This is a genomic window from Streptomyces sp. NBC_00775 (assembly GCF_036347135.1).
Taxonomy (GTDB): domain Bacteria; phylum Actinomycetota; class Actinomycetes; order Streptomycetales; family Streptomycetaceae; genus Streptomyces; species Streptomyces lutosisoli.
In genome coordinates this window covers 1,600,848-1,716,190 of sequence record NZ_CP108938.1, presented here as the reverse complement: position 1 = coordinate 1,716,190, position 115,343 = coordinate 1,600,848, and the positions used below count along the sequence as shown (strand labels likewise).

94 protein-coding genes and 1 pseudogene (2 of these 95 cut by a window edge) are annotated in these 115,343 nt (G+C 70.4%); 50 read left to right on the top strand and 45 right to left on the bottom strand.

The window, feature by feature from the left end; genetic code table 11:
• The 5 genes from OIC96_RS07780 to OIC96_RS07760 form a co-directional block, all read right to left on the bottom strand.
• A protein-coding gene (locus tag OIC96_RS07780; RefSeq protein ID WP_330308592.1) for an HpcH/HpaI aldolase/citrate lyase family protein crosses the window boundary here: on the bottom strand, positions 1-370 show its 5' end (the start). It extends 602 nt beyond the left edge of the window; 370 of the gene's 972 nt are visible here — the first part of the coding sequence; it begins with the start codon at positions 368-370; the stop codon falls past the left edge of the window.
• A complete protein-coding gene (locus tag OIC96_RS07775) occupies positions 367-2,394 on the bottom strand; it encodes a protein meaA (RefSeq protein ID WP_330308593.1) in 2,028 nt (675 codons plus the stop codon). Before OIC96_RS07775 ends, OIC96_RS07780 begins: the two co-directional genes overlap by 4 nt.
• A gap of 10 nt (positions 2,395-2,404) precedes the next feature.
• On the bottom strand, positions 2,405-3,742 hold the full coding sequence (gene ccrA / locus OIC96_RS07770; RefSeq protein WP_327433255.1) for a crotonyl-CoA carboxylase/reductase: 1,338 nt from the start codon (positions 3,740-3,742) through the stop codon (positions 2,405-2,407).
• Between the two features lie 436 nt (positions 3,743-4,178).
• Positions 4,179-4,991, bottom strand: a complete 813-nt coding sequence (locus OIC96_RS07765; RefSeq protein WP_330308594.1) for a TetR family transcriptional regulator — start codon at positions 4,989-4,991, stop codon at positions 4,179-4,181.
• Positions 4,992-5,127: 136 nt separating this feature from the next.
• Positions 5,128-6,933 (bottom strand): 3-hydroxyacyl-CoA dehydrogenase family protein, encoded by a 1,806-nt coding sequence (locus OIC96_RS07760; protein WP_330308595.1) that lies wholly within the window; start codon positions 6,931-6,933, stop codon positions 5,128-5,130.
• 371 nt (positions 6,934-7,304) lie between these two features.
• Between OIC96_RS07760 and OIC96_RS07755 the strand changes: the two genes are divergently transcribed.
• Positions 7,305-7,877, top strand: a complete 573-nt coding sequence (locus tag OIC96_RS07755; protein ID WP_330308596.1) for an adenylosuccinate lyase — start codon at positions 7,305-7,307, stop codon at positions 7,875-7,877.
• A gap of 20 nt (positions 7,878-7,897) precedes the next feature.
• Here OIC96_RS07755 and OIC96_RS07750 read toward each other — a convergent pair whose 3' ends face one another.
• From OIC96_RS07750 to OIC96_RS07735, 4 genes are all read right to left on the bottom strand, one after another.
• Complete coding sequence (locus OIC96_RS07750; RefSeq protein WP_330310354.1) at positions 7,898-8,410, bottom strand: GNAT family N-acetyltransferase; 513 nt, start codon at positions 8,408-8,410, stop codon at positions 7,898-7,900.
• A 20-nt stretch (positions 8,411-8,430) separates the two neighbouring features.
• Positions 8,431-8,829: a RidA family protein gene (locus OIC96_RS07745; RefSeq protein WP_330308597.1), complete on the bottom strand. Its 399-nt coding sequence runs from the start codon at positions 8,827-8,829 to the stop codon at positions 8,431-8,433.
• Positions 8,830-8,889: 60 nt separating this feature from the next.
• Entirely contained in the window at positions 8,890-10,473 is a 1,584-nt protein-coding gene (locus OIC96_RS07740; protein WP_330308598.1) for an alpha/beta hydrolase, read from the bottom strand.
• 222 nt (positions 10,474-10,695) lie between these two features.
• Positions 10,696-11,733, bottom strand: coding sequence for an Rv2578c family radical SAM protein (locus OIC96_RS07735; RefSeq protein ID WP_330308599.1), 1,038 nt, complete (start codon positions 11,731-11,733; stop codon positions 10,696-10,698).
• 163 nt (positions 11,734-11,896) lie between these two features.
• On the opposite strand from OIC96_RS07735, the gene OIC96_RS07730 reads away from it, so the two are divergent.
• The 13 genes from OIC96_RS07730 (at position 11,897) to OIC96_RS07670 (ending at position 29,651) form a co-directional block, all read left to right on the top strand.
• Positions 11,897-12,340: an SRPBCC family protein gene (locus tag OIC96_RS07730; RefSeq protein ID WP_330308600.1), complete on the top strand. Its 444-nt coding sequence runs from the start codon at positions 11,897-11,899 to the stop codon at positions 12,338-12,340.
• 181 nt (positions 12,341-12,521) lie between these two features.
• Positions 12,522-14,912, top strand: coding sequence for an MFS transporter (locus OIC96_RS07725; protein WP_330308601.1), 2,391 nt, complete (start codon positions 12,522-12,524; stop codon positions 14,910-14,912).
• Between the two features lie 209 nt (positions 14,913-15,121).
• Positions 15,122-17,584, top strand: a complete 2,463-nt coding sequence (locus tag OIC96_RS07720; RefSeq protein ID WP_330308602.1) for a SpoIIE family protein phosphatase — start codon at positions 15,122-15,124, stop codon at positions 17,582-17,584.
• A 173-nt stretch (positions 17,585-17,757) separates the two neighbouring features.
• Positions 17,758-18,483 (top strand): class I SAM-dependent methyltransferase, encoded by a 726-nt coding sequence (locus OIC96_RS07715; RefSeq protein ID WP_330308603.1) that lies wholly within the window; start codon positions 17,758-17,760, stop codon positions 18,481-18,483.
• Positions 18,484-18,558: 75 nt separating this feature from the next.
• On the top strand, positions 18,559-19,392 hold the full coding sequence (locus tag OIC96_RS07710; protein WP_330308604.1) for a M55 family metallopeptidase: 834 nt from the start codon (positions 18,559-18,561) through the stop codon (positions 19,390-19,392).
• The gene (locus OIC96_RS07705) at positions 19,385-20,740 is read left to right on the top strand and encodes a M20/M25/M40 family metallo-hydrolase (RefSeq protein ID WP_330308605.1); all 1,356 of its coding nucleotides are present in this window, start codon (positions 19,385-19,387) and stop codon (positions 20,738-20,740) included. The genes OIC96_RS07710 and OIC96_RS07705 overlap by 8 nt, the downstream gene beginning before the upstream one ends.
• Positions 20,741-20,749: 9 nt before the next feature.
• Positions 20,750-22,723 (top strand): S9 family peptidase, encoded by a 1,974-nt coding sequence (locus tag OIC96_RS07700; protein WP_330308606.1) that lies wholly within the window; start codon positions 20,750-20,752, stop codon positions 22,721-22,723.
• A gap of 40 nt (positions 22,724-22,763) precedes the next feature.
• A complete protein-coding gene (locus tag OIC96_RS07695) occupies positions 22,764-23,693 on the top strand; it encodes a S66 peptidase family protein (RefSeq protein WP_406502176.1) in 930 nt (309 codons plus the stop codon).
• Between the two features lie 206 nt (positions 23,694-23,899).
• Positions 23,900-25,690, top strand: coding sequence for a CocE/NonD family hydrolase (locus OIC96_RS07690; protein ID WP_330308608.1), 1,791 nt, complete (start codon positions 23,900-23,902; stop codon positions 25,688-25,690).
• A gap of 77 nt (positions 25,691-25,767) precedes the next feature.
• Positions 25,768-26,016: a DUF1049 domain-containing protein gene (locus tag OIC96_RS07685; RefSeq protein ID WP_330308609.1), complete on the top strand. Its 249-nt coding sequence runs from the start codon at positions 25,768-25,770 to the stop codon at positions 26,014-26,016.
• 25 nt (positions 26,017-26,041) lie between these two features.
• Positions 26,042-26,590, top strand: coding sequence for a GNAT family N-acetyltransferase (locus tag OIC96_RS07680; protein WP_330308610.1), 549 nt, complete (start codon positions 26,042-26,044; stop codon positions 26,588-26,590).
• Between the two features lie 103 nt (positions 26,591-26,693).
• Entirely contained in the window at positions 26,694-27,590 is an 897-nt protein-coding gene (locus OIC96_RS07675; RefSeq protein WP_330308611.1) for an arginase family protein, read from the top strand.
• 87 nt (positions 27,591-27,677) lie between these two features.
• Entirely contained in the window at positions 27,678-29,651 is a 1,974-nt protein-coding gene (locus OIC96_RS07670) for a DUF5107 domain-containing protein (RefSeq protein ID WP_330308612.1), read from the top strand.
• A 266-nt stretch (positions 29,652-29,917) separates the two neighbouring features.
• Here OIC96_RS07670 and OIC96_RS07665 read toward each other — a convergent pair whose 3' ends face one another.
• Both OIC96_RS07665 and OIC96_RS07660 read right to left on the bottom strand, forming a co-directional pair.
• Positions 29,918-30,271, bottom strand: coding sequence for a VOC family protein (locus OIC96_RS07665; RefSeq protein WP_330308613.1), 354 nt, complete (start codon positions 30,269-30,271; stop codon positions 29,918-29,920).
• 58 nt (positions 30,272-30,329) lie between these two features.
• Positions 30,330-31,151 (bottom strand): class I SAM-dependent methyltransferase, encoded by an 822-nt coding sequence (locus OIC96_RS07660; RefSeq protein WP_330308614.1) that lies wholly within the window; start codon positions 31,149-31,151, stop codon positions 30,330-30,332.
• A gap of 397 nt (positions 31,152-31,548) precedes the next feature.
• On the opposite strand from OIC96_RS07660, the gene OIC96_RS07655 reads away from it, so the two are divergent.
• The 6 genes from OIC96_RS07655 (at position 31,549) to OIC96_RS07630 (ending at position 37,679) form a co-directional block, all read left to right on the top strand.
• Positions 31,549-33,168: an ABC-F family ATP-binding cassette domain-containing protein gene (locus OIC96_RS07655; protein WP_330308615.1), complete on the top strand. Its 1,620-nt coding sequence runs from the start codon at positions 31,549-31,551 to the stop codon at positions 33,166-33,168.
• 213 nt (positions 33,169-33,381) lie between these two features.
• Positions 33,382-33,624, top strand: a complete 243-nt coding sequence (locus tag OIC96_RS07650) for a DUF6158 family protein (RefSeq protein WP_330308616.1) — start codon at positions 33,382-33,384, stop codon at positions 33,622-33,624.
• Positions 33,621-34,199 carry a TIGR03086 family metal-binding protein gene (locus OIC96_RS07645; RefSeq protein ID WP_330308617.1) on the top strand — a complete coding sequence of 193 codons (579 nt, stop codon included), beginning with the start codon at positions 33,621-33,623 and terminating at the stop codon, positions 34,197-34,199. Before OIC96_RS07650 ends, OIC96_RS07645 begins: the two co-directional genes overlap by 4 nt.
• 197 nt (positions 34,200-34,396) lie before the next feature.
• The gene (locus OIC96_RS07640; RefSeq protein ID WP_330308618.1) at positions 34,397-35,092 is read left to right on the top strand and encodes a hypothetical protein; all 696 of its coding nucleotides are present in this window, start codon (positions 34,397-34,399) and stop codon (positions 35,090-35,092) included.
• Between the two features lie 218 nt (positions 35,093-35,310).
• Entirely contained in the window at positions 35,311-36,558 is a 1,248-nt protein-coding gene (locus OIC96_RS07635) for an aminotransferase class I/II-fold pyridoxal phosphate-dependent enzyme (RefSeq protein WP_330308619.1), read from the top strand.
• Positions 36,555-37,679 carry an MBL fold metallo-hydrolase gene (locus OIC96_RS07630; protein WP_330308620.1) on the top strand — a complete coding sequence of 375 codons (1,125 nt, stop codon included), beginning with the start codon at positions 36,555-36,557 and terminating at the stop codon, positions 37,677-37,679. The genes OIC96_RS07635 and OIC96_RS07630 overlap by 4 nt, the downstream gene beginning before the upstream one ends.
• An 84-nt stretch (positions 37,680-37,763) precedes the next feature.
• Here the strand turns inward: OIC96_RS07630 and OIC96_RS07625 are convergent, their stop codons facing one another.
• Positions 37,764-38,390 carry a DedA family protein gene (locus OIC96_RS07625; RefSeq protein ID WP_330308621.1) on the bottom strand — a complete coding sequence of 209 codons (627 nt, stop codon included), beginning with the start codon at positions 38,388-38,390 and terminating at the stop codon, positions 37,764-37,766.
• A gap of 70 nt (positions 38,391-38,460) precedes the next feature.
• The gene (locus tag OIC96_RS07620; RefSeq protein ID WP_330308622.1) at positions 38,461-39,234 is read right to left on the bottom strand and encodes an MBL fold metallo-hydrolase; all 774 of its coding nucleotides are present in this window, start codon (positions 39,232-39,234) and stop codon (positions 38,461-38,463) included.
• An 84-nt stretch (positions 39,235-39,318) separates the two neighbouring features.
• Between OIC96_RS07620 and OIC96_RS07615 the strand changes: the two genes are divergently transcribed.
• Together OIC96_RS07615 and OIC96_RS07610 are read left to right on the top strand one after the other, a co-directional pair.
• Positions 39,319-39,798 carry a hypothetical protein gene (locus OIC96_RS07615; RefSeq protein WP_330308623.1) on the top strand — a complete coding sequence of 160 codons (480 nt, stop codon included), beginning with the start codon at positions 39,319-39,321 and terminating at the stop codon, positions 39,796-39,798.
• 104 nt (positions 39,799-39,902) lie between these two features.
• The gene (locus OIC96_RS07610) at positions 39,903-41,975 is read left to right on the top strand and encodes a phage holin family protein (protein WP_330308624.1); all 2,073 of its coding nucleotides are present in this window, start codon (positions 39,903-39,905) and stop codon (positions 41,973-41,975) included.
• Between the two features lie 41 nt (positions 41,976-42,016).
• Here OIC96_RS07610 and OIC96_RS07605 read toward each other — a convergent pair whose 3' ends face one another.
• Positions 42,017-42,262, bottom strand: a complete 246-nt coding sequence (locus OIC96_RS07605; RefSeq protein ID WP_330308625.1) for a hypothetical protein — start codon at positions 42,260-42,262, stop codon at positions 42,017-42,019.
• A gap of 151 nt (positions 42,263-42,413) precedes the next feature.
• Between OIC96_RS07605 and OIC96_RS07600 the strand changes: the two genes are divergently transcribed.
• The 4 genes from OIC96_RS07600 (at position 42,414) to dnaK (ending at position 47,898) form a co-directional block, all read left to right on the top strand.
• Positions 42,414-43,475, top strand: coding sequence for an ATP-binding protein (locus tag OIC96_RS07600; RefSeq protein WP_330308626.1), 1,062 nt, complete (start codon positions 42,414-42,416; stop codon positions 43,473-43,475).
• A gap of 67 nt (positions 43,476-43,542) precedes the next feature.
• Complete coding sequence (locus tag OIC96_RS07595) at positions 43,543-45,348, top strand: vWA domain-containing protein (RefSeq protein WP_330308627.1); 1,806 nt, start codon at positions 43,543-43,545, stop codon at positions 45,346-45,348.
• A 106-nt stretch (positions 45,349-45,454) separates the two neighbouring features.
• Positions 45,455-45,883: an OsmC family protein gene (locus tag OIC96_RS07590; RefSeq protein ID WP_327433289.1), complete on the top strand. Its 429-nt coding sequence runs from the start codon at positions 45,455-45,457 to the stop codon at positions 45,881-45,883.
• 143 nt (positions 45,884-46,026) lie between these two features.
• On the top strand, positions 46,027-47,898 hold the full coding sequence (dnaK, locus tag OIC96_RS07585) for a molecular chaperone DnaK (protein ID WP_330308628.1): 1,872 nt from the start codon (positions 46,027-46,029) through the stop codon (positions 47,896-47,898).
• A gap of 3 nt (positions 47,899-47,901) precedes the next feature.
• On the opposite strand, the gene narI is transcribed toward dnaK, so the two are convergent.
• The 7 genes from narI to OIC96_RS07550 form a co-directional block, all read right to left on the bottom strand.
• Positions 47,902-48,624, bottom strand: coding sequence for a respiratory nitrate reductase subunit gamma (gene narI, locus OIC96_RS07580; RefSeq protein WP_330308629.1), 723 nt, complete (start codon positions 48,622-48,624; stop codon positions 47,902-47,904).
• Positions 48,621-49,268: a nitrate reductase molybdenum cofactor assembly chaperone gene (narJ, locus tag OIC96_RS07575; RefSeq protein ID WP_330308630.1), complete on the bottom strand. Its 648-nt coding sequence runs from the start codon at positions 49,266-49,268 to the stop codon at positions 48,621-48,623. The genes narI and narJ overlap by 4 nt, the downstream gene beginning before the upstream one ends.
• Positions 49,265-50,857, bottom strand: coding sequence for a nitrate reductase subunit beta (narH, locus tag OIC96_RS07570; RefSeq protein WP_330308631.1), 1,593 nt, complete (start codon positions 50,855-50,857; stop codon positions 49,265-49,267). The genes narJ and narH overlap by 4 nt, the downstream gene beginning before the upstream one ends.
• Complete coding sequence (locus OIC96_RS07565) at positions 50,857-54,552, bottom strand: nitrate reductase subunit alpha (RefSeq protein WP_330308632.1); 3,696 nt, start codon at positions 54,550-54,552, stop codon at positions 50,857-50,859. Before OIC96_RS07565 ends, narH begins: the two co-directional genes overlap by 1 nt.
• A 78-nt stretch (positions 54,553-54,630) precedes the next feature.
• Positions 54,631-55,446, bottom strand: a complete 816-nt coding sequence (locus OIC96_RS07560) for an SAM-dependent methyltransferase (RefSeq protein ID WP_330308633.1) — start codon at positions 55,444-55,446, stop codon at positions 54,631-54,633.
• Between the two features lie 59 nt (positions 55,447-55,505).
• The gene (locus tag OIC96_RS07555) at positions 55,506-56,369 is read right to left on the bottom strand and encodes a helix-turn-helix domain-containing protein (RefSeq protein ID WP_330308634.1); all 864 of its coding nucleotides are present in this window, start codon (positions 56,367-56,369) and stop codon (positions 55,506-55,508) included.
• Positions 56,370-56,489: 120 nt separating this feature from the next.
• Positions 56,490-57,362: a helix-turn-helix domain-containing protein gene (locus tag OIC96_RS07550; protein WP_330308635.1), complete on the bottom strand. Its 873-nt coding sequence runs from the start codon at positions 57,360-57,362 to the stop codon at positions 56,490-56,492.
• Between the two features lie 67 nt (positions 57,363-57,429).
• Between OIC96_RS07550 and OIC96_RS07545 the strand changes: the two genes are divergently transcribed.
• The 4 genes from OIC96_RS07545 to OIC96_RS07530 all read left to right on the top strand — a co-directional run bounded on the left by OIC96_RS07545 (position 57,430) and on the right by OIC96_RS07530 (position 60,928).
• Positions 57,430-58,560 carry an ADP-ribosylglycohydrolase family protein gene (locus OIC96_RS07545; RefSeq protein ID WP_330308636.1) on the top strand — a complete coding sequence of 377 codons (1,131 nt, stop codon included), beginning with the start codon at positions 57,430-57,432 and terminating at the stop codon, positions 58,558-58,560.
• Between the two features lie 244 nt (positions 58,561-58,804).
• The gene (locus OIC96_RS07540; RefSeq protein ID WP_330308637.1) at positions 58,805-59,674 is read left to right on the top strand and encodes a helix-turn-helix domain-containing protein; all 870 of its coding nucleotides are present in this window, start codon (positions 58,805-58,807) and stop codon (positions 59,672-59,674) included.
• A 223-nt stretch (positions 59,675-59,897) separates the two neighbouring features.
• The gene (locus OIC96_RS07535; RefSeq protein ID WP_330308638.1) at positions 59,898-60,203 is read left to right on the top strand and encodes a 4a-hydroxytetrahydrobiopterin dehydratase; all 306 of its coding nucleotides are present in this window, start codon (positions 59,898-59,900) and stop codon (positions 60,201-60,203) included.
• Positions 60,204-60,208: 5 nt separating this feature from the next.
• A complete protein-coding gene (locus OIC96_RS07530; protein ID WP_330308639.1) occupies positions 60,209-60,928 on the top strand; it encodes a class I SAM-dependent methyltransferase in 720 nt (239 codons plus the stop codon).
• Here OIC96_RS07530 and OIC96_RS07525 read toward each other — a convergent pair.
• Both OIC96_RS07525 and OIC96_RS07520 read right to left on the bottom strand, forming a co-directional pair.
• A complete protein-coding gene (locus tag OIC96_RS07525) occupies positions 60,897-61,376 on the bottom strand; it encodes a hypothetical protein (protein WP_330308640.1) in 480 nt (159 codons plus the stop codon). The genes OIC96_RS07530 and OIC96_RS07525 overlap by 32 nt on opposite strands.
• Entirely contained in the window at positions 61,373-61,852 is a 480-nt protein-coding gene (locus tag OIC96_RS07520) for a hypothetical protein (RefSeq protein ID WP_327433298.1), read from the bottom strand. Before OIC96_RS07520 ends, OIC96_RS07525 begins: the two co-directional genes overlap by 4 nt.
• A 71-nt stretch (positions 61,853-61,923) precedes the next feature.
• Between OIC96_RS07520 and OIC96_RS07515 the strand changes: the two genes are divergently transcribed.
• Entirely contained in the window at positions 61,924-62,877 is a 954-nt protein-coding gene (locus OIC96_RS07515; protein ID WP_330308641.1) for a helix-turn-helix transcriptional regulator, read from the top strand.
• 24 nt (positions 62,878-62,901) lie between these two features.
• Here OIC96_RS07515 and OIC96_RS07510 read toward each other — a convergent pair whose 3' ends face one another.
• The gene (locus tag OIC96_RS07510) at positions 62,902-64,473 is read right to left on the bottom strand and encodes a hypothetical protein (RefSeq protein ID WP_330308642.1); all 1,572 of its coding nucleotides are present in this window, start codon (positions 64,471-64,473) and stop codon (positions 62,902-62,904) included.
• 194 nt (positions 64,474-64,667) lie between these two features.
• On the opposite strand from OIC96_RS07510, the gene OIC96_RS07505 reads away from it, so the two are divergent.
• Positions 64,668-66,542, top strand: a complete 1,875-nt coding sequence (locus OIC96_RS07505; RefSeq protein ID WP_330308643.1) for a rhamnogalacturonan lyase — start codon at positions 64,668-64,670, stop codon at positions 66,540-66,542.
• Positions 66,543-66,665: 123 nt separating this feature from the next.
• Here the strand turns inward: OIC96_RS07505 and OIC96_RS07500 are convergent, their stop codons facing one another.
• The 3 genes from OIC96_RS07500 to OIC96_RS07490 form a co-directional block, all read right to left on the bottom strand.
• On the bottom strand, positions 66,666-67,190 hold the full coding sequence (locus OIC96_RS07500) for a hypothetical protein (RefSeq protein ID WP_330308644.1): 525 nt from the start codon (positions 67,188-67,190) through the stop codon (positions 66,666-66,668).
• Between the two features lie 223 nt (positions 67,191-67,413).
• On the bottom strand, positions 67,414-70,077 hold the full coding sequence (locus OIC96_RS07495) for a cellulose binding domain-containing protein (protein WP_330308645.1): 2,664 nt from the start codon (positions 70,075-70,077) through the stop codon (positions 67,414-67,416).
• A gap of 239 nt (positions 70,078-70,316) precedes the next feature.
• Positions 70,317-73,241 (bottom strand): glycoside hydrolase family 48 protein, encoded by a 2,925-nt coding sequence (locus tag OIC96_RS07490; protein WP_330308646.1) that lies wholly within the window; start codon positions 73,239-73,241, stop codon positions 70,317-70,319.
• Positions 73,242-73,494: 253 nt separating this feature from the next.
• Between OIC96_RS07490 and OIC96_RS07485 the strand changes: the two genes are divergently transcribed.
• On the top strand, positions 73,495-74,970 hold the full coding sequence (locus OIC96_RS07485; RefSeq protein WP_330308647.1) for a cellulase family glycosylhydrolase: 1,476 nt from the start codon (positions 73,495-73,497) through the stop codon (positions 74,968-74,970).
• Positions 74,971-74,983: 13 nt separating this feature from the next.
• A complete protein-coding gene (locus OIC96_RS07480) occupies positions 74,984-76,702 on the top strand; it encodes a glycoside hydrolase family 6 protein (protein ID WP_330308648.1) in 1,719 nt (572 codons plus the stop codon).
• 47 nt (positions 76,703-76,749) lie between these two features.
• On the opposite strand, the gene OIC96_RS07475 is transcribed toward OIC96_RS07480, so the two are convergent.
• Positions 76,750-77,520 carry a phytanoyl-CoA dioxygenase family protein gene (locus OIC96_RS07475; protein ID WP_330308649.1) on the bottom strand — a complete coding sequence of 257 codons (771 nt, stop codon included), beginning with the start codon at positions 77,518-77,520 and terminating at the stop codon, positions 76,750-76,752.
• 181 nt (positions 77,521-77,701) lie between these two features.
• Here OIC96_RS07475 and OIC96_RS07470 point away from each other — a divergent pair, with 181 nt between their 5' ends.
• The 3 genes from OIC96_RS07470 (at position 77,702) to OIC96_RS07460 (ending at position 79,936) form a co-directional block, all read left to right on the top strand.
• Positions 77,702-78,595: a class I SAM-dependent methyltransferase gene (locus OIC96_RS07470; RefSeq protein WP_330308650.1), complete on the top strand. Its 894-nt coding sequence runs from the start codon at positions 77,702-77,704 to the stop codon at positions 78,593-78,595.
• Between the two features lie 101 nt (positions 78,596-78,696).
• Positions 78,697-79,173, top strand: a complete 477-nt coding sequence (locus tag OIC96_RS07465) for a hypothetical protein (protein WP_330308651.1) — start codon at positions 78,697-78,699, stop codon at positions 79,171-79,173.
• A 61-nt stretch (positions 79,174-79,234) separates the two neighbouring features.
• Complete coding sequence (locus OIC96_RS07460; protein ID WP_330308652.1) at positions 79,235-79,936, top strand: SDR family oxidoreductase; 702 nt, start codon at positions 79,235-79,237, stop codon at positions 79,934-79,936.
• A 26-nt stretch (positions 79,937-79,962) separates the two neighbouring features.
• Here OIC96_RS07460 and OIC96_RS07455 read toward each other — a convergent pair whose 3' ends face one another.
• Positions 79,963-80,661 carry a glycoside hydrolase family 75 protein gene (locus OIC96_RS07455; RefSeq protein WP_330308653.1) on the bottom strand — a complete coding sequence of 233 codons (699 nt, stop codon included), beginning with the start codon at positions 80,659-80,661 and terminating at the stop codon, positions 79,963-79,965.
• A gap of 192 nt (positions 80,662-80,853) precedes the next feature.
• On the opposite strand from OIC96_RS07455, the gene OIC96_RS07450 reads away from it, so the two are divergent.
• Positions 80,854-81,465, top strand: coding sequence for a hypothetical protein (locus OIC96_RS07450; protein WP_330308654.1), 612 nt, complete (start codon positions 80,854-80,856; stop codon positions 81,463-81,465).
• A 122-nt stretch (positions 81,466-81,587) separates the two neighbouring features.
• Here OIC96_RS07450 and OIC96_RS07445 read toward each other — a convergent pair whose 3' ends face one another.
• On the bottom strand, positions 81,588-82,379 hold the full coding sequence (locus OIC96_RS07445) for an aldo/keto reductase (RefSeq protein ID WP_330310355.1): 792 nt from the start codon (positions 82,377-82,379) through the stop codon (positions 81,588-81,590).
• A gap of 344 nt (positions 82,380-82,723) precedes the next feature.
• On the opposite strand from OIC96_RS07445, the gene pqqA reads away from it, so the two are divergent.
• From pqqA to OIC96_RS07405, 8 genes are read left to right on the top strand one after another with little or no spacing between them, the layout of a single operon-like run.
• Entirely contained in the window at positions 82,724-82,834 is a 111-nt protein-coding gene (pqqA, locus tag OIC96_RS07440; protein ID WP_330308655.1) for a pyrroloquinoline quinone precursor peptide PqqA, read from the top strand.
• A gap of 18 nt (positions 82,835-82,852) precedes the next feature.
• Complete coding sequence (gene pqqC / locus OIC96_RS07435) at positions 82,853-83,668, top strand: pyrroloquinoline-quinone synthase PqqC (protein WP_406502179.1); 816 nt, start codon at positions 82,853-82,855, stop codon at positions 83,666-83,668.
• Positions 83,665-83,919, top strand: a complete 255-nt coding sequence (gene pqqD, locus OIC96_RS07430) for a pyrroloquinoline quinone biosynthesis peptide chaperone PqqD (protein ID WP_330308656.1) — start codon at positions 83,665-83,667, stop codon at positions 83,917-83,919. The genes pqqC and pqqD overlap by 4 nt, the downstream gene beginning before the upstream one ends.
• The gene (gene pqqE, locus OIC96_RS07425) at positions 83,907-84,995 is read left to right on the top strand and encodes a pyrroloquinoline quinone biosynthesis protein PqqE (RefSeq protein WP_443058531.1); all 1,089 of its coding nucleotides are present in this window, start codon (positions 83,907-83,909) and stop codon (positions 84,993-84,995) included. Before pqqD ends, pqqE begins: the two co-directional genes overlap by 13 nt.
• A complete protein-coding gene (locus OIC96_RS07420) occupies positions 84,989-86,284 on the top strand; it encodes a glycoside hydrolase family 88/105 protein (RefSeq protein WP_406502294.1) in 1,296 nt (431 codons plus the stop codon). Before pqqE ends, OIC96_RS07420 begins: the two co-directional genes overlap by 7 nt.
• Positions 86,281-87,057 carry a heparin lyase I family protein gene (locus OIC96_RS07415; protein ID WP_330308659.1) on the top strand — a complete coding sequence of 259 codons (777 nt, stop codon included), beginning with the start codon at positions 86,281-86,283 and terminating at the stop codon, positions 87,055-87,057. The genes OIC96_RS07420 and OIC96_RS07415 overlap by 4 nt, the downstream gene beginning before the upstream one ends.
• A gap of 11 nt (positions 87,058-87,068) precedes the next feature.
• Positions 87,069-92,639: a glycosyl hydrolase family 28 protein gene (locus OIC96_RS07410; RefSeq protein WP_330308660.1), complete on the top strand. Its 5,571-nt coding sequence runs from the start codon at positions 87,069-87,071 to the stop codon at positions 92,637-92,639.
• A gap of 11 nt (positions 92,640-92,650) precedes the next feature.
• Positions 92,651-94,681, top strand: a complete 2,031-nt coding sequence (locus tag OIC96_RS07405) for a PQQ-dependent sugar dehydrogenase (RefSeq protein ID WP_330308661.1) — start codon at positions 92,651-92,653, stop codon at positions 94,679-94,681.
• Between the two features lie 3 nt (positions 94,682-94,684).
• On the opposite strand, the gene OIC96_RS07400 is transcribed toward OIC96_RS07405, so the two are convergent.
• The 5 genes from OIC96_RS07400 to OIC96_RS07380 all read right to left on the bottom strand — a co-directional run bounded on the left by OIC96_RS07400 (position 94,685) and on the right by OIC96_RS07380 (position 103,620).
• Entirely contained in the window at positions 94,685-95,467 is a 783-nt protein-coding gene (locus tag OIC96_RS07400; RefSeq protein WP_330308662.1) for an ABC transporter ATP-binding protein, read from the bottom strand.
• A complete protein-coding gene (locus OIC96_RS07395; protein ID WP_330308663.1) occupies positions 95,464-98,241 on the bottom strand; it encodes an ABC transporter permease subunit in 2,778 nt (925 codons plus the stop codon). Before OIC96_RS07395 ends, OIC96_RS07400 begins: the two co-directional genes overlap by 4 nt.
• A gap of 22 nt (positions 98,242-98,263) precedes the next feature.
• The gene (locus tag OIC96_RS07390; protein ID WP_330308664.1) at positions 98,264-99,520 is read right to left on the bottom strand and encodes an ABC transporter substrate-binding protein; all 1,257 of its coding nucleotides are present in this window, start codon (positions 99,518-99,520) and stop codon (positions 98,264-98,266) included.
• Positions 99,521-99,630: 110 nt separating this feature from the next.
• Positions 99,631-101,457, bottom strand: coding sequence for an AMP-dependent synthetase/ligase (locus OIC96_RS07385; RefSeq protein ID WP_330308665.1), 1,827 nt, complete (start codon positions 101,455-101,457; stop codon positions 99,631-99,633).
• Between the two features lie 675 nt (positions 101,458-102,132).
• Positions 102,133-103,620, bottom strand: coding sequence for an MFS transporter (locus OIC96_RS07380; protein WP_330308666.1), 1,488 nt, complete (start codon positions 103,618-103,620; stop codon positions 102,133-102,135).
• A 112-nt stretch (positions 103,621-103,732) separates the two neighbouring features.
• Between OIC96_RS07380 and OIC96_RS07375 the strand changes: the two genes are divergently transcribed.
• Positions 103,733-104,713 (top strand): Lrp/AsnC family transcriptional regulator, encoded by a 981-nt coding sequence (locus OIC96_RS07375; RefSeq protein WP_330308667.1) that lies wholly within the window; start codon positions 103,733-103,735, stop codon positions 104,711-104,713.
• Positions 104,714-104,834: 121 nt separating this feature from the next.
• On the opposite strand, the gene OIC96_RS07370 is transcribed toward OIC96_RS07375, so the two are convergent.
• Positions 104,835-105,707 carry a LysR substrate-binding domain-containing protein gene (locus OIC96_RS07370; RefSeq protein ID WP_330308668.1) on the bottom strand — a complete coding sequence of 291 codons (873 nt, stop codon included), beginning with the start codon at positions 105,705-105,707 and terminating at the stop codon, positions 104,835-104,837.
• Between the two features lie 136 nt (positions 105,708-105,843).
• Here OIC96_RS07370 and OIC96_RS07365 point away from each other — a divergent pair, with 136 nt between their 5' ends.
• Positions 105,844-106,902, top strand: a complete 1,059-nt coding sequence (locus tag OIC96_RS07365) for a bile acid:sodium symporter family protein (RefSeq protein WP_330308669.1) — start codon at positions 105,844-105,846, stop codon at positions 106,900-106,902.
• Here the strand turns inward: OIC96_RS07365 and OIC96_RS07360 are convergent.
• The 5 genes from OIC96_RS07360 to OIC96_RS07340 all read right to left on the bottom strand — a co-directional run bounded on the left by OIC96_RS07360 (position 106,835) and on the right by OIC96_RS07340 (position 112,261).
• Complete coding sequence (locus OIC96_RS07360) at positions 106,835-108,073, bottom strand: DUF4185 domain-containing protein (protein ID WP_330308670.1); 1,239 nt, start codon at positions 108,071-108,073, stop codon at positions 106,835-106,837. The genes OIC96_RS07365 and OIC96_RS07360 overlap by 68 nt on opposite strands.
• Positions 108,074-108,083: 10 nt before the next feature.
• Entirely contained in the window at positions 108,084-110,027 is a 1,944-nt protein-coding gene (locus OIC96_RS07355; protein WP_330308671.1) for a sialidase family protein, read from the bottom strand.
• A 124-nt stretch (positions 110,028-110,151) separates the two neighbouring features.
• Positions 110,152-110,907: a collagen-like protein gene (locus OIC96_RS07350; protein WP_330308672.1), complete on the bottom strand. Its 756-nt coding sequence runs from the start codon at positions 110,905-110,907 to the stop codon at positions 110,152-110,154.
• On the bottom strand, positions 110,904-111,176 hold the full coding sequence (locus tag OIC96_RS07345; RefSeq protein ID WP_330308673.1) for a hypothetical protein: 273 nt from the start codon (positions 111,174-111,176) through the stop codon (positions 110,904-110,906). The genes OIC96_RS07350 and OIC96_RS07345 overlap by 4 nt, the downstream gene beginning before the upstream one ends.
• A gap of 167 nt (positions 111,177-111,343) precedes the next feature.
• A complete protein-coding gene (locus OIC96_RS07340) occupies positions 111,344-112,261 on the bottom strand; it encodes a quinone oxidoreductase family protein (protein WP_330308674.1) in 918 nt (305 codons plus the stop codon).
• Positions 112,262-112,353: 92 nt separating this feature from the next.
• Here OIC96_RS07340 and OIC96_RS07335 point away from each other — a divergent pair, with 92 nt between their 5' ends.
• Together OIC96_RS07335 and OIC96_RS07330 are read left to right on the top strand one after the other, a co-directional pair.
• A complete protein-coding gene (locus OIC96_RS07335) occupies positions 112,354-112,788 on the top strand; it encodes a MarR family winged helix-turn-helix transcriptional regulator (protein WP_330308675.1) in 435 nt (144 codons plus the stop codon).
• Between the two features lie 19 nt (positions 112,789-112,807).
• Positions 112,808-113,350, top strand: coding sequence for an isochorismatase family protein (locus tag OIC96_RS07330; protein WP_330308676.1), 543 nt, complete (start codon positions 112,808-112,810; stop codon positions 113,348-113,350).
• Between the two features lie 95 nt (positions 113,351-113,445).
• Here the strand turns inward: OIC96_RS07330 and fdhD are convergent, their stop codons facing one another.
• The 4 genes and pseudogenes from fdhD to OIC96_RS07310 form a co-directional block, all read right to left on the bottom strand.
• Positions 113,446-114,309, bottom strand: a complete 864-nt coding sequence (fdhD, locus tag OIC96_RS07325; protein WP_330308677.1) for a formate dehydrogenase accessory sulfurtransferase FdhD — start codon at positions 114,307-114,309, stop codon at positions 113,446-113,448.
• A gap of 7 nt (positions 114,310-114,316) precedes the next feature.
• A pseudogene (locus tag OIC96_RS07320) lies at positions 114,317-114,448 on the bottom strand (2Fe-2S iron-sulfur cluster-binding protein); the annotation flags it as partial.
• Positions 114,406-114,747, bottom strand: a complete 342-nt coding sequence (locus tag OIC96_RS07315; protein ID WP_330310439.1) for a molybdopterin-dependent oxidoreductase — start codon at positions 114,745-114,747, stop codon at positions 114,406-114,408. The gene OIC96_RS07315 and the pseudogene OIC96_RS07320, both read right to left, overlap by 43 nt.
• A protein-coding gene (locus OIC96_RS07310) for a 2-dehydropantoate 2-reductase (RefSeq protein ID WP_330308678.1) crosses the window boundary here: on the bottom strand, positions 114,744-115,343 show its 3' portion. The gene runs 372 nt beyond the window's last position; only the last 600 of its 972 coding nucleotides appear in the window; its start codon lies beyond the right edge, outside the window; it ends in the stop codon at positions 114,744-114,746. Before OIC96_RS07310 ends, OIC96_RS07315 begins: the two co-directional genes overlap by 4 nt.

Sequence of the window (115,343 nt, the reverse complement as noted above, 5' to 3'; positions counted from 1 at the left end):
CGATCTGGGTCAGCAGCAGGTCGAGGGCCACGACCTGCTGGGCGTCCTGGACCTTCGGCAGCATGATGCAGTCGAGGTTCTGGCCCGCGCCCTCGACCACGGTCACGACATCGCGGTACGTCCACTCGGTCGTCCAGTCGTTGACGCGCACGACCCGCGTCTTGCCGGTCCAGTCGCCCTCGTTGAGGAACTTGACGATCGTGTGCCGCGCCTCGGGCTTGGCGAGCGGGGCGCACGCGTCCTCCAGGTCGAGGAAGACCTGGTCCGCGGGGAGGCCCTGGGCCTTCTCCAGGAAGCGGGGGTTGCTTCCCGGCACCGCGAGACAGGAGCGTCGCGGGCGAAGCCGGTTCACGGGGGCGGGCGTGGTCATGCGGGGACCTCCAGGGGGTCGAGCTTGTTCGCTTTCCGGATCTCGTCGACGATACGGCCGATGATTCCGGTGATGTCGAAGTCCTTCGGGGTGAAGACCGCGGCCACTCCCGCGGCCCGCAGCTGTTCGGCGTCGGCGTTCGGGATGATCCCGCCCGCGATCACCGGAATGTCGGCGGCGCCGGCCTCGCGCAGCCTGTCCAGCACGTCCGGCACCAACTGGGCGTGCGAGCCGGACAGGATGGACAGGCCGACACCGTGCACGTCCTCGGCGACGGCCGCGGCCACGATCTCCTCGGGCGTCAGCCGGATGCCCTGGTAGACCACCTCGAACCCGGCGTCGCGGGCCCGCACAGCGATCTGCTCGGCGCCGTTGGAGTGCCCGTCCAGGCCCGGCTTGCCCACCAGGAAGCGGAGCTTGCCGACGCCGAGGTCCTTCGCGGTCCGCGCCACCTTGCCGCGGACCAGCGCGAGCGCGGTGCCCTCCTCGGCGGTGACGGCGACGGGCGCGGACGAGACGCCGGTGGGGGCGCGGAACTCGCCGAACACCTCGCGCAGCGCCCCGGACCACTCGCCGGTCGTGACGCCGGCGCGGGCGCACTCCAGGGTGGCCTCCATGAGGTTGTCGGTGCCCTTGGCGGCCTCCTTCAGCCGCTCCAGCGCCTTGCACGGGCGCGGGTGGTTGAAGGGCGGCTGGTAGCGGGTGTCGCGCCAGTGCTGGAGGGCCGAGATCACACGGGCCTCGACCGCCGGGTCGACCGTCTGGATCGCCGCGTCCAGGTCGGCCGTGAGCGGGTTCGGCTCGGTCGACTCGAAGATGTTGACGCCGACGATCTTCTCCTGCCCGGACTCGATACGGGCGCGGCGCTCGGCGTGCGAGGAGACGAGCTGCGACTTCAGGTAGCCCGACTCGACGGCGGCCATCGCGCCGCCCATCTCCTGGATGCGGTCGATCTCGGCCAGCGACTCCTCCACCAGGGACGCGACCTTGGCCTCGATGACGTGCGAGCCCTCGAAGATGTCCGCGTACTCCAGCAGATCGCTCTCGTACGCGAGCACCTGCTGCATGCGCAGCGACCACTGCTGGTCCCAGGGCCGGGGCAGGCCCAGCGCCTCGTTCCAGGCGGGAAGTTGCACGGCACGCGCGCGTGCGTCCTTCGAGAGGGTCACGGCCAGCATCTCGAGGACGATCCGCTGGATGTTGTTCTCCGGCTGCGCCTCGGTCAGACCGAGGGAGTTGACCTGGACGCCGTACCGGAAGCGTCGCTGCTTGGGGTCCTCGATGCCGTACCGCTCGCGCGTGATCTTGTCCCAGATCCGCCCGAACGCCCGCATCTTGCACATCTCCTCGATGAAGCGGACGCCCGCGTTCACGAAGAAGGAGATACGGGCGACGACTTCACCCTTGCGGTCCTCGGCGATCTGCCCGGACGCGAACACCGCGTCCAGGACGGCGATCGCGGTGGACATCGCGTACGCGACCTCCTGGACCGGGGTGGCTCCCGCCTCCTGCAGGTGGTAGCTGCAGATGTTGATCGGGTTCCACTTGGGGATGTGGTTCACCGTGTACGTGATCATGTCCGTCGTCAGACGGAGCGAGGGACCCGGCGGGAAGACATGCGTCCCCCGCGACAGGTACTCCTTCACGATGTCGTTCTGCGTCGTCCCCTGGAGCTTGGTGATGTCCGCACCCTGCTCCTCGGCGACGACCTGATAGAGCGCCAGCAGCCACATGGCGGTGGCGTTGATCGTCATCGAGGTGTTCATCTGCTCCAGGGGGATGTCCTGGAACAGGCGGCGCATGTCACCGAGGTGCGACACCGGCACGCCGACCCGGCCGACCTCGCCGCGGGCGAGGATGTGGTCGGGGTCGTAGCCGGTCTGCGTCGGCAGGTCGAACGCGACCGACAGGCCGGTCTGACCCTTGGCGAGGTTGCGCCGGTACAACTCGTTGGACGCCTCTGCGGTGGAGTGACCGGCGTACGTGCGCATGAGCCACGGCCGGTCCTTCTGGCGCTCAGTCATCTACGGGACCTCAGACGTTCCGGAAGCGGTTGATGGCGTCGATGTGCTGGGCGCGCTTCTCCTCGTCGCGCACGCCCAGGCCCTCGCGGGGCGCCAGCGCGAGGACGCCGACCTTGCCCTGGTGGAGGTTGCGGTGCACGTCGTACGCGGCCTGCCCGGTCTCCTCCAGGGAGTACACCTTGGAGAGCGTCGGGTGGATCTTGCCCTTGGCGACCAGCCGGTTGGCCTCCCAGGCCTCACGGTAGTTGGCGAAGTGCGAGCCCACGATCTTCTTCAGGGACATCCACAGGTAGCGGTTGTCGTACTCGTGGTTGTAGCCCGAGGTCGAGGCGCAGGTGACGATGGTGCCGCCCTTGCGGGTGACGTACACGGAGGCGCCGAAGGTCTCGCGGCCCGGGTGCTCGAAGACGATGTCCACGTCCTCGCCGCCGGTCAGCTCACGGATGCGCTTGCCGAAGCGCTTCCACTCCTTCGGGTCCTGGGTGTGCTCGTCCTTCCAGAACTTGTAGCCCTCGGCGTTGCGGTCGATGATCGCCTCGGCGCCCATCGCCCGGCAGATGTCCGCCTTCTGCTCGCTGGAGACGACACAGATCGGGTTGGCGCCACCGGCCAGCGCGAACTGCGTGGCGTACGAGCCGAGTCCACCGCTCGCGCCCCAGATGAGGACGTTGTCGCCCTGCTTCATGCCGGCGCCGTTGCGGGAGACCAGCTGCCGGTACGCGGTGGAGTTGACCAGACCCGGAGCGGCGGCTTCCTCCCAGCTCAGGTGGTCCGGCTTCGGCATCAGCTGGTTGGACTTGACGAGGGCTATCTCGGCGAGACCGCCGAAGTTCGTCTCGAAGCCCCAGATGCGCTGCTCGGGGTCGAGCATGGTGTCGTTGTGGCCGTCGGAGGACTCCAGCTCGACGGACAGACAGTGCGCGACGACCTCGTCACCGGGCTTCCAGGCGTTGACGCCCGGGCCGGTGCGCAGGACGACGCCCGCGAGGTCGGAGCCGATGATGTGGTACGGCAGGTCGTGGCGCTTGGTGAGCTCGCTGAGCCTGCCGTAGCGCTCCAGGAAGCCGAACGTCGCCATCGGCTCGAAGATCGAGGTCCAGACCGAGTTGTAGTTGACGGAGGAGGCCATCACGGCCACCAGGGCCTCGCCCGGGCCGAGCTCCGGCACCGGCACGTCGTCCAGGTGGATCGACTTGCGGGGGTCCTTGTCTCGGGTGGCGAGCCCGGCGAACATCTCCGTCTCGTCCTTGTGCACGGTGATCGCGCGGTACGACTCGGGGAGCGGAAGAGCGGCGAAGTCGGCAGACGTGGCCGTCTGCGACTGAATCGCGTCCAGGATTTCCTTCACGGTGTTGCCTCCGGCGATGAGCGTCCGAGGGAAGACGCTGAGGGTTACGTCGGTGCTGCTGCTGGGTGTGAGGGGTGTGCCGTCGGTTCGGCGGAGGTGGTGCTGTGGCAGCGCTTGGTTGGCGCAGGAGGTTGCCTGTGACGCAGGCGTCCGGGCGCGCAGACCAGTGGTTTGCGGGGACAGCCGGCGTACGAAAGGTCTCTGCACGCCGGCCGCCCGGACTCCTTCAACGTATGGCACGGCGTGTCACCTCGCAAGGCACGGAGTGCCAGAAGTTGCGCTCAGGTGAAATCTTTACGTAACACGTGAGCGATGATCGATCAGAGTGCGCGATGATCGATCGAATGCGGGGCGCAAAAAGGCCGGACGTGCTCAAAATGAGCCCGTCCGGCGATTGAGGAAAAGCGGCGGAGCCGCGGTTCTGTGAGAGAAGTCGCTACGACCGTTCCCTGAGCGCCTGCTCGATGGTGCGCATCACCTGATCCAGCGGGGCATCGACCCGGGCCACGGTCACCAGCACGTCCCCCTCCGTGAAGGAGGAGGCCGACGCCGACCGGGGCGGGGTCTCCCGTCCCGCACCGATCCCGGTCCCGAACGTCTTCTGCACGATCGCGAAGGCGTGGTCCAGCTGGGTCTCGACATCGCCCTGCCCCCCGGCCCGCAGCCAGCGGCGCAGCACGTGGTTGTGCGCCGTGACCACGGCCGACGCGGCGACCTCCGCGAGCAGCGGATCGTCGTTGGCGTCGTCGTCGTGCGCGTGCTCGTCGAAGTGGCCCAGGAGGTAGCGGGTGAAGAGCCGCTCGTAGCGGGCCACCGAGGCGATCTCGGCCTCCCGCAGGGTTGGCACCTCGCGCGTCAGTTTGTAGCGCGAGACGGAGATCTCGGGCCGGGCCGCGTACATCCTCATGACTTCCTTGATGCCACGGCACACCGTGTCGAGCGGGTGCTCGTGCGGCGGCGCCGCGTTGAGCACCGCCTCGGCCCGGATCAGGGTGTCGTCGTGGTCGGGGAAGATCGCCTCTTCCTTGGAGCGGAAGTGGCGGAAGAAGGTACGACGGGCAACCCCGGCCTGGGCCGCGATCTCGTCGACGGTGGTCGCCTCGTACCCCTTGGTCGCGAACAGCTCCATGGCCGCGGCCGCCAGCTCCCGGCGCATCTTGAGCCGTTGCGCGGCCGCGCGACTACCCGCGGCACTTTCCGGCGCGTCGGGCGTAGCTGGTGTACGTGAGGACTTGGCGGGCTGGGACATGACCCGAACGTACTGCATGTGTGCAGGAGAGCGCGCATGTCCGGGGATCCCCCCGCCCTCCACGGGCGGGGGGTTTCCGGTCGAGCCGAGCAGTCCGCCCCAGTCGGCGCTGTCTCGCAGCCGGTCGCCCGGACGCTCAGCGCCGGGCATATTCGCGGAAGCCGCGGCCCGTCTTGCGGCCGAGGCAGCCCGCGGCCACCAGGTGCTCCAGGAGCGGCGCCGGGGCCAGGCCCGGGTCGCGGAACTCGCGGTGCAGAACCTTCTCGATGGCCAGCGAGACGTCGAGCCCGACCACGTCCAGGAGCTCGAACGGGCCCATCGGGTACCCGCCGCCCAGCTTCATCGCCGCGTCGATGTCGTCCAGCGACGCGTAGTGCTCCTGCACCATCTTGATCGCGTTGTTCAGGTACGGGAACAGCAGCGCGTTCACGATGAAGCCGGCCCGGTCGCCGCAGTCCACCGGGTGCTTGCGGATCTTCGCGCAGACCTCGCGCACGGTGGCGTGCACGTCGTCCTCGGTCAGCACGGTCCGCACGACCTCGACGAGCTTCATCGCCGGCGCCGGGTTGAAGAAGTGCATGCCGATCACGTCCTGCGGGCGCGAGGTGGCGCGGGCGCAGGCGACGACGGGCAGCGAGGAGGTGGTGGTGGCCAGGATCGCGCCGGGCTTGCAGACCTTGTCGAACGTGGCGAACAGCTGCTGCTTGATCTCCAGGTCCTCGGCGACCGCCTCCAGCGCCAGATCGACGTCGGCGAAGGCGTCGTACGAGCCCGCCGGGGTGATCCGCTCCAGCGTCTGCGCCGCCGCCTCGGCCGTCATCCGGCCCTTGTCGACGGAGCGCGAAAGCGACTTGCCGATACGGGCCTTGGCGGCCTGCGCCTTCTCCTCGCTGCGGGCGGCGAGGACGACCTCGTAACCCGCCTTCGCGAAGACCTCGGCGATACCGGACGCCATCGTGCCGGAGCCCGCGACGCCGACCGAGCGGATCGTGCGGCCCTCGACGAGTGCGGCGCCCTCCAGCGGCGTCAGCGCGTCCCGCACGACGGCGGCGCTGCCGGGAGCCTCGTACGAGTAGAAGCCGCGCCCCGACTTCCGGCCGGTCAGGCCCGCCTCGCTGAGCTGCTTGAGGATGGGCGCGGGAGCGTGCAGCCGGTCGTGAGACTCGGCGTACATGGCCTCCAGGACCGTACGCGCGGTGTCGACGCCGATCAGGTCGAGCAGCGCCAGCGGGCCCATCGGCAGTCCGCAGCCGAGCTTCATGGCGGCGTCGATGTCCTCACGGGAGGCGTACTTCGCCTCGTACATCGCGGCGGCCTGGTTGAGGTAGCCGAACAACAGCCCGTCGGCGACGAATCCGGGGCGGTCGCCGACCGCGACGGGCTCCTTGCCGAGCTCCAGCGCCAGGTCCGTGACGGCGGCGACGGCCCTCGGCGCGGTCAGCACCGACGAGACGACCTCGACCAGCTTCATGGCCGGGGCCGGGTTGAAGAAGTGCAGGCCGAGCACGCGCTCGGGGTGGGCCGAGTCGGCGGCGAGGCGCGTCACGGACAGGGCGTTGGTGCCGGTCGCGAGGATCGTCTCGGGGCGCACGATGGTGTCGAGCGCCCGGAAGACCTGCTGCTTGATGTCGTACGACTCCGGGGTCACCTCGATGACCAGGTCGGCGTCGGCCGCGGCCTGCAGATCGGTGAACGTGCGGAAGCGGGCGAGGACGTCGGCGCGCTCCTGCTCGGTGCACCGCCCGCGCTGCACACCCCGGGCGGTGGAGGCTTCGAGCGCCGTGACGGCCTGGGCGGCCGCGGCCTCGCTGATGTCGATGCCGATCACTTCGCGGCCGGCCCGGGCGAGGACCTCGGCGATGCCGGTGCCCATCGTGCCGAGGCCGACGACGGCGACGGTCTTGAGCGGGGACAGAGGGGTGTCGGAAAGGGGAGTGGCCATCGCGGGACTCCAGAGAGAGGGTGACGACTGAGGAGCGCACCCGGGTACGCCAATGGGCGCACACAGTGCGGAGGATGCGGGTGTTGCCGGGCTGACGAGCGCACACGCCCGGTGCCGTCCGAGGGCGCCGCAGAACGGACGCCGCGTGGAACGGTGATGCCGACCGGCCCTGTCCCGGAGCCGTGTCGTACGCAGGTACCTGAAGTACCGAACCGACTGCTCTCGCGGCGACTGCGTCACCAGGCCACCGCAAGTAAGAGGCGAGTGGGTAACTCGCTCGTCTGAGCTTAACCCGCCAGTAACGAGCGCGCCAGCCCCTGAGTTTGTGATGTACGTCCCGGCGCCTCACAGGTTTCTCTAGGCTCGCCGCCATGGACGAAGCGTTGCGATCACTCACGGAGCGTGTACGGAGCGAGTCCGGGGGCTCGGCGGTCTACGAGCGGCTGGTGGCGGCCGAGGACCCCGACGAGCTCGCGGCCGCGCTGACGGAGCCCGGACAGCCGTTGTGGGCGCGGGAGTTGGTCGCCTTCCGGCTCGGGGTCGCCGGCGACCGGCGGGCCTTCGAGGCGCTCGTCCTGCTGCTCAACCACCGCGACCCGCAGCGCTGCGCGTCCGCCGCCTACGCCCTGGCCCGGCTCGGCGACCCCCGTACGGCCCGCGCGGCGGCCGCGCTCGCCACCAACGAGCTGCGCGTCGCCTACGCGCTCCACCCGGTACGGCTCCTGGTCGAGCTGCGCGCCCCCGAGGCCGTGCCCGCGCTGATCACCACCTTGGAGCGCAGGCTGCGCCCGTACGACCCGTACCGCAGGGTCGCGCTCGCGTGCGTCGAGGGACTGGGCGCCCTGGGGGACGCACGCGCGAGACCGGTCCTGAACGAGGCGCTGGCGCATCCGGCACTGGCGGAGGCGGCCGTGCGTGCGCTGGCGCGGCTGCCCAAGGAGTAGAAGCAGGGCGACGGCGCGGGTCAGTCGATGCCCACGCCGGTGAGCGCGCGCACGTACCGCACCTCGGGCACCGCGACCCCGTCCACCTCGAAGGGCTCTTCGGCGCCGTCGGGACCGAAACCGGCCCGCTCGTAGAAGCGGCGGGCCGGGGTGTTCTCCTTGAGCACCCACAGCAGCATCCGCCCGTGCCCGGCCGCCGCACACCGGGCGGCCGACTCGCGCAGCAGCGCGCGCCCCACGCCCTCTCCGACCCGGTCGGGACACACATAGATCGCGTACAACTCGACTTCCTCGGCGCGGACTTCGCCGTCCCGGTACGGCCCGTGGCAGGCCCAGCCGACCACCTCGCACTCCAGCTCTGCGACCAGGTTCACCACGTCGCCGTCGCCCTGCTCGAAGCGCGCGCGTCGCCGTGTCTCGTCCTCGTCCACGCTGAGCGCGTCGAGGTACGGCTGCGGTATCAGCCCCTTGTACGCGCTCTGCCAGCCGCGGACGCGGATCTCGGCCACGCGCCGGCAGTCGTCCAGGGTCATCTCACGGACGCGGAGCCCGCTCACTCGCCGACCACCGCGTACGCCTCGATCTCCATGAGGAACTCCGGGCGGACCAGCGCGGCGACCTGGACCGCCGACGCGGCCGGGAGGCGGTCGGCGGGTATGTGCGCGTCCCGGGCGGCGCGGACGGCCGGCATGTGGGCCATGTCCGTGACGAAGAAGGTGAGTTTGACGACGTCGTCGAACGTGGCCCCCGCGGCGGCTAGACACCGGCGCAGGTTCTCGAAGACCTGGCGGGCCTGCGCGTCCGGGTCGCCCTCGCCGACGAGCTTGCCGTCCTCGTCCAGGGCGAGCTGGCCCGAGACCGCGACGAAGCGGCCCGTGCCCATGACGACGTGCGTGTACGCGGTCGCAGGGGCGACCCCGTCGGGGGCGGAAATGCGCGTCAGCTCACTCATGCGTCCATGGTGGACCATGGGTCTGACAACGCCCCCGACGGGCAGCCGCTCAGGGAGGGTTCAGCCCCGGAAGCCGAGCAGTCCGTGCAGCGCCGAGCCGCGCGAGGAGGTGGATGCCGCCTTGGTGCTCAGCGGCTCCGGGTCGGGCAGTGTCTTGCACACCGCGTCGATCTCGCCACCGCTGTGCGGCACCTTGCCGTCGGTCAGATACGTCGCCAGGTACTTGTCCAGGCAGGTGTTCCCGCTCAGCGTGATGCCGTGGTTCCCGCCGCCCTGTTCGACCACCAGGCTGGAGCCGCGCAGCCGCTGGTGGACGGTGACACCGCCTTCGTACGGGGTGGCCGCGTCGTTCGTGGCCTGGAACAGCAGTGTCGGCGGCAGGGCGTCGTTGGAGATGTCCACCGGCTGGAGCGAGTCCGTCGGCCAGAAGGCGCACGGCGCGTTGTACCAGGCGTTGTTCCAGGTCATCAGCGGCGCCTTGTCGTACACCGCCCAGTTGTCCGCGCGCCACTGGTTCCAGTCGCGCGACCAGGAGGTGTCACGGCACTGCACCGCGGTGTAGACGCTGTAGCCGTTGTCGCCCGAGGCGTCGACGGCACCGAAGTTGTCGTACGCCTCGACGAGCGGGTCCGTGTTCTTGTCGTTCACATAGGCCGCGAACGCCTCGGCGAGGTAGGGCCAGTAGCCGTTGTAGTAGCCGCCGGGGATGTAGGTGTCCTCCAGTTCGGAGGCGCCCACCTTCTTCTGTGCGGGCTTCTTGGCGAGCGCCGAGCGCATCGCGTACCACTTGGCCTCGACCTTGGCCGGGTCGGTGCCGAGCTTGTACGTCGCGTTGTGCTTGGCGACCCAGGCCAGGAAGGCCAGGTGGCGGTCGTTGAAGGCGTAGTCCTGACCGATGTTGTCGTTGTACCAGACGCCGCCCGGGTCGACGATGGAGTCCAGGACCAGGCGGCGTACGCGGTTCGGGTAGAGCCTCGCGTACACGGCGCCGAGGTAGGTGCCGTACGAGTACCCGAAGTAGTTGATCTTCTCGGCGCCGAGCGAGCTGCGGATCGAGTCCATGTCCTGGACCGCGCTCACCGTGTCGATGTAGGGCAGCAGGCTCGCGTACTTCTTGCCGCACGCCTCGGCGAAGGCCTTGGCGCGGTCGAGGTTGGCCTTCTCCATGGCCGGGGTGCTGGGCACGGTGTCGGGGCGTACTGCGTTGAAGTGCCCGGGCTCGCAGTCCAGGGCGGGCTTGCTCGCGCCCACGCCACGGGGGTCGAAGCCGATGACGTCGTACTGCGCGGCCACCTTCTTCGGCAGCGTGGACGCCACGAAGCCGGCCAGCTTGAGCCCGCTCCCGCCGGGACCGCCGGGGTTCACGAGCAGCGGCCCCTGGTACGTCTTCGCGGTGTGCGGAACGCGCGAGAGAGCCAGTGTGATCTGCGGGCCGCCGGGGTGCGAGTGGTCCAGCGGCACCTTCAGCGAGGCGCACTGAAGCGTCGGATAGGCGCTGGTGCCGCACTTCTTCCAGGTGGGCTTCGCGGTCTGGGTGGTGCGCGGTGCGGTCGCGGAGCCGGCGCTCGCGTCGGCGGGGATCGACGTGATCATCCCGGCCACCACGGCGGCAGCTCCGCACAGAGCAGCTGCGCGTTTCTTCACAAGGCCTCCCAGGACGGAGGATTCTGAGCCGTGCACGCCACGGCCTTCGCCGCATCGTCCCGGAGAGGGGGTCCGGAAGAACCCGTTCTGGCAAGACTTGACCCGATTGCGTCGCGGGATGCGCTCGGATGCCGTCAGAAGTGTTTCGGATGCCGTCGGAAGCGTTCATGGACGTCGTCTGACGTGTTCGCGGACGTCGGCCGAGCGGTTTCGAAGGAGTCGTCAGAGCAGCGTGAGCTGGGTCGGCTCCTGGGGCGCGGGCGGCTCGGCGGGGGCAGTGATCCTGCGGGGCATCCCCGCGCGCGTGGGGCCGATGCCGTACTCCTGGGCCAGTTCGTGGACCTGACGGGTGATCCGGCGCTGGTACCACTTCGGGGCATAGGCGCCCTCGGCGTACAGCCGCTCGTAACGGCGTACGAGGTACGGGTGGTGGTGCTCCAGCCAGGCCATGAACCACTCGCGGGCGCCGGGCCGAAGGTGCAGCACCAGTGGCGTCACCGAGGTGGCGCCGGAGGCGGCGATGGCGCGCACGGTGGCGCGCAGCTGGGCCGGATGGTCGCCCAGGAAGGGGATCACGGGGGCCATCAGGACGCCGCAGCCGATGCCGTGGTCGGTCAGGGTGCGCACGACGTCCAGGCGGCGCTCCGGGGCCGGTGTGCCCGGCTCGACGGTGCGCCACAGCTCGGGGTCGGTGAAGCCCACGGAGACGGAGATGCCGACATCGGTGACGTCGGAGGCCTGCTTCAGGAGGTCGAGGTCGCGCAGGATCAGCGTGCCCTTCGTCAGGATCGAGAACGGGTTCGCGCGGTCGCGCAGGGCCGCGATGATCCCGGGCATCAGCCGGTAGCGGCCCTCCGCCCGCTGGTAGCAGTCGACGTTGGTGCCCATCGCGATGTGCTCGCCGTGCCAGCGGCGCGAGGCGAGCTGGCGGCGCAACAGGTCCGGCGCGTTGACCTTCACCACGATCTGCGAGTCGAAGTCGAGTCCCGTGTCGAGGTCCAGATAGCTGTGCGTCTTGCGTGCGAAGCAGTAGACGCACGCGTGCGTGCACCCCCGATAGGGGTTGACCGTCCACTCGAAGGGCATCCGGGAAGCCCCCGGCACCCGGTTCACGATCGACCGCGCCCGGATCTCGTGGAAGGTGATCCCGCGGAACTCCGGAGTGTCGAAGGTGCGGGTGGTCACCGCGTCCGCGCCGAACAGCGCGGCGTCCATAGCGGGGTCCCCGGCGGGGCCCACTGTGAGGTTCTCCCAGCGCATGACGCCTCCTCGATAGCACTGGCCACAGAATAGAACACATGTTCCCTTGATCGTGCGACCTCGTTCTTCGTGCCCCGCCGGGGACCCCCGATTTGGGTGGCTCGACCGCCTGGTGGTTGGCTGGCCGCACACCCCCGAGGAACCAATTGCTGGAGGAAGTGCCATGGCGCAGGTCGAGGCCACGACGGAGCGGGTCATCGCGGCGGACGCGGAGGCGGTGTTCGACGCCCTGGCCGACTACAGCGGCACGCGAGCGAAGCTGCTGCCCGAGCACTTCAGTGAGTACGAGGTGCGTGAGGGCGGCGACGGCGAGGGCACCCTCGTCCACTGGAAGCTCCAGGCCACCAGCAAGCGCGTCCGTGACTGCCTGCTCGAAGTCACCGAGCCGACCGACGGCGAGCTCGTCGAGAAGGACCGCAACTCCTCGATGGTCACCACCTGGCGGGTCACCCCGGCCGGCGAGGGCAAGTCGCGTGTCGTGATCAGCACCGTCTGGAACGGCGCGGGTGGCATCGGCGGCTTCTTCGAGAAGACCTTCGCGCCCAAGGGCCTCGGCCGGATCTACGACGCGCTGCTCGACAAGCTCGCCACCGAGGTGGAGAAGTAGCCCAAGAGGCGACTTCGCGAGGGCGCACCGTCCAAGAGGCAACTCTCCAGGGCGTGTTGCGCCCTCACCGTTTCGAGTGGATCTCCCTGTCGCGCGACGGTACGCCGTAACTCGTCGCGCTTACTCGCAGTTGTCGCGATAAGCGGGAATTGTGCAGTGGGCGCGACGAGGGGAGCGGTACGTGGGCGGGATCACTCTGGTGAAGGATCAACCGGCTGCCGCGCCCCCGCGGAAATCCACTGCGGCGCCGGCCGGGCCTGTCCAACTCGGACCGCGCCAGGTGCGGTTGGTCTTCTTCGGACTCATGCTCGCCCTGCTGCTCGCCGCCCTGGACCAGATGATCGTGGCCACCGCGCTCCCGAAGATCGTCGGGGAGCTGCACGGCCTGGACAAGATGTCCTGGGCGATCACCGCCTATCTGCTCACCTCCACTGTCGGACTCCCCGTCTACGGCAAGTTCGGTGACCTCTTCGGCCGCAAGGGCGTCTTCCAGTTCGCGATCGCCGTCTTCGTTGTCGGCTCGGCGCTCGCCGGATGGTCGCGCACCATGGACGAGTTGATCGCCTTCCGCGCGATCCAGGGCGTCGGTGCGGGCGGCCTCATGATCGGCGTGCAGGCGATCATCGCGGACATCGTGCCCCCGCGTGAACGTGGCCGCTTCATGGGCCTGATCGGCGCCGCGTTCGGCCTCGCCTCGGTTGCCGGCCCTCTACTGGGCGGCTACTTCACGGACCACCTCTCCTGGAGGTGGTGTTTCTACATCAACGTGCCCTTCGGCCTGGTGACGCTGGCCGTCGTCACCGTCGTACTGAGGCTGCCGAAGCCCACCGCCAGGGGACGCGTCGACCTGCTCGGGGTAGTGCTCCTCGCCGCCGCTTCAACGTGCTTGGTGCTGCTGACCAGTTGGGGCGGCACCGAGTACGCGTGGGGCTCACGGGTCATCCTGGGGCTCGGGGCGGGCGCGCTCGCCGCGACGGTCCTCTTCTTCGTCGCCGAGCGCTTCGCGGCCGAACCCCTCATCCCGCTGCGGCTGTTCAGGGACGGGGTCTTCAACGTCACCGCGCTGGTGGGCCTGGTCATCGGCGTGGCCCTCTTCGGAGCCGCCAGCTACCTGCCCACGTTCCTTCAGATGGTCGACGGGGCCAGCGCCACCGAGTCCGGGCTCCTGATGCTCCCCATGATGGGCGGCATCGTCGGCACCTCGGTCGTCTCCGGGCAACTCATCAGCCGCACCGGCCGCTACAAGCTCTACCCGGTCCTCGGCAGTGCCCTCTCCGCCGTCGGCATGTGGCTGCTGTCGCGCCTCGAAGCCGACACCCCACGCCTGCACTACAGCATCTGGATGGCCGTGCTGGGCGCGGGCATCGGCATGGTGATGCCGGTCCTGGTCCTCGCCGTGCAGAACTCCGTACGCCCGGCCGACCTCGGTACCGCGACCAGCGCCAACAACTACTTCCGGCAGATCGGAGGCAGCGTCGGAGCCGCCGTCTTCGGCACGCTCTTCGCGGGCCGGCTCGCCGACGCGCTCGCCGATCGCCTCCCCGCGCGCGGGGGCACCGGAATTCCGGACTCCAAGTCCATCACCCCCCAGCTCGTCCACGCGATGCCCGCCGCCCTGCGTGACGACTACATCGGTGCCTACGCGGACGCCATGCCGCGGATCTTCCTCTACCTGGTGCCGGTACTCGTCCTCGGCCTGCTCATCGCCTTCTTCCTCAAGGAGAAACCGCTGGTGTCCCACAACGCTCCCACCGCGGACCCGGAGTCCGCGCGGGTGAACGCCCAGATCCCGCAGGCCCGTTCGGCGTACGCCGCCGGGATTCCCGTCTGCGGCACGGTGCAGCACCCCGACGGCACCGTCGTGCCACGCGCCGCGCTCACCCTCATCGACGTCGCGGGACAGCAGATCGGCCGGGGCGCCAGCGGCGAGGACGGGCGGTACGCGCTGTCCACGCCCGGCTCGGGGTCGTACGTCCTGATCGCCGCGGCGGGCGGCCACCAGCCGCAGGCCGTCTCGGTGACCGTCGGCGAACGTCCCGTGGAACTGGACGTCGTGCTCGGCGGCGCCGGACGCCTCGCCGGAAGCGTGCTCACCGCGGACGGCACCCCGGTGCGCGAGGCCACCGTCACGCTCACCAATGTGCACGGCGAGGTGGTGGCCACCACCCGCAGCGGGCGCGAAGGCGGCTATGTCATCACGGAGCTGGTGGCGGGCGAGTACACCCTCGCCGCCAGCGCGCCCGCGTTCCGCCCGGCCGCGCTGCCCGTCACCGTCCAGGCCGCCCGCGAGACCCGCCAGGACGTCGAACTCGCCGGTGGCGCCGTGCTGCGCGGCACCGTACGGGCGGGCGGCGGACGGCCCGTCGAGGACGCGCGCGTGACGCTCCTGGACGCCGCGGGCAATGTGGTGGACACGCTCACCACGGGCGCTGAGGGAACGTTCCGGTTCGTCGACCTGTCCTCCGGTGAGTACACCGTCATCGCGGCCGGCTATCCGCCGGTGGCCACCGTGCTCCAGGTTGCCGGGGGCGGCAGGACGGAACGGGACTTGCAACTGGGGCATGAAGACTAGGGAAGACCAGGGAGAGAGGACGGGAGGAGACCACTGGGGATGGGGGCGTGACCGAGCGGGCGGATGGGGCGTGAGGCGGCCCGCCGTGCGCCGGAGCCGCCTCCGGAGAGGTCAATTCCCGTATTGCCACACATGGCAACGGGCCACCGCCGTACGGTAGTGGAGGCGGCACAGATCTTGCGGAGCCGTGGGAAGAAAGGGCCTGGGCCATGGACCGTGGCACCGAAGCGGGCGCAGCTCCCAGCCGTGAAGCTGGCAACGGCGCGGCGGAGTACGCCGCCGTCGGCCGCATCCCGCTGGCCGTGGTGACCGTGGACCGTGACGGTCTCGTCTCGCACTGGAGCACCGGCGCCAGGCGCCTGTTCGGCGCCCCCAAGGAGGACGCGGTGGGCCGCCCCGCCGTCGACCTGCTCCCCGTCTCGGGCGCGCTCCCCGAGGACGACGACACAGCGCCCTACGGGGCGTACGCGGCGTACGACGGACTCGGCCCCGACCTGGAGTCCTCCCTCGACGGGCGGCTTTCCTACCCGGCCGCCGGACGCGCCCGCCTCACGGTGGCCGGTCACGACCGGATCGACGTCCTGTGGTGGGCCTATCCCCTGGTGGGCCCGGGACGGGAGCGGCTGCTGGTGCTCGCCGCCGACGCGGCCGCGATGCGCCGCGAGGGCGACGACGCCGACGGGGCGGCCGTCGAGCGCATCGCGCCCGGCTTCGCGCTGCACACCGACTTCCCCGGTGCCGAGGGGCTGGCCCGCCGGCTCCCCGAGATCCTGCCCAGCATGAGCGTGGGCGAGAGCGCCCGCATCGTCGGGCAGGTACTGGAACTGGGCTATCCCGTCCTGGAGTTCAGCCAGAACGACCGGGTGCCCGTCACCCCCGACTGGGGTGTGCCCCGGCGGACCGAGCGCAAGGCGCGCCGTGAGCGGGCCGCCCGCGCGGCGGCCTACGGCGCGCCCGTGCCGCAGGACGTCGTGGACGACGGCGAGGACCTCGAATACGTCGCCGTGCGCGAGCGCCTGGAATTCCTCAACGAGGTCAGCGGCCGCATCGGCACCTCCCTCGACCTGACCCAGACCATTCTCGAGGTCAGCCGCGCCGTCGTGCCGCGCTTCACGGATGTGGCGGGCACATACCTGCGCGAACAGGTCGTCGCCGGTGAGGGTTTCCCCGAAGGGGTGCCCGACACCACCACCATGTGGCACCGGGTCGCCCTGGAGCACACGGACGAGCCCGGCCGCTGGGACGACGTCGTGCCGGTCGGCGAGGCCATGCCCTTTCCGGCGCACACACCGTTCTTCCAGTGCATGACCACCGGTGAGCCCGTCCTCGTGCCGCGCATCAGTGAACAGATGGGGCACATGATCGCCGCGCAGTTCGAGAAGCGCGACATCAGGCCGCTCATCACCAACCGCTCCATGCTGGTCGTGCCCCTGAAGGCCCGCAACGTGGTCCTCGGGTTCATGATCCTGCTGCGCCACCCCGAGCGCGTCGAGTTCAACGACATGGACCGGGTCACCGGCGCCGAACTGGCCGCCCGCGCGGGCCTCGTGCTCGACAACGCGCGCATGTACACCTACCAGGAGAGCGTCGCCGAGACCCTCCAGGACAGCATGCTGCCGCACATCGCGCCCCGCATGGCCGGCTGTGACATCGCGACCCGCTATCTGCCCGGCACGCTCCTCGGGCGGGTCGGCGGTGACTGGTTCGACTCGGTGAAGCTGCCCGGCTCGCGCACCGCCCTGGTCGTCGGCGACGTGATGGGCCACGGCCTCAACTCGGCCGCGATGATGGGCCAGTTGCGCACCGCCGTCCAGACCATGGCCGCGCTCGACCTGCCGCCCGCCCAGCTGCTGCGCAACCTGGACGACCTGGCCCAGCGGCTGGGCGACAACTACCTCGCGACCTGTCTGTACGCCGTCTACGACCCCATCGCCGGGGAGCTGCAGATCGCCAACGCGGGCCACATCCCACCCGTTCTGGTCCGCGCCGAGGACGGACGCAGCGAGCTGCTCGAACTGCCGACGGGCGCGCCCATCGGAGTCGGCGGAGTGCCCTTCGAGGCGGAACGCGTGCGTGTGGCGCCCGGCGACCGGCTCGTGATGTGCACCGACGGACTGGTCGAGGTGCGCGGCGAGGACATCGGCGTCGGCCTCGCGACGCTCTGCGAGTCCGCGGCCCACCCGGCCGCGTCTATGGACGACGCCTGCGACACCATCATCAGCGCGCTCAACACCCGTGGCGGCCGCAAGGACGACGTCGCCCTGCTGATGGCCCGGCTCAACGGCATCGCCTCCGAAGACGTCGCCGAGTGGCGGCTGTCGCTGGACCCGATCGAGGTGGGCAGGGCACGCGCGGTGGTCCGCGAACAGCTTCATGTGTGGGGCCTGGCCGGCCTCGCCGACAGCGCCGAGCAGATGGTCAGTGAGCTGGTCACCAATGCCGTACGGCACGCGCACAGCCGCCAGATAGAGCTGCGGCTCGTCCGGGGCGACACCCTGCTGTGCGAGGTGGACGACGACGACCACACGCTGCCGACGCTGCTCAGCGCGGGCCCCGGCGACGAGTTCGGGCGCGGCCTGCGCGTCGTCAGTACGCTGGCGCGCGAGTGGGGGACAAGCCGGACCAGCGCGGGCAAGACCGTGTGGTTCGAACTGACGCTCCCGCGCCGCTGACGTGTTCCCGCGACGCCCGGGAGGGGCGGGGCGCACGCGGCGTGCGAAGGCGTACGGGTATCGAATGAGCCGTGAAGGAATGCGCCGCCCGCTTGTCGCTTCGCGCCGGGCGCGATAGACCGATCTGGCCTGCCAGGTCCTGGCGGGCCGAGGTCGCAACCTGGGGAGCGGGCATGAGTGTGACGAGCCGGTACAGGCAAGCCTGGGAGGGCTTCTGGAGCGAGGCCTCCGACGAACAGGGGGCGGTCTTCTGGGACGCCGAGCCCGCGCTGACCGTCGGCGTTCATCTCGCCCTCTTCGAACCGTACTTGGCGGCTCCCGGCCTGCCGGTCGTGGACCTGGGCTGTGGCAACGGCACTCAGACCCGCTTCCTGGCCGACCGCTTCCCGCACGTCGTCGGCGCCGACCTGTCGGCCGCGGCGCTGGACCACGCCCGCCACGCCGACCCGGCGGGGCAGGCCGTGTACCGGCTGCTCGACGCGGCCGAGAAGACCGAGGTGGAGACGCTGCACGCGGAGCTCGGCGACGCCAACCTCTATATGCGGGGTGTGCTCCACCAGGCCGAGCCGGACGACCGGCAGCCGTTGGTGGACGGCCTGGCGACGCTGGTGGGGGAGCGCGGCCGAGTCTTCGTCGTCGAACTCGCCGAGGCCGCGGGCCTGGTGCTGAGGGGCCTTGCACAGAGCGCCGACGGCCCGCCGCCCAAGCTCGCCCCGGTCTTCCGGCACGGCATCGCCCCCGGCGAGGTCGCGGACGCCGCCGTCCCCGAGTACCTCCGCGCCGCGGGCCTCACGGTCCTCGCGAGCGGCGAAACCCCTCTGGTCACGACCGAGTACAGGGCCGACGGCTCGCGTATCGAACTGCCGTCGAAGTGGCTGGTGGCGGGGCGTACCGGGTGACGTCAGTGGTCTGGGCCGGTGAGACTTATCCACAGGCTCTGCCGGGCCCGGGCCGAAGCGCGTACGGTTTCGAGCATGAAGATCCTCATCAGCGCCGACATGGAAGGCGCCACGGGTGTGACCTGGCCGGCCGACGTGCTGCCGGGGACTCCGCAGTGGGAGCGGTGCCGCTCGATGTTCACCTCGGACGTGAACGCCGCCGTGCTCGGCTTCTTCGACGGCGGCGCCGACGAGGTGCTGATCAACGAAGCCCACTGGACCATGCGGAACCTGCTCCTTGAGCGGCTGGACGAGAGAGCGGAGATGCTCACCGGGCGGCACAAATCGCTGTCCATGGTGGAGGGCGTGCAGCACGACGACGTGGACGGCATCGCCTTCGTCGGCTATCACGCGGGCGCCGGCATGGAGGGCGTCCTCGCGCACACCTACCTCGCGAACTCCCTCACCGGCGTATGGGTCAACGACATACGGGCCAGCGAGGGGCTGCTCAACGCGCACGTCGTCGCCGAGTACGGGGTGCCGGTCGTCCTGGTCACCGGCGACGACGTGGCCTGCGAGGACGCGCTGGGGTACGCCCCCGAGGCGCTGAAGGTCGCCGTCAAGGACCATGTGTCCCGCTACGCGGCCGTGTGCCGAACGCCCTCCAGGACGGCCGCCGACATCCGGGCCGCCGCCAAGGAGGCTGCGTCACTGGCGGTGCGTCACGAGCCGGTCGACGGCGGCCCGTTCACGATCTCGATGGAGTTCGACGCCGAGCACCTGTCGATGGCCGCCACCGTCGTACCCGGTGTCGAGCGCGTCGGGGAGCGCAAGGCGGCGTACACCAGCGACACCATGTACGAGGGGATTCGTACCTTCAAGGCGGTCACCACGATCGTCTCGGCCGCGGTGGAGGAGCAGTATGGCTGACGCACACGCTCTCGACGATGACCCGCCGGCTCTCGGCGACGACTCACTCGCTCTCGACGAAGTCGTCCGGTTCACCTCCGATCTCATCCGGATCGACACGACCAACCACGGCGGCGGGGACTGCCAGGAGCGCCCGGCCGCCGAGTACGCCGCCGCGCGGCTGGCCGAAGCGGGCCTGGAACCCACACTCCTGGAGCGCACGAAGGGGCGTACGAACGTCGTCGCCCGCATCGAGGGCACCGACCCGTCCGCCGACGCGCTGCTCGTCCACGGCCATCTGGACGTCGTGCCCGCGCAGGCGGAGGACTGGAGCGTGCACCCGTTCTCCGGAGAGATCCGCGACGGGGTCGTCTGGGGGCGCGGCGCGGTCGACATGAAGAACATGGACGCGATGATCCTGGCCGTCGTCCGTGCCTGGGCGCGCAGTGGGGTACGGCCTCGCCGCGACATCGTCATCGCGTTCACCGCCGACGAGGAGGCGAGCGCCGAGGACGGCTCGGGGTTCCTCGCCGACGAGCACCCCGGTCTCTTCGAGGGCTGCACCGAGGGCGTCAGCGAGTCGGGGGCCTTCACCTTCCACGACGGTGGCGGCAGGCAGTTGTATCCGATCGCCGCGGGCGAGCGTGGCACCGGCTGGCTCAAGCTCACCGCACGCGGGCGTGCCGGACACGGCTCCAAGGTGAACCGGAGCAACGCGGTGACGCGACTCGCCGCCGCGATCGCCCGGATCGGGGCGTACGAGTGGCCGCTGCGGCTCACCCCGACCGTGCGCGCCGCACTGACCGAACTCGCCGCCCTCTACGGCATCGACGGCGACCTCGCGGACCCCGAAGGCATGGACACCCTCCTGGACAAGCTCGGGCCGGCCGCCGCGCTCGTCGAGGCGACCGTCCGCAACAGCGCCAACCCGACCATGCTGAGCGCCGGTTACAAGATCAACGTGATTCCGGGGGAGGCCGTCGCGTATGTGGACGGCCGCTATCTGTACGGCTGCGAGGACGAGTTCCGTACGACCCTCGACCGGCTCACCGGACCGGACGTGGAGTGGGAGTTCCACCACCGTGAGGTGGCCCTCCAGGCGCCGGTGGACTCCATGACGTACGCGAAGATGCGCGCGGCAGTCGAGGAGTTCGCGCCCGAGGGGCATGTGGTGCCGTACTGCATGTCGGGCGGCACGGACGCCAAGCAGTTCTCGCGCCTCGGCATCACCGGATACGGGTTCGCGCCCCTGAAGCTCCCGGAGGGCTTCGACTACCAGGCCCTCTTCCACGGCGTCGACGAGCGCGTGCCGGTCGACGCGCTCCACTTCGGCGTCCGTGTCCTCGACCGCTTTCTGCGCACGGCCTAGGGGGACGAGATGCAGACCCTTGCGTACGGTTCGTGGCCCTCGCCGATCGACGCGACGCTCGCCGCCGCGCACGACGGGCACCCCGAGTTCGTGGGCTTCGTCGGCGACGAGGCCTGGTGGACCGAGCCCCGGCCCACGGAAGGCGGGCGGCGCACACTCGTACGGCGGAAGGCCGACGGCACGGAGGAGCCGGTACTGCCGGCCCCCTGGAACGTACGCAGCCGCGTCATCGAGTACGGCGGTCACCCATGGGCCGGGGTCATGCGCCCCGAGGGCCCCCTGGTGGTCTTCGTGAACTTCGCCGATCAGCGGCTGTATCGGTACGAAGCCGGCGGCGAACCACGTCCGTTGACTCCCGTGTCACCCGTGGGCGACGGACTGCGCTGGGTCGACCCGCAGTTGATGGTGGAGCGGGGGGAAGTGTGGTGCGTCCTTGAGGAGTTCACCGGGGACGGGCCGAGCGACGTACGGCGCGTTGTCGCCGCGGTGCCGTTGGACGGATCGGCGGCGCAGGACCGGGACGCCGTACGGGAACTGACCGACGGGCGGCACCGGTTCGTCACGGGCCCTCGGATCTCGCCCGACGGGAGGCAGGCCGCCTGGCTCGCCTGGGACCACCCACGGATGCCGTGGGACGGGACGGAGGTGGTCCTGGCGGATGTGGCCGGGGACGGCACGCTGCACGCCGCGCGGTCCGTCGCCGGCGGCCCGGAGGAGTCCGTGGTCCAGGCCGACTGGGCCCCCGACGGCACCCTGCTGTATGTCAGTGACCGCACCGGCTGGTGGAATCTGTACCGGCTCGGCCAGGACGGCGAGGGGGCGGCCGTCTGCCCGCGCGAGGAGGAGTTCGGCGGGTCGCTGTGGCGGATCGGGTACCGCTGGTTCGCGCCGCTGGCGAGCGGACTGATCGCCGTCGTGCACGGACGCGGCGCCACCGCGCTCGGGATACTGGACCCGGAGACCGGCGAGGTCGTCGACGCGGCGGGCCCCTGGACCGAGTTCGCCCCGACGCTCGCCGCGCACGGCAACAGAGTCGTGGGCGTCGGCGCCAGCCCCCGCAGCGCCTACGAGGTCGTCGAGCTGGACGCCAGCACCGGGCGGGCCCGGGTGATCGGCGCCGCGCACGACGACCCGGTGGACCCGGCGCACTACCCGGAGCCGCTGATCCGCACCTTCAACGGGCCCGCGGGGCGTGAGATCCACGCGCACATCTATCCACCGCACCACCCCGGCCATGTCGCCCCCGGCGACGAGCTGCCGCCGTACGTCGTCTGGGCGCACGGCGGCCCCACCGGCCGGGCGCCCCTCGTCCTCGACCTGGAGATCGCCTACTTCACCTCGCGCGGGATCGGAGTCGCGGAGGTCAACTACGGGGGGTCGACGGGACACGGGCGGGAGTACCGCAACCGGCTGCGCGAGCAGTGGGGCGTCGTCGACGTCGAGGACTGCGCGGCCGTCGCGCACGCGCTCGCCGAAGAGGGCACCGCCGACCGGCGGCGACTCGCCATCCGCGGGGGCAGCGCGGGCGGCTGGACCACGGCCGTGTCCCTGACGAGCACCGATGTGTACGCCTGCGGCACGATCCTCTACCCGATCCTCGACCTCGTCGGATGGGGTTCGGGGGAGACCCATGACTTCGAGTCGCGGTATCTGGAGACGCTGGTCGGCCCGCTCGCGGAAGTGCCAGGGCGGTACGCGGAGCGGTCGCCCACCGAGCGCGCCGACCGGGTCACCGCACCCTTCCTGCTGCTCCAGGGGCTCGACGACGTCATCTGTCCGCCCGCGCAGTGCGAGCGGTTCCTGGCCAGGCTGGAGGGGGAGGGGCGACGCGTGCCGCATGCCTACATCGCCTTCGAGGGCGAGGGGCACGGCTTCAGACAGGCCGAGACGATGGTGCGGGTCCTGGAGTCCGAACTCTCGCTGTACGCACAGGTCTTCGGGCTGAACCCGCCCGGCATCCCCACGTTGGAGCTGGCCAAGTGAGGCCGACCGACCAGGAATTGGAGCACACCGAGTGACGTCAGTGACCCCTCTGACCCGACCCGGGCGTCTTGTCCCCGGAGCCCGTGTCGCCGTCGTCGCCCCCAGTGGGCCGGTGCCGGAGGCGCGGCTGGAAGCGGGCCTCGACATTCTGCGCGGGTGGGATCTCGAACCGGTGGTAGGGCCCCATGTCCTGGACCGGCATGGCGAGTTCGACTACCTGGCGGGCACGGACACCGACCGGGCCGCCGACTTCCAGGCCGCCTGGTGCGACCCGGACGTGGACGCGGTGCTGTGCGCCCGCGGCGGATACGGTGTGCAGCGCATGGTCGACCTCCTCGACTGGGACGCGATACGGGCCGCGCGCCCCAAGGTGTTCCTCGGGTTCAGCGACATCACCGCGCTGCACGAGGCGTTCGCGACCCGGGTGGGCCTCGCGACCCTGCACGGCCCGATGGCGGCCGGCATCGACTTCATCAAGAACACGCGGGCGCAGGAGCATCTGCGGGCGACGCTTTTCGAGCCGGAGACGGTACGCACCATCACGTCCTCCGGCCGAGGGGCCGCTCTCGTGTCCGGGCGCGCCCGTGGTGTCCTGCTCGGCGGGTGCCTGTCTCTGCTCGCCGCCGACCTGGGCACCCCGCACGTCCGGCCCTCCGCCCGGGGTGGGCTGCTCTGCCTGGAGGACGTGGGCGAGGAGACGTACCGACTGGACCGCTATCTCACCCAACTGCTGCGTGCCGGCTGGTTCGACGGGGTCGCCGGGATCCTGCTGGGCTCCTGGGCGGAGTGCGCGCCCTACGAGGAGGTGCGGGCGCTGCTGGCCGACCGGCTCGGTGGGCTCGGGGTGCCGATCGTCGAGGAGTTCGGGTTCGGGCACGGGGAGGGTGCGCTGACGATTCCGTTCGGCGTCGAGGCCGAACTGGACGCGGACGCGGGGACGCTGACGCTGGACGAGCCCGCGCTCGCCTGACGAGGGCGGCAGGGCCCGCGACTGCCGCGCACGACGGTCACGGCGGTCACGGCGGTCACGGCGGTCACGGGCCCGGCACGTTCACTGAATCTCCGTCAAGAAACACTTGGCACGGTGATTGACCGCTGCCTGACACGTGTCACAGCATGACTACCGGCCGGTACTTACCAGCCAGTAGTCGGGTTGTCCTCAGCGTGGAGGTCTACGTGTCCCGTCGCTCGCGTCTGCCCAGATCCCGTGCCTCGCTCGCCCTGGCCCTCGGTGCCGCGCTCGCCGCACCGCTCGCGCTCACCGCGCCGCCCGCCTCGGCCACGGGCCAGTACACCGTCACCGCACTGAAGTTCACGGTCCAGGCCGGTGGCCGCACCTGCACCGTCGACGCCGATCTGTACCGGCCCGCGGGCGTGGACCGCGAGCACACCGCGCCCGCCGTGCTCGCCACCAACGGCTTCGGCGGGAGCAAGTCGGACGGTTCGACGGACGCGATCGGCAAGGCGTTCGCGGCGCGCGGCTATGTGGGGCTCGTCTACTCGGGGCTCGGTTTCGGCAAGTCGGGCTGTCTGATCTCGCTCGACGACCCGCGCATCGACGGCGTGGCCGCGTCCCGGCTCGTCGACTTCCTGGCGGGCACGCGGGCAGCCGACGACGGCACGAAGGCCGACTACGTCACCCGGGACGGCAAGGGCGACCCCCGCGTCGGCATGATCGGCGGCTCGTACGGGGGCGCCGTCCAGATGGCCACGGCCGCCGTGGACCACCGAGTCGACGCGCTCGTCCCGCTCATCACCTGGAACGACCTGGCGTACGCGCTGGACCCCAACAACGCGGCCGGCAGCCGTGATGTGCCCGGTGCCTACAAGTGGCAGTGGACCAACGGCTTCTACCTGATCGGCGAGAGCCAGCCGCTGACCGCGGCGAACCTGGACCCCTCCCGGATCAACTCCCTCACCTGCCTGCACTTCGTGAGCGACGCCTGCGACACGATCCGGACCCTGAACTCGGGGAGCTATCCGGCCGCCAGGACCGGACCGCTGCTCAGTTACGCGCGCAGCGTGTCGCCCGTCTCGTATCTGCGCAAGGTGCAGGCGCCGACCCTCCTCGTCCAGGGGCAGGCCGACAGCCTCTTCAATCTCAACGAGGCGACAGCGACGTACAAGACCCTCAAGGCGCAGGGCGTCACGACGAAGATGATCTGGCAGTCGTGGGGACACAGCGGCGGGCTCACCGACCCGGCGACCGGTGAACTCAACCTCGGCCAGGGCAACTTGGAGACGAGTTACGTCGGCCGTCGGATCCTCGCCTGGTTCGACCGCTATCTCCAGCACCGCAAGGGCGTCGACACGGGCCCCGCCTTCGCCTACTACCGCGACTGGATCGCCGACCCGGACCACACCTACGCCACGGCCCGGCGGGTACCCGCGCTCAGCCAGAAGCTCTACCTCTCCGGAGACGGCAAGCTCGTCGACAACCGTAAGCAGGTCGCGCGCGGCAGCCGGGAGTACCGCAACTGGCTGGTGCCCACGAGCCACTCCGAGAGCTCCCTGGCCGGGATCGTCGGACTGCCGGATCCGGCGCCGTACGACACCGAGGGCACCTACCTCGGCTGGACGAGCGAGCCCCTGACCCGGGCGGTCGACGTGGTCGGCGCGCCCCGGGCCACGCTGAAGGTGGTGTCGCCGGCGACCGAGAGCGTGCAGAACTCCGACAACGCCGCCGACAAACTGGTCCTCTTCGCCAAGCTGTACGACGTGGCACCCGACGGCACCAAGACGCTGGTGCACCGGCTGGTGGCGCCCGTGCGGGTGCCGGACGTCACGAAGAGCTTCACCGTCACGCTGCCCGGGATCGTGCACCGGTACGAGGCCGGGCACCGGCTCCAGTTCGTCGTCGCCGCCAGTGACGACGCGTACCTCGGGAACAAGGGAGTGAAGCCGGTGACGGTCACCAGCGCGCCCGGGGACACGGGCACCCTGGAGCTGCCGGTCGTCGGGGGCTGAAACGCCCCCGTCGATCCGGGTCACCCGGAGGAACCTCCCACCGCGCGTGCCGGCACCTCGCGACTCATGCTGAGCGCATGAGTCCGAAGACCTCCGAGAGTGTGGGCGCGAGCGGTGGGAAGAGCCGCGGCGGGCTGCTGACGCCCGGCAGGGTCAGTGTCGTCACGCTGGCCCTCCTTGCCCTGATCTTCGTCTTCGAGAACACCCGCAGTACCAAGATCCGGCTGCTCATTCCGGAAGTGACCATGCCGCTGTGGATGGCACTCCTCGGCACCGGGGTGATCGGCGGGCTGTGCGGGGCGTACGCCATGAAGCGCCGAGGCTGAAGACGCGTTCGCGTAGGGTGACGGGATGTCTGAGAATGCCGGTTACCTCGCCGAAGGCCCTCGTGTCGGTATACGGCACTTCACCCACGAGGACGGTGCCGAGTTCACCGCGCGGGCCCGCGAGAGCAAGGATCTGCACCAGCCGTGGCTCTTTCCGCCCGGCAGCGCCGACGCCTATGCCGCGTACGCGGGCCGGCTCATCCAGGATCCGACCAAGGCCGGGTTCCTCGTCTGCGAACGGGACGGCGGAGGCATCGCCGGGTTCATCAACATCAACAACATCGTCGCGGGCGGCTTCCTCTGCGGGGCACTGGGATACGGCGCCTTCGCGCACGCCGCCGGACGCGGGCTGATGGCCGAGGGGCTCGGGCTCGTCGTGCGGTACGCCTTCACCACGATGGGGCTGCACCGCCTCGAAATCAACGCACAGCCGGGGAACGCCGCCTCCCTCGCGCTCGCCCGGCGCTGCGGCTTCCGCCTTGAGGGCTTCTCGCCGGACTTCATATATATCGACGGGGCCTGGCGGGACCACGAGCGGTGGGCGATCACGGCGGAGATGGTCCGCAACGGCTGACCGGCCAACCGGCCACCCGGCCAACCGGCCACCCGGCCACCCGGCCAACCGGTCCCACTGGAAGGCCCTTCCCGTCGGCCTCCTCGTGGGTGAGGATGAACCCATGCGGAACATCGTGGTGCTGGACGCCCCCTCCAACCTGGGCCTGCGCCCGCCCGCGCCCGGCACCGTCCCCGGCTGCTACAAGCTCGCCGGCGCGCTGCGAGAACAGCGGATCGTGCAGAGGCTCGGCGCCCTGGAAGGCGGAGTGGTCGTGCCGCCGCGCTACGACCGGGGCGACTGGCAGGAGGGCGACGGGGTCTTCAACGCGGCCGCCATCGCCACGTACACCCGCAAACTCGCCGACCGTATCGAGCACCACGTCCGCGCCGGTGACCTGCCCGTCGTCCTCGGCGGCGACTGCTCCATCCAACTCGGCGCCTCGCTCGCGCTGCGCCGCATCGGCCGGTTCGGGCTCGCCGCCGTCGACGGGTCGGCCGACTTCCGCCACCCCGGCAACTCGGACCGGATCGGCGCCGCCGGTGGCGAGGAACTCGCCCTCGCGACCGGCCGCGGACAGGACGACCTCACCAACCTCGAAGGGCTGAAGCCCTATCTGCAGGACGAGGACGTACGCCTCTTCGGCATCCGCGACTACGACACCGAGCGGGACGAGCTCGCCGCGCTGAAGATCCCTACGGTGACCGTCGGCGAACTGCGCGAGTGGGGCGCGGAGGCGATCGCGCGGGCCACCGTGGGGACCCTCGAACTCCCGCACCTGGAGGGCTTCTGGGTCCACCTCGACGCCGACTGTCTCGACCCGTCCGTGATGCCCGCCGTCGACAGCCCGGACCCCGACGGACTGCTCCCCGACGAACTCCTCGCGCTGCTGCGCCCGTTGGTGCGCTCCCCGCACTGCGTCGGACTCAACATCACCATCTACGACCCCGATCTGGACCCGGAGGGCACGGCGGGCGCGCTGCTCGCGGACCTGGTCGTCGCCGCCCTCGCGGAGTCCTGACCGGACCTCGCCGTCTTCGGCTTTGCGGAATCCTGACCGGATCCTGACGAGCGGAGACCCTGGTCAGCTCCTCGATGGCCATGTTCCATGGTCGTCGTGACGACGATCCGACGTGACGTACTGACGCTTCCCGCCGCCGAGTTGGGTCCGAACAACCCGTTGCCGCCGCTGCGGCCCCTCGACGAGACGCATCGCATCGATGAACGCGACCGCGAGGGCCTGCCCGGCGACATGGCCCGGCAGATCGGGTACGAGCCGCTGCGCAGTGTCCTGCCGGAGCGCATCCGCGACGGGTACGACAGACAGCGGGCGCCCCGCGAGACCGATGCGATCGTGATCGAGAACGACCGGCTCCGGGCCACCGTGCTGCCCGGCTACGGAGGCCGTGTCGTCTCCCTCTTCCACAAGCCCTCGCAGCGCGAACTCCTCTACCGCAACCCGGTGTTGCAGCCCGCCTGCTTCGCCCTCAACGGCGCCTGGTTCTCCGGCGGCATCGAGTGGAACATCGGCGCGACGGGCCACACCACCCTGTCCTGCTCGCCCGTCCACGCCGCCCGCGTCCCCGCCCCCGACGGCGGCGAGATGCTCCGCCTCTGGGAGTGGGAGCGGCTGCGCGACCTCCCCTTCCAGGTCGACCTGTGGCTGCCGGACGGCTCCGACTTCCTGTACGTCGGCGTACGCGTCCGCAACCCGCACGAGAAGCCCGCGCCCGTGTACTGGTGGTCCAACATCGCGGTGCCCGAGGAGCGCAGAGTGCTGGCACCGGCCGAGGAGGCCTGGCACTTCGGTTATGAGCGCCGACTGCGCCGCGTGCCCGTGCCGTCGTACGAGGAAGTCGACCGGACGTACCCCCTGAACAGCACCTTCCCCGCCGACTACTTCTACGAGGTGCCCGACGGGCGGCGGCGCTGGATCGCCGCGCTCGACGACGCGGGCGACGGGCTCGTGCAGACGTCCACCGATGTGCTGCGTGGGCGCAAGCTGTTCGTCTGGGGCTCAGGCCCTGGAGGACGGCGCTGGCAGGAGTGGCTGACCGAGCCGGGAACCGGCGGATACTGCGAGATCCAGGCCGGGCTCGCGCGCACCCAGCTCGAACATGTGCGGCTGGACGCGGAGAGCGAGGTGTCCTGGCTTGAGGCGTACGGGCCGTTGACCGGGAACGCGGCGGCGGTTCACGGCGCGGACTGGGAGGCGGCGCGGGCCGAGGTCGAGGACCGGCTCCAGGTCGCCCTGCCCCGGAGTGACGTCGACGCCGCGTACGCCGCCTGGGTGCCGTACGCCGACACCGAGCCCGGTGAGGTGCTCGCCGTCGGATCCGGCTGGGGCGCGCTCGAAGTGCTGCGCGCCTCCTACAAGTTGCCGGGTACGCCCTTCGACGAGTCCACCCTCGGTGAGGCGCAGGCGCCGTGGCATGAGCTGCTGCGGTCGGGTGCGTTTCCGGAGCCTCGGCGGGTCGGGCCGCCCGGTGAGACCCTGGTCGCCTCGCACTGGCGCGACATGCTGGAGACCGCGCCCGCCGCACCGCTCGCCGAGTACCACCTCGGAGTGGCCCAGTGGCACGCGGGTGATCTGGCGCAGGCCGTACGGAGCTGGGAGCGAGCGCTCGAACTCGCCCCGTCCCTCTGGCCGTTGCTCCGCTGTCTCGCCGTCGCCGACCAGGAGGCGGGCCATCGGGAGCGGGCCGCCGACCGGTACGCCGAGGCGTTCGACGATCTGTGCCGGGAGCGGCGGGATGACGGTGTGGTGTGGACCGCGGCTACGGCGGCGCTGGGGCGTGAGGCGATCGGGGCGCTGCTTGCTGTGCGGCGGGTGGGGGATGCGCGGGCTGTGTGGGAGCGGTTGCGGCCCGCTACGCGCGGGCGGGGGCGATTTCGGTTGATCGAGGCGCAGTTGTTGGTGGCGGAGGGGGAGGTGGGGGTGGCGCGGGCTGTCTTCGATGCGGGGTTCGAGGTTGCGGATCTGAGGGAGGGGGCCGAGGTGATTTCCGAGCTGTGGGCCCGGGTTACGGATGAGCCGCTGCCGGAGCGGTACGAGTTCCGGATGCGGCCGCCGCGTGAGTGAACGCGGGGGTTTCCTCGCCCCCGCCGCCCCTACCCGTCCCATCCCTGGGGGCTGCGCCCCCAGACCCCCCTAAAAGATTGCGCAGTTCCCCGCGCCCCTTAAGGGACGCGGGGAACTGCGCGACAAGCCCCGCGCCTTCAGGGGCGCGGGGAACTGCGCGAACGGCCCCCACCGGCCCGCAGCCGACACACAACCGAACGGGGTCTGGGGCGGAGCCCCAGAAGGATGGGACGGGTAGGGGCGGCGGGGGCGAAGAACCGCGTTGGCTACTGCGTGGCCTGGCGGTCGACGTACTCGAACACCGCCCCGTCCGGATGCATCACGATCAGATTGCGCCCCACCGGCGTCGCCACCGGCCCCGCCAGGATGCGGGCCCCCGATTCGCTGAGAACGCGATGGGCTTCGTCGACATCCTTGACGGCGATGGTGGCGGCGACCTTGCGGAGAATGTCCAGCTCGGCCTCAGGCCCGCTCATCAGCAGGAAGAAGCCGACCGCGGCGACCGAGACGCCACCACGTTCGAAGCGGAGGGCACGCCCGCCGGTCAGTCTCTCGTAGAAGGGGACCGAGGCCTCCAGGTCGTCGACGCAGATACGCAGCGTGGCTCCCAGAATCTCCATACGCAGAAGCCTAGTTGGGCCGTGCGGGGGAGGAGATCGCTTCGCTCGGACGGGTCCGTCAGACTTCCTTGCGGCAGAGGATCTCTCCGTGCAGGACCGAGAACCAGGCGTCCTCCTGCCGACCCCACTCCCGCCAGGCGTCCGACACCGCACGCAGCTGCTCCGTGGTCGCGTGACCACCCTCCGTGGCGCGTTCCGCGTACGCCGACGCCAGGGTGCGGTCCGCCCACAGGCCGCTCCACCAGTCGCGCTCGTCCTCGGCTGCGAAGGTCCAGGTGCTTGAGGTGGCTGTGATGTCCCGGATGCCGGCCGGCAGTGCCCACGACTTGAGACGGCGGCCCGCGTCCGGCTCGCCGCCGTTGGCGCGGGCGACCCGCAGGTACAGGTCCTGCCAGTCGGTCATGCCCTGCGACTGCGGGTACCAGGTCATGGCCGAGTAGTCCCCATCGCGGACGGCGATGAACCCGCCCGGCTTGGTCACCCGGTACATCTCGCGCAGCGCCTGCACCGGGTCGCCCACGTGCTGCAGTACCTGGTGGGCGTGGACCACGCAGAAGGTGTCGTCCGGGTACTCCAGCGCGTGGATGTCCGCGACGGCGAACTCGATGTTGTCCAGGCCGCGTTCGGCTGCCGCGGTCCGGGCCTGGTCCAGGATCGCCGGTGCGTGGTCGACGCCCGTGACGTGTCCGTCGGGGACCAGTTCCGCCAGGTCGGCGGTGATGGTGCCCGGGCCGCAGCCGATGTCCAGGATCTTCATGTGGGGCTTCAGCGAGTCGAGCAGGTATGCCGCCGAGTTGGCGGCGGTGCGCCAGGTGTGTGAGCGCAGCACGGACTCGTGGTGGCCGTGTGTGTAGACGGCGGTCTCCTGCGACTTCGACATGACCGTTCCCCTTCTCGCCGGTGTCGGTTACCCATCACCGTACGCTCGCATGTCGAATAGTGAGACCTGTGTCTTGCGATATGGACGCGCTTGAAGTGCCACTTCGCCCTCCGCTTCGGTGACTTGACCCTCGAATGCCTGCCCCCGGGGGTTCTGTGTCCGGTGCGGGCCGGTGGGGGTTGCTCGCGCAGTTCCCCGCGCCCCTTAAAGGCACCTGGGGCGGGCCGCCGGTTGTTTAGGGGCGCGGGGAACTGCGCGACCAGCCCCCACCGTCCCGCAGACGACTCTCTTCAGGGGCGCGGGGAACGGCGCAATCTTTCAGGGGGGTCTGGGGGCGCAGCCCCCAGGCGAATACGCGTTTGCCCCGTGCCCCCGGCTCCCCGGAGAATGCCTCCCCATGGGACATCTCGAAGCCGCACATCTTGAGTACTACCTTCCCGATGGGAGGGCGCTGCTCGGCGATGTGTCGTTTCGGGTGGGGGAAGGGGCCGTCGTGGCCCTCGTGGGGCCCAACGGAGCCGGTAAGACGACGCTGCTGCGGCTGATCTCGGGGGAGCTGAAGCCCCACGGGGGGACCGTCACCGTCACGGGCGGGCTGGGCGTGATGCGGCAGTTCGTGGGGTCTGTGCGGGACGAGACGACCGTACGGGAGCTGCTGGTCTCCGTGGCGCCGCCCCGGATCCGGGAGGCCGCGAAGGCCGTGGACGCCGCCGAGCACGGGATCATGACCGTGGACGACGAGGCCGCGCAGCTGCGGTACGCGCAGGCGCTGTCCGACTGGGCCGAGGTGCGGGGCTACGAGTCCGAGACGCTCTGGGACATCTGCACGATGGCCGCGCTCGGCGTCCCGTACGACAAGGCGCAGTGGCGGCTGGTGCGGACGCTGTCCGGAGGCGAGCAGAAGCGGCTCGTGCTGGAGGCCCTGCTGCGTGGCACCGACGAGGTGCTGCTGCTCGACGAGCCGGACAACTACCTCGACGTACCGGGGAAGCGCTGGCTGGAGGAGCGGCTCAAGGAGACGCGCAAGACCGTTCTCTTCGTGTCGCACGACCGGGAGCTGCTGGCCCGGGCCGCGGAGAAGATCGTCAGCGTCGAGCCCAGTCCCGCGGGCGCCGACGCCTGGGTGCACGGCGGCGGCTTCTCGACGTACCACGAGGCGCGGCGGGAGCGGTTCGCGCGGTTCGAGGAGTTGCGCCGGCGCTGGGACGAGAAGCACGCGCAGCTGAAGAAGCTGGTGCTGAATCTGCGGCAGGCAGCCTCCATCAGCCATGAGCTGGCGTCCCGGTACCAGGCCGCGCAGACCCGGCTGCGGAAGTTCGAGGAGGCCGGACCGCCTCCGGAGCCGCCGCGCGAGCAGGACATCAAGATGCGGCTGCACGGCGGGCGCACCGGCGTACGGGCCATCACCTGCAAGGGGCTGGAGCTGACCGGTCTCATGAACCCGTTCGACCTGGAGGTCTTCTACGGCGAGCGGGTCGCCGTGCTCGGCTCCAACGGCTCCGGCAAGTCGCACTTCCTGCGCCTGCTCGCCGGCGACACCGTCGCGCACACGGGCGAGTGGAAGCTCGGCGCCCGCGTCGTGCCCGGCCACTTCGCGCAGACGCACGCCCATCCGGAGCTGCAGGGCCGCGCGCTCCTGGACATCCTGTGGACCGAGCACGCCCAGGACCGTGGCGCCGCCATGTCCCGGCTGCGCCGCTACGAGCTGACCGCGCAGGCCGAGCAGCGCTTCGAGAAGCTCTCCGGCGGACAGCAGGCCCGCTTCCAGATCCTCCTGCTGGAGCTGGAGGGGTCCACGGCCCTGCTCCTCGACGAGCCGACCGACAACCTCGACCTGGAGTCCGCGGAGGCCCTCCAGGAGGGCCTGGAGGCATACCAGGGCACGGTCCTCGCCGTCACCCACGACCGCTGGTTCGCCCGCTCCTTCGACCGCTACCTGGTCTTTGGCTCCGACGGTCGCGTACGTGAGACCCAGGAGCCGGTGTGGGACGAGCGCCGGGTGGAACGGGCCCGTTAGCCAGGTCCTGTGCAGCGGCCTTCGGGCCGGTGCTCCTCCGCCGTACGTCTGTGACGGGACGGGTCGACGCGTAGGGAGGCCAGGGGCCCCGGATGTTCGTAGAGTGGAGGGAGACAGGTGAGATCCATGGCTCCCTCCCGGACGCCGCTCGGGGTACTGCTTGCAGGGCGGGTACGCGGACCGCACCGAGGACACGACGAGCGGGGTGCCACCATGACCGGAGTCGACCCGGGCCGGCTGGACGACCAGCAGCTGATGAAAGAGCTGGAGACCATCCACCGCACACGCCACGACACGCTGCTCCACGGTTCGAACGACGCGCTGCGGACCCACAACGAACGCATGGCCACGCTGGAGGGCGAGTATCTGCGCCGCCACCCGCGCCGCCCCATCCTCGCGGGCCGTACGAGGGACGGAGCCCGGGAGCGGGGACCGGCGGGGGCACCGTCGGCATGACCGCCACAAACCCGCTGCTCACCCGGCACGCGCAGGCCCTCGACCTGTTCGGCGACCGCGTCCACGCGGTCCGGGACGACCAGTGGGACGCTCCCACGCCCTGCGTCGACTGGACGGTGCGTGACCTCGTCAACCATCTGGTCTCCGAGCAGTTGTGGGTGACTCCGCTGGTCCGCGACGGAGTCACCGTCGAGGCGATCGGCGACACCTTCGACGGCGATGTGGTGGGCCCCGATCCGGCCGCTTCCTGGGACGCGTCGGCCCGTGCCTCCCGCGCCGCCTTCACCGCGCCGGACGCGCTCGACCGCGTCGTCCACCTCTCGTACGCCGACACCACGGCCGCCTTCTACTGCGCTCAGCTGGTGACCGACCTGGCCGTGCACGCCTGGGATCTGTCCCGGGCGATCGGCGCCGACGAGCGGCTGCCGGGCGACCTCCTGGAGTTCACGGTCCGCGAGGTCGCCCCGTACGCCGCCGACCTCGCGAAGAGCGGGCTCTTCGCCGCGCCGGTGGAGCCGCCGCCCGGCGCCGATGTTCAGACCGAGCTGCTGTGCCTGCTGGGACGTGAGCCTTAGCCGGCGAGCAAGAGGGTCGCGTGTGTCCGCCCTCGCGGCCGGCGGCTGCCGTCTCCCTGGCGTCACCCGCTCGGGCGTCTGTGTCCCGCGAATGGTGTCCGGCCGCGCGCGCCGCGCCGCCGGGCGGGCTGTGATGGGCCCCGGGGGCACGACGGCCGTGCCCCTCGGGAAAGCCGCCCGCCGAAGGAGCCCAGCCCATGCGCCGTACCGCCCGTGCCCTGTTCGCCACCGCCCTGGCAGGTGCCGCCGTGGGCGCCGCCGCGTCGGCCGCGTTCGCGGATCCGGACGCCGAGGTCAGCCCGGGTTCCGTCGAGCCCGGTGGCACCCTCACCATCTCCGTCACCTGCGACGCGACCGGCGGAGCCCCGCCCGACTTCATCGACGCCACCTCGCAGGGCTTCGAGGAGGGCAAGGTCCAGCTGAGCCGCGTGCAGGGCGACACCGAGAGCGCGGCGGGCGCCGCCTACCGCGGGACGGCCCGTATCCCGCCCGGGGAGAACGTCGACGACGACTCCGACGCGATGGGCCCCGAGCCGGAGTGGGGCGTCGACGGCGCGTGCCCCGTGCCCCCGGGCGGCGAGAGGAAGCCGTGGAAGGCCTCGTACACCGTGGCCCGTGGCACCAAAGCCGCGAGCGGCATCGAGCAATGGCCCCCGGACGTCCAGCGGCCCTCGGACGTCCAGGGGCCCTCGGACGTCCAGGGGCCCTCGGACGTCCAGCGGCCCCCGGCCGTCCAGCGGCCCCCGGCCGTCCAGCGCGGGGTACACGCCGGCGAGGGCGGCGCCTTCACCGGGTCCGTGCCTGCCCTGGTCGCCGGAAGCGTCCTGATCGCGGGCGCGCTGGGCGCGGCCGTCCACCGGCTGCGCCACAAGGACACGTCAGCAGACAGTTGACGCTGTGACGGGCACAACCCGACGGGTGCCCATGGGGTGGCCGAACCGTGGGTACGGAGAGGCCGAGGGCGCGAGCGGAACCGTACGAGATGTACCAGGACACGGATGAGGCATAAGCAAGAAGAGCTGTACGACGGGACAGGGGCACCGGAGACCGTACGGAGGCGGGAGCACCGGAGCAGGGCACGGTACGCACCACGGACTGCGCGGAGGCACGCATGCGGCGGACGGATCCGGAAGGGCACGGCCCCGTCCGTTACGGCCCGCCCCTTCCCGGCCAGGGCCTGCCCGTGCTGCCGGAACTCCGCTCCGTGCTGGCCGCCGCCGCGGACCGCGCCGACGCCGAGCCCTCCGGCGGCGGCCCCGCCCTCCTCGACGCGGCCTGCGCCTACTGGAGCCGGCGCGGACTGCCCACCGCGCACGACCGGGTGGCCGCCGCACCCGGCGCCCCCGCGCTGCTCCTCGCGCTGACCGGCGCGCTCGGCGGCGACGTCCTCGTGCCCCGTCCGTGCGCCGCGTGGTGGGCGCCGCAGGCACGCCTGCTGGGCAGAACCGTGTTCCACGTGGCGACACCCGCCGAGTGCGGCGGCATCCCGGACCCGTACGCCCTCCTGGAGACCGTCCGCAGAGTCCGCGCCGAGGGCGGTGAACCGCGCCTGCTCGTACTCTCCGTGGCCGACGACCCCACCGCCACCGTCGCGCCGCCCGAGGTCGTCCACGAGACGGTCGAGGCCGCGATGGACGAGGGGCTGCACGTCGTCAGCGACGAGACCTGGCGCGACACCCTGCACCGGCCGCACGGCACGGTGCTGCTCAGCCCCGCCGAGATGCTCCCCGGCGAGGTCACCGTGATCACGGACCTGGCGGGCGCCTTCCTGCCGCAGGGCTGGCCGGCCGCCGTCGCCCGCTTCCCCGACAACGACTCCGGGGTCCGGTTGCGCGCCCAGGTCCTCGACGTGCTGACCGTGCTCGGCGCTCGGGTCGCCACGCCGGTGGCCGCGGCGGCCGCGTACGCGCTCGGCGAGCCCGCCGGCATCACCGAACGGCTCACCTCCGCCGTACGCCTGCACGCGCGCGTGGCCGCCGCCGCGCACCACGCGGTGGTCGGCGCGGGCGCCCTCGCGCGGCCCCCGCAGGCCGGGAGACATCTGTACGTCGACCTCGGCCCGCTCCGGTCCGCGCTCGGGGCGCACGGCGTGGGCGACGCCCAGGACTTGGAGGACTTCCTCACCGCCCGGCTCGGCATGCCCGCGCCGGGCGGGCACCGGTTCGGCGACGACCTCGCGGCGCTCCGGGTGCGCCTGGGCACCGGGCCGCTGCTCGGCGCGACGGACGAGGAGCGGGCGGAATGCCTCACGTCACCCGCGCCGTTGGAACTGCCGCATGTGCAACGCGCGTTGACCCTCTTGGGGTCGGCCTTCGACGATCTCCGCGACGACGCTCAGCGATGGGAGCCTCCTCGATGACGCAGCAGTCCGAGTCGACCACGAGCACGACGACCCAGGACGCCGACGATCCGGCGTCCTCTTCGAGCCCGGCGGCGGCCGGGCACACAACTCCCGCCGTTCCTCTCGTTCCTGCCGTTCCTCTCCTTCCCGCCGGTCCCCTCGTTCCCGCCGGTCCGCTCGCCGAGCCCCGTCCGCTCGGCGAGCGGCGTAACTGGCCGCGGTCCTTCGTGGAACGGCTGACCGCGCCGCTGCCCGGACTGCGGGCCTTCGCCAGGTTCGCCCGCGAGGGCGCGCTGCGGCCGGGCGCCGAGGGACTCGCCGACATCCCCTCGCTGCCGTTCGAACCGGAGCCGTTGCCCCAGGTGGGCGCGCGCACGGTCGCCGTCTCCTGGGCGGGGCACGCCAGTTGGGTGGTCCGGATCGGCGGGCTCACCGTCCTCACCGACCCGGTCTGGTCCCGCAAGATCCTCGGCACCCCGGCCCGGATCACACCGGTCGGCGTGGCCTGGAGCGCGCTGCCGCGCGTCGACGCGGTCGTCATCAGCCACAACCACTACGACCACCTGGACGCGCCGACCCTGCGCCGACTCCCGCGCGACACCCCGGTGTTCGTACCGGCCGGGCTCGGCCGCTGGTTCAGGCGCCGCCGGTTCACCCAGGTCACCGAGCTCGACTGGTGGGAGGCGGCCGAACTGCGCGGCGTCCGCTTCGACTTCGTCCCCGCGCACCACTGGTCCAAGCGCAGCCTCATCGACACCTGCCGCACCCTGTGGGGCGGGTGGGTGCTGACGGCGCCCGACGGCCGGCGGGTGTATTTCGCGGGGGACACGGGGTACGGGCACTGGTTCGCCCGCATCGGCCGACACTACCCGGGCATCGACCTCGCCCTCCTCCCCATCGGGGCGTACGACCCTCGGTGGTGGCTGAGCGACGTCCACTGCGATCCGGAGGAGGCGGTGCGGGCGGCCGTCGATCTGGGGGCGCGGCGGATGGCTCCCATGCACTGGGGGACGTTCGTGCTGTCGGCGGAGCCGGTGCTGGAACCGTTGGCGAGGGTGCGTGCCGCCTGGGAGCGGGCGGGGCTGGCGCGGGGGGATCTGTGGGATCTGCCGGTGGGGGGTTCTCGGGTTCTGGGGTGATTGCCGTGCGTGGGTGGCCGCGGGTCGTCCTGGGTTGCTCGCGCGGTTCCCCGCGCCCCTGACGGGGCGCAGCCGAACCCGCGGTTACCGAGGCGCCGTTCTGCGCACCCTGCGCCACAGGCTCGGCGTCACGCTGATCGCCAGTGTCAGGGCCACCGCCGCGACCACGCCCTCCCACGGCTCGCTGAAGAGGGAACCGCCGAGGATGCCGATGACCTGGTAGGTGGCCGCCCAGGCGAGGCAGGCGGGGACGTCGCCCCGGGCGAAGGTGCGCAAGGGCGTCTTCGCCAGGAGGCAGGCGAGCATGACCGGGATACGGCCGGCCGGGACGAGGCGGGACAGGACGAGGACCGCGATGCCGTGGTCGCGCAGCTTCTCCTGCGCCTGGGCCAGACGGTCCTCGGGGGCGCGGTCACGGAGGGTCTCCAGCCAGCGCGAGCCGTTCTTGGACCGCATACCGCGCTGACCGAGCCAGTACAGCGTGATGTCGCCGAGGAACGCGGCGAGCGACGCCACCCCGAAGACCAGCAGCAGGGAGAACGGCGCCGACCGGTGAAAGGCCACCACGGCCGCCGAACTCACCAGGGCGCCCGTCGGCACGACCGGCACGAGCGCACCGATCAGCACCAGCAGGAAGAGGGACAGGTACCCGATCGACTGCTGCGTCGACTCCGGCGGCGCGGTCGTGGCCGCGACGGTCAGGAAGGTCACCGGGCGGCCTCCGGCCGGGCGCCCGGGCCGTGCGTGGCGTCCGGTTCGGCGGACGTGCTGGACGGGAACGTCACTTCGCGACCTCCGGGCGTACGCTCTCGCCGTGTTCCAGGCGGTGGACCGCGACCTGGGGCGCGCGTTCGGCGGCGAGGCGCACGAACTCCTCGCCCGGCGCGTGGAATTCGTGGGGGCGCACGGCGTCCATCCCGATCGGCCAGTACGTGCCGTAGTGCACCGGCACGGCGCTGCGCGGCATCAGCTGGGCGAGCGCCTGCGTGGCGCGCCCCGCGTCGAGGTGTCCCTCGCCCAGGTACGGTCCCCAGCCGCCCACCGGCAACAGCGCCACGTCGACCGGTCCGACCTCCTCCGCCATCGACGCGAACAGCCCGGTGTCCCCGGCGAAGTACGTGCGCGCCTCCCCCTCGATCACATATCCGACGGCGGGGGAGCGGTGCGGTCCGACGGGCAGCCGCCGTCCGTCGTGCCGCGCCGGCACGGTGCGTACGACCAGGTCACCGACCTGGGTCCGGTCGCCCGGCGCCACCTCGATGAGCTGGAGATGGTCCAGTCTGCGCAGCCCGGGCACCGCACGCGGCGCGCCCTTCGGCACGATCAGCCGGGTGCCGGGCGCGAGCCGCGCCAGCGACGGCAGATGCAGATGGTCGGCGTGCAGATGCGAGACGAGCGCCACGTCGGCGACCGCCGCCCGGGGCGGGGGCGGCGCCCCGCGCCTGCGCCGGAGGTGCGCGAGCCGGCGCGCGAAGAGCGGGTCGGTGAGCAGGCGCATTCCGGAGTCCTCGACCGTGCAGGTGGCGTGCCCCCACCAGGTGATCTCCACCGGCACCTCTTTGCCTCCTTCGCGCGACTCCCCCCGAGCCTACGGGCAGGAGTAGGGTCGGCGGCGAAACCCGGAGGTGAGGGGGACGCCATGGGAGACGCGCGCGGTGCCTCCGGCACGCACGCCCTCAACTGCTCGCTCGACCAGAGCGGTCCGCCGTCGCGCCCCCCGTCGCTTCGTGTGACGGCGATCGCGAGCCTGACGCCCCTGGAAGAACTGGACGCGGATCCCTTCCTGGTCGACTCCCGCAGCCAGCACGCCATGTGCGCCCGCTGGGCCGCCGAACGCGGTTACGTGGTCACGCGGGAACTCCTCGTCCGCGGTCTGCGCCCCGACCACCGCACCCTGTGGGCGGACGTCGAGGCGGGCCTCGTCGATCTCTTCGTCGCACCCAGCCGACGCGTGCTGGAACGCGCCCTCGCCTCGGTCGACGAGTTCACCGCCGAGTGCGTGCGCCGCGGCGTACGGGTCGAGACGGTCGGCTGCGCGGAACCGTCGTACGACGCCCAGATGAAGGCCCGGGTCCACCGCCGCCTGTCCATGCCGACGGCCGGGTACGACGGCCGCTGAGCCGCACTCCGGTAACGGGAGACACACGGCCCCTCCCGCCCGTTGTGACAGGGTGGGAGCAGGCCTCGCGCACCGGGCGGGCCCGGACGTGAGGTGGACGGGGCGTGGGTGGAGCACGTTGGCGGCGGATCCTCAGCGGAGTGTGGCGGAGCATCGCGGTGTGGGCCGTGTCCACGGTCACGATGCTCGTCCTCGCCGGCCTACTGCCCGACTTCCAGTTGCAGTCGGACAACGGGGACAGCGCCACGCAGATCGCCGTCACCGCGGCGGCGGCAGCGGGTGTCTTCGGTCTGCTGTCGTCGCTGGTGTGGCCCCTGCTGGTCAGGGCGTTGCTGCTGGTGCCGGCCCTGGTGCTCGGGCTGCTCGTCTTCTTCCTCAACGGTTCCCTGCTGCTGATCGCCCTGCGGATCACCCCCTCCGGGCAGAGTGAGGTCGCCCCCGAGACAGCCGTGGTCGTCGCCGCCGTGATGTCCGCCGTCGCCTCGGCCACCGGTGGTGCCCTCGCCGTACGGGACGACGACGCCTACCGGCGCAGGCTGTACCGGCTCGCCGACCGGCGCCGCAGGCGCTCCGACGGACAGGCCGGGCCCGCGACCCCCGGCGCCGTCTTCCTCCAGCTCGACGGCGTGGGCCACGACGTCCTGGAGGGTGCCATCGCCAAGGGGCTCATGCCGACCGTGGCGGCCTGGCTCGGTGGCAGGCGTCCGACCCACCGGCTCACCCCCTGGCGCACCGACTGGTCCAGTCAGACCGGCGCCAGCCAGCTCGGCATCCTGCACGGCAGCAACCACGATGTCCCGGCCTTCCGCTGGTACGAGAAGGACAGTCAGGAGGTCATGGTCTGCAACCGGCCCACCAGCGCCGCCGAACTCCAGCGCCGCGCGATCGAGCACACCGGTGACGGCGGACTGCTCACCGTCGACGGCGCCAGCCGCGGCAACCTCTTCAGCGGCGGCGCCGACGAGCTGGCCCTCGTACTGTCCATCGCCGCGAGGAGGGGGAAGGAGAACCGCTCGCGGGCCGGCTACTTCGCGTACTTCTCCGACCCCGCCAACGCCGTCCGCACGGCGATGTCCTTCGTCGCCGAGGTGCTGCGGGAGATGGGCCAGTCCACCTGGGCCCGCTTCAAGAAGCGCCGGCCACGCGTCAAGCGCGGCGGGCTCTACCCCTTCGTCCGCGCCTTCGCGACCGTCGTCGAGCGGGACGTCGTCGTCGCCGCGGTGATCGGCGACATGCTCGCCGGGCGCAACGCGGTCTACGCGGACCTGGTGGCGTACGACGAGGTGGCGCACCACTCCGGACCGTACAGCCGCGACGCCGAGAAGGTCCTGGAGCGCCTCGACCGCTCCCTCGCGCTGATCGCGAAGGTCGCCGAGCACGCCCCGCGGCCGTACCGGATCGTGCTGCTGTCGGACCACGGCCAGAGCCCCGGCGAGACCTTCCTGGCCCGCTACGGGCTCACCCTCGGCAATCTGGTCCGCGCGGGCTGCGGGCTGCCCGTGCCGCGCAGGGCGCAGCGCACGCACAGCGGTGCCGAGGCGCGGGCCGCCGTACGGGCCGCACTGCGCAGGCCGGTCGAGGAGGGCGGTGAGCGGCACCGCCCCTCGCGCGGCTCCGAGCCCATCGTGCTGGCCTCCGGCAACCTCGGCCTGGTCTCCTTCCCCGATGTGCCGCACCGGATGAGCCGCGAGGAGATCGACCGGCGCCACCCCGCGCTGCTGTCGACGCTCGCCAACCACCCCGGTGTCGGCTTCGTCCTCGTGCGCAGCGAGGAGCACGGCGGGCTCGTGCTCGGCGCACACGGCGCGGCGGTGCCGGTGGACGAGCTCGACGACGAACACCCGGGCCCGCTCGCCGACTTCGGCCCCGGTGCCGCCGACGCCGTACGCCGCACGCACTCGTTCCCGCACGCGGCCGACATCATGGTCAACTCCTGGTACGACCCCAAGGAGGGCGAAGTCCTCGCCTTCGAGGAGCAGATCGGCTCGCACGGCGGACTCGGCGGGTCCCAGGCGCGGCCGTTCCTGCTCTCGCCGGTGGCGCTCTCGGTGCCGGCCGCGGAGGGCACCGGACTCGTCGGCGCCGAGCACATCCACCACGTACTGCGGCGGTGGCTGCGCGAGTGCGACGGCCCCCAAGTACCGCTGGCGGCACGCCCGAACGAGCGTGCCGCCTGACGGGCCGGCCCCCGATCGCCGGGGTACGGCCTTGCCCCTGACTACCGGGCCAGTGGTGCGACCACCCAGCGACGCGTCTTGTACCTGCTGTCCCGCTGCCCGATCTCGATCAGCTTGCGGGCCGCGGGGTAGGCCTCGTTGCCCTCGATCTCGTAGCCGATCTGGAGCGTGCCCGGCACGTCCCGGATCTCCAGCCGCTCATGGATCTCGGCGGCGGAGCGCTGCTCGTCGGAGCCCACCACGGCGAGATGCTGGACCAGCCTCAGCTGGGCGGCATGGCGCCCCACCGGTCGCTCGGGGGCAGCTGCTCCGGTGGTACGCGGGGAGTCCCGCGCGCCGGAAAATGGGCTGCGGTGAACGGACTTCGGTGCCCACACTGTTCGTATCGGACACCGCACACCTGCGGGCCCCTCTCGAACACCTCCAAGGAGCCGCTGCGTGCAGGCAGCCGTCACCGTCACTCCCGCCCGTATACCGGAGTTGCTGCTCGGTCTCGCGACCGTGCGGCCGGTCTTCATCTGGGGCGCCCCCGGCATCGGAAAGTCCTCCCTGGTAAGGGAGTTCGCCGAATCGCTGGGACTTGAGTGCGTGAGCCTGCTCGGCACCCAGCTCGCCCCCGAGGACCTCATCGGCGTTCCGCAGATCCGCGACGGCCGGTCCGTGTTCTGCCCGCCGGAGGCGATCGCCCGCGACGAGCCGTACTGCCTGTTCCTGGACGAGCTGAACGCGGCGACGCCGGATGTGCAGAAGGCCTTCTACTCGCTCATCCTGGACCGCCGCATCGGCAACTACGAGCTGCCGAAGGGCTCCATCGTGATCGGCGCGGGCAACCGTGCGACCGACAACGCGCTGGCGCGCCCGATCGCCTCGGCGCTGGTCAACCGTCTGGCGCACGTACACCTGGAGGCGTCCCCGAAGGACTGGCTCGTCTGGGCCGCTTCCAACGACATCCACCCCTGGGTCCTGGACCACCTCACCGACCGGCCCGACCACCTGTGGTCCAAGCCGCCGAAGACGGAGGAACCCTTCTCCACGCCCCGCTCCTGGCACATGCTCTCCGACGCGCTGCGCTCCTTCGGGCCGGCCCTCGACGAGGCGACCCTGAAGGTGATCGCGCACGGCACGCTGACGCCCGCGCACGCCGTCGCCTTCTGCGGTTACGTCAAGATCGTGCGCAGCCGGTTCGGTATCGAGGCCATCATCAAGGGTGACGCCCGCTGGCCCGGCCGCCCGGAGGACCGCGATCTGCTCTACTACCTCGCCGAGTCCTTCCGCGGCCGCCTCGTCAAAGAGCTGCCGGCCAGCAAGGAGCACCTCTCGGAGAACGGCCGCCAGACCGCGTTCCGCGCCAAGTCGCTGCTCGTCCAGCTCGCCGAGATCTCCGTCGAGGTCGCCCAGAGCGTGATCGCCGCCGACACCGACGGCAACCCCGTACTGCCCGCGTGGTTCCTGGTCGAGGCGGCACGGGACATGCCGCGGCTGGTGGAGGCCCGGCGATGAGCGGGGCGCTGCGCGCTCGTCCTCAAACGCCGGACAGGCTGATCCGGCCGTCCGTCGGAGCCCCGCGATGAGCCGCCCCCGTAAGCCCGCGACCGCGGCCAAGCCGGATCCCGCCGCCGAGGCGTTCGCGGAGGGGATGCGGCTGGTGCGGGCCAATCGGGCGCTGGCCGCCATCGGGTTCAGCACCTGCCGGCAGGAGGACTGCGTCAGGGCGCCGCGCGCCGGTCTGGTGTGCGTCGACTCCGACGGCGTCCTGCACGTCCACCCCACCCGCCGCGCCGAGCCGGCCGCCTGGGCCTGGGCCATCGCGCACGCCGTCATTCATCTGGGCTTCGGGCACGTCCCCGCCGCGGTCGGCGAGCGCGTACAGCCCGACCGGTTCGACCTCGCCGCCCGCTGCGTCGTGGTCAACCGCTTCCTGCTCGGCTTCCCGATCGGGCTCACCCCCGAGGACCTGCCCGACTCCTACCCGGACGGCGACGAGGAGCAGCTCGCCGCGCGCTGGCGCCGCGACGGCATCCCGCCCCGGTACGACCATTGCGGCACGGGACGCGACGAGCCGGACCAGCTGCTGGTGCCGTGGAACAACTGGATCGGCGGCTCCCCGCCCGACTGGCAGATCGCCTTCGCGCACGCCCTGACCCGCACCATGGCCGCCGCGATGGACATGGCGGGCGGCCGCCGCGCGTCCATGCGCGGCGGACCCACCCGGCTGCAGCCCTGGGAGAAGGCGCTGAGCTGGTTCATCTCCTCCTACCCGCTGCTCGGCGGCGTCGCGGCCGGCATCACCCTCGTCGCCGACGCCGAACTCGCCCGCGCCCACGGCATCTCGATCGCTGCGGTCAACCCGGAGGCCGCCGAGATCTACGTCAACCCGCTGTGCCGGTTCGACGCCGAGGAATGGCGGTTCGTCCTCGCCCACGAGATGCTGCACGCCGCCCTGCGCCACGGCGACCGCTGCGGGACCCGCGACCCGTATCTCTTCAACGTCGCCGCCGACTACGTCATCAACGGCTGGCTGTGCGAGATGCAGGTCGGCACGATGCCCGAAGGGCTGCTGCACGACCCGGAGCTGAAGGACCTGTCGGCGGAGGAGGTCTACGACCGGATCGCCGGCGACCTGCGCCGGATGCGCCGCCTGTCCACGCTGCGCGGCAAGGGCGCGGGCGACATCCTCGGCGGACCGCTCGGCTCGCCGCGCGACTATGTCGACCTCGACGAGTTCTACCGCCGGGGCCTCGGCCAGGGCCTCGACCTGCACCAGCAGCTGGAGCGCGGATTCCTGCCGGGCGGTCTGGTGGAGGAGATCCGCGCGCTCAGCCATCCTCCGCTGCCCTGGGACGCCCAACTCGCCCGCTGGTTCGACGAGTTCGTGCCCCGCCCCGAGCCCGTACGGACGTACGCGCGCCCCGCGCGCCGCCAGGCGGCGACCCCCGACATCCCGCGCGCGGGCCGCTACTTCCCGCCCGAGGAGATCGCCCGCTGCACCTTCGGCGTCGTCCTCGACACCTCCGGCTCCATGGACCGCACCCTGCTCGGCAAGGCGCTGGGTGCCATCGCCTCGTACGCCGAGGCCCGCGACGTACCGGCCGCCCGCGTCGTCTTCTGCGACGCGGCCCCGCACGACGCGGGATATCTGCCGGTCACGGAGATCGCCGGACGCGTCCGCGTGCACGGGCGCGGCGGTACGGTGCTGCAGCCCGGGATCGACCTGCTGCACCGCGCGGACGACTTCCCGCCCGGCGCGCCCGTCCTGGTGATCACGGACGGTTACTGCGATGTACTGAGGGTGCGGCGCGAGCACGCGTATCTGATCCCGCAGGACGCGCGGCTGCCGTTCACCGCGCGCGGGCCCGTCTTCCGGGTGCGGTGACCTGTCTTCGGGATGCCGTGACCTGTCTTGCGCGTGCGCCGGGCCAGGTTGTGATCGGATGGTGGGTACGGACCCCGAAAACGGGACCTCACTGAAGGGATTCACCGTGGCCACCACGCGCTCTGCACACACCGTCTGGGAAGGCAACCTGCTCGAGGGCAAGGGCGTCGTCACCTTCGACTCCTCCGGCGCCATCGCCCAGCAGCCGGTGACGTGGGCGTCGCGCGCCCAGGACGCGAACGGCAAGACCAGCCCCGAGGAGCTGATCGCCGCAGCCCACTCCAGCTGCTTCTCCATGGCGTTCTCGCACGCCCTCGCGGGGGCCGGCACCCCGCCCACCAAGCTCGTCACCTCCGCCGATGTCACCTTCCAGCCCGGCGAGGGCATCACCGGCATCCACCTCACCGTCGAGGGCTCGGTGCCCGGCATCGACGAGGACGCCTTCCTCGCGGCCGCCGAGGACGCCAAGAAGAACTGCCCGGTCAGCCAGGCGCTGACCGGCACGACGATCACCCTGACGGCGAAGCTCGCCTGACGCTCGTACGCCGATGCCGCGCTTTCCCCGAGGGGGCGCGGCATCGTCATGCGCGCTCCTTTACGCGACCCCGTCCCATTGACAACCAGCCACTCAAGATTTGTGCTGGAGATCGGGCAGAGCCCTGGCGGAAGGGGACGGACATGGCACGTGCGGTCGGGATCGACCTCGGTACGACGAACTCGGTGGTGGCCGTCCTGGAGGGCGGCGACCCCACCGTCGTCGCCAACGCCGAGGGTGCGCGCACCACGCCCTCCGTGGTGGCCTTCGCCAAGAACGGCGAGGTGCTCGTCGGCGAGGTCGCCAAGCGGCAGGCGGTGACGAACGTGGAGCGCACCGCGCGCTCCGTGAAGCGGCACATGGGCGACGTGAGCTGGCGTTTTCCGGAGAAGGACGCCATCGACGGCACCCGCTACCGGGCGCAGGAGCTGGCCGCGCGGGTGCTGCAGAAGCTGAAGCGGGACGCGGAGGCCTACCTCGGCGAGGACGTCACGGACGCCGTGATCACCGTGCCAGCCTACTTCGACGACGCGCAGCGCCAGGCCACCAAGGAGGCGGGCGAGATCGCGGGCCTGAAGGTCCTGCGGATCATCAACGAGCCGACGGCCGCCGCGCTCGCGTACGGGCTCGACCGCGGCGAGGAGCAGACCGTCCTCGTCTTCGACCTGGGCGGCGGCACCTTCGACGTCTCGCTCCTGGAGATCGGCGACGGTGTCATCGAGGTCAAGGCCACCAACGGCGACACCCGGCTCGGCGGCGACGACTGGGACCAGCGGATCGTCGAGCACCTCGCCCAGCGGTTCAAGGCGTCGTACGGCATCGATCTCGGCCACGACAAGATGGCGCTGCAACGGCTGCGCGAGGGCGCCGAGAAGGCCAAGATCGAACTGTCCAGCGCCTCTGAGACCACCGTCAACCTGCCCTACGTCACCGCCACCGCCGAAGGCCCGCTGCACCTCGACGAGAAGCTGACGCGCGCTCAGTTCCAGGAACTCACCGCCGACCTGCTCGACCGCTGCAAGACCCCCTTCCACCAGGCCGTCAAGGACGCGGGCGTGAAGCTCTCCGCGGTCGACCACGTGATCCTGGTCGGCGGCTCCACGCGCATGCCCGCCGTCACCGACCTCGTGAAGGAACTCACCGGCAAGGACCCGCACAAGGGCGTCAACCCGGACGAGGTCGTGGCGCTCGGCGCGGCCCTCCAGGCGGGTGTCATCAGGGGAGACGTGAAGGACGTGCTGCTCCTCGACGTCACCCCGCTGTCCCTCGGCATCGAGACCAAGGGCGGCATCATGACCAAGCTCATCGAGCGCAACACCACGATCCCGACCCGGCGTTCGGAGATCTTCACGACCGCCGTGGACAACCAGCCGTCGGTCGGCATCCAGGTCTACCAGGGCGAGCGCGAGATCGCCGCGTACAACAAGAAGCTGGGCGTCTTCGACCTCACCGGACTGCCGCCCGCGCCGCGCGGGGTGCCGCAGATCGAGGTCGCCTTCGACATCGACGCCAACGGGATCATGCACGTCTCCGCGAAGGATCTCGCCACCGGACGCGAGCAGAAGATGACCGTGACCGGCGGCTCCGCGCTCCCCAAGAACGACATCGACCGCATGATGCGCGAGGCCGAGCAGTACGCCGAGGAGGACCGCGAGCGCCGTGAGGCCGCGGAGACCCGCAACCAGGGCGAGCAACTCGTCTACCAGACGGAGAAGTTCGTCCGCGAGAACGAGGAGCGCATCGCGGCCGACACGAAGACGGAGGTCGAGTCCGCGGCAGCCGACCTGAAACGGCTCCTGGAGGACACCGCCACCGACACGGCCGCCCTGCGCACCGGCATCGAGAAGCTGGCCACCGTCAGCCAGCGGATGGGGCAGGCGATGTACGCGCAGGCCCAGCAGACGCCCCCGGAGGACCAGCCGCCCACCGAGCAGGCCCCGGGCGACGAGGAGGGCGTGGTGGACGCCGAGATTGTCGACGAGGACAGGGGGCCCAAGGACGGCGGCACCGCCTGAAGGTCAGGCGTCCGTCTTCTCCCAGCCCCGCCGTGCCGGCCGCGCCCCGAGCTGCTTCGGGTCGCGGCTGCGGTAGACCACATACGGGCGGAACAGATACTGCACCGGCGCGCTGAACATATGGACCAGCCGCGTGTACGGCACCAGCGCGATCAGCGCCATGCCGATCACCGCGTGGATCCGGTAGAGCACCGGCACGCCCTCCATCAGTTCCGTCTTCGGCTGGAGCGTGAACAGGCTGCGCGCCCAAGGGGCGATGGAATCACGGTAGTTGTAGCCGTCTCCGGTGGCGTGCGAGAGCTTGGCGACCATGCCCATCACGATCGCGCCGAGCAGCACGACGTACATCAGCTTGTCGTTGACGGTCGTCGCCCGGAACACCAGTGAGTTCGTCCGTCTGCGGTAGATCAGCAGCAGGATGCCGGCCACGGTGAGGATGCCGGCCGCCGTGCCGCCGTACAGCGAGAACAGGTGGTACGTGTGCTCGCTGATCCCGAGGGAGTGGGTCCACGACTCCGGGACGAACAGGCCCACCAGATGGCCGACGAGCACGAAGAGGATGCCGTAGTGGAAGGCGGGCGAGGCGATGTTCAGCAGCTTCGACTCGTAGACCTGCGAGGAGCGCGTGGTCCAGCCGAACTTGTCGTAGCGGTAGCGCCAGACGAGCCCCGCGACGAGCAGCGCGAAGGCGATGTACGGCAGGGCGCCCCAGAGGAGGGTCGTCATGAGCGTTCTCCGATGACGGCGAGAGGTTCGTGGCCGAGGGCGCCGCTGGGTTCGACCCCGATGGCGCCGAAGGGTTCGAGGCCGACCTCCTCGCGCGGCGGCCCCGACCGGGCCAGGGCGAGCGCCTCGGCGCGGTCCTTGGGGGACGGGCCGGGAAGGGTGGCGCACACCGCGTCGAGCACCGTCGCGTACGGCGTGCCGAAGTCGGTGAGCGCGATCCGCAGCAACTCCAGGCCGCTGCGGTGCTCCTGGAGAAGTCCGGGTCCGGCGTGCGCGGAGAATTCGAGGACCGCCGGCAGGAAGTCCGGCAGCTCCTCGCCGGTGAACTCCAGGCCGTGCTCCCGGTACACCTCCTTGAACCGCACCAGCGACATCCCACGCCGCCGGGTGTCCCCGTCGCGCCACCAGCTCAGATAGAGGCTGTGGCGGTTCTTGAAGTCGAAGACCTGGACGTAGTGCGCGGCGAGGTCCTGCGGGGCCTCGGTGTCCGCGTGATCGAGGAACTCCCTCAGTCCCGGGGCGGCTTGACGCAGCAGCGGCAGCCGCTCGTAGAACTCCTCGTCCGGATAGCCGAGACAGTACGCGGCGGCCTGATACAGCACGTCGTGCTCTTTCACGTGGACGTTCTCCCGCCGGGTCGTCATGTGTCCTCCCGGTCCGCCGTCTGCCGCTCCCGCAGGGCGTGGAAGTTCTCGATCGTCACCAGCGGCAGCTGTTTGCGGCCCGAGTCCTGGCCGAAGGGCCCGTCGCCGCCCATGCCGGGCCCGCCGTCGTAGTCGAGGCTGCACCCGTCGGGCAGCGCCGACTCCTCCAGACGCCTGGCGTCGCCGACGGCGGCCGTCGGAATGACGTACCGGTCCTCGTACTTGGCGATCGCCAGCAGCCGGTACATCTCCTCGATCTCGTCGGGCTCCATGCCGACGGACGTGGCGACCGACGGGTCGGGCGGCTCGCCGAGGTTGATGGCCCGCATGTGGGAGCGCATGGCGGCGAGTCTGCCGAGCGAGGCCCGCACCGGCTCGACATCGCCCGCCGTGAAGAGCTCCGCCAGGTATTCGAGCGGGATGCGGAGGGTGTCGATCGCACCGAAGAGGTTGTCCAGGTCCTCGCCGTCGTGCCCGGTCTCGGTCAGCGCGTCGACGACGGGGGACAGCGGCGGGATGTACCAGACCATCGGCATCGTCCGGTACTCCGGATGCAGGGGAAGCGCCACCTTGTACGTGCTGATCAGCGCGCGCACGGGGGAGCGGCGGGCCGCCTCCATCCAGTCGTACGGGATTCCGGCGTCCTCGGCGGCCCGCCGCACGGCGGGGTCGTCGGGGTCGAGGAAGACGCCCAACTGGGCTTCGTACAGGGCCTTCTCGTCCTGGGTGGACGCGGCGGCGGTCACCTTGTCCGCGTCGTAGAGGATCACTCCGAGATAGCGCAGCCGTCCCACGCAGGTCTCGGAGCAGACGGTCGGGAGCCCGACCTCGACGCGCGGATAGCAGAGCGTGCACTTCTCGGCCTTGCCGGTGCGGTGGTTGAAGTACACCTTCTTGTACGGGCATCCGGTCACGCACATCCGCCAGCCGCGGCACTGGTCCTGGTCGACCAGGACGATGCCGTCCTCGGCCCGCTTGTACATGGCGCCCGACGGACAGGACGCCACGCACGACGGGTTGAGGCAGTGCTCGCAGATGCGCGGCAGATAGAACATGAAGGTCTGCTCGAAGGCGAACTTCACCTTCTCGGCGGCCTGTTGGCGCACCCGCTGGACCATGGGGTCCTGATCGCCGTGTTCCGGAGCGCCCGCCAGGTTGTCGTCCCAGTTCGAGGACCACTCGATCTTCATCGGCTTGCCGGTGAGCTGCGAGACGGGCCGTGCCACCGGGAAGTCGTCGCCGAGCGGGGCGTCGGTGAGGTTCTTGTAGTCGTACGTCCAGGGCTCGTAGTAGTCCTTGATCTCCGGGAGCCTGGGGTTGGAGAAGATCCCGGCAAGCTTGTGGAACCGTCCGCCCGCCTTGAGCTTCAGCGCGCCGCGCCGGTTCAGCTCCCAGCCGCCCCGCCACTTCTCCTGGTCCTCGTAGCGGCGCGGATAGCCCTGTCCGGGGCGGGTCTCGACGTTGTTGAACCAGACGTACTCCATGCCGTCCCGGTTGGTCCACGCCTGCTTGCAGGTGACCGAACAGGTGTGACAGCCGATGCACTTGTCGAGATTCATGACCATGGCGATCTGGGCCATCGGGCGCATCAGTACTCGACCTCCTGACTGCGGCGGCGGATGACCGTCACCTCGTCGCGCTGGTTGCCCGTCGGGCCCAGATAGTTGAAGGCCCACGACAACTGGGCGTAGCCGCCGATGAGATGGGACGGTTTGAGGATCAGCCGGGTCAGGGAGTTGTGGATGCCGCCGCGCATTCCGGTGGTCTCCGTCTTCGGCACGCCCACCGTGCGCTCCTGGGCGTGGTGCATATAGACCGTGCCGGCGGGCATCCGATGCGAGACGACGGCCCGGGCGACGACCACGCCGTTGCGGTTGACGGCCTCGATCCAGTCGTTGTCCTTCACACCGATGGCGTCCGCGTCCTGCGGGGACATCCAGATGTTCTGGCCGCCGCGCGAGAGCGAGAGCATGAACAGGTTGTCCTGGTACTCGGAGTGGATCGACCACTTGTTGTGCGGGGTGAGATAACGGACCGTCACTTCCCTTTGTCCGTCCACTCCGAGGCGCGGCTCACCGAACAGTCGGTGCATGTCGAGCGGCGGCCGGTACACCGGCAGCGCCTCGCCCAGCTCATGGATCCAGTCGTGGTCGAGGAAGAAGTGCTGGCGCCCGGTGAGGGTGTGCCAGGGCTTGAGGTGCTCGGTGTTGAGGGTGAACGCCGTGTAGCGGCGGCCGCCCGACTCGCTGCCCGACCACTCCGGCGAGGTGATCACCGGCACCGGCGCGGCCTGCGTGTCCGCGTACGTGATCCGCTTGCCCTCGTGCTCGGCGGACAGATGCGCCATCTCCTGCCCCGTGCGGGCCTCCAGCGTGCGGAAGCCCTGTGTGGCCAGGCGCCCGTTGGTCGTCCCGGACAGCGCGAGGATCGTGTTCGCGGCCTTCACAGCGGTGTCGAGCGCCGGACGTCCGTCGGCGGGTCCGCCGCGTACGACACCGTTCAGCTCCTTGAGGTGCTCGACCTCCTCGTCCGGCCTGAGCGCGATGCCCTTGGCGGGCAGGCCCAGCTTCTCCACCAACGGCCCGAGCGCCGCGAACTTCGCCCCGATCGCCGTGTAGTCCCGCTCCACCACCGCCAGGTTCGGCAGCGTCTTCCCGGGCACGGGATCGCACTCGCCGCGCTTCCAGTCCAGCACCAACCCGCCCGGCTGCGCGGTCTCGCCGGGAGTGTCGTGCTGGAGCGCGGTGGCGACGACGTCCTTGCGTACGCCGAGGTGGTCCACGGCGAGTTCGCTCAGCCGCTCGGCCAGCGCCCTGAACGTGTCGAAGTCGGTGCGCGCCTGCCACGGCGGGTCCACCGCCGGCGTGAAGGAGTGGACGTACGGATGCATGTCCGTGGTCGACAGGTCGTGCTTCTCGTACCAGGTCGCGGCGGGCAGCACGACGTCCGACAGGAGGGTGGAGGAGGTCTGCCGGAAGTCCAGCGAGAGCAGCAGGTCGAGCTTGCCCTCGGGGGCCTCCTCGCGCCAGGTCACATCCCTCGGCCGGACCTCGGGCTCCGCCTCCTCGGCCCGCAGCGACGAGTGGGTGCCCAGCAGGTGCTTGGTGAAGTACTCGGCGCCCTTCGCCGAGGAGCCGAGCAGGTTGGCGCGCCAAAGGGTCAGTACGCGCGGCCAGTTCGCGGGTGCGTCCGGGTCCTCACAGGCGAACTTCAGGGTGCCCGACCGGAGTTCGGCCACGACGTTCGCCACCGGATCGCCGAAGACCTCGCCCAGCTTCAGCGGGTTGCGGTCGAACGTCGGATACGACGGCATCCACCCCGAACGCGCCGACAGCGCGAGGCAGTCGGCGCCGGTCATTCCCTTGAACCGCCCCTCGCCGAGCGGGGAGGCGAGCACATCGGCCCCGAACTTGTCGTAGCGCCACTGGTCGGTGTTGAGGAACCAGTACGCGGCGCCGATCATCTGCCGCGGCGGCCTGCTCCAGTCGGCGGCGCCCGCCAGCGTGGCCCAGCCGGTGGCCGGGCGGCACTTCTCCTGGCCGACGTAGTGCGCCCAGCCGCCGCCGTTGCGGCCCTGGCAGCCGGTGAGCTGGAGCAGTGCGAGAAAGGCCCGGTAGATGGTCTCGGAATGGAACCAGTGGTTGGTCCCCGCGCCCATCAGGATCATGCACCGGCCCTGCGACTGCTCCGCCGTCCGCGCGAACTCCCTGGCGATTTTCACGCACTTGGCCGCCGGTACGGACGTGTGTACCTCCTGCCAGGCGGGCGTCCCGGGCGTCTCCGCGTCCTCGTACGAGGAAGGCCACTGGCCGGGCAGCCCCTCCCGCCCCACCCCGTACTGCGCGAGCAGCAGATCGAAGACCGTCGTGACCAGCGGGCCTTTCGCACCGCCGAGCTGTGTCGCCGGAACGCCACGGTGTACGACGTCGCCGCGCCCCTGGCCGTGCTCGCCGCCCTCGGTGTCGAAGCGGGGGAGGAGCACCTCGACACCGCCGGCGGCCTCATGGCCGTACAGGCTCAAATACGGCTGGATGGAGCCCAGTTCGAGGTTCCACTTGCCCTTGCCGGACTCGGTCCAGCGAAAGCCCAGCGAACCGTTCGGTACGACGGCCCGCCCGGTCACCGCGTCCAGGACCACCGTCTTCCACGCGGCGCCCTCGCCGAACTTGCCCACATCGGTGGCGCGCAGGAACTTCGAGGGGACGTACGCGCCGCCCTTCTCCGTCAGGGTCACCAGGAACGGCAGATCGGTGAACTTCCGTACGTAGTCCGCGAAGAAGGGCGTCTCGCGGTCGACGAAGAACTCCTTGAGGACGACATGCCCCATCGCCAGCGCGAGCGCGCCGTCCGTGCCGGGGTGCGGATGCAGCCACTCGTCGGCGAACTTGGCGTTGTCCGCGTAGTCGGGGGCGACGACCACGACCTTCTGGCCGCGATAGCGGGCCTCGGCCATCCAGTGGGCGTCGGGCGTGCGGGTCACCGGGACGTTGGAGCCCCACATCATCAGATACGCGGCGTCCCACCAGTCGCCCGACTCCGGCACGTCGGTCTGGTCGCCGAAGACCTGCGGGGAGGCGACGGGCAGGTCGGCGTACCAGTCGTAGAAGGAGAGCATCGGCGCGCCGATCAGGCCCATGAAACGGGCGCCGGCGGCGTGCGACACCATCGACATCGCGGGGATGGGGGAGAACCCGGCGATGCGGTCGGGGCCGTACGTCTTGATCGTGTGGACATGGGCGGCGGCGACGATCTCGACCGCCTCGTCCCAGGTGGCGCGCACCAGACCGCCCTTGCCGCGGGCCTGCTGGTAGCGGCGGCGGCGCTCGGGGTCGGCCTGGATGTCCGCCCAGGCGAGCACGGGGTCCCGCAAGCGGCCCCGCGCCTCCCGGTACATCTCCAGGAGGACCCCCCGGATGTACGGATAGCGCACCCGGGTCGGCGAGTACGTGTACCAGGAGAACGCCGCGCCCCGAGGACAGCCGCGCGGCTCGTACTCGGGGCGGTCGGGGCCCACCGACGGATAGTCCGTCTGCTGGGTCTCCCACGTGATGATGCCGTCCTTGACGTACACCTTCCAGCGACAGGAGCCGGTGCAGTTGACGCCGTGCGTGGAGTTCACGACCTTGTCGTGGCTCCAGCGGTCCCGGTAGAAGGAGTCCGCCTCACGGCCGCCGGTCAGCCGGACGCTGTGCAGATCGGGAGCCGCCGCACCGGGCCGGAAGTACTTCCCGGCGCGCAGCAGCACGGCGCCCGGCTCGGTGGGCGGTATCCGCGTGTCGCTCACGTGCGCTCCCTTGCTTGCCCATGCTCTCGAAGCTAGGGGCAAGCAGGGGAACGCACCCGCTCACGGCACCCGTACGGGTCAGCGCTTGAGTCCGACCCCCGCGAACACCGGGACAGCGCCCTCCGCCTGGGCCGCCAGGTCCTCCGCCTCCGGACGCCACTCGGAGACCGCGACCACGCCGGGCTCCTGGAGCTCCAGGCCGTCGAAGAAACGCGAGAACTCGGCATGCGTGCGCGGGAAGAAGGGAGTGCCACTGCGCCGGAACAGCTCGGCGGCCTTCGCGACACCCTCGGGGCTGATGTCGGAGGTGACCTGGGTGAGCACCACCTGGCTGCCGGGGGCGAGCGCCTCGACGTACCGCTTGATCAGGCCGTACACATCGTCTCCGTCCGTGGCGTCACCCAGGTAGTGGGTGAGCGCGACCAGCGACAGGGCGACGGGCCGGGTGAGGTCCAGGGAGCCGGCGGCCAGCCGCAGGATGGTCTCGGGGTCGCGGACGTCGGCGTGTACGTAGTCGGTGGTGCCCTCGGCGGAGCCGTGCAGCAGCGCCTCCGCGTGCCGCAGGACGATCGGGTCGTTGTCCGCGTACACGACCTTGGCGTCCGGTGCGACCTGCTGGGCCACCTGGTGCAGATTGGGTTCGGTCGGGATGCCCGTACCGATGTCGAGGAACTGGCGTATCCCCGCCTGCGCGGCGGTCCGCGTCGCACGGTGCATGAAGCGGCGGTTGGCGCGCGCCCCGCGCACCGCCGTTCCGTCCGCGGCGAGGATCTTGCGGGCCAGCTCCTCGTCGACCGGGTAGTTGTCCTTGCCGCCCAGCCACCAGTCGTAGACGCGGGCGGGATGGGGACGACTGGTGTCGATACGGGTGGGCGCGGCTTCACTGCCGGTCATGCGCGTGCTCCTCGGTCGTGTTCGGGCGGCGTGTTCGGATGGCGTGTTCGGGCGGCCTCTCAGAAGCTCTCGCGGAACTCCCGGAGGATCTCTTTGGTGCGCTGGGCGGAGGCCGCGTGGGCCGACATGTGGTCGAGGACCTCCAGATGCAGGGCGACCTCGGCGCGTGAGTCGAGATACAGGGCACCGGTCACGTACTCGCTGTAGACCATGTCCGGCAGCTCGGGCTCCGCGAAGCGGAACAGCGCGAAGGACGTGTACGTCCCCGGGTGCGGGCCGTTCGCGAACTCGGCGACCTGGAGCGTGATGTGATCATGCTCGCTCGCTTCGAGGAGCCGGTCGATCTGGTCGCGCATGACCGAGGCGTGGATGCTGACGGGCCGGCGCAGCACCGTCTCGTCCATGATCACCCAGAGGTGCGGCGGGTTCTCGCGGGTGAGCAGCTTCTGCCGGCTCATCCGCAGCGCCACATGCCGCTCGATGGCCTCGGGACCGGTCTGCCCGACCGTCCCGGCCTCCAGCACGGCCCGCGCGTAGTCCTCGGTCTGCAGCAGCCCGGGCATGAAGTGCGGCTCGTACGAGCGGATCATCCGGGCGGCGCCCTCCAGGCTGACGTGCATGCTGAACCACTCCGGCAGCACGTCGTGGAACCGCTGCCACCAGCCCGGCTGGTTCGCCTCCTCGGCCAGCGCGACGAAGGCGCCCACCTCGTCGTCGGCCACGCCGTACGTCGTCAACAGCACCTGCACGTACGGGATCTTGAGGGCGACCTCGGCCATCTCCATGCGCCGTACGGTCGCCGGGGCGACCCGCAGCACACGGGCCGCCTCCTCCCGCTTCAGCCCCGCGGCCTCCCGCAACTCCTGAAGCCGCCGCCCGAGCACCACCTGCCCCACGGTGGGCGCAGCCCGCCGCTCACTCACGCCACGCCTCCCCACGCGCCGAAGTACCCGAGCAGTGTGTCATGTCCCACCCACAACCCTCACAGAATCCGCCGAGCCGCTTTCACCCCGGACGTATCCCGCACGGTGTCTGACGTTCCCTCAGGAGAGCAGTGACTGAAGGTACTTGACCGTCGCCGGGTCCGCGGGGAGGAACGTCTCGATGGCCAGCTCGGCCACCGTCACGTCCATCGGGGTGTTGAAGGTCGAGATCGACGAGATGAACGACAGGACCCGGCCTTCGTGCTCGATCTGCATCGGAAGCGCGAAGTAGGGGACAGGGCCCAGGGGTTCGTCGTCCCGGGCCAGGTCCGGGTCCGGGACCGGATACGCCGCGACCTCCTCGTACAGGGCGCGCAGCGGCTCCGAGCGGCGCAGGGCGATCTGACGGTCCATCTGGGCGAGCAGATGGTCCCGCCACGCGCGCAGGTTGCGGATGCGCGGCGCCAGACCCTCCGGGTGGAGGGTGAGCCGCATGGCGTTCAGCGGCGGCGCGAGCAGCGACTCGGGGATGCCGTCCAGCAGCATGGCGATGCCCCGGTTCGCGGCGAGGACGTTGTACGTGGCGTCGACCACCAGCGCCGGGTAGGGCTCGTAGCCCTGGATCAGGCGCTCCATGCCCTCGCGCAGGGCGTCCATCGACGGGTCGTCGAGCGGCGTCTCCTTGAAGTGCGGCGCATAACCGGCCGCGAGCAGCAGCGCGTTGCGTTCCCGGACGGGTACGTCGAGGTGCTCGGCGAGGCGCAGCACCATCTCCTCGCTGGGGCGGGAGCGGCCCGTCTCGATGAAGCTGATGTGCCGGGCCGAGGAGTCCGCCCGCAGCGCCAGCTCCAACTGGCTCACCCGCCGCTGCTCCCGCCAGCCACGCAGCAGCGGACCGATCCCTTCGCCGACACCGTCGCCGGTACCTTTGCCGGCGGCCTTGCGGGTGGGGGCAGTTGAGGACCGGGCGGCTCCGGACGCGACAATCGTCATACGACGACGGTAGTCGAGGAGCGGTGACGACGGTCTGGCGGCGGTCACCGAGGTCGAGGAGCGGCGAGTGAACGACGTATGGAGCCGACGCCTGGGCTGGGAGGCCGAGGCGGTCTACCGCGCACGGGTACGCGGCTGTCTGCTGGGCGGGGCGATCGGGGACGCGCTCGGCTATCCGATCGAGTTCGCCTCCCTGGACCGGATCCGCGCCGCGCACGGACCCCGGGGCGTGACCGGGCTGGTCCCCGACGGCGACGGAGTCGTGGGGCGCGTCAGCGACGACACACAGATGACGCTGTTCACGGTGGAAGGGCTCGGGCAGGCCCACGCGCGAGAACGCCGCAAGGGCATCGGCGGCGGGGCACCGCGACTGGTGCGCTGGGCGTACGAGCGGTGGCTGGAGACACAGCGGAGGCCGGGGCCCGAGGTGAGCGCGACGGCCGCGGCGCCCGCCGGCGCACCGGCCCACGATTCTCGCGCCCACGCCGGGCCCACCGGCGGTCTCGCGGCCCAGGCCTGGCTGTACGCCCGCCGCGCCCCCGGCAACGCCTGCCTCTCCGGGCTCGAACGGGACCACGTCCCCGACCCCATGCTGGCACTCGGTCCGCCGGGAGCGGTGAACCCCGACTCCAAGGGTTGCGGTGCGGTGATGCGCTCGGCACCCTTCGGGCTCGCCCCCGCCTCGGAGGACTTCGCGTTCGGGCTCGCCGCGCGGTGCGCCCAGATGACCCACGGCCATCCCACCGGGTACTACGCGGCCGGGGCGCTGGCCGCGATGGTCGTTCACCTGGTCGCCGGGGAGTCCGTCGAGAGCGCCGTACTGCGGGCTCTGCGGCTGCTCGCCCGGTACCCCGGGCACGAGGAGACCGCCGTCGCGCTGCGGCGGGCCCTTGACCTCGCCGACGAGGGTGACCCGAGCGCCGGGAAGGTGGAGCGCCTCGGTGCCGGCTGGATCGCCGAGGAGGCCCTGGCCATCGCGGTCTACTGTGCCCTCGCCGGGCCCCGCGTGGCCGACGCCCTCCTCCTCTCCGTCAACCACTCCGGCGACAGCGACTCGACCGGGGCCATCTGCGGCAACCTTCTGGGGGCGCGGTATGGCGACCATGGGCTGCCGGGGGAGTGGCTGGAGCGGGTGGAGGGGCGTGCGCAGATCGCTGCGCTGGCGGATGACTTCGCGACGGAGTGCGTCCGCCGGTAGCCGCCGGGTTTTTCGCCCCCGCCGCCCCTACCCGTCCCATCCCTGGGGGCTGCGCCCCCGGACCCCGGCTTGAAAGATTGCGCAGTTCCCCGTGCCCCTGAGTAAGTAGCCGTGCGGCAATTGCCAATGTAACCGTCCGTTTCGGCTGTCCACGAACACGACGGCACGGCGCTTGATCAACAAGCCCCGCTCCATGGCAATCTGCGGGCCGGAACAATGACTTGGAGCCGGAGGTACACCGCCCGTGGCTGCGAACAGCAATCCCACCGTCAGAAAGCGCCGTCTGGGAGCCGAGCTCCGCCGGCTCCGTCAGGCCAGCGGGCTGAAGAGCGCGGAAGTGGCCGAGAGACTCATGGTCTCCCAGCCCAAGATCAGTCACCTGGAGAACGGCCGCCGCGCCATCAGCCCCCGCGACGTACGCGATCTGTGCGCGATCTACGGAGTCACGGACCCGCAGGTCATCGAATCGCTCACGCGGATGGCCAAGGAATCCGGACAGCAGGGTTGGTGGAACGTCTACGGCGACATCCCCCAGAGCGTCTATATCGCCTTGGAGACGGACGCCGCCATCATCCATGCCTACGAGCCCATGGCGATCCCCGGCCTGCTGCAGACCCCCGCCTACGCCCATGCCGTCATCGAGGAAACGATCCCGCAGCTCACTGCCGAACAGGCCGCCACGCGCCTCAAGGTGCGGCTACGCCGTCAGCACCGGATCTACGACCCGGCCCGCCCGCTGCGTCTGTGGGTCGTCCTGGACGAATCAGCACTGCGCCGCGTCGTCGGCAGCCCCGCCATCATGCGCGAACAACTGGAGCACCTGAACACACTCGGCTCCGAGCCCCATATCACCGTGCAGGTCCTTCCCTACACCGTAGGCGCCCACCCGGGCCTCACAGGACAGTTCTTCATCCTGAGCTTCGCCGACAGCCCCGAGGTAGTGGTGTGCCTGGAACGGTTCACCAGCGATCTCTACCTGGAGAAACCGTCCGACGTGCAGTTCTACAGCATGATGTACGACCACCTCCAAGCCCAGGCCCTCAACCCTGACAGCAGCCGCGACTTCATCACCGACGCCACCAAGTCGTACATCAACGCAGCGAGCCGGCCCTGACCGGCTGTTTCCGACCCCGCGCCCCTAAAAGGGGCGCGGGGAACTGCGCAATCTTTTGGGGGTCTGGGGGCGCAGCCCCCAGGGATGGGACGGGTAGGGGCGGCGGGGGCGAGAATCCGGCGTCGGGCGGGTGCGGGGCCGGGGCCGGGGGACTGTGGGACGCTGAGGAACAGCCCCACCCGTACCCCCACGCGCATCCCCACCGGACGAAAGGAGCGAGGTCATGGCCGTCGAACCGTTGTCGCAGAAGGAGATCGAGGACCGGCTCGCGGAGCTGCCGGGATGGTCGGTGGACGGCGACCGGCTCGCCCGCTCCTACCGGCTCGGCTCACACTTCGCGGCGACCGCGATGGTCGTCCACATCGCCCAGGTCCAGGAGGAACTGGACCACCACTCGGACCTCACCCTCGGCTACAACACCATCTCCCTCACGGTGAACACGCACAGCGTCGGCGGCGCCATCACCGCACTCGACTTCAACCTCGCCCGCAGGGTGGAGGAACTCGCCCCGGGACACGGGGCACGCTGACCCACGTGCTGGACTACGACAAGGAAGCCGACGCGTACGACGCGACCCGGGGCGGTGAACCCCGGGCCGCGGCGGCCGCCGACGCTGTCCTCGGCCTCGTCCCCGAGAGCGCCCGCGCCCTGCTGGACATCGCCTGCGGCACCGGGATCGTGACGCGGCGCCTCGCGGCCGGACGGCCGGGGCTGCGGGTGACGGCAGCCGACGCGGCGCACGGCATGGCGCGGAGGGCGGCGGCACGGATGGCGGATGCCGTTGTCCGTGCCGACTCCCGCCAACTCCCCTTCGCGGACGGCTCGTTCGACGCTGTCTCGGTCATCTGGCTGCTGCATCTGCTGGACGACGCGGCCCCCGTCGTCGCCGAGGCCGCCCGCGTCCTGCGCCCCGGCGGCGTCCTCGTCACCACCGTCGACAAGAACGCCGCCCACCACGTGGGCAGCGACATCGACGCACTGGCCGCGCCGTACCGCGGGCAGCGCGCCACGGACGAGACCTCGCTCGTCACGGCGTACGCCGCCGAACACGGCCTGCTCCCCAGTGGGACGGCCCGCTTCCGGGGCCACGGCCAGGGACGGATCCCACGCCGCCTGGCCCGCTACGTCCGGGACGGCGAGATCTACGCGGCGGGCGGCATCGCGCTCGCCGAGCGCATCGAGGCGCTGCCGGACCCGGACGCACCGCGCCCGGACCCCGAGTTCACGCTACGGGCGTTCCGGAAGGCCGCGTGAACTCCATGACCCAGTTGGTCACCCACGTCGTCTCCCCGTCCACGGAGAACGCCTGCTCCCAGCGGGCCGTGGTCGCCGAGATCCCCGACCACACGAACCGCACCCGCACGTCCTTCCCGTCGTGGGTGTCGTCCCCGTGGAACTCGCCCCGCCCGTCGGGCCCGAACCGCCCGATCACCGGCGGGAACAGCTTGCCGCTGCGGCTGGACGACCAGTTCAGCGACCACTCGCCCGCCGCGGGGTCGAAGAGCCGCAGGGTGAGCCCCTTCCAGCCCTGACTCGGTACGTCCAGCTCGTCGACGTTCGCGGCCCCGTCGAACAGGCTCCAGCAGCGGCTCGTGGCCGCGAACTCCTCCCAGTCGCTGCCGGCGTCGAGGAAGTCGGTCAGCCTGCGGTGGTGGACGTCCCACTCGCCGTGGAAGAAGTCGAAGTCGTGCGCGGTACTCATGTGCGGTCTCCAGTCGTGCCCTCGGGGAGGGAGTCGGCGAGGTAGGCGTCGAGGTCGGGGGTGTCCGGCGCGAGCATGTGCCGCACCCAGGCGTCGCGTTCGTGCAGGATCGGCGGCAGCTCCCAGACGCACCCGATCCACGGCAGGCCGGGTGTGATGAAGTGCGTCGGGTCGCGGTCGGGGCAGCCGAGCACCGGCTGGCCCGCCGACGCGCCCCGGAAGTGCAGGACGTTGTCCCACACCCAGCTGTAGGCGTTGAGGTACGCGCCGTCGTCGCCGCCCCGGTGCAGCACGACGAAGGTCGCCGGCGGCGTGCCGTCCGGCTCGGGGAGCAGCTTCGGCAGCATCGCGTACGCCGCCCGCTCCACGTCGGGCGCGATGCCCGCCGCGTCGGCGGTGACGTGGTAGCGCTTGATCCGCCGTCCCGCCACCTCGATCGGCGGCGGCACGGTCAGGAGTTTCTCCGTGAAGGCCATGAGGGGAAGCTAGGCGGACTTCCCTGACACCTTCTGTCAGTGAAGTCCGTCGGATCTGGGATTCTGGTGAGGTGAAATCCGCGCGGCTCGTCTCGGTCCTCCTGCTCCTCCAGACCCGCGGCCGCATGACCGCCGCCCAGCTCGCCGAGGAGCTGGAGGTCTCGGTGCGCACGGTCTACCGGGACGTCGAGGCACTGAGCGCGGCCGGCGTCCCGCTGTACGGCGACGCGGGCCACGCGGGCGGCTACCGGCTTCTGGACGGCTACCGCACCCGCCTCACCGGCCTCACCGCCGACGAGGTCGAGGCCCTCTTCCTCGCGGGCGTCCCCGGCCCCGCCGCCGAGCTGGGCCTCGGCTCGGTCCTCGCCGCCGCCCAGCTCAAGGTGCGCGCGGCCCTCCCGAGCGAGCTGCGCGAGCACGCCGACCGGATCAGCGGCCGCTTCCACCTGGACGCGCCCGGCTGGTACGCGGACGCCGACGAGACCCCGTACCTGCCCGCCGTCGCCGATGCCGTCTGGAACCGCCGCGTCCTGCACATCCGGTACCGCCGCTGGCGTGAGCCCACCGACGTGGAGCGCCGCCTGGAGCCGTACGGCCTCGTCCTGAAGGCGGGCCGCTGGTACGTCGTCGCGGGACCGGGGCCGCGTACGTTCCGCGTCGACCAGATCCTCGAACTCGCCGCCTCCGAGGAGGAGTTCGCCCGTCCCGAGGACTTCGACCTCGCCGCGTTCTGGTCCGCGTACCAGAGGGACTTCCACGAGCGGCTGCACCGCGCGGAGGCGGTCGTCCGGCTGGCGCCGGGAGCACCGGCAGCCCGACTGAGCGGCCCCGCGGCGCACGCGGTGTCGGTCAACGGCCGTACGGACAAGGACGGTTGGACGCGCGCGACCATCCCCATCGAGTCCGTGGACCACGCCCATCACGACTTCCTCCGCCTCGGCACGGACATCGAGGTCCTCGAACCGGCCGAGCTGCGGGAGCGGATCGCCGCGACGGTGGCGGAGCTGGCGTCGCGGTACGCGTGACGCCAGGGCCGTCAGGGCCGCCGGTCAGATGGTGAAGTGCAGGGCGCGGTGCAGGAAGTCCAGCTTCTCGTCCGCCCAGCCGAGTACGCCGAGAGTCGAAGTGAGGTTCCCCGGTGGGCGGTTGATGAGCGTGTCGTGCCGGATGAGGCGTCCGAAGTCCACGAGAACCGGGTCGGGGCGCGGCGTGGAGCTGTGGGGCGGGAAGAACTCGACCCCCGCCCGCCGCATGACGTTGATCAGTTCCTGGGCGAGGATGCCGTACCCGACGGTCGTGGGGTGGACGCCGTCCAGGGAGAACAGGCCTCCGTTCGTGCGGCGCGTCCCGTCACTCGCGAGGAAGCGGCTGTTGGGGACCGGGGTGAGCGCGGCCAGCCCCGGGGGCATCGGGTAGGGCTGCCACCAGTCGGGGCGGGCCTGCGGATCCTCGATGTACCGGCGCGAGCCGAGCCGGTCGAGAAGGCCCGCGGTGTCCAGCAGATACCAGTCCTTGCCGTCCGCGCGAGCGCCGCGGACCTCCGCGGTGATCGCGTAGTTGTACTGATCCACGGCACCGTCGACGGCACGCGCCTGTTCGGCGGTGAGGTGGGGGTCCTGGCGGGGGTCGAAGTCGCCGTCACTGATCCACGGGCGCGTGTAGTACGGGAAGTAGGCCGATCCGGGTGCGGTCTTGACGGCGACACCTCGGGCGATGGGCGCGATCGTGACATGCGGGACGGTGCACCAGATCACGTGCCGCGCCTTGATCTCGCGTACCTCCAGAGCCACCCGGCGAAGCTCGGCGGCGAAGTGCTCGGGCCTCCAGACGGTGAAGGCGCCCTTGCGCTGCGGGTCGTCGTAGCCGTCGTCGCTCCACACCACCCGCAGATCCACCACCGAGCGCAGCGCGTTGTTGGGGCCGAGGAACACGATGAGCGTCTCGATCCCGTGCGCGGGGTCCGTCGCGCCGACCTCGTCGCCGAGCCGGGCGGCCGCGTCCAGCTGGCTCAGGTTCGCGGCCTCCGGCGGCTCGGTCGGCAGCACGCGCAGCGCGGCGCGGTCGTCGGCGTGCTCCACCATCTGGTGCACCAGGTTGTCCTTGGGGGTGGAGATCCGCTTGCGGCACATGTCGGCCGACCGGTCCAGCGCGTCCCGCAGATCCCAGCCGAAGACCGCGAGGTTGTGGTTGATGGCGGTGGTGCTGGGCACGGCGGTACCCGCTCCGCGCTCCCAGTAGTCCTCCACCTTGTCCATGAACCGGCGGGCGTGGAACAGCGCGGGCGCCGTCTCCCACCAGTCCAGGTCCCGGCCGTAGCGCGCCTCCAGGTCGCGCAGGAACAGCTCCAGATTGAACGGGAGCCCTCCGAACCCGTTGTAGGAGGGGTATCGGAAGTGCTCGCTCCACCCCAGCTCGTGGGCGATGATCGCGGGATACGAGACATCGGTGTGGAAGACCGCCGCGCTCTGGAATCCCTGGGTGAGTGAATCGCCGACGGCGACCAGCCGGTGGCGGGGCCGTCCGGTCCAGCTCGGATCGACCTGGATTCCCAGCGTGGGGTCCGTGACCGGCACCCGTGGAATCGGCCCGTGCGTGAATACGTTCTCGCCGTTCTCGCTCATGGTTCCCCCTAGGCCTGTACGAGTGCTGTACCGGAGAGCGCGGCGGAGCGGCACGGGGCGGGAACACAATTACGTCCGAAAACAGGTTGGTTGAGGTGGGGAACCACGGCTCGTTGGTGCTACCCGGCAACTCCCTTGCGAACAGCGGCAACTGAGGGAACAGAATCCGTCTGTCCTCTCAGGAGGTACCCACCGTGCAGCACCCGCACAGGCAGCACCGCAGACGCGCGATCGGCTCGGCGCTGGCGGCCACCGCGGCACTCATCGCCGCCGGACTCACCGCCCTCGGCACCGGTTCGGCCGAGGCGGCCACCGCCCGTCAGGTCGAGGCCCTCGACCGGGGCGTCGTCAGCGTCCACACCGACAGCGGCAACCTGGTCAGCTGGCGCTGGCTCGGCACCGATCCGAACGACGTGTCGTTCAACGTCTACCGCGCCGGGACGAAGGTCAACTCGACCCCCGTCACCGGCTCGACGAACTACTTCCACTCCGGCGCGCCCGCCCAGGCCGACTACACGGTCCGCGCGATCGTGGGCGGCGTAGAGCAGGCCGACTCGGTGCACGCCATCCAGTTCCGTACGGGCTACAAGGACGTGCCCATCACCCCACCCGCGGGCGGCACCACCCCCGACGGAGTCGCGTACACCTACGAGGCCAACGACGCCTCCGTCGGCGACCTCGACGGCGACGGCCAGCTCGACTTCGTCCTCAAGTGGCAGCCCACCAACGCCAAGGACAACTCCCAGTCCGGCTACACCGGCAACACGATCATCGACGGCATCAAGCTCGACGGCACCCGCCTGTGGCGCCTCGACCTGGGCAGGAACATCCGCTCAGGGGCGCACTACACCCAGTTCCAGGTGTACGACTACGACGGCGACGGCAAGGCCGAGGTCGCCATGAAGACGGCCGACGGGACGACGGACGGCCAGGGCACGGTCATCGGCAGCGCCTCCGCCGACTACCGGAATTCGAGCGGATACGTCCTCTCCGGACCCGAGTACCTGACCATGTTCAACGGTCAGACGGGCGCCGCCATGGGCACCGTCGACTATGTCCCGGCGCGCGGCACGGTCTCCTCCTGGGGCGACTCGTACGGCAACCGCGTCGACCGGTTCCTCGCCGGAACCGCCTACCTGGACGGAGCCCGGCCGTCCCTGATCATGGCGCGCGGCTACTACACCCGTACCGTCATCGCCGCCTGGGACTGGCGGGGCGGCGCGTTCACCCGGCGCTGGACCTTCGACACCAACTCCTCGACCAACAGCGGCAAGGGGTACGACGGCCAGGGCAACCACCAGTTGTCGGTCGCGGACGTCGACGGGGACGGCAAGGACGAGATCGTGTACGGCTCGATGGCCGTGGACGACAACGGCAGCGGCCTGTGGACCACCAAGAACGGGCACGGTGACGCCATGCACGTCGGCGACCTCGACCCGTCCCGCGCGGGCCTTGAGGAGTTCAAGGTCGACGAGGACTCCTCGAAGCCGGCGTCGTGGATGGCGGACGCGAAGACCGGCGCGATCCTGTGGTCCACGGCGGCCAACGGCGACAACGGCCGGGGCGTGGCCGGGGACGTCTGGGCGGGCAGCGCCGGGGCCGAGTCGTGGTCCTCGCACGCCGACGGCGTACGCGATCCCCAGGGAAACGTGGTGGCGAGCCGCAAGCCCGGGAGCACCAACTTCCTGTCCTGGTGGGACGGCGACACGGTCCGCGAACTTCTCGACGACACCCATATCGACAAGTACGGCACCTCCGCGGACACCCGTCTGCTGACCGGCGCGTCCGTCCACTCCAACAACAGCACCAAGGCCACCCCGTCGCTCTCCGGCGACCTCTTCGGCGACTGGCGCGAGGAGGTCGTCTGGCCGACGACCGACAACACGGCGCTGCGGATCTACTCCACGCCGTACGAGACGACCACGAAGATCACGACCCTGCTGCACGACACCCAGTACCGCACGGCGCTTTCTTGGCAGAACACCGCCTACAACCAGCCCCCGCACCCGAGCTTCTTCATCGGTGACGGGATGGCGACGGCACCGCGCCCGAGCGTCTACACGCCGTGAACCGCGTGAAGGCTCTTCCAAGGTGAGTCAATCAGGCCCCCTCGCGGGACGCTCCGGAAGGGGGCCTGATTCATGGTCTTGGCCGGTACCCGCTACCCGCCCTGCGAATAGCCCTGCCCGCTGTCAGCTGTAGGTCCAGCGCCATCCGTTGGAGCGGTATACGCACTTGATCCTGGTGCCGCTCGCGGTGGTCGTGCTGGCGCCGTGGTCGCTGTTGCGGCAGTACTGGCCTGCCGAATAGCAGTTGCCGGAGTTGGAGACGATCGAGCAGGTGCTGACGGTGTCTGTGCTGCCGCCGCTGCTGCCGGAGTCGCTACCCGAGGCGGCCTCGGCGGTGACGGTCACCTTCACCTTGACCGTCTTCGTCGCGGTCACCGTCGGTGCCGGCTTCGGCTTCGCGGTGGCCGTCGTGGTGATGGTGACGGTCGCGGTGGGCCGCACCTTGCTGGCCGCGGCCTCCGTGGTCTTGCTGCTCTGGCCGCCGCTGTCACTGCCGCCGGCGGCGACGCCGAGGAAGAAGGCGAAGCCGATCGCGGGCAGCACGTAGCGTTTCCGTGCCCACCGCGGTCTGGCCGACGGCGGTGCGGGGGCGGACGGCACGGGCTGCGGCCCGTATCCGGGCGGTGGCGGCGGCTGGTTGTACGACATGGTCCCCCCCAGGGACGATTGTGGTGGGGTGACCGTAACGGGAGGTGTGAAGAAAGTGTGAGTGGTGGGTGAGGGTGGTGACGCAGTTGTGATCATGTTGGGCGGGCGAATGGTTCCAACCGGACCTTTTCGGGGCTCGGAGGGTTCTGATCAACCACGGCCTGAACCACCCACGAGGACGTAGGACGGCTCCCGGGCCGCCGATCGGCCCGGGAGCCGACCGTCACGTCACCGCGCAGCTCTCATCCCCCAACTTGAAGGACGTGGGTTTCGTGTTCGCTCCCGTCCAGCTCCCCGTGAACCCGAAGCTCACCGACGATCCCGCCGCCACGTTCGCGTTCCAGCTGACGTTCTTCGCCGTCACCGCGGCGTCGGTCTGCGTGTAGTCGGCGTTCCACAACTGGGTGATCTTCTGGCCGTCCGGGAAGGTCCAGCCGAGCGACCAGCCGCTCCAGGCGCTGGATCCTGTGTTGGTGAGCGCCACATCCGCCTGGAAGCCGCCCGACCACTGGTTCGTGATCTTGTACGTCACCGAGCAGGCGCCCGTCGGTGTCGGCGTCGGATCGGTGCCGCCCCCGCCTCCGCCACTGCTGTCGGAGCTGTCGCCGTAGATGATCCCGCGCCCGTTGGTCGCGATGTACACCCGCCCGTAGACCCGCGGGTCACCGGTGATCGCCGCGCCCGTCCAGCCCCACTGGTGGGCGTCGTCGTTGATGCGGGTCCAGCTCGCGCCCTTGTCGGTGGACCGGAAGATGCCGCGTACGCCGCCGATCTTCGCGCTGGTGTAGAGCGTCTGGTACGAGGCTCCCGTCGCCGCCTTGCCGAAGCCGATGGTGTCGGCCTGGTCGACGTTGGACAGTTTGGTGAAGCTCGCGCCGCCGTCCGTCGAGTGCCACAGCCCGTACGCGCCGTCGCTCGCACCGCCCGCCAGCCACACATCGCCCAACGCGTCGGGCAGCGCCTTGAAGCGCACGCTGTCACCGCTGGGCAGGCCGGTGGCGGCGGACGCCGTGAAGGTCGCGCCTCCGTCCGAACTGACGTAGAACTTACCGGACTTGAAGCCGTAGAAGGTCTTCGGGTCGACCCGGTCCGACTCCACGATCGCCCCGGACGGGATACCGCCGGCCGCCGACCATGACGTGCCGAACCCGGTCGTGTACTGCACGCCGGTGCCGGCCGGGCTCCACACGAAGCGGCTGCCGTCCGAGGCCGCGGCGACCGTTCCGCCGCCGGTGACGCCCGAAGGGTCGGTGCCCGCGAACCAGTTGGCGCCGTTGTCCGTCGAGAAGCCGATGTGCGGGCCCGAGTCGAGGTTGCCGACCCGTACCACCGTGTTCGGGCTGGTCTCGGCGTAGTCGAGGCTCGTCGTGCTGGTGAGGTTCGGCGAGGTGTACATCATCGACGGCACCTTGGTGAGGTCCGTGTGCCGGAAGCCGCCGATGTCACCGAGCGCGCTGAGCAGCGGGGCGCCCGACGGGGGAGAGGCGAGGTCGTTGACGGCCGTCTCCTCCAGTCCCTGGACCATCGGCTTGATGGTGAACTGGCTTCCGCTGTCCCAGTTGGTGAGGTTCTCGGTGCCGAAGACCGTCGCGCCTGTCCCGTACATCATCCGGGCGGAGTTGAACGGATCGATCTCCAGCCCCTCGGTCATCCAGCCGAGTTTGGGTGTCTGCTCGGGCGGCGAGGGGTTCGCGCCGAACGTCAGCCAGGGCACGGACGACACGTCCATCGTGTAGCGGTTCGAACGGTTCGGGTACGAGGTGTAGTCCCAGGCCTTCGTCCAGGTTCCGCCGCTGTCCGTGGACCGGAAGATCTGGGTGTCCGGCCACCACGAGCTGTACGCCGTCGCCATCACCGTGCCCGGATGCTGCCGGTCCACGGTCAGCCCGCTGAAGCCGTAGTAGGTGTCGGCCTCCGCGACCGGGCTGATGTTCGTCCAGGTGCCTGTCTTGGTCGCGTACCGCCACAGCTGGCCTTTGCCGCCGTCGTACGGGCCGCCCTTGTCGCTGTAGGCGAGATAGAGATAGCCGTTGGTGGCGTCGAGGACACCCTTGTGGGCGAGATAGCCGGTGGGTTGCCCCGCGAGCCGGGACCAGGTCGCGCCCCCGTCCGTCGAGCGGTAGACCGCGTTGTCCTTGTCGGCGACCCCGACGTAGAGGGTCTGCGTCGCGCTCCCGGACGTACCCGTCGACTCGTCGAAGGTCACCCAGACGATGCCCTGGTTGTCGGAGGCGTAGCCGCTGGTGTCGGTCGAATCCTGCACGTAGTTACCGACGTTGGGGAAGTTCGTGACCTGCGACCAGCTCGCGCCCGAGTCCGTCGAACGCCAGAGTCCCTTGCCGCTGGGCGCGCCGAGATACAGCACGCTGTTCTTGTTGGGGTCCACGGCCAGCCGCTCGCCCATGCCACGCCCCGGCATGTTGCCGCCCAGCTTGAACGGCAGGTCCGCCTTCTGCCAGCTCGCGCCCCGGTCGGAGGACCGGAGCACGGCGCCGTTCGTCGGGTCCCAGCTGTTGGTGTACGTGCCGACCGCCGCGTACACCTTGTTCGGGTCGACGGAGTCCGAGGCGAGGCTCACGACGCCGGTGTGGCCCCAGTCGGCGAAGCCGACCGAGTCGAGCAGCGGCGTCCAGGTCTTGCTCGACTCCACCCAGCGATAGGCGCCGCCGATGTCCGTGCGGGCGTACGCGAGGTTCTTCTCGGAACGGTTGAAGACGATGCCGGGGACGAAGCCGCCTCCGTCGATCCGGGCGTTGTTCCAGGTGTACGTGTCGGCGGCGAGGGTCGTCGTCGCCTTGGGGGTACTCGCGGCCAGGGCGGGCGGACTGCCCGCCAGCAAGCCGGCGGCCAGCGCCAGCACGGCCGTGAGGATGCGGGTTCTTCGCACGGTGGGGGTCCTCTCTGAAGGAGGGCATGAAGGCCGGGCGGCCCCCAGTGCGGGTGGGGACCGCCCGGCCGATCGGCCCCGTCGTCAGGTGACGAGGCCAAGCACGCGGAGCCTTCAAGCGGTTCCGATGAAGCGCGGCGAGCTACCGCGCCCCTATAAGGGGCGCGGGGAACTGCGCGGCCAGCCACAGCCGGCCGGCAGTGTCCATACCGCCCTTCCCGCGGAGCGCTTGGCGGGGGCTATTCGAGAAGCTCCGCGTACGAGCCCATGGCCAGGGCGATGTCCGCCTGGGCCCAGAACCGGTGGTACGTGAAGGAGGGCGCGGCCCCGCCCGCCAGATAGCTCTCGATCTTCGACCAGGCCGGGTCGTTCTTGTAGAAGGACCGGAGCGAGGTGAAGGTCGAGGAGGAGTTGATCGTGTCGCCGTTCGGCATCGTGCCGGTCCAGCCGCTCGGCACGTACACGCTGTCGTCGAAGCGGTTGTAGTCGGCGCGGGTCTCCGGGACGGCGATACCGAGACCGTCCTGGTAGTTGCCCCACATGCCGTCGAGCAGTGCCTTCGCCGTCGTCTTCGCCTGCGCGTTGCCGGACTTGGCGGCGTAGTACGACAGGGTCTTCGCGTACGCGGCCGCCACACCGACGTCGTTCGTGTAGTCGGCGACGGTCACGTGAAGTCCGCTGTTGGCGCCGGGACTTGACGCGTTCCAGGTGTCGGGCGCGCCGGACCACTGGAGGGTGGAGGGGATCTGGTAGGTGCCGTCCGGGTTGATCGTGGTCTTGGACAGCGCCCAGGAGACCCACTTGTCGAGGACCGCCTTCGCGCTCACGTTCCCCGTCTGCTGGTAGTACTCGGCGACCCGCTCCATGGACCACGCCTGGAAGCCGAACCACTGGTTGGACGGCGGGTCGTGGTACACCGGCTGCTGGTCGTAGTACATGCCGTAGAAGGTCGGCGTCCCGGTGGGCGGCGTCGCGTAACGGCCCGCCCAGCTGTTGGTGGCACCGCCCGCGATGGCGCCCTCGTCCGACTGGAGCCAGCGGTAGAACTCCAGCTGCCGGGTGAGGGAGGTTCCCCAGTCCGCCGCCCCTGTCGAGGACTTGGGCTTCAGATCGGCGTTCGTGCTGAGCGCGTACGCCGCCAGGGGGTTCTGGTAGCCGCCGTGGACGTGGCTGGATCCGATGCGCCAGGCCCAGCCCGCCGAGGTGTCGTTGGCGCCGCCCCAGGCGTAGTACCAGGAGAGCAGATAGGAGGAGGCGTCCTTGCCGGTGCCGGCCGCGCAGGTCGACGGGCCGACGCAGTTGCCTATTTTCTTGAAGTACTTGTCGTACATGGCGTAGCGCAGATAGTCGCCCATCTTCGCCGCCTTGCCGACGGTCGTGGACACATCGCTGCCCTTGCCCTGGGCCTTGGCCCAGACGTCGGCCCAGTACGCGGCCTGCACGGCCCGCGCGTCGGCGTCGGGAGCGTCGGTGTACTTCCACTGCTTGGCGTACGAGGAGTCCCCGGTGAAGAGGTCCAAGTACCCGTTCGTTCCGCCGTACTTGAAGGAGTCACAGGTCGGCTGCGGAACCGTCTCCCACACCGACTCCTGCGCGCCGCGCTGGAAGGTGTTGATGTACGAGGGGCCGGTGTCGGTCGGACCCGCCTCGCACTTGCCCGGGGAGTTGCCGTACCCATACGTGTTGTCGACGTCCTGGAGCCAGTGCATGCCGTACACGTCGTCCGTGCCGTACGCACTCTTCAGCTCACCCGCGATCGGGTCCGAGCCGACGGAGACACTCGTGTCGAGCTTCGCCGGGTACTCGTTCGGAGTGTCCAGCTCGGGCGCGTAGGTAGCCGGCTTGGAGGCGTTGTAGAAGGAGTTCGTCGGCTGGTCGGCGTGGGTGGGGATCATGTACGTCTCCATGGTCGTCCACGCGGCGTTGAACTTCGACCAGTCGCCGGTGACCTTCCCGTACATCGCCTGCAGCCAGATCAGATAGCTGTACGCCTCCGACGTCGTCTCATGACCCTGGTCGGGCGCCTCGACGATCAGTGTCTCCACCGAGTGGTAGGGGATGCCCTCGGGGGAGAAGTAGCCGTTCGCCGGGTTGGTGATCTTGCCGTAGAGGTCCAGGAAACGGGCGTCGTACGCCTTCGACGCGGCCAGCTCCGTCACGGTGACCGTGGCCTTGGTGAAACCGGTCGCGGAGGCCGTGAAGGTCGCCGATCCGGTGCCGGAGGCGTCGGCGGTGAGGGTCACCGTCTGCGCCGTGTTCCAGTTGGACGGGGTGAAGGTGAGCGAGGAGCCGCCCGTGACGGACAGACCCGTGTTGCCGTCCGTGCGAGCGGTCGACACCGTCACGTTCGCCGAAGGCTGCGTCGACAGCTTCAGGTCGAAGGTCCCCGTCTTGCCCTGTTGGACGCCGAGTTGGGTCGGCGAGGCCACCACGGCGGGACCCGAGGCGACCGTGATGCCGACCGGTGTGGAGTTCGCGGACGCGCCCAGGCTGTCGTACGCCTTCGCCACCAGCGAATGACTGCCCACGGTCAGGCTGTTGACCGAGAGCGTGTACGGGGAGCTGGTGTCCGTGCCCAGCAGCGTCGTGTCGTCGTAGAACTCGACCTTGCTGATGGTCGCGCTGTCGGCGGCGGCGGCCGTCGCGGCCAGCGGGATCGCGTCGCCCTGGGTGTAGATCGCGCCCGCGGTCGGGCTGGTCAGCACGGTGACCGGCGGCTGGTGCGCGCCGGTGCAGGTGGTGCCGTTGACCGCGAAGGACGCCGGCGCGGTGTTGGTGCCGCTGTACGTGAACTGGCCGCCGGCGGTGACGGCGGCCCCGGCGGCGATCGTCCCGTTCCAGGACGCGTTCTTCACGGTGACCGTCTTGCCGGACTGGGACCAGGTGCCGTTCCAGCCGTTGGTGAGGGTCTGGTTGCCCGTGTAGTCGTACGTCAGGGTCCAGCCGCTGATCGCGTCGCTACCCCGGTTGGTGATCGTGACGTCGGTGGTGAAGCCGGAGCCCCAGTCATTGGTCTTGTAGTCGACGCTGCACTGAACTGTCGCTGCCTGTGCGGGAGTTGAACCGGTTGCCAGTGTCGCCAGGGGGAGTGCGAGGGCCGCCACGACGGCGGTCCACAGCCGCCGCGCGGTGCGGCGGTGTCTCTTTCTGGGGCTGGGGCGCATGTGCTGGTTCCTCCTTGCGGCTCGGAGAATGGGGGGAGGAGCAACAAGCCTTGAACCAGTGGGAGCGCTCCCATATTGGAGAGGGGGGTGTGAGGGGTCAAGGTGCTTGAAGAGTCGAAATGATTCGATTGATCAACAGTGCAACACCTCTGTCCTTTGCTGACGCTTGGCGCTAACTTCATCCGCACCAGTGGGAGCGGTTCCATCAGTCGACGCGTCCGTCACGACGCGACCGAGCTGTAAGGACTCGCTCATGCGACACCCTCCGCGTTTAGGACTTTTAGTGGTCGGCGCCGCGGTCGCCCTTGTGGGCACCGCGATCGCGCCGGTCGTCACGGCTTCAGGGGCCACACCCGCGTGCACGGTGGAGTACTCCGTCACCAGCCAGTGGGACACCGGCTTCCAGGGCGCCGTGAAAATCACCAACAACATGGCAGCGGTGAGTAGTTGGAGCCTCACCTTCGATTTCGCCGGCGGCCAGAAGGTCACCCAGGGCTGGAGTGCCAAGTGGTCCCAGTCCAATACGACCGTGACCGCGGCCAACGAGAGCTGGAACGGCTCGCTGGGCACCGGCGCGAGCGTCAGCGCCGGGTTCCTGGCCTCGTGGTCGGGCAGCAACGCCGTACCGACGGCCTTCAAGCTCAACGGCACGACCTGCAACGTGGACGCCGGGCCGACGCCCACACCGACACCGACCGAGCCGCCGGCCACCGGTGAGGCGCCCAAGCTGCATGTCTCGGGCAACAAACTGGTGGACGCGACCGGTGCCACGCGCCGGATGCTCGGCGTCAACCGCTCCGGCGGCGAGTTCATGTGCGTCCAGGGCTACGGCATCTTCGACGGCCCGGTCGACGACGCGTCCGTCAAGGCGATCGCCGACTGGAAGGCCAACACGGTCCGCATTCCGCTGAACGAGGAGTGCTGGCTGGGCCTGTCCAACATCAAGCCGGAGTACGGCGGCGCCAACTACATAGCCGCCATCAAGGACCTGGTGGCCAAGGTCGAGGCGCACGGCATGACGCCGCTCGTCGAACTGCACTGGTCGTACGGCCAGTACACCGGCAACTCCGCGGGCTGCTCCGACGTGCACGCCACCTGTCAGAAGCCGATGCCGGACGCCCAGTACACCCCGTCCTTCTGGGCCTCGGTCGCCAGCACCTTCAAGGACGACCCGGCCGTCGCGTTCGACCTGTTCAACGAGCCCTACCCGGACCGCGCGACCTCCACGACCACCCAGGCGTGGGAGTGCTGGCGGGACGGCGGCACCTGCCCCGGCATCTCCTACGAGGTCGCCGGAATGCAGGACCTGGTCGACGCGGTACGCGGCACCGGCGCCAAGAACCTGATCCTGGCCGGCGGGCTCGCGTACTCCAACGATCTGAGCCAGTGGCTGACGTACAAGCCCAGTGATCCGACGGGCAATCTCGTCGCCGCGTACCACGTCTACAACTTCAACACCTGCGCCAGTGAGAGCTGCTGGAACTCGACGCTCGCCCCGGTGGCCGCCCAAGTGCCGCTCGTGGCGGGGGAGATCGGCGAGAACACCTGCTCCCACTCCTTCGTCGACACCGTCATGAAGTGGTTCGACGACCGGGGGCTCTCCTACCTCGGCTGGACCTGGAACACCTGGGACTGTTCCTCGGGTCCTTCCCTGATCTCCAACTACGACGGAACGCCCACCGCGTATGGCATCGGGCTGCGCGACCACCTGCGCGCCCTCAACGGATAGGACACCCGCACCCATGAGCCGTACCAGAACAGCGTTACTCGCGAGCCTGATCCTCCTCGGCGGCGCGACGACCACCGGCACCGCTGCCGCCGCCGTCGCGCCGGACGCCTCGATCGCCGCCATCCCCTGCACCGTCGACTACAAGGTGCAGAACCAGTGGGACACCGGCTTCACCGCCGCCGTCACGGTCACCAACAACAGCGCCGCCAAGTCCGCTTGGGCGGTGAAGTGGTCGTACGCCGGAAACCAGAAGGTCACCCAGGGCTGGAACGCGAAGATCAGCCAGAGCGGCACGGACGTCACCGCGGCCAACGAGACCTACAACGGAACGCTGGCGACCGGCGGTTCGGTCAGCTTCGGGTTCAACGCCTCGTACAGCGGCACCAACGCACTGCCGACCACCTTCACGCTCGACGGGGTGACCTGCAACGTCGATGACGGAAGCGGCGGCGGGGGAGGCGGGGGCGGCACCGACCCCTCCGGCAAGGTCGACAACCCGTACGCCGGGGCCAAGGTGTACGTGAACCCCGAGTGGTCCGCCAAGGCCGCCGCCGAGACCGGGGGCAGCAGGATCTCCAGCCAGCCCACCGGTGTCTGGCTCGACCGGATCGCCGCGATCAACGGGACGAGCACCAGCATGGGTCTGCGTGCCCACCTCGACGCGGCGCTGGCGCAGAAGGGCAGCAACGAAGAAGTCGTGCAGCTCGTCGTGTACGACCTGCCCGGACGTGACTGCGCGGCCCTGGCCTCCAACGGGGAGCTCGGCCCGACGGAGATCGACAAGTACAAGACGCAGTTCATCGACCCGATCGCCGCGATCCTCGCCGACTCGAAGTACGCGAGTCTGCGCATCGTCACGACCATCGAGATCGACTCGCTGCCGAACCTCGTCACCAACACGGGCAGCCGCGCCACCGCCACGGCCGCGTGCGACACGATGCTCGCCAACGGCAACTACGTGAAGGGCGTCGGCTACGCGCTGGCCAAGCTGGGCGCGATCCCCAACGTCTACAACTACATCGACGCCGGACACCACGGCTGGCTCGGCTGGGACGACAACTTCGCCCCCTCGGCCACCCTGTTCAAGCAGGCCGCCACGGCCGAGGGCGCCACGGTCGACGACGTGCACGGCTTCATCACCAACACGGCCAACTACAGCGCGCTGAAGGAGAACAACTTCACCATCAACGACACGGTGAACGGTACCTCCGTCCGCCAGTCGAAGTGGGTCGACTGGAACCGCTACGTCGACGAGCTGTCGTACGCCCAGGCCTTCCGCACCCAGCTCGTCTCGGCCGGCTTCAACTCCGGCATCGGCATGCTGATCGACACCTCCAGGAACGGCTGGGGCGGCACCGCGCGGCCCACCGGTCCCGGCGCGACGACCAGCGTCGACACCTACGTCGACGGGGGCCGCTACGACCGCCGTATCCACGTCGGCAACTGGTGCAACCAGTCCGGTGCCGGTCTCGGCGAGCGCCCGCAGGCCGCACCGGCGACCGGCATCGACGCCTACGTGTGGATGAAGCCCCCGGGGGAGTCCGACGGCTCCAGCTCGGCGATCGCCAACGACGAGGGCAAGGGCTTCGACCGGATGTGCGACCCGACGTACACGGGCAACGCCCGCAACGGCAACAACCTGTCGGGTGCCCTGCCGAACGCCCCGCTGTCCGGGCACTGGTTCTCCGCCCAGTTCCAGCAGCTGATGACGAACGCGTACCCGCCGCTGTAAACCGGCTGATCCACCGGGCGACCGGTTGACCGGGCGATCCGCCGGGGTCAGGCCGCCGGGGCCAGACCCCGGCGGATCGCGAACTCCACCGCCGAGTAGTCGCCGTCGGCCCGCTCCAGTTCGTACGGCACGGGCGCGTGCAGCGGCGGCTGCGCCATGAAGCGCGGCCGGGTCCCGTGGTGCGGCTGTGCCGCGTGCACCAGGAAGGGGTGACACAGGTATACGTCGCCGGGGCGGCCGGTGGCATACGCGAGGGGGCGGTGCGCGGACGCCTCGACCAGCTTCGGCGCGAGGTCGAGGCCCGACACGCCCTCCTCGCCGTACGGCTCCAGCAGCGGCGGTACGTCCAGATGGGAGCCGACCCTGATGCGGGTCGGGGCGTCCCGCTCGCCGACCTCGCTGAAGAGGAAGAGCATCAGCAGGGCGCGGCCCTTCGACCTGAGGTTCGTGAAGTACCAGCTCTCGCCCTCGGGCAGATAGCTTCCCTCGATGTGCCAGCCCGCGTCGTCCGGCTCCTCCTCGTGCGGGAAACGCAGCGGAAAGCTGCCCAGCGAGTAGCGCGGCTCCCAGCGACCTTCGCCGAGCAACAGGTCGAACGCCTCATGCAGAACAGGGGAGTTGGCCGCGGCGGCGAAGGGCCCCTGCGCCATGCCGGAGACCCAGCGCACGGGCTCGGCCCAGGTCGTGGGGTCGGCCGGATCGTAGCCCGTCTCCCGCCACAGCAGCCGGGCGCAGTCCTCGGCGACGCGTGGCGGGAAAGCGCCCTCGATCTTCACGAACCCGTCTTCCAGGAAGCGCTCCACCATCACGTCGTCCATGGGGTCATGCTCGGTGAGCTGCCCACGCGGGCGCATCCGAATTTCCGCGCGGCCGGTCCTTGTGCCCGTGCTGTCCGTGCGGTTCTCTCGGCCGCCCATTTTGCTGTTTGCGCAACACGACTGGCCGTTTCCGGGAGTGGCGGAGCACGCTGGCGGCATACCGAACGAGAGGCTTGCCGCCATGGGACAGCACCACGATCACGCCGGGCACGACCGGCCCGGGCACGACCACACCGACATGGACTTCGCCGAGATGCTTCCCCTGCTGGTGCGGGAGGCCGAGCTGTACACCCCGGCGTACCGGGAAGCGGCGGCCTGGCTGCGGGAGCAGCAGCCCGAGCCGGGGCTGATCGTGGACGCGGGCAGCGGCCCGGGCGTCATCTCCTGTCTCCTCGCCGCCACGTTCCCGGGAGCACGGGTCGTCGCCGTGGACGGCGCGGGACCCCTCCTGGAGGAGGCGCGGGCCCGCGCGGACCGGCTCGGCCACGGTGACCGCTTCAGCACCTTGGAGGCTGAACTCGCCGACGGACTGGGAGAGTTGGAGTACCCGGCCGACCTGCTGTGGGCCAGCAGGTCGCTGCACCACGTCGGCGACCAGCGCGCCGCCCTCGCCGGCTTCGCGCGGGGTCTCGCGCCCGGCGGCACCCTCGCCCTGCTGGAGGGCGGCCTGCCTACCCGCTTCCTCCCGCGCGACATCGGCATCGGCCGGCCCGGCCTGCAGGCCCGTATCGACGCGGTCCATGAGGAGTGGTTCACCCGGATGCGGGCCTCGCTGCCGGGAGCCGCGGCGGAGATCGAGGACTGGCCCGCGCTGCTCTCCTCGGCGGGACTGCGGCACACCGGCACCCGCACCTTCCTCTCCGACCTCCCTGCCCCGCTCTCCGACGAGGCCCGCGCCTTTGTCGTCACCTCCCTCACCCGCCGCCGCGAAGGTCTCGCCGAGGGCCTCGACCGGGACGACCTCGCCACCCTCGACCGCCTCCTCGACCCGGACGACAAGGCGAGCGTCCACCACCGCCCGGACGTGTTCGTCCTCACGGCGCACACGGTGTACACGGCGACCCGCACCGACTGAGCGGTCTCGGGGAGGTGCTCAGCAACCTCCCGCCCGGGCGAACACGGTGATCCGAGCACCCCGCACGCGCCGGGTGGCGCACAGCGACCAGACCCGGCGCCGTGCGGGCATGGAGAGCACTCCGTCCCCGTCCGACCCCGCATCGGCGACGGCCCGCGACCCCCCTCCCGCACGGCCGAGGCGGTCCAGGGCGGCACCGGTCTGCAGCGCGGTCCCTGTCTGGCGGTAGAGGACGTAGCGGTTCCACCGCGGTCCGTACCGCCCTCGCGTTCTCCCCTGACGGCTCACTGCTCGCCGCGAGCGCGTCCGACGGGTCCGTCACGGTATGGGAGACGGCGTCGCCCCGGCTGCCCGGTGCGGTGCTCCCGATGGGTGACGCTCCGGTTCTGGCGCTGGGATTCTCCGACAAGGGAGGGAAGTTGGGCGTCGCCAGCCCTCATCTGCCCAGGCGAACAGGGCTGTTGGAGCCGGGCCGTGCGGCGGCCGAGGTGTGCGGGAGGGCCGCGGGTGGCCTCACCGAGGACGAGTGGCGCAGGTACCTGCCCTCGGTGCCGTACCGCGCCACATGCGGTACTTGACTTCGAGGACGCTCCAAGTGATCTACTCCGGGCGTTCGTCGCACACTCGATGGGGGTAACCATGACCGACTCTCCAGTCGCGCTCATCACCGGAGGCGGCAGCGGTATCGGCGCCGCGGTCGCACGGCAACTGCTCGACGCCGGGCACCGGGTCACCGTGACCGGCCGGGGGGAGGAGCGGCTGCGCGCCTTCGCCGAGGAACTCGGGCGTCCCGAAGGCCTGTTGACGGTCGTGGGGAACGCGGCCGAGTACGACCACGTCCAGGCGGCGGTCCAGGCGACGCTCAAGGAGTTCGGGCGACTGGACACCGTCGTCGCCAACGCCGGCTTCGCCACCCACGACACCGTCGCGGAGGGCGACCCCGCGGGGTGGTCCGAGATGGTGCTGACCAACGTGCTCGGTCCCGCGCTGCTCATCAGGGCCTCCATCGACGCGCTGAAGGAGACCCGCGGACGCGTCGTGCTGGTCGGCAGCGTTGCCGGGCATGTGCACGGGCCCGGCAACATCTACGGCGCGACCAAGTGGGCCGTGACCGGACTCGCCGAGAACACCCGACGCCAGGTCACCGAGTTCGGAGTCGGCGTGACCCTGATCTCCCCCGGCCGCGTGGAGACCCCGTTCTGGGACAGCTACGGCAGCCTGCCCCCCGGCCATCTCCTGACCGCCGACCAGCTCGCCCACTCGATCGTCTGGGCGATCGGCCAGCCGACGGGCGTAGACGTGAACACCGTGGTCGTACGCCCGATCGGCCAGCCGGTCTGAGCCGTACTTCTTGACCGCCGGCCCCGTCAGTTGTTCTGAAGGAACTGCTTCGCCAGAGAGTCCCCCAGAGACACAGCCGCACTGTGACTCTCGATGGGCGACACCTGCGAGTTCTTGAACAGGATGTACGTCACCCCGGAGTCGGCCCCACCCGTCTCCGGGTCCGGGTCGATGCCCAGCGCCTTCGCGGTGGCGTACGAAGCCTCACCAATGATCTTCGTAGGCCCGGTGTCACCCACCACCGCGTACTCGACCTTCCCGTTGTAGATGACAGCGACCACACCACCGCCCTTGATCCCGGCGCTCGTGTACTTCCAGATACTGCTGCTGCTCGGCACCACGACATACGGCAGCGCTTCGGCGCGCAGCGCTTTCCCGTCGGACTGATGGAACGCGGTGTCGTCCTGGAACCATGGGTCGGTGTCGCCATTGCACTTGCTGGTGACCTGGCCGTCGCAGTCGATGTCCATGTCGGCCTTCCAGAACACCGCACCGTTCTTGCCGCACACGGGGATGGTGGCCGACGTCTCGTCGTCGGTCTTGTACTTGCCGTTCGAGATCTGCGAACAGGACGTCACCTTGGCGAGCAGATCGGCCGCGCTGACCGAACCCTCCTGTGCCGAACGGGGGTTGACGCTGCCCGAGGCGTTGGCGGCCGGGAGCGCCGCGGTGGCGAGGAGCGCGGCGCCGGCGGCCGCGGCGAGGGTCAGTGTTCGAGTGCGCACTGTGGGGGACCCTTCTGTTAGGAAACTTTCCTTACCGGGTTGCCGTACAAGGTGGACCCCTTTGCATGACCTCGTCAAGCCCCTGGTGTGAACTGCGGCGTTCAGGGCCGATTGCGGCCATTCGCATGCGGGAGAAGACTGGCTGTATCGAACATTCCGGGTCATCGCCCGGCTTCTGGGAGGCGAAGAGCCATGTTCGTACGGACTGTGTACGCGACCGGCGATCCCGCGAAGATCGACACGGCCATCAAGTCGTTGAACACGCAGGGCCGGGACCTGCTCGAGAATCGCCCGGGGTACCGCGGATCCGGCGTCTTCGTGGACCGGGTGCTCGGGAAAATCTTCGCGGTGAGCTGGTGGGAGTCGGAGGAGGCCAGGCAGAACAGCGACGAGGTGCTGCGCGAGCGGCGTGCGTCGCTCCTGGAGCCCTTCGCGGCGACCCTGGCGGTCGAGAACTACGAGGCGGTGGTCTTCCATCCGGTCCGGCAGCCGCAGGCGGCAGGCGGGCTGCGGATCAGCAGGCTGGAGTTCGACCCCGCGGACGCGGATCTTCTCGCCGATACCTTCCGGGTCTCGGTGGTCCCCAGGCTGGAGGGCCTTCCGGGGCTGGCCAGGGCGTCTCTGCTCGTCGACCGGGAGCGGGGGCGTGGCCTGGTCGGCACCCTGTTCATCGACCGGGAGTCCCTGGCCGCGTCCCGCGGAGTCCAGTCGGCGGCCCGGCACGAGGGCGCGGCCAAGGCGCATGTGACCGTGACCGGACTGGAGGAGTTCGAGGTCGTCTTCGCGGACGTGCGGGGCGGCTGACCCCTGCCGTAGGCGACTGACGCCTGCCGTGAGTGAGCCGGCCGACTGCGGACCGGTTCCCGTACGCGTCCGCCCCGCCACGGGATCTCGCGCGGCGGGGCGGACGCGTACGGGTGCGGGGCTCAGCCCATGTCGAACGTCGCCGGGTCCGGACCCAGGCGACGGTCCTCGTTGAGCGCCGTGAGCGCCGCGATGTCCTCGGTGTCCAGGGAGAAGTCGAAGACCTCGATGTTCTCCTTGATCCGGGACGGGGTCACGGACTTGGGGATCACCACGTTGCCGAGCTGGATGTGCCAGCGGAGCACGATCTGCGCCGGGGTGCGGCCGTGCTTCTGGGCGATGGCGATGATCGCCGGGACCTCCAGGAGGCCTCGGCCCTGGCCGAGCGGCGACCAGGCCTCGGTGGCGATGCCCTGCTCCGCGTGGTACTCACGCGCGGCGTGCTGCTGGAGCTGCGGGTGCAGCTCGATCTGGTTGACGGCCGGGATGACCGACGTCGCGTCGATCAGCTTCTCCAGGTGCTCGGGATAGAAGTTGGAGACGCCGATGGCCTTGGCGCGGCCGTCCGCGTAGATCTTCTCGAAGGCCTTGAACGTGTCGATGTACTTGCCACGGGACGGGAGCGGCCAGTGGATCAGGTACAGGTCGATGTACTCCAGGCCGAGCTTCTCCAGGGACGTGTCGAAGGCGCGCAGCGTCGCGTCGTACCCCTGGTCGCTGTTCCAGAGCTTGGTGGTGACGAAGAGATCCTTGCGGGCGATACCCGAGGCGGCGACGGCCTTGCCGGTGCCCTCTTCGTTGCCGTAGATCGCCGCTGTGTCGATGCTGCGGTACCCGGCCTCCAGCGCCGTGGCGACCGCCCGCTCCGCCTCGTCGTCCGGCACCTGCCAGACGCCGTAGCCCAGCTGCGGCATCTCGACGCCGTTGTTCAGGATGATCGGGGGGACCTTGCTCACGAGCTCTCGATCCTTCAGTCGTCGGGTGGTACTCCCATGGTCAACGATCACGGGCCGTGATGCATTCCTGACAGCGCTTCCCAGGGTCCGCATCGCAGATTGGCCGGAAATGGATCCGACCAATCTCGGTCCGGACCATTGACCGGGTCGCGTCATCCCGTAACTCTGGATCGCGGCACCGAACGCATCAATGAACTCGGTGCACGCATGTGAACACCAGCGCCTGTCTGGGCTCCACACCCCCCACCCATCAGGAAAGCAGGTACGCACACATGAACGAAAAGGCTTCTGAAGCCCGACATTTGGAACTGGCGATTCGGGAAACATCGGAGGAAAGCGTCTGGGAGACCCCCGGGTATCTCGTCATCGAGACCGCCCTCGAGGTCACCGCGTACGCCCTCGGCGACCGCTAGCCCCACGGTGGTCGAACCGTGACCGCGACAACCGTGCGCGACGACGGTGCCGCGGCCCCTTGGCGGACCCCTGAGTTCACCGAGCGGCTGCGCGCCGTCGCCGAGGAGCGTTACCACGACCGGCATCCCTTCAACATCCGTATGCACCAAGGCGAGTTGACGCCCGACGAGTTGCGCCGCTGGATCGCCAACCGTTTCCACTACCAGCGCCACATCCCCGTCAAGGACGCCCTGATCCTCGCCAAGCTCGAGGAGCCAGCGCTGCGTCGTGCCTGGCTGCGCAGGATCCAGGACCACGACGGAACGGCCGACGGTGAGGGCGGCATCGAACGCTGGCTGCGGCTCGGTGAGGCGGCCGGTCTCGACCGTCCGGCATTGTGGGACGCGTCCCGGGTGCTGCCCGGTGTGCGGTTCGCGGTCGAGGGTTACGTCACCTTCTGCCGCCTGCGCCCGGCCCTGGACGCAGTCGCCGCCTCGCTCACCGAGCTCTCGGCCCCCGGGCTGATGCGCAGAAGGATCGCCGCCTTCGAACGGCACTACCCCTGGATCGACGCCGACGGGCTCGCGTACTTCCGGGCCCGCATCGGCCAGGGTGGCCGCGACAGCGAGGAGGCCCTCGCGCTCGTCCAGTCCTGGGCCCGTACCAGGCGGCAGCAGGAGCGGGCGGTGGCCGCGCTGGCGTTCAAGTGCGAGGTGCTGTGGGCCTTGCTGGACGCGGTGGACCAGGGCGACCGGGTGGACTCGGGCGGGGTAGTGGGCCAGGGTGCCGGAGTGGACGAGGGTGCCGGAGTGGCGCAGGGGCGCGGGCCACGCGACCCGGCGAGCGGGCCATGACCTGGCGCCCGACCCTCGCCCGTTCCGTGATGTTCCGTCACGACCACATCAGAGAAGCCGACTTGCTCCTCCTCCCCGAGCGAGTCGTCGTCCTGCGCGGCACCGCGGGCAGCATCGTGCGGCTCTGCGACGGCAGTCGTGAGGTGTACGAGATCGTCGCCGAGCTGGGCGAACGGTTCCCCGGCGCGCCCGTCGCCGACGAAGTCCCCGCATTCCTTACGACGTTGCGAAAGGAGGGCTGGCTCCAGTGATCGTGGCTCCCCCCTGGGCCCTGCTGGCCGAACTCACCCACGACTGTCCGTTGCGCTGCGCCTATTGCTCCAACCCCGTCGAACTGATCAGTCGGTCAAGAGAGCTGAACACCGGACAATGGGTCGATGTGCTGCGCCAGGCCGCTGACCTGGGCGTTGTCCAAACCCATCTGTCCGGCGGTGAACCGCTGCTCAGACGCGATCTCGCCCCGATCGTCGAGGCCGCCGCCACCGCGGGCCTCTACACCCAGCTCGTCACCAGTGGCGTGGGCCTGCACGAGCGGCGGCTCGCGGAACTGCGGGACGCCGGACTGCGCTGTGTCCAGCTCTCCGTGCAGCACGCCGACCCCCTCGCCTCCGAACACATCGCGGGCGCCCGCTCGTTCGCCGCGAAGGAACGCGCCGCCCGGCTGGTGCGCGCCGCCGGGCTCCCGCTCGGCCTGAACGTCGTGCTCCACCGCGCCGACATCGACGCCCTCGACGACCTGATCGCCCTCGGCCTCGACTGGGGTGCCGAGCGGATCGAGCTCGCCAACACCCAGTTCTACGGCTGGGCGTTACGCAACCGGTCGGCCCTGCTGCCGACCCGCGACCAGGTCGAACGGGCCCGTGCCACGATGGCCCGCCGCCGCGAACAGCTCGCCGGAGACCTGGAGTTGATCTGGGTCGCCCCCGACTACCTCGACGGCACCGCGAAACCGTGCATGGGCGGATGGGGAGCCGTCTCCCTCACCGTCGCCCCGGACGGCACCGTCCTCCCGTGCCCGGCGGCGGCGACGCTGCCCGGCCTCGACCCGCCGAACGTGAACGACCACCAACTCGCCTGGATCTGGCGTGAGTCGAAGGCCTTCAACGCCTACCGCGGCGAGGACTGGATGCGCGACCCCTGCCGCACCTGCGCCCTGCGCGCCACCGACTTCGGCGGCTGCCGCTGCCAGGCGTACGCGCTCACCGGCGACGCCACCCGCACCGACCCGGCCTGTCGCCACGCACCCGGCCACCACCTCGTCCGCGCGCTCGTCGACGACAGCCCCCGTGCGACCTCTGCCTACGCCTATCGAGAGGGAGGATCATGAGACGACGACCGCGCGCGACGCTGCTGGCAGGCGCGCTCGCCACCGCCGGCCTGCTGACGGTGTCCGCGACCGTGCCGCAGGAGGCCGCCACCGGCCCTCAGCCGGTCTCCGCCACCCGGTTCCCGGCCGCCGGCACCCGTCAGTCCCCGCTCGTCGGCACCGGTCGGTCCCCGGTCGCGGCGCCCGACTGGTCGGTCGCCCTGGTCGACTCGACCATGGCCCGCTACACGCCCAGCACCATCGGCGGCTGGTCGTACCCGGTGGGCCTCTACCTCTATGGCCAGTACCTCACGTACCAGCGCACGCACGACGCCGGCTACCTCACCTACATCAAGAGCTACGTCGACCGCTTCGTGAAGAGCGACGGAACCATCAGCCAGAGCTTCAACAGCCTCGACAGCATGCAGGCCGGCCGGCTCCTGACGATTCTGCACCGCGAGACGGGCCAGGACCGCTACCGCAAGGCGGCGAAGAAGATCCGCGACCGGCTCACCACCTATCCGCGCACGGCCGACGGCGGCTTCTGGCACGCCGACACCAGCAGCCGAGCCCATCAACTCTGGGCGGACGGCGTCTACATGGTGAACCCGTTCCTCGTCGAATACGGCAAGGAGTTCGGGGACGCGACGTACGCCGACGACGAGGCGGCCAGGCAGCTGTACGTCTACGGCAGCCATCTCCAGGTCACGAGCGGCCTGTTGAAGCACGCGTACGACGAGTCGAAGACCGCGAGCTGGGCCGACCCGCAGACGGGCCTCGCGCCCGAGCACTGGTGCCGGGCGGTCGGCTGGTACGCGATGGCGATCGTCAATGTGCTGGACGCGATCCCCGCCGGTCATCCACGCCGACCGCAACTGGTCGGCATCCTGCGGAAGTTGGCGACCGGTCTGGAGAAATACCAGGACCCGGCGACCGGGCGCTGGTTCCAGGTGATCGACAAGGGCGGCAGGAGCGACAACTGGACCGAGACGTCCTGCTCCAGCATGTTCACCTACGCCCTCTCGCGCGGTGTCCAGCAGGGCTACCTCGACGCGCACTACGCCACGGTCGCCCAGCGCGGCTACGAAGGCGTCCTCGCCAGGATCTCGACCGGCTCCGACGGCCGCACCAACCTCACCGACATCTCCATCGGCACGAACGTCGGCGACTACGCGTACTACATCGCCCGCACCCGGGCCACCAACGACTTCCACGGCCTCGGCGCCTTTCTGATCATGAACGAGCAGCTCGGAGCACATCCCCTCAGTACGCGGAGCACCCCCACTCAGGACGAGGTGAGTCAGCCATGAGCACATCCAGAAGAGCCCTCTTGGGCGCGGCACTCGGCGGAGCCGCCGTCGGTCTGTCCGCGCCGACCGCGCACGCCGCCTCCTGGCAGCTGAAGTGGTCCCCGTCGGCGAGCGGCGACGGCCTGGGCGCCTTCGAGACCATCGAGGACGACCGCGCCGACTCGCATCCCGCCGGTCAGCCGCACATCTACGCCACGGGCGACAACTGGCGCTTCAATATGCACACCGTCGACCGCGACACCTCAACGGACCGGCAGCGTCAGGAAGTCACCGGTCTGCGCACGAGCGGCAGCAGCTATCTGACGTGGACCGAGGGCCAGACCTGGCGGATCACGTACTCGATGTACATCCCCAGCTCACTGAAGGCGACGACCACCTTCACCCACATCATGCAGATGAAGCAGCCCGGCAACGGCACCTCGCCGATCGTCGTGCAGTCGCTGCGGCGGGTGAACGGTGTGCAGACCATCGAGCTCAAGCTGGCGATCGACGACATCCTGATCGGCCGCACGGACCTGGAGCCACTCCAGAACAAGTGGATCGACGTCGACTTCCAGATCAAGGTCGGCAACGGGTCGGCGGGGTCGGTCCGTTGGATCCTCAAGAACGGATCGACCACGGTCATCGACAAGTCGAGGACGGGCGTCGACACCTTCCTCGCCGACCGGGTGCGGCCCAAGTGGGGCATCTACCGCTCCCTCGGTGACACCTCCGGGTCCTTGCAGGACACGTACCTGCTGCTCACCAACCTGCGTGGCTACCAACTGGTCTGAGGAGCCGTCATATGAAGCGCATCCACTGGGCGGCGTCCGTCTTCTTCGCGTTCGCCGTCGTGCTCGGACTGACCCACCCCCAGGCCCTCGCGGCTCCCCGTACGGCTGCGGCAGGCGTCTTCGACGTGCACGCCTACGGAGCCAAGGGTGACGGCTCCACCAACGACACCCCGGCCATCAACAAGGCCATCACAGCGGCCAATTCGGCGGGCGGCGGCACGGTCCGCTTCCCCGCGGGCACGTACAAGTCCAAGAACACCATCCACATGAAGAGCGAGGTCACACTCCAGGTCGACAAGGGCGCGACGATCCAGGGCTCCAGCGCGGACACCTACGACCAGCCCGAGGACAACCCCAACGACGCCTACCAGGACTACGGTCACAGCCACTTCCACAACGCGATGATCTACGGCGACCGGCTCACGAACATCGGCTTCGTCGGCGACGGCGTCATCGACGGCCTGGGCAACCTCATCACCGGCAACCCGAAGCCGGGCGAGGCCGACAAGATCCTTTCGCTGACCCGCTGCAACGGGCTGCGCCTCGGCGACGGCCTCACCCTGCGGCGCGGCGGCCACTTCGCCGCCCTCATCAACGGCTGTACGAACGTCACTTCGGACCACCTGACCATCGACACCGCGAACGACCGCGACGGCTGGAACGTCATCAGCACGACCAACGTCACCGTCACCAACGCCACCATCAAGGCCAACGACGACGCGCTCGTCTTCAAGAGCGACTACGCGCTGGGCGCCAAGCTGCCCAACGGCCATGTACGAGTGAGCGATTCATACCTCTCGGCGGTGTGCTGCAACGCGCTCATGTTCGGCTCCGAGACCTGCGGCGACTTCTCCGACTACCAGTTCGCGAAGATCCGCATCGAGGGCTCCAACAAGTCCGGGCTCGGCATGGTCTCGATGGACGGCGCGAAGATCTCCGACGTCCACTACCGCGACATCACGATGACCAACGTCCATTCCCCGATCATGCAGAAGATCGGCACCCGCAAACGCTGCGGGAACAGTCCCGGGATCGGCTCGATCAGCGACGTCACGTACGACAACATCACGGCGACCGGGTCGAGTCCGTCCTTCAGCCCGACGCTGTGGGGCGAGAGCGGCCACCGGATCAACGGGGTCACCTTCACCAACGTCCACATCACCGTGCCCGGCGGCAACGGCACCATGTCCACCGCCGTACCGGGCAACGACCCGAACGACTACAACCCGAAGGCCATCGGCACGCGCCCCGCGTACGGCTGGTACCTCCACAACGCGGACAACGTCACCTTCACGGACAGCTCGGTGAAGTACGCGGCCGACGACGGACGCCCGGCGGTCATCGCCAACGCGGGGAACAGCATCAGATTCACCCGGTTCACCGCACAGCGTGGCAGCAACTCGCCGCATGACGTGGGCTTCCAGAACGTCACGGGGTACTGCCTGACGGACAGTCACAACACGGCCGGTGGGTCCCTGCGTGTCTCCAGCAGCGGATCGAGTGAGAGCTGCGGTACGGCGGCGAAGCCGATGGGGGCTGCGACTGCGCGGCCGATGGGCGCCGCGGCCGCGAAGCCGCCGGCGGGCGGTGCGAAGCCGCTCGACCTGGAGAACCCCCGCCAGGCATTCCTGCGCGGCTCCGTCGGCGGCCTCTTCCTGCACTGGGGTGAACGCACCGCCCCCGCCCACACCAGCTGCACCGCCTGGGAGAACGACGTCACCAGCGGCGGCTGGACCCCCGACTACTGGGTGAAGGAGGCCCAGAAGCTGCACACCCAGTACCTGGTCCTCGCCACCTTCCACAGCCGCCTCGGCTACGCCCGCCCCTGGCCGTCGAAGATTCCCGGCAGCTGCTCCACCCGGCGCGACTTCCTCGGCGAACTGATCACCGCGGCCAAGGCCAAGGGCCTCAAGGTCATCCTCTACATGACCGACGACCCCCAGTGGCACAACGAGGGCGGCCACGAATGGCTCGACTCGGCCGCGTACTCCGCGTACAAGGGCACGAACGTCGACCTCACCACACGCGACGGCTTCGGCCGCTTCAGTTACGACAACTTCTTCGAGGTCATGGACCGCTACCCCGACCTCGGCGGCTTCTGGATCGACAACGACAACGCGTACTGGGAGAGCCACAACCTCTACGCGCAGATCCAGCAGAAGCGCCCGAACTACACGCTGAGCAACAACAACGAAGACACGCCGATCATGGACATGATCAGCAATGAGCAGAAGACGGGGATGACGCCGTCGTACGACTACCCGCAAGCTGTCTACACGGCCCAACCCCGCCTGACCGAGGCCGACTTCAAGCTCCCTTCGAGCGGCGCCTGGTGGTACGACGGCTCGAACCCGTCGGTCGACAAGACGCTTACGCTCGGCCGGCTGATCACCAACGCCGGCTCGTCCGTGAAGGCGCTGATGGCCGAGACCGCCCAGGTCAACGGTAAGTTCCCGAGTAATCAGGCCTCCTTCAACACGTTCGCCGACTCCTACCTCGACCCCATCTGGGAGTCCCTGCACGGCACCGAGGGCGGCGGCTACCTGTACGGCGGCCTCAAGCCCGGCTTCTGGAACGACGGCGCGCACGGCGTGACCACGATCAGCAAGACCGACCCGAACCTCCAGTACGTGCACGTGCTGACACCGCCGTCCACCAGCACCCTGCGCATCCGCGACAACGGCTACCGGATCGCCTCCGTCACCAACCTCCGTACGGGAGCGGCCCTTTCGTGGTCGCAGTCCGGAGGCGTCCTCACCCTGGGCGGGCTCGGCGGCTGGGACCCGTACGACACCGTCTTCAAGGTCACGACCGCCGGCCGGCAGGGCATCCTGTCCGGCGTCACGGTGAGCGCGAGCGCCTCGGCGAGCGGGCACGAGGCATCGGCCGCCGGGGACGGCAGTTACCTCAGTTACTGGGACAGCGACAAGACGCTGCCGGTGAATCTCACCTTCGATCTGGGGTCGGCGAAGAAGGTGCAGTACATCGGCCTCAACCAGCGCGAGGACTCCGTCGCCTACGCGCGCTCCGACACCGAACAGTCCGCGCGGATCAAGGCGTACAAGGTGTTCCTCAGCAACGACGGCTCCAGCTGGGGAAGCGCGGTCAAGACCGGACAGCTGCCAAGTCGCCGTGGAATCCAGGGGATCGACCTCACGGCGGCGAACGCCCGGTACGTACGCCTCGAAGTCGACTCCACGTGGGCGGCGTCCACCGACACCACGCGCTACCAGCGGCTGCGCATCGACGAGGCGTGGATCGGCACGTCGTACGCCACCCCGGCGGCGACCGCCACCGCGCACCCGGCGGCTGCCGTCACCCCGTACTCCGACAACGGCCAGTCCCTCCGCCCCGCCATGGGCTGGAGCAGCTGGAGCTTTGTGCGCCGCTGGCCCACCGAGGCGAAGATCAAGGCGCAGGCCGACGCCCTCATCGCGAGCGGGCTCAAGGACCACGGCTTCGTATACATCAACCTCGACGACTTCTGGCAGAAGTGCGACGCGAACGGATTCGTCGTCGACTCGTACGGGCGGTGGACCGTCGACACGGCGAAATTCCCCTCCGGGATCAAGGCGCTGGCCGACTACATCCACTCCAAGGGGCTGAAGTTCGGCTTCTACGTCACGCCGGGCATCGCCAAGAACGCGGTCACCAAGAACACGCCGATCGAGGGGACCTCGTACCACGCCGCCGATATCGCGGACACCTCGAAGACCGAGAAGAACTACAACTGCAAGAACATGTACTACATCGACTACGGGAAGCCGGGCGCGCAGGAGTTCGTGAACTCGTGGGCGAGGCAGTTCGCCTCCTGGGGAGTCGACTACCTGAAGATCGACGGGGTGGGCAGCGCCGACATCCCCGACGTCCAGGCCTGGGACAAGGCGCTGCGGGCGACCGGGCGGCCGATCACCTTCGCGCTCTCCAACAACCTGCCCATCGCCAACGCCTCGACCTGGCGATCGCTCGCGAACAGCTGGCGTACCCAGGGCGATGTCGAGTGCTACTGCGGTTCGGGCGCGAACGGCAGCGGCTATCCGCTGACCGACTGGTCGCACGTCTCCGCTCGCTTCACCTCGGCGGCCAACTGGCAGCCGTACGCGGGCCCGGGCGCCTGGAACGACCTCGACTCGCTGGAGATCGGCAACGGCGACCAGGCAGGACTCACCGCCGACCAGCGCCGCTCCCACTTCACCCTGTGGGCGATGGCCGGCGCACCACTGCTGCTCGGCACCGACGTCACGCACGTCGACTCCGTCGACAAGGCGATGCTGACGAATGACCGGCTCATCGGCGTCGACCAGGACGGCGTCGCCGCGAAACGGGTGGTGAACAGTGGTGTCAAGCAGGTCTGGAGCAAGAAGGAGAACACCGGCGACTACGTGGTGGCGCTGTTCAACACCGGTACGTCCGGCAACACCACGGTCGGTGTGAACTGGTCGCAGGTCGGATTCACGGGCTCCGGTGACGTCACGGACCTGTGGTCGGGCTCCCACAAGGGCGTGATCGCGGACTCGTACAGCGCGACGCTGCGACCGGGCGAAACACGGCTGATCCGTGTGAAGCCGGTTAACAGCGCGAATGCCGTGAAGGCGGCCGACGGTGCGCAGAGTGTGAACCCGGTTAATCGAGTGAACGTTTCTGCGGCTCTCGGCGCGGCAGCCGCCTCACCCAGCCCCGGCGCGGCAGCCGCCTCACCCGGTATGGCCGTAGCCCCCTACGAATACCTCGGCTGGGGCAGCCCCCAGAACCCCACCTCCGTCATGGCGGCGACCGGCGTCAAGTGGTTCACGCTCGCCTTCGTCCTCTCCGACGGTTCCTGCAACCCGAAGTGGGACGGCTCACGGCCGCTGACCGGCGGCAACGACCAGTCGAAGATCAACGCGATCCGGGCGGCCGGCGGTGACGTCATCGTCTCCATCGGCGGCTGGAGCGGCGCCAAACTCGGCGAGAGGTGCTCCAGCGCCTCCGCGCTCGCGGGCGCGTATCAGAAGGTCATCAGCGCGTACGGCCTCAAGGTCATCGACATCGACATCGAGAACACCGAGTGGAACAACGCGACCGTGCGGCAGCGCGTGATCGACGCGCTGAAGATCGTGAAGGCGGGCAACGCGGGCCTCAAGACCGTCATCACCTTCGGTACGACGACCAGCGGCCCGGACTCCACCGGTGTCGACATGATCAAGCGCGGCGCCAACTCGGGCCTGGCGAACGACATCTGGTGCATCATGCCGTTCGACTTCGGCGGCGGCACCACGAACATGGGCACGCTCACCACCCAGGCCATGGAAGGCCTCAAGGCGCGGGTCAAGTCGGCGTACGGATACAGCGACGCGACGGCCTACGCGCACATCGGGCTGTCGTCGATGAACGGCAAGACCGACGACTCCGGCGAACGCGTCCGGGTGGCCGACTTCAAGACCATGCTCGCCTACGCGCAGCAGCACCACATCGCGCGCCTCACCTACTGGTCCGTGAACCGCGACCGGGCCTGCGGCTCCGGTTCCGACGGGGACTCCTGCAGCGGCGTCTCGCAGCAGCCGTACGACTATCTCAAGGTCTTCGCCCAGTACACGGGCTGAGGGGACGAACCATGAAACTCAACAGAGCACTTCCCTGGTGCCTTTCCCTGGCCCTGGCCGTGCCGCTCGTCGGGCTGACCGGCGCGACGGCCCGGGCGGCCACCGACTACCAGGCCGAGGACGCCACGATCTCGCAGGGCACGGTGGCCTCCAACCACACCGGCTACACGGGCACCGGCTTCGTCGACTACACCAACACCACCGGCTCGTACGTGGAGTTCACGGTGAGCGCGGCCTCGGCCGGCACCTCGTCGCTGGCCCTGCGGTACGCCAACGGCACGACCACCGACCGGCCGATGAACATCTCCGTCAACGGGACGGTCGTCGCCACCGGCGTCTCCTTCCCGGCCACCACCAACTGGGACACGTGGGCGACCAAAAGCGTCGACGTCCCCCTGAACGCGGGCTCCAACAAGATCCGCGCGACCGCCACCACCGCCAACGGCGGCCCCAACCTCGACCGGATCGGCATCGGCGCGGCGGCCGACACCCAGGCACCGAGCCGCCCGGGCCAGCCGAGTTGCTCAGCGGTGTCGGAGGACAGGCTGACCCTCAGCTGGGGCGCCTCGACGGACAACGTCGGCGTGACGGCGTACGACATCTACGAACACGGCAACAAGCTCAGCGAGGCGCCGGGCGACGCGACGTCCAAGACCCTCACGGGGCTGAGCCCCCGCACCACCTACAACCTGACCGTCATCGCCCGGGACGCGGCCGGCAACGCCTCGCAGGCCAGCCCGGTCGTCGACTGCACGACCCCACCGAGCTCCGACACCACACCGCCGACCAAGCCGGGCACCCTCACTTCCTCGAACGTGACCGCCAACAGCGTCGACCTCGGCTGGGGCGCCTCGACGGACGACAAGGCGGTGGCCGGGTACGACGTGCGCAGCGGCACGACGGTCTACAAGAGTGTGGAGAGCGGTACGTCGACCACGCTCACCGGGCTCGCCTGCAACAGCCCATACACGCTGAACGTGGTGGCGCGCGACGCGGCGGGCAATGTCTCCCCGCAGAGCAACACGGTCACCTTCACGACACAGGCGTGCGCGACGGACGGCGGAGTCCCGTCGTCGATCGGGACGGTCTCCAGCGGCTGGACCATCCCGTGGGGCACGTACTGGATGCCCGACGGGCAGAGCGCGCTCGTCACCGAGCGGGACGACTTCCGCGTCTGGAAGGTCACGAAGGACGGCACGAAGACGCAGGTCGGGACCGTGCCGAACGCGGTGACGACGAACGGTGAGGGCGGTCTGCTCGGCGTGGCCGTCGACCCGAAGTGGGAGACCGACCACTACGTCTACTTCATGCACACGGCGTCCGAGGGCAACCGCGTCGTCCGCATGACGTACAACGGCAGCTCGCTGACCGGCTACACGGTCCTCCTCCAGGGCATCAAGAAGAACCGCTACCACAACGGCGGACGGCTCGCCTTCGGCCCCGACGGCTATCTGTACGTCTCCACCGGCGAGGCCCAGACGCCCGACCTCGCGCAGGACAAGAACTCCCTCAACGGCAAGATCCTGCGCATGACGACGGACGGCAAGGCGGCTCCCGGCAACCCGTTCGGCAACTACGTCTACAGCTACGGCCACCGCAACCCGCAGGGCCTCGCCTTCGACCGCAACGGGCGCCTGTGGGAGGCCGAGTTCGGCGACAGCTCCAAGGACGAGCTGAACCTCATCAAGCCGGGCGCCAACTACGGCTGGCCGACCTGCGAGGGCACGTGCAGTGTCGCCGGGATGACCAACCCCAAGAAGACCTGGAACGTCTCCGAGGCCTCGCCCAGTGGCATCGCCATCGTGCGCAACGTCATCTACATGGCGTCCCTGCGCGGCGAACGGCTGTGGCGCATCCCCATCAACGGCGACACGGAGAACGTCGGCACGGCGACCGCGTACTACGTCGGGACCTACGGCCGGCTGCGCACGGTCACCAAGGTCCCGGGCGCCGACCAGCTCTGGCTCTCGACCACCAACTGCGACAACAACGGAGGTGCGGCGGACGGCTCGGACAAGATCTTCAAGGTGAGCATCGACTAGCGGTCACCGAGTGGGCGCGGTGCCGAGGTACGCGTCGGTGACCTTCGGGTCGGCGCGTACCTCGGCCGGCGTGCCCTCGGCGAGGACGTGGCCGAGGTCGAGGACGACGACGCGGGTGCAGAGTTCCATGACGAAGGCGACGTTGTGCTCGACGAGGAGGACGGCACACCGTTCCTCGACTGTCAGATGACGGATGACAGACAGCAGATGACCACTCTCACTGTCTGTCATGCCACTCGCGGGTTCGTCCAGCAACAACACCCTCGGCGGATCCGCGACCGCACGCGCCAGCTCCACCATGCGGGCCCGGCCCACCGGGAGCGCCCCGGCGTACGAGGTACCGATGTCGCCCAGCCCGCACGCGCGCAGCACGGCCGCCGCACGCTCCCGACGGCTCCTCTCATACGTACGCCGGGTCGGCGCCGCCAGCAGATCCGCCGCGAGGCCGCCGCCGCCTCCGCGCCACTCCTGGGCGACGACCAGGTTGTCGGCCACCGTGAGCTGGCCGAACAGCTGTTGCCGCTGGAAGGTGCGGCGCATGCCGTGGCGGGCGCGCCAGACGGGGGAGCGGCGGGTGATGTCCGTGCCGTCGAGGAGGACGCGGCCGTCGTCGGGGCGGCGGATGCCCGACAGGGCGTCGAAGAGGGTGGTCTTTCCGGCGCCGTTGGGTCCGATGAGGCCGCACACCTCGCCGGGGCGCAGGGCGAGGTCCACTCCGTCGAGGGCGCGGACGCCGCCGAAGCGGACGCCGATGCCGACGGCTTCGAGCACCGGAGCGTCCGTCATGGCCGCACCATCCCTCCGGGCCAGCGGCCTTGTTGTCCGGGGCGGGCCTGTGGGCCGGGGCGGCCTGGTTGTCCAGGACCTCCGGGACCTCCGGGACCGCCGGAGCCTTCGGGCGCTCCTGATGCGCTCCCGGCCGCGATCCCCAGGTAGGCCTCCGCCAGCCGGTCCGCCTCCACCTCCTCGCGCGGGCCGCACCACGTCACCCGCCCCTGGGTGAGATACGCGACCCTGGAGGCGATCCCGAGGACCTCGGTGGCCTTCTCCTCGACCAGCAGCAGTGCGGTGCCCGCCCGCTTCAGTTCGGTCAGCAGCCGGAACACCTCCTCGACCACGCGCGGGGCGAGGCCGAGGGAGGGCTCGTCCGCGATCAGTACCTTCGGCGGGCGCTGGAGGAGCGGCGCGAGCGCGAGCATCTGCTGCTCGCCACCGGACAGCGAGCCGGCGAGGACGCCACGGCGTGCCGCGAGGCCGGGAAAGCGGGCGTACACGGCGTCGCGTTCGTCCTTGGCGCGCAGATGCAGGGCGAGGTTCTCCTCGATGGTGAGGGACGGGAAGATCCCGCGTCCTTCGGGCGCCAGGACGATCCCCGCCCGGGACCGCCCGACGGCCCGCTCGCGCGTGGCGTCGCGCCCGGCGACGTACACCTGGCCGGTGAGCGGGGTCAGCAGCCCGGCGGCGACACGGCACGCGGTGGACTTTCCGGCGCCGTTCGGGCCGAGGAGGGCGAGGATCTCGCCGGGGCGGACGGCGAGGTCGACGCCGTGGAGCACGGGGGCGCCGTCGTATCCGGCGTGCACGGCGCGGAGTTCGAGGGCCACTTCGGGGGACGACGCCGAAGGCGCCTCGGAGGGCGTACGGGGTGTGGTCGTCGCGCGCCTGCGGTGCAGCCGGGTGGACACGGCCGCCGCGTACCCGTCCGGGTCATTGGCCAGCGCCAGCCCCGCCAGGCCGAACAGGAGCACCGGCAGATGGACGGACTCGGTGACGTAGTCCGACAGCAGATGCGGTACGACGGCGTAGACGAGCCCCGCGACCACCGCGAACTGGGGGCGGCGCACCCCGGCCGCCACCACGACCGCGAGCCAGATCAGCCCCGTCATCGCGGTGAAGTCGGTCGCGGTGATGCGGGTGCTGTACGACGCGTACATCACGCCGCCGAAGCCCGCGAGCCCGGCCGACAGCGTGAACAGCATGAGCTGGGTGCGGATCACCGACACGCCGGACGCCATCGCCGCCGCCGGAGCCGAGCGGACCGCGAGCATCGCGCGCCCGGACGGCGAGTCGCGCAGCGCGCTGAGCGCCGCCACGGCCAGCGCGACGAGCACGATCATCGCCACGCCCATCGCGCGGTCGTCGCTCAGGTCCACCGGTCCGAAGACCGGACGAGGGATCGCCCAGCCGGTGTCCCCGTTCCTCAACCAGCCCATCTGGAACAGGACTTGGTCCGCGAGGAAGGCCAGCGCGAGGGTCGCCAGGGCCAGTGAGCGCCCGCCGATCCGCAGCGCGGGAAGCGCCACCAGGGCGCCCAGCACCGCCGCCGCGCACGTCCCCACCGCGGCGGCCGCCACGAACGGCCAGCCATGGCTCATCAGCAGTCCGGCCACCAGCGCCGCGCCCGTCACGAACGTGGCCTGCGCCAGGGACACCATCGCGCCGAGCCCCGTCACCACGGTGAACGAGACGAACACCAGGGAGAGGGCGAGCCCTTGGGCGAGGAGGCCGCTCCAGAAGGGGGTCGTGACCGTGTAGAACGCGAGGGCGAGCAGCAGCCCGGCCGCCGACCAGGGGCCCCAGCGCCGTACCCACGACCGTCCCGCCAGATAGTCCACCGGCGGCGCGTCCGTGGCCGCCGTGCCCGCCGTCCGCTGCCGTCGGGTCAGCACCAGCAGCCCGGCGAAGAGGATCAGGAACGGAACGGCCGTACGGAAACCGGTGATCCGCTCGGCGAACGTCGCGTACCCGGCGACCAGGTTCTGCAGCACCCCGAGCCCGAGGCCGCCCGCGAAGGCGAGCGGTACGGAGGCGAAGCGGCCGAGGACCGCGGCCGTCGCCGAGACGAAGAGGAAGAGGGTGAAGTCATGGGCGGACAGGCCGAGAAGAGGGGTGGCGAGGACGCCCGCGAGACCGGCGAGCGCCGATGACAGCATCCACGCGATCGACGACAGCCGGTCCGCGCTCATCCCGCGCAGCTCCACGAGGGAGCGATTGTCCACCGAGGCCCGGAGTCTGAGGCCCAGCGGGGTGTGCCGCATCAGGATCCACAGACCGACGGCGACCACGGCGGTCGCGACCCACGTGATCAACTGGTCGGAGTCGACGCCGACTCCGTCCATCAGCTGCCACGACTTCGCGGGGCTCGGCCCGACCCCCGGAAGCCCGAACTGGTTCTCGGCGGGTTTGACGGACACCCCCGCGTCCTCAAGGAGCTCCACGATCCACAGCCCCAGCGCGGGCAGCGCCACCAACAACCCTATGGTGGCGACGATCTGGGCCGTCTCGCCGACCCGCGCCAGTTTGCGGAACATCAGCCGGTCCAGGCCCCAGCCCAGCGCGGGCGCCATCACGCACACCAGCAGCACGGCCGTCGGCACGGCGGGCCAGCCGAGGCCCGAGTGCAGCTCGTAGAAGGCGAGCGCGCACAGGTAAGCGGTGGCGCCGTGCGCGAAGTTGAACAGTCCCGAGGCCGAGTACGACAGCACGAGCCCGGTCGCCAGCAGGGCGTACAGCGCGCCCGACACCAGTCCGCTCAGCACGAACCCCAGCAGGTCCGACATCCCAACCCCCTTCCCTGTACGGCTACTTGAAGGGAATGGGCGGGTAGCACGTGAAGGGCGCCGACACGACGTACTTTCCGCCCTTGAGCTGGACGAGCGCCCCGCAGCCGAACGACTGCTTCTGCCCCTTGGGCTCGGCGCGGTCGCCGACCATCGTGCCCGTGTCGGAGAACGCTCCCGCCGCCTTCTGGAAGGACGCCACCGTCAGGTCCTTGCCCGCCTTCTCGGCGATGGCGAGGAAGAGGTCGGCGGACATGTACCCGGTCATCATGTGCATATTGAGCGGGACATCCTTCCCGGCCGCCTTCTTGATGTCCTCCTTGAACTGCCGCATCGCCGCGCTGTCCTGCTCGAACGGCTGGAACGACAGCAGGATGTGCACCCCGTCGAGCGCCTGCTTCGTCGCGCTCTTGGCGAGCAGCGAGGGGTCGTAGTCGGTGGGATCGGTGAGCACACCGTCGTACCCGGCGCGCTTGAGCGCGGTGAACAGGCCGATGTTGTACGGGGTCTGCATCACGGAGACCACGGCGTCGGGGGCCTTGCCGCCGTTGCTGCGCAGGATCTCCTTCGTGTACGCCGACCAGTCGCTCGGTACGGTGCCCGCGGGGACGGAGGACTTCGCGAACGTCACCGTGTAGCCCGCCGAGGCGAAGCTCTGCTTGTAGGTGCGGATGGCGAAGGTGCCGGCGTCGCTGTCGTTGGCCAGGATCGCCACGGACCTTCCCTGCGAGCCGCCCGTCACCTGCTTGAGCCCTTCCGGCCAGGTCTGCGAGATGGTGCCGCCGGGCATCGGCACCATGCACCCGCCGAAGCCGTAGATGTAGGTGGGCCCGCAGAAGGAGGGCAGGGTGCCCCAGCCGAAGGTCGGCACCTTCTGCTGCTGGAGGAAGTCCGAGCCCGAGAAGGTCGTCGAACTCATCGGCGCGATCGCGAACACCTTGTCCTGCTGAACGAGTTTGCGTGCCGCCGCGAGGTTCTTGGCCGGATCCTGGCCGTCGTCCTCGGCGCCGAGGTAGTCGATCTTGCGGCCGTTGACCCCACCCTCCGCGTTCGCCCGGTCGAAGCGGGCCTTCGCGCCGAGGTCGGTGTCCTTTTTCGAGTACCCGGTGGCGGTCGTCATCGAGACGATCCCGCCGACCTTGATGGAGTCGTCGGTCACCCCGCGTACGGAGCTTCCCGCCTTGTCCGAACTGCCGCCGCCGGAAGCCGAGTTGCAGGCGGTGGTGGCGAGCAGCAGCGCGGCCACGGCGGCGGTCATGGTGCGAATCGGGCGCGACACGTCGGTCCCCCCTCAGTCGGGTGACCGAAAGTCTCGGTTGAATCTGACGACCCGTCAATATCTGACGCATCGGTAAGTGATGAGTCGTCAGATGAGCCGCCGGATACGGCTCACGCCCGGTACAGCGCCTCGACCTCCGCCGAGTACGCCTTCTCGATCGCCTTCCGCTTCAGCTTCAGCGAAGGCGTCAGCAGCCCGTGTTCCTCGGTGAACTGGTGGGCCAGTATCCGGAACGTACGGATCGACTCGGCCTGCGAGACCAGCGTGTTCGCGGCCACCACCGCCCGCCGCACCTCGGTCTCCAGATCGGTGTCACGCACCAGATCGACGGGGGACAGCTGCGGCTTGCCGCGCATCTGGAGCCAGTGCTCGACGGCCTCGGAGTCGAGGGTGACGAGCGCCGCGATGTACGGCCGGTCGTTGCCGACCACGATGCACTGGGCGACCAGCGGATGGTCGCGCACCCGCTCCTCCAGGATCCCCGGCGAGACGCTCTTGCCGCCGGAGGTCACCAGGATCTCCTTCTTGCGCCCGGTGATGGTGAGATAACCGTCTTCGTCGAGGGAGCCCAGGTCGCCCGTGGCGAGCCAGCCGTCGTGCAGGGTCGCGTCGGTCGCCTTCTGGTTGTTGAGGTACCCCTGGAAGACGTTCTCGCCGCGCAGCCAGATCTCCCCGTCGTCCGCGATGTGCACCGTGGTGCCCGGGATCGCCTGGCCGACGGAGCCGAACCGGGTGCGCTCGGGCGGATTGGCGGTCGCGGCCGCCGTGGACTCGGTGAGCCCGTACCCCTCGTAGATGAAGACGCCCGCGCCCGCGAAGAACAGCCCGAGCCGCCGGTCCATCGCCGAGCCGCCCGACATCGCGTGCTTGACCCGGCCGCCCATCGCGGCGCGCACCTTGGAGTAGACGAGCTTGTCGAAGAGCTGGTGCTGCATGCGCAGGCTCGCCGAGGGGCCGGGCCCGATGCCCCAGGCCTTCTCCTCGACCGCGTCCGCGTAGCGCACGGCGACCTCGACGGCCTTCTCGAAGGGGCCCGACCTGCCCTCCTTCTCGGCCTTGCGGCGGGCCGCGTTGAAGACCTTCTCGAAGATGTACGGCACCGCCAGGAAGAACGTCGGCTGGAAGGCGGCCAGGTCCGGCAGCAGGGCGGCCGCGTTCAGCTGCGGCTGGTGCCCGAACTTGACCTTCCCGCGGATCGCCGCGACCTGCACCATCCGCCCGAAGACGTGGGCGAGCGGCAGGAACAGCAGCGTGGCCGCCTCGTCGCCCCGCTTGGAGTGGAAGACGGGCTCCCAGCGGGCGATGACGGTGTCCGCCTCGAACATGAAGTTGGCGTGCGAGATGACACAGCCCTTGGGGCGCCCGGTGGTGCCGGAGGTGTAGATGATCGTCGCGGTCGACTCGGGCGTGACCGCGCGCCGGTGCCGGTGGACCACCTCGTCGTCGATGTGCGCGCCCGCCTCGTACAGCTCCTGGACGGCGCCCACGTCGAGCTGCCACAGCTTGTGCAGCTGCGGCAGCCGCTCGACGACCGTGGCGATCGTCATCGCGTGGTCCTCGTGCTCCACCATCACCGCCGACACCTGGGCGTCGTGCAGCATCCAGAAGACCTGTTCGGCGGAGGAGGTCGGGTACACGGGGACGACCTGGGCGCCGATCGTCCACAGCGCGAAGTCGAAGAGTGTCCACTCGTAGCGCGTACGGCACATGATCGCGACCCGGTCCCCGAACCGGATCCCCTGGGCGAGCAGACCCTTGGCGAGTGCGAGCACCTCGTCGCGGAACTCGGCGGACGTCACGTCGCGCCACTGGTCCTGTTCGTCCTTGCGGCCGAGGGCGATGCGCAGCGGGTCCTCCTGGGCATGGTCGAAGACGACGTCGGCCAAGCCGCCCACCGGCGGCGCCGACGCCAACGGAGGGTTGGTGAACTCGCGCAATCCCGCTCCTTGTGGCGCTCCGCACAGCGCCGTGAAAGCTACCCCACCGGGCCGCCGGGCGGGAGGGGGGTCGGAGTGGGGAGGCTCACGCCATCCGCACTGGTCAGTCGAGGAAATGCCCGCACAAGGGGAAGGGCCGGACAGAATCTCTTACGGTTCCGTAAGTTTCGGGCCCGTAATCTCCACGGAATCTGTACGACGCGGTTACGCCGCGAAGCGCGCGTGGCGCCGGTACATGGAACGTACATTTACCACTGGGGCTGGCCCGGGAGTGGGCAGACGGCGTACGAATAATTGACGTGAATCGGGCGGCCCGACGCGGGGGTGGTCGCGTGGGCGCGGCGCACGAGGTGCCCGGGGGTGGACGCCGCGAGGTCATCAGGGTCGCGGTGGTGGACGAGAACGACCTCTTCCGGCGGGGCCTGGTGGCCTGTCTCCAGAGCGACGAGGCACTGCGGGTCGTCTTCGACGCGCGGACCGGGCCGTCGCGGGCGTCGCCGACGTGGTCTTGTTCGTGCTGTGCGTCTCGGTCTTGGCGTCGGCGACCCCCTTCTGCCGACCCCGGCTTGCTGGACCCACCGGACGGCGGGCCAGGGACGGAAGCGCAGCTTCAGGTGCACCGCGGTCCCCGGCCCGAGGGCCGGTTCCGCGACACCGCCGCCCCTGGCCCGGTGCTCAACTCCGGGGCCCGGCCGCCTCCTTGACCGGCTCGGCCGCCGGGCTCGGCGTCGCCGGCCGCGGTGTCCGTACCAGCGTCAGCACCAGCGCACCGGCGATCATCCCCGTCACGCCCGCGGCCAGCGTCGCCGTGTTCAGCCCCGACGCGAACGCGGCCCGCAGGGCGTGTTCGGAGAGGTTTCCGCGCAGCGCGCCCGCGCCGCCGCCCGCCAGGGTGTGGGCCGCGTCGTGCGACAGCGTGTCCTGCATACGGGAGGTCAGGACCGTGCCGAAGACGGCCACCCCGAGCGCGTACCCGAGCTGGCGGACCGTGTTGACCGCGCCGCCCGCCATGCCCGCCCGCTCCGGCGGTACCGCGGCGAGCGCGGCGCCCGCGATCGCGGGGGAGACGAACCCGGTGCCGATCCCCACCAGCACCAGGCCCGGCACCAGCACCGTCCAGCTCGCGCCCGCGTCCAGTACGGCCTGGCACAGGGCGCCCGAGCCGATCAGCAGCAGCCCGCCGCCTATCGTCAGCCGCGCCGGAACCCCGTGCAGCAGCTTCCCGGCGAGGATCGCGACCACCACCGACGCGCCGGTCAGCGGCAGCAGGGTGAGGCCGCCGCGCACCGGACTCATGCCCAGCACCGTCTGCATCCAGATCGAGACGTACGGCAGCACTCCGAACGCCACCCCGTTGAAGGCCAGCGCGCCCGTCATCACACCGATGAACGCCGGCTTGCGCAGCAGCGACAGGTCCAGCAGCGGATACGCCGCCCGACGCTCGACGGCGACGAAGGCGGCGAGCGCGAGCGCCGCCACGGCGAAGGACACCGCCGGCACCGTCGAACCCCAGCCCTCCGCCCCGGCCTTCACCACTCCATACGTCGTCGCCCCCGCGAAGCAGGCGAACGCCGCCGTGCCCGCCCAGTCGACGCGCATCCCGCGCGGACCGCGCGACTCCGGCACCACCCTCAGCGTCAGCCACACCGACGCCACGCTCACCGGCAGGTTCACGAAGAAGATCCACCGCCAGCCGGGTCCTTCGGTGAGCAGCCCGCCGAGCACGGGTCCGACGGCCGCCGCACCGCCGCTCACCGCGCCCCACACCCCGAGCGCCGCCGACCGCTGGCGTCCCTGGTAGACCGAGCCCAGCAGAGGCAGCGTCGTCGCGAACATCGCCGCCGCGCCCACACCTTGCAGCCCCCGCGCGGCCACCAGCATCCCGGGCCCCGACGCGAGCCCGCACAGCAGCGACGCCACCGCGAACAGCACGACGCCCGCCACATGCACCCGGCGCCTGCCGAGGATGTCGGCCGCCGCCCCGATGCCCAGCAGCAGTGCGGCGAGCGCGAGCGCGTACCCGTCGATCACCCACTGCAGATCACTCAGCGACGCGTGCAGCGCCCGTGCCATGTCCGGCAACGCGACGACGGCGATCGTCACGTCCAGCAACAGCATGAACGTCCCCAGGCACACCGCCGTGAGCGGCCCCCATGTACGCATGTCCTCAACTCCTTGTGTCACGGATGCGTATGCCTCCGTACGATGAGGTCGCACCGGATGATCGCGGTGGCTGCCGGCATCCGATCGACGGAATCCGACAAGGGCAGGCGCTATGGAGATGGAATCCCACACCTTCGACAAGCTGGATCTCCAGCTGCTGGCCGCGCTGGAGGCGAACGGCCGGGCGTCCTTCAGCCGGATCGCGGAGGTGCTCGGGGTCTCCGACCAGACGATCGCGCGGCGCTTCCGCAGGCTGTGCGCCGAGGGCGGGCTTCGCGTCGTCGCCGTCCGCGACGCCCAACGGCTCGGCCAGGACCACTGGATGCTGCGGCTGCGCTGCGCGCCCGACAGCGCCGAGGCCATCGCGGAGGCGCTGGCCAAGCGCCCCGACACCGCCTGGATCGGGCTCGCTTCGGGCGGTACCGAGGTGGTCTGCATGACGCGCCCCCGCAGCCCCGGTGACCACGACGACCTGCTGCTCGGCAAGCTCCCGCGCACCCCGAGCATCATGGAGATCCGCGCCCACCAACTGCTGTACCGCTTCTACGGCGGACCCAACGGCTGGCTCGGCAAATTCGCCACGCTGACGGACGATCAGATCGACGCGCTGCGCCCCGAGTTGCCCCCGGCGACCGGCCCCGCCCGGATCGACCCCGAGGACGAGCCGCTGGTCGCCGCCCTCGAACGCGACGGGCGCGCCACCTACCCCGAGCTGCAACGCGCCACCGGCCGCTCCGAGTCCGCCGTCAAACGCCGGCTGGCCGGGCTGATCGCCTCCGGCGCCCTGTACATCGACGTCGAGTACCAGTCCGAGATCCTCGGTTACGCCCTCGCCGCCTGTCTGTGGATCACGGCCGCGCCCGCCGCCCTGCACTCCGTCGGCGAGGCCCTGGCCACCCACGACGAGATCGCCTTCGCCTCCGCGACGGCGGGCCCCTCCAACATCGTCGTGACCGCCGTCGCCCGCGACACGGCCGGCCTCTACGCCTACCTGAGCGGCCGCCTCGGCAGCCTCGAAGGCGTCCAGTACGTCGAGACGACACCGTTCCTGCGCCGGGTCAAGCAACTCACCTACACGAAGGCGCCGCGCTAGCCGAGCTAAGCGGGTCCGGCGAAGTCCGATGCGGTACGCCAGCGCCCTGAAGGGGCGCGGGGAACTGCGCGACCAGCCACGACGGGCCTGCAGACGACGCACCGGATCTCCAGCGGAGCGCTTAGCCCCGTTGTCCACGATGCAGCCGGTCCCCGGCCCCGAGGATCGCCGCCGCCAGTGCGTCCGCCGCCTCCTGCGCGGACGTACGCCGCCGTCCGTGCACCAGGACGAAGTCGACCTCGCCGAGTTCCGGCAGCCCCGCCCGCTCCGGCACCTGGACCAGCCCCGGCGGGACGAATCCCCGTGAGTGGGCCATGACGCCCAGGCCCGCGCGGGCGGCGGCGATGAGGCCGTTGAGGCTGCCGCTGGTGCAGGCGATGCGCCACGGCCGGCCCTGGCGCTCCAGGGCTTCGAGGGCGAGGGCGCGGGTGATGCCCGGGGGCGGGTAGACGATCAGGGGGACCGGGCGGTCGGGGTCCAGACGCAGCCGTTCCGCGCCGATCCACACCAGGCTGTCGTGCCAGACCAGCTCCCCGCGCGGGTCCTCGGGCCGCCGCTTGGCCAGCACCAGGTCGAGCTTTCCCGCCGCGAGCTGCTCGTGGAGCGTGCCGGACAGCTCGACCGTCAGCTCCAGGTCCACCTCGGGATGGTCGTACCGGAAGCCCTCCAAGATTTCCGGCAGCCGGGTCAGAACGAAGTCCTCGGACGCGCCGAAGCGCAGCCGGCCGCGCAGCCGCGTCCCCGTGAAGAACGCCGTCGCCTGCTCCTGCACCTCCAGGATCCGGCGCGCGAAGCCGAGCATCGCCTCGCCGTCCTCCGTCAGCTCCACGGAGTGCGTGTCCCGGGCGAAGAGCTGGCGTCCGCAGGCGTCCTCAAGGCGGCGCACATGCTGGCTGACGGTGGACTGACGCAGTCCGAGCCGGCGGGCGGCCTGGGTGAAGCTCAGGGTCTGGGCCACCGCCAGGAACGTACGCAGCTGCGAAGGGTCGTACATGGATCCAGGTTATCGCGCATCGTGATGACAGTCAGAGCGGTGAGACGGATTCCCGATCGCGGCTCCTAAGAGGACGATGGAGAGGGCACGACCCGCCCCAGAACGATCACCTTCGACAAGCGAGCAGTGGAGCACCGTGAAACGCCTGCAGTGGCCGAGTTGGATGCCGATCGACCCGTACATCCTGCTGTTGCTCGGGACAGTGGGCCTCGCGGCCCTCCTCCCGGCGCGGGGTACGGGCGCCGACGTGGCGTCCGGCGCCTCCACGGCCGCGATCGCCTTCCTCTTCTTCCTCTACGGGGCCCGGCTCTCCACCCGTGAGGCGATGGAGGGGCTCAAGCACTGGCGGCTCCACGGCACGGTCCTGGCCTGCACCTTCGTCATCTTCCCGCTGCTCGGCCTGGCCGCGCGCGGCCTTGAGCCGGTGTTCCTCACGCACAACCTCTACACCGGCCTCCTCTTCCTGACGCTCGTCCCGTCGACCATCCAGTCGTCGATCGCGTTCACGTCGATAGCGCGCGGCAACGTGCCCGCCGCGATCTGCGCGGGCTCCTTCTCCTCCCTCGCGGGCATCGTCATCACCCCGCTGCTCGCGGCGGCCCTGCTCGGCAACAGCGGCGGCGGTTTCTCCGCCGACTCACTCGTCAAGATCGTGCTCCAGCTGCTGGTGCCGTTCATGGCCGGGCAGGTGCTGCGCCCCTGGATCGGCGGGTTCATCACCCGCCACAAGAAGGTCCTCGGATACGTCGACCGCGGCTCGATCCTGCTCGTCGTCTACACCGCGTTCAGCGAGGGCATGGTGCAGGGCATCTGGCACCAGGTCAGCCCTGTCAGGCTGGCCGGACTCCTGGTCGTCGAGGCCGTGCTGCTGGCCGTGATGCTCGCGCTCACCTGGTACGGCTCGAAGGCCCTGAACTTCCACCGGGAGGACCGGATCGCGATCCAGTTCGCCGGGTCGAAGAAGTCCCTCGCCTCCGGACTCCCCATGGCCAGCGTGCTGTTCGGCGCGCACGCCTCGCTCGCCGTGCTCCCGCTGATGCTCTTCCACCAGATGCAGCTCATGGTGTGCGCGGTCATCGCCAAGCGCCGCGCCCACGACCCCGAGGCGGCCGAGGCCGCCGAAGCGGCTACGACCCCGGTCCCCCCAGCCGCAGAGTCACGAATCTCGGTCGGTACAGGGACACGTTCCGGCTGAGGTTCGTCTGCGCCGAGGCACCCGTCGCGTCCAGCCAGTTGACGTCGTAGCTGAGCACGAGCCGGTCCCCGTCGCTCAGCTCCGCGTGGACCTGCGGGTTGTACGCCGCCACGTCGCCCTGCGGGAGCGACGGGCTGAAGCCGCGGGTGGGCCCGTGCCAGGGCCCGGTCGGCGAGCACGCCCAGTACGACGTGATGGTCGTCAGCCCCGCGGTGCCGGCGGCCATGGTGAACAGGACGTAGGTGCCGCCGTCGCGCACCACCGTGAACGCGCTGCCCACACCCGTACGCTGCCCGTCCCCGAGCACCGGCGCCGGACGCGCCCGCACCGCCCACCCCGAGCCGTCCCAGTACTCCCAGGCCCCCGGCTCGGCGAGCCTGCCGCGCGGCACCCGCGCGACGTACGCTTTCGAGACGGGACGCGAGGCGGCCTGACCGTCGTCACCGCCGAAGACGTACGTCCACTCGCCCGCGTCGACCATCGAGGTGCCGAACAGCACGCGCCGGGAGGTGTCCGCGACAAGCCGCTGGTCGAGGACCGTGCTGATGCCTTCGAGGCGCAGGTCGGGCAGGGAGAGCGTGGCGACCTCGGTGGCGGTGGGCACGCCGTAGATCCAGGGGGCCTGGCCCGCCGTGCGGGTCCACAACAGGACGCGTACGACCTTCTCCGACGAGCCGGGGGAGCGGGGCTCGACGCGGGCCGCGACCGGCCAGCGCCACTGCTGCGGCCCCGGGTCCGGGAACACGGGCGCGGGAAGCGTGGACTCAAGACCGCCCTCGCGGGACATCACGACAGCCGAGTTGCGCACCAGGGGCGCGCTCACGTCACGCCAGGCGTACGACTCGCCGACCGGGTTCGGCGGCCCGTGCACCAGGCCGAGATAGGTGTCCGAGAACAGCCACAGCACCCGCCCGTCCGGCAGCCGCACCGAGTGGGTGCCGTCGCCGCCGGTCCAGTCGTCGGTGCGGGAGGCGTCGTCCCCGTACCGGGCGAACTCGCCGGTGAGCCTCGCGTCGGCGGACCAGGACCTGGGCGTACGGGCCGTGCACGCGTCGCCGCCCTCCCGGTCGTGGTCCGGAAGGGCGGTGAGCAGCACGGCCGCGCAGACCAGGGCCAGCAGGATGCCGAGCCCGGTCTGGTTCTGCCGTCGTGCTCGTGCGTCGTCGGGCACGGACGGGACGTTAGTGGCCTCCGCCCACATGGTCCATGGGGAGCCACAGGACGGTGTCCCGGGTCACACTCCGGGAGGGCGCCGCGGACAACTCCTCGTCGCTCAACGCCCGGTCATAGACCCGTACTTCATCGATTGCTCCAGTGAAATACGCCCGGCTGTCGAGCCGTTGGCCGATGTGCACCCCGAACGGCGAGTTCCGGCTGACCGATCCGGGTACGTCGGCCGCACTGACCGTCGTCCCGTCGACGAACAGCGTCAGCTGCCCGCCGCCCCTCCGCAGCGCCAGATGATGCCACTGGCCGTCGTTGTACGCGCCCGAGGTCCGCACGGACGCCGACGTGGGCGCCGCCGCGCCGTTCCTGGTGGTGATCAGCCCGGTGATCCTGTTGGACGCGGGCTCGCCGCGCAGCCACACCTGCGGCTGCGTCGTCCCGATCCCGCCCATCCACAGCAGCGGCTGCTCACCGGTGGTGGCGGTATAGCGGAACCACAGCGACGCCGTGAAGTCCTTCGTCCCGAGCGGGAGCCGGTCCTGATACGGCAGTCGTACGGCGTCGTCGGTGCCGTCGAACGCGAGCGCGCCGCCGGACACGCCGTCCGTCTCCTGGGCGCCGCCGAGGACCACGGCCCGTCGGGTGCCCGGGGCGAGGTCGGCCGTGGTCGGATCGGGGCCACGGCGTGGCGTCAGCCAGTCCTCGGTGAAGCGGGCGAAGCGGATCTCGTCGCGCGCGTCGACCGCGCCGCCCTCGTAGAGCAGGCCCACCGTGTCGCCGTCGACGCGGGCCATGTCCGAGTAGCCGGACCAGTCCGTGGTGACGACCGTGCCGCGGTCCACGCTCTCCCAGGTCCGTCCACCGTCGTACGAGGAGCGGATCATCATGGTCCGGCGGCGGTCCGGGTCACCGGGGCAGGCCAGCAGTATCCGGTCGCCGAGGCGCAGCGACGAGCCCTGGACCTGGGGTGCGTAGAGGTCCGGGAGGTCGCGGAACGGGCCCGTGAAGCTGTCGCCGCCGTCGCGGCTGACGGCCTGGGTGCGATGGCCGAGGTCGGTGCCGTCCTGTTCCCGCCCGCTGACGAGGACGGATCCGTCGGCGCGTTCCGCGAGCGTCATCTCGGACGGCTTCTGCCGGAAGGTGCCGTCGTCGGCGATGGGCCACGAGTCGGTCGCGCCGATGCCCCAGTGGTCGCCGCCGTCGTCACTGGTGATCAGCGCGGCGTTGTTCGCCGTGACCCGACTGCCGTCCCACGTCTCGGTGTTGACGCCGAAGACGAGCCGTCCCGCGTGTTTGCCCCGGGTCAGCTGGATGCCGTGCACGGGTCCGGTGGCGTACCAGGAGTTCCAGTTCGCCGGGAGGATCTCGTCGCTCAGGTCACGCGGCTGCGACCAGGTCAGTCCGTCGTCGTCGCTGTACTGAAGGTGCGGGGTGCGGTTACAGGGGACGGAACAACTCGCGCTGTCCGTACGGCCCTTGTTGTAGGTCTCCGCCAGCAGGATGCGGCCTGTCTCGCGGTCCACGATGGGTGCGGGGTTGCCGTGCGTGTCGCCGCCGCCGTCGTTGACGACCTGGAGAGGGCCCCAGGTGCGCCCGCCGTCGGTGGAGCGCTTGACCACGATGTCGATGTCGGCCGCGTCACCGCAGTTGAGGACGCGGCCCTCGGCGAACGCCAGCAGTGTGCCCTCGGTCGTCTTCACGACGGCGGGGATGCGGAAGCAGGCGTAGCCCGGATCCTGCGAGGCCTTGAAGAGCACCTGCTGCTCGAACTCACCTGTCGCAGACGCCTGTTCGGCCCCTGCCGGGCTGGGCAGCGCGAGCAGTGTGGCGGTGGTGAGAGCGGCGGTGAGGACGGCTCTGAGGCGTACTCGGTGTGTCGACCTGAGGCATGCGCGGAGAGCGGATCTCAGACGCGCGTGGAGAGTGGATCTCAGGCGTGCGCGGAGACTTGACGGCATGGTGCGACCTGCCCTTCATGCGTCTGGGCAATCCGGATACTCTGGACATCCCACGTCCAACGTTCGCGTCACAGACGCTACTTGGGCTCTCAGGTGCCCCACAAGGAGCGTGCACCGGTCATGTTCACGCCAGATTCCGTCGGCGTCGCAGGGGTGGCAGCACCGGAAGTACGGCCGCGGTCTGGGGAGTGGGCGCCGCGCCCGCGCCGCCCTTGCGGCACACCAGGGCGTCCGGGTCGTTCGCCGGCACCTGGAGCGTGTAGCCGTCCGGGCAGGCGGGTCCGGGGTCACCCCGGGGGCCGGGGGGGCCGGGGTCGCCCTTGTCACCCTTCGTGCCCGAGGTGCCCGATGATCCCGGCACCCCCTGCGGGCCCGGCGCACCCTGGATGCCCTGCGCTCCGGGCGGTCCCACCGGGCCGGGAAGGCCGTCCGTGCCCGGTGCTCCCGAGGGACCGGGCGAACCGGAGACACCGGTGGGGCCGCTGGGGCCGACGGGACCGGGTACACCGCGCGGTCCGCGCTCCCCGATGGCACCCGTCCTGCCGCCCGCGCCTCGCTCGCCCTTGGCCCCGGGTTCTCCCGCCGCTCCGGCGGGCACGCGCACCCGGTCGACGAGGTTGTCCACTGCCTCGGAGGGGTCCGGGGCCGCGGGGGTGCCGCCGCCGGCCCGCACCTGTGCGCGCAGCGCGCGTACGTCCTGCGCCAGCGTGTACAGCGCCTTGCCGCGCCGGTCCGCCTCCGAGCGCAGTTGCTCCGCCTTGCGGTCTCCGGCGTCGATGCGCGCCCACAGGATCACCGCGACGCCGGAGAGGGCGATCAGCACGCAGACGAGGAAGACGCTGCGCCAGCGCAGGGCGAACAGCCGCTGGAACCCGTTCACGGTGCACCTCCTAGACGGTGGATGTCGAGGCGCAGCCGGGCGATCTCCGACTGGTCCGCCGCGTGCAGCGAGGACAACTCGGTGATACGCGAGTCGCGTTCCGCGACCTGGCGTTCAAGGCGGTCGCGCTCGGACTGCAGCTTGTCGGTGAGACTGGAGAAACCGTTCAGGGCGTTCTCGCCCCGCTTTCCCAAGTACGCCACGACGGCCGCGCCCAGCACGCCCGCGCAGGCCAATAACGAGCCGAGCAGGGTGGTGCCGGCATCCAAGTAACTGCCTCCTACCTGGACGACGGGCCGCGCGGACGTGGCCCGATGGAACTCACCAGGAGTAACGAGCCCGGCGCCGCGGGGTTGTGTGCCCTACGCCTCGTACACCGGACGGGTGGTGACGGGATGTCCGGGGCTGACGTATCACCCGCTCCTGCCTTGCCTGGTCAGGGGCTCAGTACCACCTTGCCGAGGTTGCCCCGCGACTCGATCGCGTCGTGCGCCTTCGCGGCGTCCTCCAGCGCGAACTCCCCGTGCACGGCGGGCTTCAGCGCACCGTCCGTGAACAGCCGCCACAGCTCCTGCCGCCACCGCTCGTACAGCTCCGGCTCCCCGCGGGCGATCCGCGCCATCTGGAATCCGATCACCGACTTGGCGCCCACCAGCAGGTCGTACGCCCGCACACTCCCGCCGCCCGAGCTGTACGCGACAAGCCTCCCGCCCGGCGTCAGCGCGGCGACGGCCGGGGTGAGCAGGTCGCCGCCGACCGCGTCGAGGACGTAGTCGACGGGGGTGCCCCAGTCGTCACTGTCGTACGTGATCACCTCGTCGGCGCCGAGTCCGCGTACGAACTCCGCCTTCCCGGGGGCGGACACCGCGCCGACGACACGCGACGCGCCCCGCAGCCGGGCGAGTTGGACGGCGAGGTGGCCTACCCCGCAGGCCGCCGCCGTGACGAGCGCCGACTCACCGCGGACGGGGCGCGCCGCTTCCAGGGCGCCGAGCGCGACCAGCCCGCTGCGGACGAGGGCGACGGCGTCGACGGCGCTCGCGCTCCCGGGGATGGGCGTGGCCATGGCCTCGTGCAGGAGCGCGTAGTCGGCGTACCCGTGCCCGAAGCAGAGCCCGGTGACACGGTCGCCCGCCCGGAAGCGGGTGACGCCCTCGCCCGCGGCGACGACCTCCCCGGCGATCTCGCCGCCGAGCGGGATCGGCTCGGCCGCCTCGGTCACCTTGCGTACGACGGGGAGGGTCACGCCGATCGCCTCGGCGCGGACCAGCAGTTCGCCGGGCCCGGCGGTGGGCACGGGGACGTCTTCCAGGAACAGCGGGCCGCCGGTGTGCTCATAGCGGACGCGACGCATCGCACCTCCAGGGGTGTCGAAAACCGTTGGGAGTCCCAACGGTATCCGGAGATTCGTTGGGAAGTCCAACGGTTATTCGCTACCCTGGCGGCATGTCCGCCCCCCTGTCCGCGATCCGCGCTCTCCCCAGCTGGCTCCTCGGCCGCGCCGCCGCCCGCGGTCGCGCCCTTGTCGCCGAGGCCCTGGCCGCCGAGGGCATGAAGATGTGGCACCACGTGGCCCTCTCCGCCGTCTCCGACCTCGGTCCCGTCGCCCAGGCCGAGCTGGGCCGCTGCATTCAGCTCGACCCGAAGGATCTCGTCGGCGTCCTCAACGACCTTCAGGCCGCGGGTCTGGTCGTCCGCGAACCGGACCCGGGGGACCGCCGCAAGAACGCGGTGTCGATCACCGAGGAGGGTGCCCGGAAGCTCAAGCGCTGCGAGAGGGCGGGCCGTGAGGCGAACGACGTCCTGTTGGCCCCGCTCTCGGCCGCCGAACGTGAGCAGTTCATGGGCTTGTTGATCCGGATTTCCGGTACGGACGGCTGACGCGAGCTAACGTTCCGTCATGACCGCACCCGAAGCCGAATCCCGGCCCGCCCTCGACCCCGCGCGCACGGCCCTCGTACTCGTCGACCTGATGGACCGCATCGTCGCGCTGCCCCTGGAACCCCGTAAAGGCACCGAAGTCCTCTCCACGGCCGAGGGGTTGGCGGTGGCCTTCCGGAAGGCGGGCGCGCTGGTCGTCCTCATCCGGGTCGAGCGGCCCAAAGTCGCCGAGCAGCCGTCCGGCAGCGGATTCGCCGCAGGGCTCGCGGCGGAGGGCGACATCGAGATCGTGAAGCGCACCATCGGCGGTTTCCAGGGCACCGGCCTCGACGAGCGGCTGCGCGAACACGGCGTCACCACGCTCGTGTTCGGGGGGATCGCCACCAACCTGGGCGTCGAGTCGACCGCCCGCGCCGCCGGCGACCTCGGATACGACCTCGTCTTCGCCGAGGACGCCATGGCCGCGTTCACCGCCGCCGAACACGACGCCTCCGTGCGCCTGGACTTCCCGCGCCTGGGCACGGTGGTGACGGCGGCGCAGGTGCACTTCGGGGTGCGCTGAGCGAACCGAGCCTTTGAAAATACAGCGGGGCCCGTCCGGCGCAGGGGGCGCTCCCCGCCGTTCGGGCCCCCGCCGCCGTGACGCGGGGGAGTCGGTCAGCCCTGGGCGGCCGCGGCCCGCAGGGCTATGCGGTGCTCACCCGCGTACACGTTCATGGAGGCGCCGCGCAGGAAGCCGACCAGGGTCAGGCCTGTCTCCGCCGCCAGGTCGACCGCCAGGGACGACGGGGCCGAGACCGCCGCGAGCACCGGGATGCCCGCCATGACCGCCTTCTGCGCCAGCTCGAAGGAGGCCCGCCCCGAGACCAGCAGGACCGTCCGGGAGAGCGGGAGCGTGCCGTTCTGCAGGGCGCGGCCGACCAGCTTGTCCACCGCGTTGTGTCGGCCCACGTCCTCACGTATGTCGACCAGCTCGCCCTCTTCCGTGAACAGCGCGGCCGCGTGCAGGCCCCCGGTCCGGTCGAAGACCCGCTGGGCCGCCCGCAGCCGGTCGGGGAGGCCGGCGAGCAGCTCGGGTTCCAGCCGGACCGGGGGAGTGGTGTCGCCCAACGTGTCGTCGATCGTCCAGCGGGCCGTCGTCCGGACCGCGTCCAGGCTCGCCTTGCCGCACAGGCCGCAGGAGGACGTCGTGTACACATTGCGTTCGAGCGAGATGTCGGGGATGACGACGCCGGGCGCCGTCCGTACGTCGACGATGTTGTACGTGTTGGAGCCGTCGACGGTGGCGCCCGCGCAGTACACGATGTTCTGCAGTTCGTCTGCCTCGCCCAGCACTCCCTCGCTGACCAGGAAGCCCGCGGCGAGCGCGAAGTCGTCGCCCGGCGTGCGCATGGTGATCGCGAGCGGTTTGCCGTTGAGGCGGATCTCCAGTGGTTCCTCGGCGACGAGCGTGTCCGGGCGGGTGCTCACGGCCCCGTCCCGGATGCGGATCACCTTGCGTCGTTCCGTGACTCGTCCCATGTCCTGATCAGTCCCGGTTCTGTCCGTGCTGGTGGCCGAAGCGGCCCTTGATGCGGAGGTTGCCGTGGGTCACCGGGTCGTCCGGAGAGGTGACCTTCACGCTCTCATTGTCCTGCACGTGCCGGATGAGCCGGCAGCCCGCCCTGGGCCGAGGGCCGCCGGGAGACCGGCGACCCTCGGTGTGTGGCGGGTGCGGTCGCGGGAGTCCACGTGGTCCGGGCCCCTCACGACACGTGCGAACTTCCGCGCCGCGTAGTGCGTTTCGGTGGTCGCGCGGGTGCCCGCGACCGTCCCGAAGGCGCCACGCGCCCGGCTCGGCCCTTCGGCGGCGCGGGTCAGCGCCTCGTCCCAGGTGGCCGCCCGGAGGGGCTCGTCGTGCGAGTCCCGTACCAGTGGACGGGTGAGCCGGGCGCGGCCCTCCGGGCCGGGTGTCCTCATGCCGCGGTCCGCAGCGCGAGCAGATCCGAGATGGCATGGACGGTACGGAGCGTCGGCACCGGAACCTCGGTGATCTCCGCCAGTTCCACGACGGCCGCGAGCAGCACGTCGAGTTCGAGCGGCTTGCCGCGCTCCAGGTCCTGGAGCGTGGAGGTGCGGTGGTCGCCGACGCGCTCGGCACCGGCAAGGCGCCGCTCGATGGACACGCCCACCTCGCAGCCGAGGGCCTCGGCGACGGCGAGCGTCTCGGTCATCATGATCTCGATGACCTTGCGGGTGCCGCCGTGCAGGCACATCTGCCGCATCGTGGCGCGGGCCAGCGCGCTGATCGGGTTGAAGGAGATGTTGCCGAGCAGTTTGAGCCAGATGTCGTTGCGCAGGTCCTGTTCGACCGGGCATTTGAGACCGCCCGTCTGCATGGCCTCGCTGAACGCCTGGCAGCGCGCGGAGCGGGAGCGGTCGGGTTCGCCGATGGAGAACCGGGTGCCTTCGAGATGACGTACGACTCCAGGTCCTTCGAGCTCGGTCGCGGCGTACACGACACACCCGATGGCACGTTCGGGCGCGAGCACCGCACTGACCGTGCCGTCCGGGTC

Excerpts from the sequence above, each read along its gene's own strand:
- OIC96_RS07775 (WP_330308593.1), bottom strand. The coding sequence starts at position 2,394 with ATGACTGAGCGCCAGAAGGACCGGCCGTGGCTCATGCGCACGTACGCC.
- OIC96_RS07765 (WP_330308594.1), bottom strand. The coding sequence starts at position 4,991 with ATGTCCCAGCCCGCCAAGTCCTCACGTACACCAGCTACGCCCGACGCG.
- OIC96_RS07760 (WP_330308595.1), bottom strand. The coding sequence starts at position 6,933 with ATGGCCACTCCCCTTTCCGACACCCCTCTGTCCCCGCTCAAGACCGTC.
- OIC96_RS07755 (WP_330308596.1), top strand. The coding sequence starts at position 7,305 with ATGGACGAAGCGTTGCGATCACTCACGGAGCGTGTACGGAGCGAGTCC.
- OIC96_RS07750 (WP_330310354.1), bottom strand. The coding sequence starts at position 8,410 with ATGACCCTGGACGACTGCCGGCGCGTGGCCGAGATCCGCGTCCGCGGC.
- OIC96_RS07745 (WP_330308597.1), bottom strand. The coding sequence starts at position 8,829 with ATGAGTGAGCTGACGCGCATTTCCGCCCCCGACGGGGTCGCCCCTGCG.
- OIC96_RS07735 (WP_330308599.1), bottom strand. The coding sequence starts at position 11,733 with ATGCGCTGGGAGAACCTCACAGTGGGCCCCGCCGGGGACCCCGCTATG.
- OIC96_RS07730 (WP_330308600.1), top strand. The coding sequence starts at position 11,897 with ATGGCGCAGGTCGAGGCCACGACGGAGCGGGTCATCGCGGCGGACGCG.
- OIC96_RS07720 (WP_330308602.1), top strand. The coding sequence starts at position 15,122 with ATGGACCGTGGCACCGAAGCGGGCGCAGCTCCCAGCCGTGAAGCTGGC.
- OIC96_RS07715 (WP_330308603.1), top strand. The coding sequence starts at position 17,758 with ATGAGTGTGACGAGCCGGTACAGGCAAGCCTGGGAGGGCTTCTGGAGC.
- OIC96_RS07710 (WP_330308604.1), top strand. The coding sequence starts at position 18,559 with ATGAAGATCCTCATCAGCGCCGACATGGAAGGCGCCACGGGTGTGACC.
- OIC96_RS07705 (WP_330308605.1), top strand. The coding sequence starts at position 19,385 with ATGGCTGACGCACACGCTCTCGACGATGACCCGCCGGCTCTCGGCGAC.
- OIC96_RS07700 (WP_330308606.1), top strand. The coding sequence starts at position 20,750 with ATGCAGACCCTTGCGTACGGTTCGTGGCCCTCGCCGATCGACGCGACG.
- OIC96_RS07685 (WP_330308609.1), top strand. The coding sequence starts at position 25,768 with ATGAGTCCGAAGACCTCCGAGAGTGTGGGCGCGAGCGGTGGGAAGAGC.
- OIC96_RS07680 (WP_330308610.1), top strand. The coding sequence starts at position 26,042 with ATGTCTGAGAATGCCGGTTACCTCGCCGAAGGCCCTCGTGTCGGTATA.
- OIC96_RS07675 (WP_330308611.1), top strand. The coding sequence starts at position 26,694 with ATGCGGAACATCGTGGTGCTGGACGCCCCCTCCAACCTGGGCCTGCGC.
- OIC96_RS07670 (WP_330308612.1), top strand. The coding sequence starts at position 27,678 with ATGGTCGTCGTGACGACGATCCGACGTGACGTACTGACGCTTCCCGCC.
- OIC96_RS07665 (WP_330308613.1), bottom strand. The coding sequence starts at position 30,271 with ATGGAGATTCTGGGAGCCACGCTGCGTATCTGCGTCGACGACCTGGAG.
- OIC96_RS07660 (WP_330308614.1), bottom strand. The coding sequence starts at position 31,151 with ATGTCGAAGTCGCAGGAGACCGCCGTCTACACACACGGCCACCACGAG.
- OIC96_RS07655 (WP_330308615.1), top strand. The coding sequence starts at position 31,549 with ATGGGACATCTCGAAGCCGCACATCTTGAGTACTACCTTCCCGATGGG.
- OIC96_RS07650 (WP_330308616.1), top strand. The coding sequence starts at position 33,382 with ATGACCGGAGTCGACCCGGGCCGGCTGGACGACCAGCAGCTGATGAAA.
- OIC96_RS07645 (WP_330308617.1), top strand. The coding sequence starts at position 33,621 with ATGACCGCCACAAACCCGCTGCTCACCCGGCACGCGCAGGCCCTCGAC.
- OIC96_RS07640 (WP_330308618.1), top strand. The coding sequence starts at position 34,397 with ATGCGCCGTACCGCCCGTGCCCTGTTCGCCACCGCCCTGGCAGGTGCC.
- OIC96_RS07635 (WP_330308619.1), top strand. The coding sequence starts at position 35,311 with ATGCGGCGGACGGATCCGGAAGGGCACGGCCCCGTCCGTTACGGCCCG.
- OIC96_RS07630 (WP_330308620.1), top strand. The coding sequence starts at position 36,555 with ATGACGCAGCAGTCCGAGTCGACCACGAGCACGACGACCCAGGACGCC.
- OIC96_RS07615 (WP_330308623.1), top strand. The coding sequence starts at position 39,319 with ATGGGAGACGCGCGCGGTGCCTCCGGCACGCACGCCCTCAACTGCTCG.
- OIC96_RS07595 (WP_330308627.1), top strand. The coding sequence starts at position 43,543 with ATGAGCCGCCCCCGTAAGCCCGCGACCGCGGCCAAGCCGGATCCCGCC.
- dnaK (WP_330308628.1), top strand. The coding sequence starts at position 46,027 with ATGGCACGTGCGGTCGGGATCGACCTCGGTACGACGAACTCGGTGGTG.
- narI (WP_330308629.1), bottom strand. The coding sequence starts at position 48,624 with ATGACGACCCTCCTCTGGGGCGCCCTGCCGTACATCGCCTTCGCGCTG.
- narJ (WP_330308630.1), bottom strand. The coding sequence starts at position 49,268 with ATGACGACCCGGCGGGAGAACGTCCACGTGAAAGAGCACGACGTGCTG.
- narH (WP_330308631.1), bottom strand. The coding sequence starts at position 50,857 with ATGCGCCCGATGGCCCAGATCGCCATGGTCATGAATCTCGACAAGTGC.
- OIC96_RS07560 (WP_330308633.1), bottom strand. The coding sequence starts at position 55,446 with ATGACCGGCAGTGAAGCCGCGCCCACCCGTATCGACACCAGTCGTCCC.
- OIC96_RS07550 (WP_330308635.1), bottom strand. The coding sequence starts at position 57,362 with ATGACGATTGTCGCGTCCGGAGCCGCCCGGTCCTCAACTGCCCCCACC.
- OIC96_RS07535 (WP_330308638.1), top strand. The coding sequence starts at position 59,898 with ATGGCCGTCGAACCGTTGTCGCAGAAGGAGATCGAGGACCGGCTCGCG.
- OIC96_RS07525 (WP_330308640.1), bottom strand. The coding sequence starts at position 61,376 with ATGAGTACCGCGCACGACTTCGACTTCTTCCACGGCGAGTGGGACGTC.
- OIC96_RS07520 (WP_327433298.1), bottom strand. The coding sequence starts at position 61,852 with ATGGCCTTCACGGAGAAACTCCTGACCGTGCCGCCGCCGATCGAGGTG.
- OIC96_RS07510 (WP_330308642.1), bottom strand. The coding sequence starts at position 64,473 with ATGAGCGAGAACGGCGAGAACGTATTCACGCACGGGCCGATTCCACGG.
- OIC96_RS07500 (WP_330308644.1), bottom strand. The coding sequence starts at position 67,190 with ATGTCGTACAACCAGCCGCCGCCACCGCCCGGATACGGGCCGCAGCCC.
- OIC96_RS07490 (WP_330308646.1), bottom strand. The coding sequence starts at position 73,241 with ATGCGCCCCAGCCCCAGAAAGAGACACCGCCGCACCGCGCGGCGGCTG.
- OIC96_RS07485 (WP_330308647.1), top strand. The coding sequence starts at position 73,495 with ATGCGACACCCTCCGCGTTTAGGACTTTTAGTGGTCGGCGCCGCGGTC.
- OIC96_RS07480 (WP_330308648.1), top strand. The coding sequence starts at position 74,984 with ATGAGCCGTACCAGAACAGCGTTACTCGCGAGCCTGATCCTCCTCGGC.
- OIC96_RS07475 (WP_330308649.1), bottom strand. The coding sequence starts at position 77,520 with ATGGACGACGTGATGGTGGAGCGCTTCCTGGAAGACGGGTTCGTGAAG.
- OIC96_RS07470 (WP_330308650.1), top strand. The coding sequence starts at position 77,702 with ATGGGACAGCACCACGATCACGCCGGGCACGACCGGCCCGGGCACGAC.
- OIC96_RS07460 (WP_330308652.1), top strand. The coding sequence starts at position 79,235 with ATGACCGACTCTCCAGTCGCGCTCATCACCGGAGGCGGCAGCGGTATC.
- OIC96_RS07450 (WP_330308654.1), top strand. The coding sequence starts at position 80,854 with ATGTTCGTACGGACTGTGTACGCGACCGGCGATCCCGCGAAGATCGAC.
- OIC96_RS07445 (WP_330310355.1), bottom strand. The coding sequence starts at position 82,379 with ATGCCGCAGCTGGGCTACGGCGTCTGGCAGGTGCCGGACGACGAGGCG.
- pqqD (WP_330308656.1), top strand. The coding sequence starts at position 83,665 with ATGACCTGGCGCCCGACCCTCGCCCGTTCCGTGATGTTCCGTCACGAC.
- OIC96_RS07415 (WP_330308659.1), top strand. The coding sequence starts at position 86,281 with ATGAGCACATCCAGAAGAGCCCTCTTGGGCGCGGCACTCGGCGGAGCC.
- OIC96_RS07410 (WP_330308660.1), top strand. The coding sequence starts at position 87,069 with ATGAAGCGCATCCACTGGGCGGCGTCCGTCTTCTTCGCGTTCGCCGTC.
- OIC96_RS07405 (WP_330308661.1), top strand. The coding sequence starts at position 92,651 with ATGAAACTCAACAGAGCACTTCCCTGGTGCCTTTCCCTGGCCCTGGCC.
- OIC96_RS07400 (WP_330308662.1), bottom strand. The coding sequence starts at position 95,467 with ATGACGGACGCTCCGGTGCTCGAAGCCGTCGGCATCGGCGTCCGCTTC.
- OIC96_RS07395 (WP_330308663.1), bottom strand. The coding sequence starts at position 98,241 with ATGTCGGACCTGCTGGGGTTCGTGCTGAGCGGACTGGTGTCGGGCGCG.
- OIC96_RS07380 (WP_330308666.1), bottom strand. The coding sequence starts at position 103,620 with ATGCGTACATGGGGGCCGCTCACGGCGGTGTGCCTGGGGACGTTCATG.
- OIC96_RS07375 (WP_330308667.1), top strand. The coding sequence starts at position 103,733 with ATGGAGATGGAATCCCACACCTTCGACAAGCTGGATCTCCAGCTGCTG.
- OIC96_RS07370 (WP_330308668.1), bottom strand. The coding sequence starts at position 105,707 with ATGTACGACCCTTCGCAGCTGCGTACGTTCCTGGCGGTGGCCCAGACC.
- OIC96_RS07355 (WP_330308671.1), bottom strand. The coding sequence starts at position 110,027 with ATGCCGTCAAGTCTCCGCGCACGCCTGAGATCCACTCTCCACGCGCGT.
- OIC96_RS07340 (WP_330308674.1), bottom strand. The coding sequence starts at position 112,261 with ATGCGTCGCGTCCGCTATGAGCACACCGGCGGCCCGCTGTTCCTGGAA.
- OIC96_RS07335 (WP_330308675.1), top strand. The coding sequence starts at position 112,354 with ATGTCCGCCCCCCTGTCCGCGATCCGCGCTCTCCCCAGCTGGCTCCTC.
- OIC96_RS07330 (WP_330308676.1), top strand. The coding sequence starts at position 112,808 with ATGACCGCACCCGAAGCCGAATCCCGGCCCGCCCTCGACCCCGCGCGC.
- fdhD (WP_330308677.1), bottom strand. The coding sequence starts at position 114,309 with ATGGGACGAGTCACGGAACGACGCAAGGTGATCCGCATCCGGGACGGG.
- OIC96_RS07315 (WP_330310439.1), bottom strand. The coding sequence starts at position 114,747 with ATGAGGACACCCGGCCCGGAGGGCCGCGCCCGGCTCACCCGTCCACTG.